This is a genomic window from Burkholderia arboris (assembly GCF_902499125.1).
In the GTDB taxonomy this organism is placed as follows: domain Bacteria; phylum Pseudomonadota; class Gammaproteobacteria; order Burkholderiales; family Burkholderiaceae; genus Burkholderia; species Burkholderia arboris.
The window spans coordinates 1-111,745 of record NZ_CABVPX010000019.1 but is presented as its reverse complement, the minus strand read 5'-3'; the positions used below and the strand labels follow the sequence as shown (position 1 = coordinate 111,745).

The following is a 111,745-nucleotide window of genomic DNA, read 5'->3' as shown; positions in this document are numbered from 1 at the left end:
CGAAGAAGATCGCCGACGGCCTCGCCGCCGCCGAGAAGGGCAAAGCGGAACTCGACGCAGCGCACAAGCGCGTGGACCAGGAACTCGCGCAGGCCCGCAATGACGGCCAGCAGCGCATCGCCGACGCCGAAAAGCGTGCCCAGGCGGTCGCCGAGGAAATCAAGGCCAACGCCCAGGCTGAAGCCGCCCGCATCGTCGCTCAGGCGAAGGCGGAAGCAGAACAGCAAATCGTGAAGGCGCGCGAAGCGCTGCGTGGCGAAGTCGCCTCGCTGGCCGTGAAGGGCGCCGAGCAGATCCTGAAGCGCGAAGTCGATCAAACGGCCCACGCCCAACTGCTGAATCAACTGAAAGCCGAGCTCTGATCATGGCCGAACTTGCAACCATCGCCCGCCCTTACGCAGAAGCGCTGTTCCGCGTGGCCGAGGGCGGTGACATCGCCGCCTGGTCCACGCTCGTGCAAGAGCTGGCCCAGGTTGCGCGTCTGCCGGAAGTGCTGTCGGTCGCGTCGAGCCCGAAGGTGACGCGCACGCAAGTAGCCGAGTTGCTGCTTGCTGCGGTGAAGTCGCCGCTCGGGGCTGGCGCCGAAGCGAAGAACTTCGTGCAGATGCTGGTCGACAATCATCGCATCGCGCTGCTGCCGGAAATTGCCGAGCAGTTCGAGGCGCTCAAGAACGAACGTGAAGGTGCAGCCGACGCCGAGATCGTGAGCGCGTTCCCGCTGAACGGCGCGGATCTCGACAGTCTCGTCTCGGGCCTCGAACGCAAGTTCAAGCGCAAGCTGAAACCGACGGTCGAAGTCGATTCGTCGCTGATCGGCGGCGTGCGCGTGACGGTCGGCGACGAAGTGCTCGACACCTCGGTTCGCGCGCGCCTCGCATCGATGCAGGCTGCCTTGACCGCCTGAGCGCCACGCCGGCACGCAACAGAATTGACTATCAGGAGCGAATAATGCAACTCAATCCCTCTGAGATCAGCGAGCTGATCAAGAGCCGGATCCAGGGCCTTGAAGCGAGCGCAGACGTTCGCAACCAGGGCACCGTGATCTCCGTGACCGACGGTATCGTGCGTATCCACGGCCTGTCGGACGTGATGCAGGGCGAAATGCTCGAGTTTCCGGGCAACACGTTCGGTCTCGCGCTGAACCTCGAGCGCGACTCGGTCGGCGCGGTGATTCTCGGCGAATACGAACACATCTCGGAAGGCGACATCGTCAAGACGACGGGCCGCATTCTCGAAGTCCCGGTTGGTCCGGAACTCGTCGGCCGCGTGGTCGATGCGCTCGGCAACCCGATCGACGGCAAGGGCCCGGTCAACGCCAAGCTGACCGACGCGATCGAAAAGATCGCCCCGGGCGTGATCTGGCGTAAGTCGGTGTCGCAGCCGGTGCAGACGGGCATCAAGTCGATCGACGCGATGGTGCCGATCGGCCGTGGCCAGCGTGAGCTGATCATCGGCGACCGTCAGTGCGGCAAGACCGCAGTGGCGCTCGACGCGATCATCAACCAGAAGGGCAAGGACCTGATCTGTATCTACGTCGCGATCGGCCAGAAGGCTTCGTCGATCATGAACGTGGTTCGCAAGCTCGAAGAAACGGGCGCGATGGAATACACGATCGTCGTCGCTGCTTCGGCATCGGATTCGGCTGCGATGCAGTACCTCGCACCGTACGCCGGCTGCACGATGGGCGAATACTTCCGCGACCGTGGCCAAGACGCGCTGATCATTTATGACGACTTGACCAAGCAAGCCTGGGCATACCGTCAGATCTCGCTGCTGCTGCGCCGCCCGCCGGGCCGTGAAGCGTACCCGGGCGACGTGTTCTATCTGCACTCGCGTCTGCTGGAGCGTGCGGCTCGCGTGTCGGAAGAGTACGTCGAGAAGTTCACGAACGGTGAAGTGAAGGGCAAGAGCGGTTCGCTGACGGCACTGCCGGTCATCGAAACGCAGGCTGGCGACGTGACCGCGTTCGTTCCGACGAACGTGATCTCGATTACCGACGGCCAGATCTTCCTGGAAACCGACCTGTTCAACGCAGGCATCCGCCCGGCAATCAACGCCGGCGTGTCGGTGTCGCGAGTCGGTGGCGCCGCTCAGACGAAGGTCGTGAAGAAGCTGTCGGGCGGTATCCGTACCGACCTCGCGCAGTACCGTGAACTGGCCGCATTCGCGCAGTTCGCATCGGACCTCGACGAAGCGACCCGCAAGCAGCTCGAGCGCGGCCGCCGCGTGACGGAACTGCTGAAGCAGCCGCAGTACCAGCCGCTGCAGGTCTGGGAACTGGCCGTGTCGCTGTACGCCGCGAACAACGGCTACCTCGACGACCTCGACGTCAAGCAAGTGCTGTCGTTCGAGAAGGGCCTGCGCGAAAACCTGAAGACCAGCCACGCTGACCTCATCAAGCGCATCGAAGACACCAAGGATCTCTCGAAGGACGACGAAGGCGCACTGCGCTCGGCGATCGAATCCTTCAAGAAGTCCGGTGCCTATTGATCCGCGAGTGACACACTGAGGCCGCGCGGGTGCTGAGGCGCCCGCGCCGCTTCGGTGAGCGATGCATGAGCCCCGAGTAAGCGCTAAAGCGCTAACTCGGGGCGCAAAGGAGCAAGCTATGGCTGGAATGAAGGAAATTCGCGGCAAGATCAAGAGCGTGCAGAACACGCGCAAGATCACGAAGGCGATGGAGATGGTGGCCGCATCGAAGATGCGTCGCGCGCAGGAACGCATGCGCGCCGCTCGTCCGTATGCAGACAAGGTCCGTGCCATCGCCGCGCACATGAGCCGTGCGAACCCGGAGTACCGCCACCCGTTCATGGTGGCAAACGACGGCGCGAACACGGCCGGCATCATTCTCGTCACGACGGACAAGGGTCTGTGCGGCGGTTTGAACACCAACGTGCTGCGTGCGACGATTCAGAAGTTCAAGGAGCTGGAAGAGAAGGGCCAGAAGGTCGAAGCCACCGCGATCGGTAGCAAGGGCCTCGGGTTCCTGAACCGCTTCGGCGCGAAGGTGCTGTCGCAGGTCGTGCACCTCGGCGACACCCCGCATCTGGACAAGCTGATCGGCGCCGTGAAGACGCAGCTCGATCTGTACTCGGAAGGCAAGCTGTCGGCGGTTTATATCGCTTACACGCGCTTCGTCAACACGATGAAGCAGGAAGCCGTGATCGAGCAGCTGTTGCCGCTGTCGTCGGAACACTTCGAAGCCGATGACGGTACGCCGGCCACGTCGTGGGACTACATCTACGAGCCGGACGCGCAGGCAGTCGTCGACGAACTGCTCGTGCGTTACGTCGAGGCGCTGGTGTACCAGGCCGTCGCGGAAAACATGGCGTCCGAGCAATCGGCGCGCATGGTCGCGATGAAGGCCGCGTCCGACAACGCGAAGACGGTGATCAGCGAACTGCAGCTCGTGTACAACAAGAGCCGTCAGGCCGCGATCACGAAAGAACTGTCGGAGATCGTCGGCGGCGCAGCCGCTGTTTAAGCGCGCGCCCGGGACGACAACTGCGCCTTTGCGCGAGTAAAGAATCAGGTATTTAAAGGAAAAGCGATGAGTACTGCTGCTTTGGTAGAAGGCAAGATCGTACAGTGCATCGGCGCCGTTATCGACGTGGAATTCCCGCGCGACAGCATGCCGAAGATCTACGACGCGCTTATTCTCGATGGCTCGGAACTGACGCTCGAAGTCCAGCAGCAGCTGGGCGACGGCGTGGTCCGTACCATTTGTCTGGGTGCATCCGACGGCCTGCGCCGCGGCCTGACCGTGAAGAACACGGCAAAGCCGATCTCGGTGCCGGTCGGCAAGCCGACCCTCGGCCGGATCATGGACGTCCTCGGCCGTCCGATCGATGAAGCGGGCCCGATCGAAAGCGATGTGACGCGTTCGATCCACCAGAAGGCTCCGGCGTTCGACGAACTGTCGCCGTCGACCGAACTGCTCGAAACGGGTATCAAGGTTATCGACCTGATCTGCCCGTTCGCAAAGGGCGGCAAGGTTGGCCTGTTCGGCGGTGCTGGCGTGGGCAAGACCGTCAACATGATGGAGCTCATCAACAACATCGCGAAGGAACACGGCGGTTACTCCGTGTTCGCGGGCGTGGGCGAGCGTACCCGTGAAGGGAACGACTTCTATCACGAAATGAAGGACTCGAACGTCCTCGACAAGGTCGCGCTGGTGTACGGCCAGATGAACGAGCCGCCGGGCAACCGTCTGCGCGTCGCGCTGACCGGCCTGACGATGGCCGAGCACTTCCGTGACGAAGGCCTCGACGTGCTGTTCTTCGTCGACAACATCTACCGTTTCACGCTGGCCGGTACCGAAGTGTCGGCACTGCTCGGCCGTATGCCGTCGGCAGTGGGCTATCAGCCGACGCTGGCTGAAGAAATGGGCAAGCTGCAAGAGCGCATCACGTCGACCAAGAAGGGCTCGATTACGTCGGTTCAGGCCGTGTACGTCCCTGCGGATGACTTGACCGACCCGTCGCCGGCTACGACCTTCGGCCACCTGGACGCAACCGTCGTTCTGTCGCGTGACATCGCTTCGCTGGGTATCTACCCGGCGGTCGACCCGCTCGACTCGACGTCGCGCCAGATCGACCCGAACGTGATCGGTGAAGAGCACTACTCGATCACCCGTCGCGTTCAGCAGACGCTGCAGCGCTACAAGGAACTGCGCGACATCATCGCGATTCTGGGCATGGACGAACTGTCGCCGGAAGACAAGCTGTCGGTCGCGCGCGCACGTAAGATCCAGCGTTTCCTGTCGCAGCCGTTCCACGTTGCTGAAGTGTTCACGGGCTCGCCGGGCAAGTACGTGCCGCTGAAGGAAACGATCCGCGGCTTCAAGATGATCGTCGACGGCGAGTGCGACCACCTGCCGGAACAGGCGTTCTACATGGTCGGCACGATCGACGAAGCCTTCGAAAAGGCCAAGAAGATCCAGTAAGGGTCACGGGATCGGAGTAAGCGCTGAAGCGCTTGCTCCCGTCGACCGCCGCAGGGCAAGAGTAAGCGCCGAAGCGCTAACGCTTGCCAACTGCGGCATGGGGCGGGAGCAAGTGCCAAAGCACTCACTCCCGCCGACAGGAGTCCATATGGCAACCATCAAAGTAGACGTCGTCAGCGCGGAAGAGCAGATCTTCTCGGGCGAGGCGAAATTCGTCGCGCTGCCGGGCGAAACGGGTGAGCTGGGTATTCTGCCGGGCCACACGCCGCTGATCACGCGGATTCGTCCGGGTGCGGTGCGCATCGAAGTCGAGGGCGGCAACGACGAATTCGTGTTCGTCGCGGGCGGCATTCTCGAAGTGCAGCCGGGCGCCGTGACGGTGCTCGCCGATACCGCGATCCGCGGCAAGGACCTCGACGCGGCGAAAGCCGAGGAAGCGCGCAAGCGTGCCGAGGAAACGCTGCAGAACGCGAAGTCGGATCTCGACCTCGCGAAGGCGCAATCCGAGCTCGCGACCGCGATGGCGCAGCTCGAAGCGATCCAGCGTCTGGCGAAGATCCGCAGCCGGCACTAAGCCGCGCCGCGTATCCCGCGAAAGAAAGCAGCCTTCGGGCTGCTTTTTTTTCGTCTGCGGATTGCGGGCCGGATCATTGCGTCCGGTCGTGCTATTTCATCCGTCCGCCGCGAATTGATGTCAGAGTGTCGTCAGCGGAGCGCGGCATCATCCGCGGTGAGGCTGTCCGTCGCGATCAGGCGGCGGAGGCGGGCGCAGCAGGCGCGCGCGGGGCCGATCAGACAAAAAAGGACGGAGACATTCATGGCAGCAGACCTTGGCGTGGGCGCGCTGATCGCGCCCGAGAACGGCTTGTCGTACGTGCGTGGCGCGACCGACGTGCCGCTATCCGAAGCGACGATCGGCCGGTTCCTGCTCGACACGGCCGGCCGCTTTCCGGATCGTCCGGCCGTCGTGTTCCGCGAACAGCAGGTGCGCTGGACCTGGCGCGAGTTCGCGAACGAGATCGACGTGCTCGCGGCCGGGCTGGCCGCGCTCGGCATCGTGAAGGGCGACCGCGTCGGCATCTGGTCGCCGAATCGCAGCGAATGGCTGCTCACGCAGTTCGCGACCGCGCGGATCGGCGCGGTGCTCGTGAACCTGAATCCGGCCTACCGGCTCGCCGAGCTCGAATACGCGCTGAACAAGGTCGGCTGCAAGGCCGTGATCACGGCCGAACGCTTCAAGTCGTCGGCCTACGTCGAGATGCTGCAGGCCATCGCGCCGGAACTGGCGGGCGCGACGCCGGGCGACCTGCATGCGGCACGCGTGCCGAGCCTGCGCACGGTCGTGTCGATGGGCGACGTCGCGCCGGCCGGCATGTTCCGCTTCGCGGACGTGATGACGCGCGGCCGCCAGGCGGTCGATCCCGCGTTGCTCGATGCGATCGGCGCGACGCTCACGGCCAACGACCCGATCAACATCCAGTTCACGAGCGGCACGACGGGCAGCCCGAAGGGCGCGACGCTCACGCACCGCAACGTCGTCAACAACGGGCGCTCGATCGCGACCGCGATGCGCTTCACCGAGCAGGACACGCTGTGCATTCCCGTGCCGCTGTATCACTGCTTCGGGATGGTGCTGGCCGTGCTCGCGTGCGTGTCGAAGGGCGCGGCGATGGTGTTCCCGGGCGAGGCGTTCGACCCGGTCGCCACGCTCGCGGCCGTGGCCGGCGAGCGCTGCACCGCGCTGCACGGCGTACCGACGATGTTCATCGCGGAGCTCGATCATCCGGAGTTTTCGAAGTTCGACCTGTCGACGCTGCGCACCGGGATCATGGCCGGTTCGCCGTGCCCGATCGAGACGATGAAGCGCGTCGTGTCGCAGATGCATCTGTCGGAGATCACGATCGCGTACGGGATGACGGAGACGAGCCCCGTGTCGTTCCAGAGTTCGACCGACGATCCGCTCGAGAAGCGCACGACGACGGTCGGCCGCATCCAGCCGCACCTGGAAGTGAAGATCGTCGATGCGAGCGGCGACATCGCACCGGTCGGCGCGACGGGCGAGCTGTGCACGAAGGGCTATTCGGTGATGCTCGGCTACTGGGACGACGACGCGAAGACGCGCGAGGTGCTGGTCGACGGCTGGATGCACACCGGCGACCTCGCGACGCTCGATGCGGACGGCTACTGCAACATCGTCGGCCGCCTGAAGGACATGGTGATTCGCGGCGGCGAGAACGTCTACCCGCGCGAGATCGAGGAATTCCTGTTCCGGCATCCGAAGATCCAGAGTGCGCAGGTCTTCGGCGTGCCCGATGCGAAGTACGGCGAGGAGCTGTGCGCGTGGATCGTGCTGCGCGCGGACGAGCAGATGACCGAAGACGACGTGCGCGCGTTTTGCAGCGGGCAGATCGCGCACTACAAGATTCCGCGCTACATTCGCTTCGTCGACGAGTTGCCGATGACGGTGACGGGCAAGGTGCAGAAGTTCGTGATGCGCGACCGGATGATCGAGGAGCTGAAGCTCGACGTGCAGAAGACCGCTTGAAGCGGTATTGCGGCGGGAAAAACGTGGCGGCCTGCGGGCCGTTACGCTTTCGATGGACGAAAAAAAGCGGGCTTATTAGCCCGCTAAAAACCACACGCTACGGGGTTAGCGCGAGGAGACCAAAGATGAAACCGGATCCGGCGGGGGGCCGGAAACGACTCCAACAGGGATGCCCCTCGGAAGGGCTTCGGTACGTGACCGACTGGCTCGCAGCGCTTCGCGTCCGCTCACACTTGGCACACGAGACCGCATCCGTGTTGAAACCGTTGAGGCCATTGTGGGCGAATTAATGACCCGTCGCGGTAACAAAGTGTTTCAGGTTGTAACGCCCGCCAGATAAGGCTTTCCGGGATTTTTTGCTGTTTTCGGGGTCCTGAAAAAGGTCATTTTTACTCAAATTTTCCGCAGCGTTTTCAGGGTATGCGCGCGATGCGTTTTTCATGCGTATCGGGCGCGATGAATTGCCGATTTTCACGCGAGAAAGTGCGCGGCATGACCGATACCGTGCATGACGATTCATTCGTCAGAAAGATTTTGAAACGTGATCGGACTGCGCGGAAGTCGGCCGATCGGCCGATTCGGTGGTCTGGAGCCGGTTGCGGGCTGCGGTGGCGCGATGGCGAGATGTAACGGCGGCGCAAACGCAGCCGTCGCGTGACGATTGCGGCCCGCGGCGGCCACGGGGTCGGTGCCCGTTATCGGCCGCCGCGCGCGGGCCTGCTTACTTCAGCCACTTGTCCGAGATCGCCTGGTATTCGCCGGTCGACAGCGCGAGATGGAGCCACTGGTCGACGTATTGCTGGAACACGACATCGCCGCGCGGCACCATGTACGCCTTCTCGCCGAACTGGAACGGCTTGTCCGGATGCACCGAGCACAGCCCCGGATTCAGCTTTTGCTGCAGTTGCGTCTCGGATGCATCCGTCACCATCACGTCGGCCTTGCCCGCGAGGATCTGCTTGAAGATCGTCACGTTGTCCGGATAGACGGTCAGGTTCGCATGCGTGAAGAACTGCTTCGCGAACCGCTCGTTGGTGCCGCCCGGATTCACGATCACACGCGTCTCGGGCCGGTCGATCTGCGCGATGGTCTGGTACTTGTCGGCGTCCGCGCAGCGCACGATCGGCGTCTTGCCGTCGACGACGTACGGCTGCGTGAAGAACACGCGCTTCTGGCGCTCGAGCGTCGTCGACACGCCGCCCACCGCGATGTCACATTTCGCGACGAAATCGGCGGTCAGGTTCGGCCAGCTCGTCTTCACGAGGTCGGTTTTCACGCCGAGCGACTTCGCGAGCGATTCGGCCATGTCGATGTCGATGCCCTCGAAACGGCCATCCGGGCGGTAGTACGAATACGGCTTGTAGTCGCCCGTCGTGCACACGCGCAGCGTGCCGCGTGCGAGCACGTCGTCGAGTCGCGAACCGGCGCCCGGCGCGGCCGTGGCGGCGCCCGCGGCGGTCTGCGCGTGCGCGGTGGCGCAGCAGAGCAGCGCGGCCCCGGCGAGCGTGGCGAGTGTCTTCATCGGTCTCCTCCTTCGTTTCGTTCGATATGAGCGTCCGATCATAACGGAGCCATCGCGCGCGTCATATGGCCGCCATCGCGTCGGCATGCGCAGCCTGAGGGCGGCAGTCCGGTAAAATGCCGCTTTGCCTTCGCATCGTCGCTCCTACCGTGGCCCATAACCTGCTCAACGACACCTTCCTGCGTGCGCTTCTGCGCGAGCCGACCGACTACACGCCGATCTGGCTGATGCGCCAGGCTGGCCGCTACCTGCCCGAATACAACGCGACGCGTGCGCGCGCCGGCAGCTTCCTCGGTCTCGCGAAGAATCCCGACTACGCGACCGAGGTGACGCTGCAGCCGCTCGAGCGCTTCCCGCTCGACGCCGCGATCCTGTTCTCGGACATCCTGACGATTCCGGACGCGATGGGGCTCGGCCTCGATTTCCAGGTCGGCGAAGGGCCGAAGTTCGCGCATCCGGTGCGCACCGAGGCCGACGTCGCGAAGCTCGCGGTGCCGGACATCGAGGAGACGCTCGGCTACGTGACGGGCGCCGTGCGCGAGATCCGCCGCGCGCTCACCGACGGCCAGGGTCGCCAGCGCGTGCCGCTGATCGGCTTTTCGGGCAGCCCGTGGACGCTCGCGTGCTACATGGTCGAAGGCGGCGGGTCGGACGATTTCCGCACGGTGAAGTCGATGGCGTATTCGCGCCCCGACCTGATGCACCGGATCCTCGACGTGAACGCGCAGTCGGTGGCGGCGTACCTGAACGCGCAGATCGAAGCGGGCGCGCAGGCCGTGATGATCTTCGACACGTGGGGCGGCGCGCTGGCCGACGGCGCGTACCAGCGCTTCTCGCTCGACTACATCCGCCGCGTGGTGTCGCAGCTCAAGCGCGAGCACGACGGCGAGCGCGTGCCGGTGATCACGTTCACGAAGGGCGGCGGGCTGTGGCTCGAAGAGATCGCGGCGACGGGCGTCGACGCGGTCGGGCTCGACTGGACCGTCAACCTCGGCGCCGCGCGCGAGCGCGTGGCCGGGAGTGTCGCGCTGCAGGGCAACCTCGACCCGACGATCCTGTTTGCGCCGCCGGCCGCGGTGCGCGAACAGGCGCGTGCGGTGCTCGACAGCTACGGCAACCATCCGGGCCACGTATTCAACCTCGGGCATGGTATCTCGCAGTTCACGTCGCCCGATCACGTCGCCGAACTCGTCGACGAAGTACATAGCCACAGCCGCGCGATCCGTAGCGGCGCCGCCGGCTGAACGCAAGCGCTGTCATGCTGCATTGCGGGGTGACAGCGTTTCGTTGCGCGCACTAAACAGGGCGCAACCCCGCACCGGTTGCCGATTCGGTGCTTGTCAAGACTTGACTTATACACATTTTCCACGTTGCAGCGCGGTAGAGCCCCGTATCGGTCAAATTGTCTCGCTATGGTTTGGTAATTTGAATAGCAGCCTTATGGAATAAGGCTCCGCGGGGCGCTGCAGCAAGCGGCGAAAAACAGCGGAAAGCACGGCCCCGCGCGCGTTGCGGCCATTGGGCGGCGAGTTCTCAACAAAGTTATCCACAGGCTGGGCAGGGTATACGGCGATTCCTAATGCGAATCCAAAACTTAGCGCCGAATCTGACGTTTTACTTTAAGTTCGCCGCCGCGATGCGGGCGCGGATGCAAGCCGCCTGTACTTCGCGTATCGCTGCCGCCGGAGCGCCGCAATGAGCGGCACCTACCTGCGCGTCGCGCTCGACCATCCGCTCGCGACCCTGTTCGACTACCGCTGCGATGCGCAGCCGACACCCGTGCCCGGCACGCTCGTGCAGGTGCCGTTCGGCAAGCGGCAGGCCGTCGGACTCGTCTGCGAAGTCACGACTCACACCGATGTCCCGCCGTCGCGGCTGCGCGCGGTCGATGCGATCTGCGCCGACCTGCCGCCGCTGTCGGCCGACTGGCTCGCGCTCGTGTCGTTCGCTGCCGACTACTATCAGCGCGGGCGCGGCGAGGTCGCATTGCCGGCGTTGCCGCAGGCGCTGCGCGATGCCGGGCGCTGGGGGCGGCTGCTCGCGCCCGAAGTGCGCTACCGGCCGACCGAAGCCGGCCGTGCGGCGCTGCCCGATGCGTTGCCCGCACGCGGCGCGGCGCTGCGGCGGCTCGCGCAGGCGCTCGTCGATACCGGCTCGCTGACGCTGCCCGACGCGCGCGCGCTCCACCCGAAGGCGGCCGCGACGCTCGACGACTGGGCGGCGCGCGGCTGGGTCGATATCGAGGAAATTGGCTGGGCCGATGCGCCTGTGCCCAAAGCTGTGGATAACCTGTCGACAACCGGTGGACGAACTGTGCCGCCGGCGCTGACCGACCAGCAGGCCGAGGCGCTCGACGGGATCCGCGCGGCGGAGGGCTTCGCGCCGTTCCTGCTGCACGGCGTGACGGGCAGCGGCAAGACCGAGGTTTATCTGCATGCGCTTGCGTCGCTGCTCGATGCGCGGCCCGACGCGCAGGCGCTCGTGCTCGTTCCCGAAATCAACCTGACGCCGCAGTTCGAGGCGGCGTTTCGCGCGCGCTTCGCGGGCGCGCTCGCCGACGATGCAATCGTCACGCTGCACAGCGGGCTCGCCGAGGGCGAGCGGGCGCGCAACTGGCTGGCCGCGCACACGGGCCGCGCGCGGATCGTGCTCGGCACGCGGCTCGCGGTGCTTGCGTCGATGCCGACGCTCGCGCTGATCGTCGTCGACGAGGAGCACGAGCCCGCGTACAAGCAGCAGGAAGGGCTGCGCTATTCGGCGCGCGATCTGGCCGTGTGGCGCGCGAAGCAGCTCGGCATCACGGTCGTGCTCGGCTCGGCCACGCCGTCGCTCGAAAGCTGGTGGCAGGCCGAGCAGGGGCGCTACACGCGGCTCACGCTGTCGCGCCGCGCGGTGGCCGACGCGACGCTGCCGACCGTGCGGCTGATCGATCTCGAAGAGGAGCGGCGGCGCGGCCGCGCGTCGATGGGCGGGCTGTCGGGGCCGCTCGTCGCGGCGCTGAAGGCGAGGCTCGAACGCGGCGAGCAGAGCCTCGTGTTCCTGAACCGGCGCGGCTATGCCCCGCAGCTCGCGTGCGACGCATGCGGCTGGGTCGCCGGCTGCCCGCGCTGCAGCGCGTATGTCGTGCTGCACAAGCCCGAGCATGCGCTGCGCTGCCATCACTGCGGCTGGGAATCGCGCATTCCGCGGTCGTGCCCCGAGTGCGGGAACGTCGACATCGCGCCGCTCGGGCGCGGCACCCAGCGCATCGAGGAAGCGCTGGCCGAGGCCGTGCCGGGCGCGCGCGTGCTGCGGATCGACGCGGACAGCACGCGCCGCAAGGGCAGCGCGCAGGCGCTGTTCTCCGACGTGCACGCGGGCGAGGTCGACATCCTGGTCGGCACGCAGATGATCGCGAAGGGGCACGACTTCCAGCGCGTGTCGCTCGTCGGCGTGCTCAACGCCGACACCGCGCTGTTCTCGCACGACTTCCGCGCGAGCGAGCGGCTGTTCGCGCAGCTGATGCAGGTGAGCGGCCGCGCAGGCCGCGCCGGGCTGCCGGGCGAGGTGATGGTGCAGACGCGCTACCCGCGTCACGCGCTGTACCACGCGCTCGGGCGGCAGGATTACGTCGGCTTCGCGAATTCGACGCTCGGCGAGCGCCGCGACGCGCACCTGCCGCCGTTCGTCTATCAGGCGCTGCTGCGCGCCGAAGGGCGCACGCTCGACGCGGCGCTCGCGTTTCTGCTGCAGGCCGCGGCGGCGTTGCCCGGGCTGCCGGGCGCCGATCGCGTGACCGTCTACGACGCGGTGCCGATGACGATCGTCAAGGTCGCGAACGTCCATCGCGCGCAGTTGCTGCTCGAAAGCGCGTCGCGGGCGGCGCTGCAGCATGCGCTGCGGGCCTGGCAGCCGGAGCTGCGCGCGCTGAAGGGCGTGCTGCGATGGAGCGTCGAAGTCGATCCGCTGGATATCTGAGCGGCGCGCTGCCGTATTGAAGACGCCCGGCCCGCCAGGCGCCACCCAACTGTCTGTCGTCGCGCCCGAACCGGGCGCCGCACCCGCGTCTCTCCCCCAGTGCAACCCGTTTTCGGCCGCTTCCGCGCGCGCCGAAGGTTGCACACGCGTGCCGAATCGGCCCGATCAGGGAAAACACCGATCCTCCGACCACGGGCAACCCCTAGGTTGCAACCGCATAAGTGGCTGATTATATTGACTAACCTGTAGGTGCAACCTATCTCGCAATTTGGTTGCACCTTTTTATTGCGTGCCGTAGGATTTCGCGCATCCTCTCACACCCTATTGCCGGGCTCGCACCGGCGCACGAACCCACCATGGCAAGCACGACTCTCGGCGTCAAAGTCGACGACCTTCTCCGCTCGCGCCTCAAGGACGCCGCCGCGCGTCTCGAGCGCACTCCCCACTGGCTGATCAAGCAGGCGATCTTCGCGTACCTCGAGCGGATCGAGCACGGCCAGCTGCCGCCCGAGCTGTCGGGCCACAGCGGCGTGACGGAGCTCGCCGACGGTCAGGCGGCGGACGGCGACGACGACAACTCGCCGCATCCGTTCCTCGAGTTCGCGCAGAACGTGCAGCCGCAATCGGTGCTGCGTGCGGCGATCACGGCCGCGTACCGCCGCCCCGAACCGGAATGCGTGCCGTTCCTGCTCGGCCAGGCGCGCCTGCCGGCCAACCTGCAGGCTGACGTGCAGGCGCTCGCGACGAAGCTCGTCGAGGCGCTGCGCGAGAAGAGCTCGGGCGGCGGCGTCGAAGGGCTGATTCACGAGTTCTCGCTGTCGAGCCAGGAAGGCGTCGCGCTGATGTGTCTCGCCGAAGCGCTGCTGCGCATTCCCGATCGCGCGACGCGCGATGCGCTGATCCGCGACAAGATCAGCAAGGGCGACTGGCGCTCGCACGTCGGCCACGCGCCGTCGCTGTTCGTGAACGCGGCGACCTGGGGGCTGATGATCACCGGCAAGCTCGTGACGACCAACAGCGAAGCGGGCCTGTCGTCGGCGCTCACGCGCCTGATCGGCCGCGGCGGCGAGCCGCTGATCCGCAAGGGCGTCGACATGGCGATGCGCCTGATGGGCGAGCAGTTCGTCACCGGCGAGACGATTTCCGAAGCGCTCGCGAACAGCCGCAAGTACGAAGCGCGCGGCTTCCGCTACTCGTACGACATGCTCGGCGAAGCGGCGACGACCGAAGAGGACGCGCAGCGCTACTACGCGTCGTACGAACAGGCGATCCACGCGATCGGCAAGGCGGCCGGCGGCCGCGGCATCTACGAAGGCCCGGGCATCTCGATCAAGCTGTCGGCGCTGCACGCGCGCTACTCGCGCTCGCAGCAGGACCGCACGATGAGCGAGCTGCTGCCGCGCGTGCGCGCCCTTGCGCTGCTCGCGCGCCGCTACGACATCGGCCTGAACATCGACGCGGAAGAAGCCGACCGTCTCGAACTGTCGCTCGACCTGCTCGAGGCGCTGTGCTTCGATCCGGATCTCGCGGGCTGGAACGGCATCGGCTTCGTCGTGCAGGGCTACCAGAAGCGCTGCCCGTTCGTGATCGACTACCTGATCGATCTCGCGCGCCGCAGCCGTCACCGCCTGATGATCCGCCTCGTGAAGGGCGCGTACTGGGATACCGAGATCAAGCGTGCGCAGGTCGACGGCCTCGAAGGCTATCCGGTCTATACGCGCAAGATCTACACGGACGTGTCGTACCTCGCGTGCGCGAAGAAGCTGCTCGCGGCGCCGGATGCCGTCTATCCGCAGTTCGCGACGCACAACGCGCACACGCTGGCCGCGATCTACCAGCTCGCGGGCCAGAACTACTACCCGGGCCAGTACGAATTCCAGTGCCTGCACGGGATGGGCGAGCCGCTGTACGAGGAAGTCACCGGCCGCGACAAGCTGAACCGCCCGTGCCGCGTGTATGCGCCGGTCGGCACGCACGAGACGCTGCTCGCGTACCTGGTGCGCCGCCTGCTGGAGAACGGCGCGAACACGTCGTTCGTGAACCGCATCGCCGATAAGGCGGTGCCGGTGAAGGAACTGGTCGCCGATCCGGTCGACGAAGCGTCGAAGGTCGTGCCGCTCGGCGCGCCGCACGCGAAGATCCCGCTGCCGCGCAACCTGTACGGCGACGAGCGTCCCAACTCGATGGGCCTCGACCTGTCGAACGAACACCGCCTCGCATCGCTGTCGTCCGCGCTGCTCGCGAGCGCGCACTTCCCGTGGCGCGCGGCGCCGATGCTCGACGACGACACGCTCGCCGACGCACCGGCACGCGACGTGCGCAACCCGGCCGACCAGCGCGACCTGGTCGGCACGGTCAGCGAAGCGACGGCCGAACACGTGAGCGCGGCGCTCGCGCATGCGGTGGCCGCCGCGCCGATCTGGCAGGCGACGCCGGTGGACGCGCGCGCCGACTGCCTGGTGCGCGCAGCCGACCTGCTCGAAGCGCAGATGCACACGCTGATGGGCCTGATCGTGCGCGAAGCCGGCAAGTCGCTGCCGAACGCGATCGCCGAGATCCGCGAAGCGGTCGACTTCCTGCGCTACTACGCAGCGCAGATCCGCGACGAATTCTCGAACGACACGCACCGTCCGCTCGGGCCCGTGGTCTGTATCAGCCCGTGGAACTTCCCGCTGGCGATCTTCATGGGCCAGGTGGCCGCGGCGCTGGCAGCAGGCAACACGGTGCTCGCGAAGCCGGCCGAACAGACGCCGCTGATCGCCGCCCAGGCCGTGCGCCTGCTGCGCGAGGCCGGCGTGCCGGCCGGTGCGGTGCAACTGCTGCCGGGCGACGGCGAGACCGTCGGCGCGGCGCTGGTTGCCGATCCGCGCACGCGTGCGGTGATGTTCACCGGTTCGACCGAAGTCGCGCGCCTGATCAACAAAACGCTGTCCGCGCGCCTCGACCCGGACGGCAAGCCGATTCCGCTGATCGCGGAAACGGGCGGCCAGAACGCGATGATCGTCGACTCGTCGGCGCTCGCGGAGCAGGTCGTCGCGGACGTGATGCAGTCGTCGTTCGATTCGGCCGGTCAACGGTGTTCGGCGCTGCGCGTTCTGTGTCTGCAGGACGATGTCGCGGACCGCACGCTGACGATGCTGAAGGGCGCGATGCACGAGCTGGCGCTCGGCAACCCGGACCGGCTGTCGACGGACGTCGGCCCGGTGATCGACGGCGAAGCGAAGCAGACGATCGACACGCACGTCGCGACGATGAAGGACAAGGGCCACGCGGTCACGCAACTGCCGTCGCCGGAAGCCTGCGCGCACGGCACGTTCGTGCCGCCGACGCTGATCGAGATCGGCACCATCGACGAGCTGAAGCGTGAAGTGTTCGGCCCCGTGCTGCACGTGGTGCGCTACCGCCGCAGCCAGCTCGACAAGCTGCTCGAGCAGATCCGTGCAACGGGTTACGGGCTGACGCTCGGCATCCACACGCGGATCGACGAGACGATCGCGCACGTGATTTCGAATGCGCACGTCGGCAACATCTACGTGAACCGCAACGTGATCGGCGCGGTGGTCGGCGTGCAGCCGTTCGGTGGCGAAGGGTTGTCGGGCACGGGCCCGAAGGCCGGCGGCGCGCTGTACCTGCAGCGCCTGCTCGCGACGCGTCCGTCGGGCCTGCCGCGCTCGCTCGCGCAGACGCTGATCGCGGACGGTGCGGTTGAAGGCGATGCGCGCGGCAATCCGGCGGCGGCACTCACGACGCTGCGCGACTGGCTGATCGAGCAGCGCGAGCCGGCACTGGCGGCACGTTGCGACGGCTATCTGGCACAGGTGCCGGCTGGCGCGACCGCCGTGCTGACCGGGCCGACGGGCGAGCGAAACACGTATACACTCGGCCCGCGCGGCACGGTGCTGTGTGTCGCGGCGACGCCAAGCGGCGCGCGTGCGCAGTTCGCGGCGGTGCTGGCGACCGGCAACCGTGCGCTGTTCGCCGGCGCGGCCGGCGAGGCGCTGGTCGCCGCGCTGCCCGCGTCGCTGAAGGCGCAGGCAACCGTGCGCAAGCAGGCCGACGTGCCGTTCGACGCGGTGCTGTTCGAAGGCGACAGCGACGAGCTGCAGACGCTGGTCAAGGACGTCGCGCAGCGGCCGGGCCCGATCGTGTCGGTGCAGGGCGTGTCGGTAGGCGCGTTCGAGAACGGCGATGCGGAAGATTACGCGCTGGAACGGCTGTTGACGGAGCGCTCGGTGAGCGTGAACACGGCGGCGGCCGGCGGCAATGCGAATTTGATGACGATCGGCTGATCATCCTTGCCGTTCGGATCAAACAAAGGAAGCGGCAAGGCGATCCCGAAGCCGCTCCATTTACCCTGGTACCAAGGAGATGCTATGCAACACACGATGAAAAAGCTGGCAGGCGCGACGTTCGTCGCGGTCATGTCGCTGGCGGGGACGGCCCATGCGGATGACGTGAAGATCGGTTACGCAGGGCCGATGACGGGCGCGCAGGCGCACTACGGCAAGGATATGCAGAACGGGATCGTGCTCGCGCTGGAAGACTTCAACGCGACGAACCCGAAGATCGGCGGCAAGCCGGTGAAGTTCGTGCTGAACACGCAGGACGACCAGGCTGACCCGCGCACGGGCACGACGGTCGCGCAGAAGCTCGTCGACGACGGCATCAAGGGCATGCTCGGCCACTTCAACTCGGGCACGACGATCCCGGCTTCGCGCATCTACGCGAACGCGGGCATTCCGGAAATCGCGATGGCGACGGCACCGGAATACACGCAGCAGGGCTACAAGACGACCTTCCGCATGATGACGTCCGACACGCAGCAGGGCTCGGTGGCCGGTACGTTCGCGTCGAAGGATCTCGGCATGAAGAAGATCGCGATCGTCGACGACCGCACGGCCTACGGCCAGGGTCTTGCCGACCAGTTCGAGAAGGCCGCGAAGGCTGGCGGTGCGACGATCGTCGACCGTGAATTCACGAACGACAAGGCAGTCGACTTCAAGGCGATTCTGACCAAGATCAAGTCGACGAAGCCGGACCTCGTCTACTACGGCGGCGCGGATTCGCAGGCAGCGCCGATGGTCAAGCAGATGAAGACGCTCGGCATCGCCGCACCGCTGATGAGCGGCGAAATGGTGAAGACGCCGACGTTCCTGAAGATCGCCGGCAACGCGGCCGACGGTACGATCGCTTCGCTGGCCGGCCTCCCGCTGGAAGAAATGCCGGGCGGCAAGACCTACGCCGACAAGTACAAGAAGCGCTTCGGCGAAGACGTGCAGACGTACTCGCCGTACGCGTACGACGGCGCGATGGCGATGCTGAACGCGATGAAGAAGGCCGATTCGACCGATCCGGCGAAGTACCTGCCGGTGCTCGCGAAGTCCGACATGGCGGGCGTGACGTCGACGCACGTCGCGTATGACGCGAAGGGCGACCTGAAGAACGGCGGCATCACGATGTACAAGGTCGAGAAGGGCGAGTGGAAGCCGCTGAAGAGCATCGGCGGCAAGTAAGCAGCCTGTCGTGATGTTTTGACGCGCGGGCGGCGGCGAAGGTCGCTGCCCGGTCGCTCATGACAAAAAGCCACCGGGCCGTTGAGGCCGGGTGGCTTTTTCATTGGCGTGTGCAGGCGTCAATCCCGGCGCACGCGCAGCAGGAATTTCTGCAGCTTGCCGGTCGGCGTGCGCGGCAGCGCCTGCGCGAACGTGAACTCGCGCGGGACCTTGTACGCAGCGAGCCGCTCGCCGCAGAACGCGCGCAGCGCATCCGCGTCGGGCGTCGCGTTCGCGCGCAGCACGACGTGCGCGACGACCGTTTCGCCCCAGTCGGGATGCGGGGCGCCGACGACGGCCGCCTCGGCGATGTCCGGGTGCGCGCCGAGCACGTCCTCCACTTCCTTCGAATAGACGTTCTCGCCGCCCGTGACGATCATGTCCTTCAGCCGGTCGACGATGAACAGATAGCCATCCTGATCGATCCGCGCGATGTCGCCGGTGCGATACCAGCCGTCCGGCGCGAACGCGGCGTGCGTCGCGGCCGCGTCGTCGAGATAGCCGAGCATCATGCAGTCGGTCTTCAGCCAGATCTCGCCGGTCTCGCCCGGCCGCGCATCGGCGCCGTCCATCCGCACGACGCGCAGGTCGACGCCCGGGCCGCCCTGGCGGCCGATCGAGCCGGCCTTCGCGATCTGCTCGTCCGGATACAGCGTCGTGCCGGCCGGGCCCGTTTCGGTCATCCCGTACACCTGGAAGAACGCGTGGCTGCGATACGCATGTGCGAGCCGTTCGGCCTGCGCGGCGCCGATCGGCCCGCCGCCGTACAGCCACGCGCGCACGCTCGACAGGTCGAACGCCGCGAAGCCGTCGATCGTGTCGAGCGGCAGCGTGTACGACACCGGCGCGCCGAAATACATCGTCACGCGCTCGCGCTCGATGGCCTGCAGGAAGCGCAGCGGATGGTATTCGCGCAGCAGCACGACGGTGCCGCCCGCGAACAGCGTGCCGCCGAACCAGTTGTTCAGCGGCGACGAATGCCAGATCGGCATCGCCATCAGCGTGCGCTCGTTGCGGCCGATGCCGGTCGCGAGCGCCGCCTGCATCGCCGCGAGCGTCACGGTGCGATGACTGTGCACGCAGCCTTTCGGGCGGCCGGTCGTGCCGGACGTGTAGAGGATCTGCGCGATGTCGCCGTCGGCCGGCTCGATGCCCGCGAGGCCGTCCCGCGTCGCGCACATCGTGTCGAAGTTCGGCACGCCGTCGAGCTCGCCCTCGGTCACGATCCGCCGCGCCGGATGCACGAGGCGCTCGACCACCGGCGCGAGCGCCACGTCGAACAGCAGTGCCTTGCTGCGGCTGTGTTCGAGCACGTAGTCGACTTCCGGCGCCTGCAGCTTGTGGTTGATCGGCACGAACGCCGCGCCGAGCCGCCAGGCGCCGAACATCAGGTCGACGAAGGCCGGCGTGTTGAAGCACATCGCGGCGACGCGGTCGCCGGCCGCGACGCCGAGCGCGCTCAGCACGGCCGCCGCGCGGTGCGAGCGCTCGCGTGCGGCGGCATACGTGATCGTCGCGGATTCGCTGACGAGGAACGGCTTGTCGGGCGTCGCACGGGCGGCGCGGTCGAGGGCGGCGACGAGGTTCATCGAGGCTCCGGGCAGGACGGGGGGCGGCGCCGATCAGGCCGGGTACGCGCGCTGCAGCAGCGCGGCGACGTCGATCGCATGCGGGTCGAAGCCGCCCGCAACGCGGCCCCAGTCGGGCGCGGCGAGCCGCGTCGCGACGAACGCGTCGGCGACGGCCGCCGGTGCATCGCGGCGCAGCAGGCAGGCCTGCGCGACGAGCGCGAGCCGCTGCGCGAACACGCGGCCCGATGCTTCGAGCGTGTCGGCCGGCGCCGCGAGCATCGCGCGCAGCGCGTCGAGCGCCGCACGGATGCGCGGCTCGCCCGCGCCGAGGCCGGCGAGTTCGTCGAACAGCGCGGCGGCCGCGTCGGGCTCGCGCGATATCGCGCGCAGCACGTCGAGGCACATCACGTTGCCCGAGCCTTCCCAGATCGAGTTGACGGGCGCTTCGCGGAACAGCCGCGCGATCGGGCCGTCGTCGACGTAGCCGTTGCCGCCGAATACTTCCATCACCTCGCCGGTCAGCTCGACCGCGCGCTTGCAGACCCAGAATTTCGCGGCGGGCGTGACGATCCGCTTCCATGCGCGTTCGCGCGGCGAGTCGTCGCGTTCGAACGCGTCGGCGAGGCGCATCGCGAGCGACAGCGCGGCTTCGCTTTCGAGCGCGAGATCGGCGAGCACGGTGCGCATCAGCGGCTGTTCGGCGAGCGCGCGGCCGAACGCGTGGCGCTGGCGCGTGTACGCGATCGCCTGCACGACGCCCTGGCGCAGCATCGCCGCGCTGCCGAGCACGCAGTTCAGCCGCGTGTAGGTGGCCATCTCGATGATGGTCGGAATGCCGCGGCCTTCGTCGCCGAGCATGATGCCCCACGCGTCGTTCAGCTCGATTTCGCTGCTGGAGTTGCTGCGGTTGCCGACCTTGTTCTTCAGCCGCTGGATCTCGACCGCGTTCTTCGTGCCGTCGGGCCGCCAGCGCGGCACGTAGAAGCACGACGGGCCGCCGGCTTCGGTGCGTGCGACGACGAGGTGCGCGTCGCACATCGGCGCGGAGAAGAACCACTTGTGGCCGCGCAGCCGGTATTCGCCGCCGCGCCCGCCCGCGCCGACCGGCGTGGCGAGCGTCGTGTTCGCGCGCACGTCGGAGCCGCCCTGTTTCTCGGTCATCCCCATGCCGAACCAGATCGCGCGCTTGCCGGCGACCGGGACATCGCGGGGATCGTAATCGTCGCTGTAGAGCTTGTCGCGCAGCAGGTCCCACAGTGCCGGCTCCTTCTGCAGCACGGGGATCGCGGCCTGCGTCATCGTGGCCGGGCACAGCGTGCCGGCCTCGATCTGGCCATGCAGGTAGAAGCCCGCGGCGGTCGCGGCCCAGCGGCCGCGGCGAGACTCGCGGAACGCGAGCGACACGAAGCCTTCGTGGCGATACTGGCCGAGCAGCGCGTGCCATGCGGGGTGGAAGTCGACGCGGTCGATGCGCCGGCCGCGCCGGTCGAACGTGTTCAGTTCCGGCGGATGGTGGTTCGCTTCGTCGGCGAGCCGCGCGGTGTCGGCGCTGCCGAGCCGCGCGCCGTACGCGTCGAGCTGCGGCACGGCCCAGTCGGCGCCTGCCCGGGCGAGCGCGTCGCGCAGCGCGAGATCCGTCGCGAAGAGGTTATAGTCGACGAGTTCGTCGAACTGGTTCGCGACGGCGTGAGTCGATTCGGTCATCGAGCGTGTCTCCGGTCTCAGGCTTCGCGGGCAGCCGGCGCCATGCCGTACGGACGGCGCGTCGGCGCGGGTTCCGGCGCCCGGTAAAACGTATTCCCTGCTGATTTCAGAGTAGCAAATATGCCGCCGCGACATGTTCAGGTTCCGGCGCCGCCCGGCCAGCCGGCGGCGCAACCCGCGCCCGCCTTGCGCCGCCGGCCGCGCCAGTCGCGCGCGCAGGCGAGTTCCGACGCGCTGCAGCAGGCCTTCGTTCAGCTTTTGCTCGAACGCGGCTATGCAAAGGCGACGATCCGCGAGATCGCGGCCGTCGCGGGCGTCAGCATCGGCACCTTCTACGAGTATTTCGGCGACAAGCAGAGCCTTGCCGCGCTCTGCATCCACCGCCGCGTGCTGGCGCTGGCCGACCGGCTGCGCGACACGGTGCAGCGGTTGCGCGGCGTGCCGCGGGCCGAACTGGCCGCCGCGCTCGTCGATCTGCAGGTCGACGCGATCGCCGCCGACGCGGCGCTGTGGGGCGCGCTGTTCGTGCTGGAGCGGCAGGTGTCGCCGCTGGCCGCGTATCGCCGGCATTACGACGCGTATGTCGCGCTGTGGCGCGACGCGCTGGCCCATACGGCCGATCCGCCGCCGGCCGGGCGGCTCGACGGGCTCGCACGCATGGCTCACGCGATCTGCTACGGCGGCCTGTCGCAGGCGTTGCTGACGCTCGGGCCTGCGCTCGATTTCGCCGCGCAACGCCGCGAACTGCGGGCCGTGCTGCTCGCGTACCTGGCAGCGGCGGATGCGTAGCATTCCGTAGGGGAAATGCCTGATTCGCATGTCAGGCCCGTCGGTCTGCGTTGCCGCTGCGTGCTTCTCTCCTTGAGCCATGAGAAAAATGCATGGCCGCCATGACGAACTTTCGATTGTCCGCCGATATTGGCTGGGGCTAAATCATGCGGCAGATGCAGGGCCCCACACGCCGCGCGGCCCCGCCCGAAGGACATCAGAAGGAGGAGTCATGCGAAGCGCCACCGCGCCCCGTTCGAAACTGCCCGACGTCGGCACGACGATCTTCACGGTGATCGGCCAGCTGGCCGCTCAACACGATGCGTTGAACCTGTCGCAGGGCGCGCCGAATTTCGCGCCCGATCCGGCGCTCGTCGAAGGCGTCGCGCGCGCGATGCGCGACGGGCACAACCAGTACGCGCCGATGGCGGGCGTCATGGCGCTGCGCGAGCGGCTCGCCGAGAAGACGGAAGCGCTGTACGGCGCACGCTATGACCCCGCGACCGAAATCACGGTGATCGCGAGCGCGAGCGAAGGGCTGTACGCGGCAATCAGCGCGCTCGTGCATCCGGGCGACGAGGTGATCCATTTCGAGCCGTCGTTCGACAGCTATGCGCCGATCGTGCGGCTGCAGGGCGCGACGCCGGTCGCGATCAAGCTGTCGCCCGGGCATTTCCGCGTGAACTGGGATGAGGTCGCCGCCGCGATCACGCCGCGCACGCGGATGATCATCGTCAACACGCCGCACAACCCGACCGCGACGGTGTTCTCGGCCGACGATCTCGAGCGGCTCGCGCAGCTCACGCGCGACACGGGCATCGTCGTGCTGTCCGACGAGGTCTACGAGCACGTCGTGTTCGACGGCGCGCGGCACCAGAGCGTCGCGCGCCACCGCGAGCTGGCCGAGCGCAGCGTGATCGTGTCGTCGTTCGGCAAGTCGTTCCACGTGACCGGCTGGCGGGTCGGCCATTGCCTCGCGCCGGCCGAACTGATGGACGAGATTCGCAAGGTGCACCAGTTCATGGTGTTCTCGGCCGACACGCCGATGCAGTTCGCGTTCGCGGAGATCCTCGCGCGGCCGGACAGCTATCTCGGCCTGTCGGCGTTCTACCAGGCCAAGCGCGACCTGCTCGCGCGCGAGCTGGCCGATTCGCGTTTCGAGCTGCTGCCGAGCGAAGGCTCGTTCTTCATGCTCGCGCGTTTCCGCCACTTCTCGGACGAAAGCGACAGCGATTTCGTGCTGCGCCTGATCCGCGACGCGCGGGTCGCGACGATTCCGCTGTCGGCGTTCTATACCGACGGCACCGACGCCGGCGTGATCCGGCTCAGTTTTTCGAAGGACGACGCGACGCTGGTCGAAGGCGCGCGGCGGCTGCGTTCGCTGTAAGAAACCGGCGACGGGCACCCGGCGACGGGCATGTCGCATCGACCAGTCACAGGAGATCACGATGAAGCACACGGCCACCCTGAAACTCGCGTTTGCGCTCGCATGCGCAATCGGCTCCGGCGCCGCGCTCGCCGATACGCAGACGCTGCGTTTCGGCCTCGAAGCGCAATACCCGCCGTTCGAATCGAAAGCGCCGAACGGCGACCTGCAAGGCTTCGACATCGACGTCGGCAATGCCGTCTGCCGGACGGCGAAGTTGTCGTGCAAATGGGTCGAGACGTCGTTCGACGGGCTGATTCCCGCGCTGAAGGGCCGCAAGTTCGACGCGATCAACTCGGCGATGAACGCGACCGAGCAGCGGCGCCAGGCGATCGACTTTACGACGATCGTCTATCGCGTGCCGACCCAGCTGATCGCGCGCACCGGCAGCGGCCTGCTGCCGACGCCCGAATCGCTGAAGGGCAAGCGCGTCGGCGTGCTGCAGGCGTCGATCCAGGAAACCTTCGCGAAGGCGCACTGGGAACCGGCCGGCGTCGCGATCGTCGCGTACCAGGACCAGAACCAGGCGTATGCGGACCTTGTAGCGGGCCGCCTCGACGCGACGCTCGTGCTCGCACCGTCCGGCCAGCGCGGCTTCCTGTCGCGCCCGGACGGCAAGGGCTTCTCGTTCGTCGGCCAGCCGGTGCACGACGACAAGATCCTCGGCAGCGGCATCGCATTCGGCCTGCGCAAGGGCGACGACGCGCTGAAGGCGAAGCTCGACGCGGCGATCGACAAGCTGAAGGCGGACGGCACGGTGAAGTCGCTCGGCCTGAAGTATTTCGGCGATATCGACATTTCGACGAAGTAAGCGGGGCCGCGATGCAGAACCGGGAGACGGTTGCCGCGGGCGGCGAGGCGCGCGGCGATGCGCAGCCGGGCGAGGCGCTCGACGCCGTGCTCGTTGCCGAACTGGGCGACGCGCTCGTCACCCGTGCCGCCGACATCGATCCGCGGTACTTCACCGCGTACAACGAGCCGGCCGGCGTGCGGCCGCGTGCGCTGGTGCGCCCGCGCAGCGTCGACGACGTGTCGCGCACGCTCGCGCTGTGCGCGCGGCTCGGGCAGCCGGTCGTGCCGCAGGGCGGGCTGACGGGGCTCGCGCGTGGCGCAGTCGCGCTCGGCGGCGAGGTCGTGCTGTCGATGGAGCGCTTGGCCGGTATCGAAGCGATCGACGCGGCGGCCGGCACGATGACCGTGCGCGCGGGGACGCCGCTGCAGACGGTGCAGGAAGCCGCGGAAGCGGCGGGGTTCACGTTCGGCGTCGATCTCGGCGCGCGCGGCTCGTGCCAGATCGGCGGCATGCTCGCGACCAATGCGGGCGGCACGCGCGCGATCCGCTACGGGATGATGCGCGAGCAGGTGCTCGGGCTCGAGGCGGTGCTCGCGGACGGCACGGTCGTGTCGTCGATGAACCGGATGCTGAAGAACAACGCGGGCTACGACCTGAAGCAGTTGTTCATCGGCAGCGAGGGGACGCTCGGCGTCGTCACGCGCGCGGTGTTGCGGCTGCATCCGCTGCTCGCCGCGCCGGCCACGGCGCTCTGCCGCGTGCGCGACTACGGCGCGGTGGTCGCGCTGTGGAACCGCGTGCGCACGCTGCCGGAAGTCGTCAGTTTCGAGGCGATGTGGCCGGCGTTCTACGACTACGTCGCGCGTCATACGCCGGGTGTCTCGGCGCCGTTTGTCGGCGAGGAGGGTTTCGCGGTACTGATCGAATGCGCGACGAGCGCACCGGGCGGCGACGCGCACCAGGCGCTGGAAACCGGTCTCGCGGCGGGGTTCGACGCAGGGCTCGTGGACGACGCGGTGCTCGCGGCATCGGAGCGGCAGGCGCGCGACCTGTGGACGCTGCGCGAAGGTCTCGCGATCGATGCGCTGCCGCATCTCGTCAACTTCGACGTGAGTTTGCCGACCGGCGAACTCGGCGCGTTCGCCGAACGCTGCGAGGCGGCGTTGCGGGCGCGCTGGCCGGACGTCACGTGCCTGTTCTTCGGCCATGTCGGCGACGGCAACGTGCATATCGGCGTGTCGCTGGCCGGGATGACCGACGCGGACCTCGATGCGCTCGATCACGGCGTGTACGCGGTGGTGCGCGACATGGGCGGCTCGGTGTCCGCCGAGCACGGGATCGGCGTGCTCAAGCGTCCTTATCTCGCGCATACGCGCAGCGACGCGGAAATCGGGCTGATGCGGCGCCTGAAGGCCGCGCTGGACCCGCGCGGCATTCTCAATCCCGGCAAGGTGCTTTGACAGCGCCGATTCCCGTGACGTGCGGGAATCGACCTGCCTGATGCTTCAGCCGTCCACCCAGCGCAGCGCGCCGATCTTCAGGTGTTCGACGACGCTGCGTGCCCAATCCAGCTCCGCATTGAGCAGCACCAGCGCATGTTCGTTCTGCAGCAGGAACAGGCGCGGCACCTGGTCGGCCTGCGCGGTGGCGCGCAGCGCTTCCAGCCGTTCGCGTTCGGCGTCGAGCCGCGCAATCCGCAGTTCGAGCTGGTGACGGGCATCTTCGGCGTCGAGCAGCGGCAGGAACGCGAGACCGGCGCCGAACACCGGGAATTCACGTGCGGGCTCCGCGAGCAGCGCATGCAGCCACGCCTGCCCCGCCGTATGCCCGGCTTCGGTCAGCGCATACAGCGTGCGCTCCGGAAACGCGCCGTCGCGCTCGGTGTCGTGCACGGCGATCATCCCGTCGCGCAGCAGCCGGTCGATCGTCTGGTAGAGGCTCGTGCGCTGCCGCACGTTGACGACTTCGTCGTATCCGCGGGCCTTCAGTTGCTGCAACATCCCATACGGATGCATGGGCGTTTCGGTGAGCGTCGCGAGGACGGCCAGCGCAAGCGGGGACGGGCGGCTCGTAGGCATGAATAGTTAGAATATATCTAGTAAGAATATAACTATTCTCAATCAGGCTATCTTATTTCACAAGGGTTTCAGCCGAGGTGCGAACGCTTCGCGGCCGGTGCGACGGTTTCCATCGTCGCGAGACCGTGCACGATTCCGCAATCCTCGACCGAATGCTCGCCGACGCACTGGCGGCGCAATTCGGTGAGCTGGTCGCGCAGATGCGTGAGTTCCGCCAGGCGCGCATCGACGTGTCCGATGTGATCGTCGAGCAGCGAATTGATCGAATCGCAGCGGTCGGCCGGCGTGTCGGTGAGCTGCAGCAACGCGCGGATTTCGTCGTGCGCCATGTCAAGCGCGCGGCAGTTGCGGATGAAGCGCAGCCGTTCGACGTGCACGTCGGTGTAGTTGCGGTAGTTCGAGTCGGTGCGCTCCGCATCCGGCATCAGACCCTCTTTCTCGTAGAAACGGATCGTCTCGGGGGTGCAGCGGGCCGCTTTGGCCAGTTCGCCGATCTTCATGCCTTTCTCCCGTGTAAGGGTTGACCTTGTAGTGGCTTCAGGGTGTTAACTCTACACCGTCAAGCCACAAAGGAGGTTGTCATGACCGACGCCAAGCGTACCCACGACCCACGACACCGTCATGCCGGCGGCGCCGATGCGTGCTGCGCCGACCCGCGCGACACGCAGACGGCGACCGTTGCCGACGCGGCGCCGGCGGCCGGCGAGCGCGCGCACGGCGAGGCTGCATCGCGCGGCCGCGACCATGATCACGATCATTCGCACGACGACGGGCATCGGCACGGCGCGACGGGCGCGCACGATCATGCGGCGCACGACGAAGCGGGTCACGATCGTTCACCCGGCGATGCGCATGTACACGGCGCGGCGTGCTCGCACGACCACGCCGCGCACGACCATGCCGGTCACGACCACGACCACGACCACGACCACGACCACGACCACGACCACGCGGCCGGCGACTGCTGCGCGCCTGCCGCGCTGACGCTCGCGCCGCTGCCGGTCGCGCAGGCGACCGCGTCGGGTCACGTGCGCTCGGCGTTCCGGATCATGCAGATGGACTGCCCGACCGAGGAAACGCTGATCCGCAAGAAGCTCGGCGGGATGAACGAAGTGTCGGCGCTCGAATTCAACCTGATGCAGCGGATGCTGACCGTCGAGCACGTGCCCGGCGCGCAGCCGGCGATCGAAAGCGTGATCCGCACGCTCGGGATGACGCCCGAGGCCGCGACGGCCGGCGCATCGGCGGCGCGCGTCGCGGACGCGCCCGCGAAGCCGTGGTGGCCGCTGGCGCTCGCCGGCGTCGCCGCGATCGCGTCCGAAGGGGCGACGTGGGCCGGGCTGCCGGTGTGGCTGTCGGCGGCGCTCGCGCTCGCCGCGGTGCTCGCATGCGGGCTCACCACGTACAAGAAGGGCTGGATCGCGATCCGCAACGGCAACCTGAACATCAACGCGCTGATGAGCATCGCGGTGACGGGCGCGATGGCGATCGGCCAGTGGCCGGAAGCCGCGATGGTGATGGTGCTGTTCACGATCGCCGAATTGATCGAAGCGAAGTCGCTCGACCGCGCGCGCAATGCGATCCAGGGCCTGATGCAGCTCGCGCCGGATACCGCGACCGTGCAGGACGCGGACGGCTCGTGGCGCACGATCGAGGCCGCGCAGGTCGCGCTCGGCGCGGTCGTCCGCGTGAAGCCGGGCGAACGGATCGGGCTGGACGGCGAAGTCGTCGCGGGCCGCTCGACGGTCAACCAGGCGCCGATCACCGGCGAGAGCCTGCCCGTCGAAAAGACGGCCGGCGACGCCGTGTATGCGGGCACGATCAACGAATCGGGCTCGTTCGAATATCGCGTGACGGCCGTCGCGGCGAACTCGACGCTCGCGCGGATCATCCACGCGGTCGAGGAAGCACAAGGTGCGAAGGCGCCGACGCAGCGCTTCGTCGACCAGTTCGCGCGCGTGTACACGCCGATCGTGTTCGCGGTCGCCTTGCTGGTCGCGGTGGTGCCGCCGGTCGTGATGGGCGGCGCATGGCACGACTGGATCTATCGCGCGCTGGTGCTGCTCGTGATCGCATGCCCGTGTGCGCTGGTGATCTCGACGCCGGTGACGATCGTGTCGGGTCTCGCGGCCGCGGCGCGGCGCGGGATTCTGGTGAAGGGCGGCGTCTACCTGGAAGAAGGGCGCAAGCTTGCCTGGCTCGCACTCGACAAGACCGGCACGATCACGCACGGCAAGCCGGTGCAGACCGACTTCGACGTGCATGCGGACGGCGCCGATGCGGCACGCGTGCGGCATCTCGGCGCGAGCCTCGCGGCGCGCTCCGATCACCCGGTGTCGCAGGCGATTGCTGCCGCGTCCCGCGATGCCGGCACGACGGCATTCGCCGATGTGCAGGACTTCGAAGCGATCGTCGGGCGCGGCGTGCGCGGCACGATCGACGGCACGCGCTACTGGCTCGGCAACCACCGGCTCGTCGAGGAGCTCGAGCGCTGCTCGACGGCGCTCGAAGCGAAGCTCGACGCGCTGGAGCGGCAGGGCAAGAGCGTCGTGGTGCTGGTCGACGAAGCGCGCGTGCTGGGCATCTTCGCGGTGGCCGACACGATCAAGGACACGAGCCGTGAAGCGATCGCCGATCTGCACGCGCTCGGCATCCGCACCGCGATGCTGACGGGCGACAACCCGCATACCGCGCAGGCGATCGCGAAGCAGGCCGGCATCGACGACGCACGCGGCAACCAGTTGCCGGAAGACAAGCTCGCGGCGGTCGAGGAGCTGTTGGCCGGCGGCGCGGGCGCGGTCGGGATGGTCGGCGACGGGATCAACGATGCCCCGGCGCTTGCGCGTGCCGACATCGGTTTCGCGATGGGCGCGATGGGCACCGACACGGCGATCGAGACGGCCGACGTCGCGCTGATGGACGACGACCTGCGCAAGATTCCCGCGTTCGTGCGGCTGTCGCGTGCGACGCACCGCGTGCTGGTGCAGAACATCGGCTTCGCGCTCGGCGTGAAGGTCGTGTTCCTCGGCCTCACGGTCGCGGGGCTCGGCACGATGTGGATGGCAGTCTTCGCCGACGCGGGCGCGAGCCTGATCGTCGTGGCCAACGGCTTGCGGCTGCTGTCGTCCTCCGGGGCGTTCGGCGGTGCACAGGCCAAGCGTTGAGGAGCGGGCGATGAGCTTTCTGAAACGGATCCTGGGCGGCCACGGCGGTGGCCATGGCAGCGGGCACGGCAGCGGCGGTAGCGGTAGCCACGGCGGCGGGCATCACGGCGGGCAGCGCCGCGACGCGCACGGCGGCCACGACGCACGCGGCCGCGATCGCTACGGCTGGGGCTGGCAGGCGCCGGCCGACGCCAGTGCCGGGCACGGCGGCAACGTGCCGCTGAGCCAGCTTGCGTGCGCGGGCTGCGGCGCGCTCAATGCGGCCGATGCGCGCTTCTGCGCGCAGTGCGGCGCGGCGCAACGCAGCCGGGCCTGCAGCCGTTGCCACACGGCGCTGGCGGCCGACGCGCGCTTCTGTCCCGGGTGCGGGACGCAGGCGGCGTAACAGGCATGCCGCTCATTCGCGCCGGCCGGGCATGACCATCGGCCGGGCATGACCATCGGCCGGCGCGTGTCGTTTCACGGCCGGCGCACCGGCTCGTCGCTCAGCGCAGCGGCAGGTGAATCTCGGTGCGCAGGTCGGCCGGCGCCGTGTCCATCGGCGTATTGAGGTACAGCTCGAACGGCGGCGCGTCCGCCGCTTCGCGGCCCGAGTGGCGCAGCCAGTCGCCGTAGAGCCACTGGTAGGCCGTCTTCAGGTCCGCATACGGCCCCGTATGCAGCAGCACGGCGTACTCGCCGCCCGCCACCGACGCGCGCTCCACCGGCGGCACGGGTTCGACGTCCGGCGCGCCGTCGGCCGGCATGAAGCAGGCTTTCGCGCGCAACTGCGCTTCGGGCGTGGTGTCCGGATCGTCGTAAAAAATGCCGATCATCTTCGCGCCCGGGCCGATCAGCCCATGCTGCCCGACCCACGCGCCGATCCGCCCGAACGCATCGCCGACCTTCATGTACGCGCCGGTATGCGCGACCGCGTAGCCGCTCAGTTCCGGCAGGCGCCGGATCTCGACCTCATGCTTGAACATGTCTTCCTCTCCTCGCTGCAGTGGATAAACCGGCCGGTGCGTGCCCGTGCGCCGGTGCTGCGCGGGCGGCACGCCATAAGCATCGCGAAACGCCCGCGCGAACGCGTGCGTCGAACCGTAACCCGCACGCCGCGCGATCTCGTCGATCGGCCGCGCCGTGCACACGAGATCCTCGGACGCGCGCACGATCCGCATCCGCCGCACCGTCAACACGATCGACTCGCCGTACAGCGCGCGGTAGACGCGCTGCCAGTGATACGGCGACAGGCACGCGACTTCGGCGAGCCGGTTCAGGTCGAGCGGGCCGTCGAGATGCGCGCGGATGTATTCGTGAACGCGCGCCACGCTCGCCGCATAGCGGACCCACGCGGGTTTGTCGGGTTTCGTTTCGGCTGTCATCGACGTGTCCGGGCAAGAACCGACGCCACGGTAGCACGGCCCGAATGAACAAATCTTGCGGAAATACGTAGCCGCCATAAATCCGTCCCTTTTTTATATTGCTGAAATGGGGTCTTGTCCCTCAGCGATCAATGACTAAAGTTAAAGACGGTGAAATCGGGTGATCGCGTCATTTTTCTCGGGTAAGTTGCTCGGACGGGGCAGCACGCTTTTCGAAGTACGCAGGTAGTTCGTCGATGTTCAATCGCAACACCACGTTTTTCGGGAGAAGAAGAAATGGATGCTTCCAGCTTCATCACGTCGCTGCAGACCACGCTAGGCGGATACTTGCCCAAGATCGCCGGCGCGATCGGCATCCTGGTGATCGGCTGGCTGATCGCCGTGGCGGTGCGGGCCGGTGCGCTGCGCCTGCTCAACGCGCTGAAGGTCGATCAGCGGATCACCGACAGTACCGGCCAGGGCGCCTGCGTCGAGCGCATCATCGCCGGCGGCCTGTTCTGGCTCGTGCTGCTCGTCACCGCGGTGGGCATCTTCAACGTGCTCAACCTGTATGCGGTCTCCAATCCGTTCTCGCTGCTCGTCACGCACATCGTCAACTACCTGCCGAACCTGATCGGCGGCGCGGCGCTGACGCTGATCGCGTGGCTGATCGCGTCGCTGCTGCGCAGCCTCGCGAACCGCGCGCTGAAGGCCAGCAAGATCGACGACAAGCTGTCCGAAGGCGCCGGCATGCAGCCGATGAGCGGCTATCTCGGCGACGTGCTGTTCTGGCTCGTGATCCTGATGTTCCTGCCGGCGATCCTCGCGTCGTTCGCGCTGTCGGGCCTGCTGTCGCCGGTGCAGGGGATGGTCGACAAGCTGCTCGCGATCGTGCCGAACCTGTTCGCGGCCGCGGTGATCGGCTTCGTCGGCTGGGTCGTCGCACGCGTGCTGCGCGGCCTCGTGACGAACCTGCTGATCGCCGCCGGCGCCGACCGCCTCACGCAGGGCATCGACAGCCCGACGCCCGTGCGCGTGTCGAGCCTGGTCGGCACGATCGTCTACGTGTTCGTGTTCGTGCCGACGCTGATCTCCGCGCTCGACGCGCTGAAGATCGACGCGATCTCGATTCCGGCGACCAACATGCTGAACCAGTTCCTCGGCGCGGTGCCGGACATCTTCGCGGCGATCGTGATCGTGCTCGTCACGTTCTATTTCGCGCGCTTCGTCGCGTCGCTCGCGCAGAAGCTGCTGGAAGCCGCCGGCGCCGACGGGCTGCCGGCCGTGCTCGGCGTCGAGCGCGTGTTCTCGGGCATCCTGCAGCCGTCGGTGCTGGTCGCGCGGTTGATCGTGTTTTTCGCGATGCTGTTCGCGTCGGTCGAAGCCGCGAACCGGCTCGGCTTCTCGCAGGTGCGTGACGTCGTCACGCTGTTCATCGAGTTCGGCGGCCACGTGCTGATGGGCGGCGTGATCCTCGTGATCGGCGTGTGGCTCGCGGGCCTGGCGCGCCGCGTGATCGAGCAGGCCGATCGCGAGCACAGCGTGCTGTTCGCGCGGATCGCGCAATTCGCGATCCTCGGCCTCGTGTTCGCGATGGGGCTGCGCGCGATGGGCATCGCGAACGAGATCGTCCAGCTCGCGTTCGGCCTCGTGCTCGGCGCGATCGCGGTGGCCGTCGCACTGTCGTTCGGCCTCGGCGGCCGTGAAGCGGCCGGCAAGCTGCTCGACCGCTGGTTCAACCAGCGCGGCGGCAGCCAGTAAGTGCCGCCGATCCGGCCGCTTCGTGCGGCCGGATCGCCGTCGCAACGAACGCGGCCGGCGTTTTCGCAAGCGAAACGTCAGCCGCGATCTTTGCCGAATTTCGATAACACGTCGTTTAATGACTCTCTAGCATCGATTCTCAGTCGCGCTGGCCGGCAGGCCCGGCGCCTTTGAGGAGAGAGTCCGATGAAAGCAGAGTCGAATGGCCGGCCCGCCGCCGGCGCCAAGTCGTCCGGCCAGCCCGCGCTGCAGCAGACGCTCGGGACCTGGCAACTGTGGGGCATCGCGGTCGGCCTCGTGATTTCCGGCGAATACTTCGGCTGGAGCTACGGCTGGGCGAGTGCCGGTACGCTGGGCTTCGTCGTCACCGCGCTGTTCGTCGCGGCGATGTACACGACCTTCATCTTCAGTTTCACCGAGCTGACGACGTCGATCCCGCACGCGGGCGGCCCGTTCGCGTATGCGCGCCGAGCGTTCGGCCCGACCGGCGGCTATCTCGCCGGCGCCGCGACGCTCGTCGAGTTCGTGTTCGCACCCCCCGCGATCGCGCTGGCGATCGGTGCGTACCTGCACGTGCAGTTCCCGGGCCTCGAGCCGAAGCATGCGGCGATGGGCGCGTATCTCGTGTTCATGGCGCTGAACATCGTCGGCGTGCAGATCGCGGCAACCTTCGAGCTCGTCGTCACGCTGTTCGCGATCTTCGAGCTGCTGGTGTTCATGGGCGTCGTGTCGCCGGGCTTCGCGTGGAGCAACTTCATGAAGGGTGGCTGGTCGGGCGCCGATCATTTCAGCGTGGGCGCGTTCCACGGGATGTTCGCGGCGATCCCGTTCGCGATCTGGTTCTTCCTCGCGATCGAAGGCGTCGCGATGGCCGCCGAGGAAGCGAAGAACCCGAAGCGCTCGATTCCGATCGCGTACGTGGCCGGGATCCTGACCCTCGTTGCGCTCGCGATCGGCGTGATGGTGTTCGCCGGCGGCGCTGGCGACTGGACCAAGCTCGCGAACATCAACGATCCGCTGCCGCAGGCAATGAAGTACATCGTCGGCGCGAACAGCGGCTGGATGCACATGCTCGTGTGGCTCGGGCTGTTCGGGCTCGTCGCGTCGTTCCACGGGATCATCCTCGGTTATTCGCGACAGATCTTCGCGCTGGCCCGCGAAGGCTACCTGCCCGAATGGCTCGCGAAGGTGCATCCGCGTTTCAAGACGCCTTACCGCGCGATCATCGCGGGCGGCGTGGTCGGCATCGCGGCGATCTACAGCGACGAGCTGATCCAGTTCGGCGGGCAGACGCTGACCGCGAATATCGTGACGATGTCGGTATTCGGTGCGATCGTGATGTATATCGTGAGCATGGCGTCGCTGTTCAAGCTGCGCCGCTCGCAGCCGAACATGGCGCGGCCGTTCCGCGCGCCGCTGTACCCGGTTTTCCCGGCCTTCGCGATCCTGGCGGCGTTCATCTGTCTCGGTACGATGGTGTACTTCAACGGGCTGGTCGCGCTGGTGTTCGTCGGCTTCCTCGCGCTCGGCTACGCGTACTTCCTCGCGACGCGTTCGCAGCGCGCGAGTGCGCCCGGCGACGCGCTGCTGGAGGAGTGAGCGGGGTGAAGGTGAAGGTGAAAGTGGCAGGCCGTTTCTGACGGCATCCGGCGCGCCCCGTCGAACGGGCGCGCCGTCGGCTTTTGGTTTGGATGGGCAAGGAGGCTCGCACGATGTCCTATACGGAGACGATCGGTCCGCGCACGTACCGCTTCGCGGACCTGAAGACGCTGCTCGCGAAGGCGAGCCCGCTGCGTTCCGGCGACCAGCTCGCCGGTGTCGCGGCGGCGAGCGAGGAGGAGCGCGTGGCCGCGAAGATCGCGCTCGCGGGCGTGCCGCTGAAGGCGTTCCTGAACGAAGCGGTGATCCCGTACGAAGACGACGAGGTCACGCGCCTGATCATCGACGATCACGACGCGCAGGCGTTCGCGGAAATCTCGCACCTCACCGTCGGCGATTTCCGCAACTGGCTGCTGTCGCCCGCGGCCGACGGCGCGGCGCTCGAACGGATCGCGCCGGGCCTCACGCCCGAGATGGTCGCGGCCGTGTCGAAGCTGATGCGCAACCAGGACCTGATCGCGGCCGCCCGCAAGCGCCGTGTCGTCACGCGCTTTCGCAACACGGTCGGGCTCGCCGGCCGGATGTCGGTGCGGCTGCAGCCGAACCACCCGACCGACGACGTGAAGGGCATCGCCGCATCGATGCTCGACGGGCTGATGTACGGCTGCGGCGACGCGATGATCGGCATCAACCCGGCCACCGACAGCCTCGCGGCGATTGTGAAACTGCTCGCGATGATCGACGGGTTCCGCGAACGCTACGGCGTGCCGACGCAGTCGTGCGTGCTCACGCACGTGACCAACACGATCGCGGCGATCGAGAAGGGCGCGCCGGTCGACCTCGTGTTCCAGTCGATCGCGGGCACCGAGAAGGCGAACGCGAGCTTCGGGATCTCGCTCGCGCTGCTCGGCGAGGCGCACGAGGCGGCGTTGTCGCTGCGGCGCGGCACCGTCGGCAACAATCTCATGTACTTCGAGACGGGCCAGGGCAGCGCGCTGTCGGCGAACGCGCACTTCGGCGTCGACCAGCAGACCTGCGAAGTGCGCGCGTATGCGGTCGCGCGCAAGTTCGAGCCGTTCCTCGTGAACACGGTGGTCGGCTTCATCGGCCCCGAATATCTTTACGACGGCAAGCAGATCATCCGCGCGGGGCTCGAGGATCACTTCTGCGGGAAGCTGCTCGGCGTGCCGATGGGCTGCGACATCTGCTACACGAACCATGCGGAAGCCGACCAGGACGACATGGACACGCTGCTGACGCTGCTCGGTGCGGCCGGCATCAACTTCATCATGGGGATCCCGGGCGCGGACGACGTGATGCTGAACTACCAGAGCACGTCGTTCCACGACCAGCTCTACGTGCGCGAGGTGCTCGGGTTGCGCCGCGCACCGGAATTCGAGGAGTGGCTGGAGACGATGGAGATCGCCGACGCGCATGGCGCGCTGCGCGCGGCGACGTCGCGCGTGCCGCTGCTCGCAGGCGCGAACGACTGGATGGGGATTTCGGCATGAGCGACGCCGTCGAAAAGAACCCGTGGGCGCAGCTGAAGTCGTTCACGAATGCGCGGATCGCGCTCGGTCGCGCAGGCAACAGCCTGCCGACCGCGCCGCTGCTCGCGTTCAACCTGTCGCATGCGCAGGCGCGCGATGCGGTACACCAGCCGCTCGATAGCGACGCGCTGCGACGCGCGCTCGATGCGGCCGGTTTCGCGACGCTCGGCGTGCAGAGCGCGGCGCCCGACCGTCAGCATTACCTGCGCCGGCCCGATCTCGGCCGCAAGCTGTCCGACGAAGGGCGTGCGCTGCTGGCCGGCCACGGTGCGGCGCTCGACGATGCGCCCGACGTCGTGTTCGTGGTTGGCGACGGGCTGTCGGCGTTCGCGGCCGCGAAGCAGGCATTGCCGTTGCTGCAGGCCGTGCGGCCGCGGCTCGACGCGGACGGCTGGCGGATCGGCCCGGTGGTGGTGGCGACGCAGGCGCGCGTCGCGCTCGGCGACGAGATCGGCGAGCTGCTGCGCGCGAAGGTCGTCGCGATGCTGATCGGCGAACGGCCGGGGCTCAGCTCGCCGGACAGCCTTGGCGTGTACCTGACGTGGGCGCCGAAGGTCGGCTGTCACGACGCGCTGCGCAACTGCATCTCGAACGTGCGGCCCGAAGGGCTGCCGCACGCGGCCGCCGCGCACAAGCTGCATTACCTGATGACGCATGCGCGCAGGCTTCAGCTGACGGGCGTCGGGCTGAAGGACGACAGCGATGCGTTGCTGCCGCCGGCGGAAGCGGAGCGGATCGGGACGACGTGATTACCTGAACAGCCGTTCGCACAGGAAATCGACGAACACGCGCAGCTTCGGCGACAGCTGCCGGCTCGACGGCCACACGATCGAGAACTGCCCCGGCGCGATCCGGTAATCGTCGAGCACGGTGACGAGCGCGCCCTGTTCGAGCGCGTCGCGCGCGAGGAAGTCGGGCATGTAGCCGATGCCGAGCCCCGCGAGCACGGTGCCGCGCAGCGCCTCCATGTTGTTGCAGGTCATCGCGGTGCGCAGCTTCAGCGGTGTGCCGTCGTCGGCTGCGAGCGCCCAGTCCTGCAGCTTGCCGGTGGTCGGGAAGCAGTAGCGCACGCAGTCGTGCGCTTCGAGATCGTGCGGCGTGCGCGGCGTGCCGGCCTGCGCGAGATAGGCGGGCGTTGCACACAGCACGAACGCGAACGGGCCGAGCCGCCGCGACATCAGGCTCGAATCGGTCAGCGGCCCGCTGCGGATCACCGCGTCGAACCCGCCTTCGACGACGTCGACCATCCGGTCGTTGAAATCGAGATCGAGCTCGACGTCCGGATAGCGCTGCCGGAATTCGGGCAGTACCGGCAGCAGGAAGCGGTAGCCGATCACCGGCAGGCTCACGCGCAGCTTGCCGCGCGGGCGCTGCGCCGACGCCGTCACGGTCGCTTCCGCATCGCGGAAATCCTCGAGGATCCGCTGGCAGCGTTCGTAAAAGTGCCGGCCCTCTTCGGTGAGCGTGACGCGTCGCGTCGTGCGGTTGAACAGGCGCACGCCGAGCGACTGTTCGAGCTTCGCGATCGTCTTGCCGACCGCCGACGCCGAGATGCCGAGCGCGCGGCCGGCCGCGACGAAGCTCAGCGCGTCGGCGGTGCGGACGAAGGCGACGATGCCGGACAGGTTTTCCATCGAATCGAAGAACGTGCGCCGACGCACGCGATTGAGTCAATTGCGGAATTTTAGTCCGTTATATGCGGAAATTTGCGTGGTTTTTCGCGAATTGAATCGGATTTATCTTCTGTCGCTCTGACGGTGCATCCGCGCCGGCTTTTCGAGGAGCGATGATGGATCACCCCGTTTCAGCCGTTTCAGCCCGGTCGGCACGCCGGCGTGCATGGGTGCTGGCCGCCGTGTGCATGGCCGCCGTCGCACTGCCGCTGTCGTTTTCGGGCGGCGCGGTCGCGACGCCGGCGATCGGCCGCGACCTGCACGGCAGCCCGGTCGCGATGAACTGGATCACCAACGCGTTCATGCTCGCGTTCGGCAGTTTCCTGATGGCATCGGGCGCGCTCGCCGATCAGTTCGGCCGCAAGCGCCTGTTCGCGATCGGCGTCGGCGGTTTCACGCTGATGTCGGTCGCGCTTGCGTTCGCGCCGTCGATGCTCGCGGTCGACCTGCTGCGCGCCGCGCAAGGACTCGCGGCGGCCGCGGCGCTCGCCGGCGGCACGGCCGCGCTCGCGCAGGAGTTCGACGGCGCGGCGCGTACGCGTGCGTTCAGCCTGCTCGGCACGACCTTCGGCATCGGGCTCGCGTTCGGGCCCGTGCTCGCCGGCGGCCTGATCGGGCACTACGGCTGGCGTGCGATCTTCGTGACGAGCGCGGTGGCCGGCGTGCTGTCGCTGGTGGTCGGGCTGCCGCGCATGCACGAGTCGCGCGACCCGCATGCGACGGGGCTCGACTGGCCCGGCACGGCCGCGTTCACCACCGCGCTGACGCTGTTCACGTTCGGCGTGATCGAGGCGCCCGCGCGCGGCTGGTCGAGTGCGCTCGTGATCGTGCTGCTGGCCGGCGCCGCGCTGGGCGCGGGCGCATTCGTGATGATCGAGACGCGCGTCGCGCGGCCGATGCTCGACCTGTCGCTGTTCCGCATCGCGCGCTTCGTCGGCGTGCAGGTGCTGCCGGTGTCGACCTGCTGCTGCTACATCGTGCTGCTCGTCGTGCTGCCGCTGCGCTTCATCGGCATCGACGGCTTCAGCGAGATCGACGCCGGCTGGCTGATGCTCGCGATTTCCGCGCCGATGCTGGTCGTGCCGTTCGTCGCGGCGACGCTCACGCGCGGGCTGTCGGCCGGCGTGATTTCCGCCGTCGGGCTCGTGATCGCGGCGGCGGGGCTCGTGTGGCTGAGCGTCGCATTGCGCGGCGGCGCGGGGCCCGCGGCGATCGCGCCGATGCTTGCGATCGGCGTCGGCGCCGGCATGCCGTGGGGGCTGATGGACGGGCTGTCGGTGAGCGTCGTGCCGAAGGAGCGCGCCGGGATGGCGACCGGCATCTTCAGCACGACGCGGGTGGCGGGTGAGGGCATCGCGCTCGCGATCGCCGGCGCGGTGCTCGCGACGCTCGCGCAGGCGGGGCTGCGCGCAGCGTCCGTGGCGGGCGCGACGCCAGAGGCTATCGTCCGTGCGTCCGCCCGGCTCGCGACCGGCGACCTTGGCGGCGCCGCCGCGGTGTGGCCGCAGGCCGGGCGCGCGGTGTTGCAGCAAAGCTACGCGCAGGCGTTCGACCATCTGCTGATCGGGCTGGCCGTCGTCACGTTGCTGTGCGCGGCAGTCGTGTTCGTGTTTCTCGGCGGGCGGCGTGGCGTGGAGTCCGGCGATGCATGCGCGCGGCGAGCCTGACTGACGGGCCGCTGCTCGCGAGCCGACGCGTCGTGCCGGCACCGGCGGCGCGTCGCGTCGCTCGACCGTTGCGCATCGTCGCATTCGCAACTTTCGCTTGATTTTCCTGCATCTGCTCCGAAACTCTAAGACGACCGCGCCACGTACACATCGATCTTTCGGTGAAGGGGATACGCAGCGTCTCGAAGCGCCGTAGAAAGCCACAGGAGAATCGGAATGAATGAGCAAGTCAGTGACGACGTCGTTCAAAACACCATCAACTTTGCGATTTTTCGTGCCGGAGGAGGCGAGGGGGACATCGTGGAGCAGGTGCGCCGCGCATTTCGATCGTTGCAGTTGCTCCGTCGTACGGACAGCCCGAATGACATCAATCTCGCCGCCGCCGAGCACTACATGTACGCCCGGTTCCTGGCGGGGGCGACGGGCGACCCGTTGGTCAAGGCAACGCCGGCGCTTTACGGGGCGAAGAAACGGGTCTATTTCGCGCTCGGCATTCAGGACAGGATGGCGACCAGCGCTGGCAATCCCGTGTTGGCCCCGAACAGGTCGGTCGAACGTTGGGGACTCAAGGGGGCAACGGACGGTTTGCGCGACTACTCGACCGTCAACGACGGACAACGCGCCAACCGTTTCGGCGCGTCGCTCAGCTCGTTGAGCGGGGAAGCATTGCGATACAAGCGAGGCTGATGCGCCACGTGCCGCACGCCGCTGTCCCGAATTGGCACAGCATGACGCGTGCGAACCGCTCAGGGTGTTCCGAATCTGCGCATTCGCCGGGATGGCGCGCGCGCGGCGCGTGCGTGGGCGAGGCCGTGCAAGATGGCACGCATGTTGCGTAAACGGGTGCAGCGCATTCCAACCGGCGCTGTACTCACACAAGCACGATGAACAGGAGACATGTATGAACCCGTTTGACCTGAAGCAACTGGGCCTCGACGTCGAATACCCGTACCGTCAGCAGTACGACAACTACATCGGCGGCAAGTGGGTGGCGCCGGTGAAGGGCGAGTATTTCGAGAACGTGTCGCCGATCAACGGTCAGCCGTTCTGTCGCGTGCCGCGCTCGGGCGCCGACGACATCGAGCTGGCGCTCGACGCCGCGCATGCCGCGCGCCGCAAGTGGGGCAAGACGTCCGTGGCCGAGCGTGCGAACCTGCTGCTCGCCGCCGCCGAGCGGATGGAAAAGAACCTGAAGCTGCTGGCCGTGGCCGAGACGATCGACAACGGCAAGCCGCTGCGCGAGACGATGGCAGCCGACCTGCCGCTCGCGATCGACCACTTCCGCTACTTCGCGGGCTGCATCCGCGCGCAGGAAGGCGGTATCTCCGAAATCGACGACAACACCGTCGCGTATCACTTCCACGAGCCGCTCGGCGTGGTCGGCCAGATCATCCCGTGGAACTTCCCGCTGCTGATGGCCGCATGGAAGCTCGCACCGGCGCTCGCGGCCGGCTGCTGCGTCGTGATGAAGCCGGCCGAGCAGACGCCCGCGTCGGTGCTGGTGCTGATGGAGCTGATCGGCGACCTGTTCCCGGCCGGCACGATCAACATCGTGAACGGCTTCGGCAAGGAAGCGGGCGAGGCGCTCGCGACCAGCAAGCGGATCGCGAAGATCGCGTTCACGGGCTCGACGCCGGTCGGCAAGCACATCCTGCGCGCGGCGGCCGACAGCCTGATCCCGTCGACGGTCGAGCTGGGCGGCAAGAGCCCGAACATCTTCTTCGCCGACGTGCTCGACCAGGACGACGCGTTCCTCGACAAGGCGCTCGAAGGGCTCGCGATGTTCGCGCTGAACCAGGGCGAAGTGTGCACGTGCCCGTCGCGGATCCTGATCCAGGAATCGATCTACGAACGTTTCATCGAGAAGGCCGTCGCGCGGGTCGAACGCATCAAGGCCGGCCACCCGCTCGACCTGCAGACGATGATCGGCGCGCAGGCGTCGCAGCAGCAGCTCGACAAGATCCTGTCGTACATCGACATCGGCCGCGGCGAAGGCGCGCAATGCCTGACGGGCGGCGAGCGCACGGCGCCGGCTGCCGAACTCGGCACGGGCTACTACGTGAAGCCGACGATGCTGCTCGGCAACAACAAGATGCGCGTGTTCCAGGAAGAGATCTTCGGGCCGGTCGCGTCGGTGATGACGTTCAAGGACGAGGCGGACGCGATCGAACTCGCGAACGATACGTTCTACGGGCTCGGCGCAGGCGTGTGGACGCGCAACGGCACGCGTGCGTACCGGATGGGCCGCGAGGTCGAGGCCGGCCGCGTGTGGACCAACTGCTACCACCTGTACCCCGCGCACGCGGCGTTCGGCGGCTACAAGCAGTCGGGGATCGGCCGCGAGACGCACAAGATGGCGCTGTCGAACTATCAGCAGACGAAGTGCCTGCTGGTCAGCTACCAGGCCGAGGCGCTCGGGTTCTTCTGATAGCCGACGCGGGGGCGAAGCGCCGGGGCCGGTGGGGCCCGGCATTTCGCCCCGTTCGATTTCGACATTCGACGCAGGCTGCGCTTGTTGCAGCCTGCGCCGGAAACGATACCGGCAGCCGCGTGCGCGCGGCGGCACGGTGCGCCGATGCGTGCGACCACCCCCAGCATGGCTGAGCAGCCCCGATCCTTTCCGCGCCATCCCGTCTTTCACGCGGGCGAACTCCGAACTCGATTCGCAGCGCCGCTTCGGCGTGGCCGACGAAGCCGAGCGGATGCGTGACGTCGTGACGACGCGCCTGAACATCGGCGTGCGGCAGTTCGTCGAGTCGCAGCCGTTCATGTTCGCCGGCACCACAAGCGGCGCACGCGCATCCGTGACCTGCGACATCGTGCAGAGCCTGCGCGACGCGATCGGCGATCTGCTGCCGGTGGTGCGCGTGATCGACACGAAGACGCTGCGGTTCGCGTTGCCCGCGCATGGCGGCGACGGTGGCCGCATCGACGCGGCCGCGTGCGACGGCAGCGGTATCGGGTTGCTGTTCGTCGATTTCGTGCGCGGGATCCGCTACCGGATCAACGGCCGCGCGACGCTGCGGGCCGATCTGCCGGACGCGAATGCGCAGCCGTGGGCGGCGGGCAGCGCGATCGTGGCGCTGGCGATCGGGCAGGCGTACGGCAACTGCGGCACACGGGGTGCGCGGCCGAAGCCGGCCGGGTAGCCGGTATCCGGGGGCCATCCGCCCGCGGCGGCACATGCGCGGTTGCAGCGCGGCTCGCACCGGCGGCGTGCGCGGGACGCCGCCTTCGGGTGCGCCCGCATGGCGCGCGCCGGCCGGGCAGCGTGGCATGGCGGGCGGTTCGCGGGGCCGGGCGGTTCGGCACGGGACTTGCGTGACAGGCGCGGTTCCGCGCAGGTGAGGGAGGACACGATGGATCAACACGTGGCGTGTATTGAAGAACCGACCGCCGAAGACACGCGGCGCAACGCGCAGGGCGACGACGCACAGGCCGGGCAGGCCGTCGTCAGCGTCGCGCACGATGCCGACGAGCAGGCGCGCAACCTGATCGGCTGGCGGCAGACCTACGACCAGCTCGCGGCCGGCCGCTTCGTCGGCACGCTGACCGAGCTGCCGCTCGACACGATGAAGCTGTTTCGAGAATCGACGAGCCACCTGCTGCGCCAGGCGTGCGAAGTCCGCGGCGATGCGTACTGGTTCGGCATCCCGCTCGTGTGCGACGGCACCGCGCGCGTCGATGCGTGTCGCATCGGGCCCGGCGCCCTCGCATTCCGGCCCGGCAACGTCGAATTCGAACTGGTGACGCCCGCGCAGTTCTCGATCTACGGCGTCGTCGTGCGCGGCGACGTGCTGCGCCGCTATGCCGACGAAGTCGAGCGCCGTGCGCTCGACGAGCGGCTCTTCACACAGCGCGTGATGCAGGTCGGCGATGCGCGGCTCGCGCGCCTGTGCGCGCTGCTCGGCCGCCGCCTCGACGGCGCGGTGGCGGCGGCCGGTCCGCTGCCCGATGCGCAGCGCGACGACCTGCAGGCCGACGTGCTGGCCGCGCTGTTCGATGCGTGCGCGCAACCGGGTGACGACGGCGGCGGCGCCGCGCCGTCGACGCGCCGCTGGATCGTCGAGCAGGCGCGCGACTACGTGCTTGCGCACCGCACGCGCCCGGTCGGCGTGCCGGAGCTGTGCGAGCAGCTGCTCGTGAGCCGGCGGACGCTGCAGTACTGCTTCCAGGACGTGCTCGGGATGGCGCCCGCGACCTACCTGCGCACGCTGCGTCTGAACGGCGCGCGGCGCGATCTGTGCGGCCGCGCGGCCGGTTCGGTGCAGGATGTGGCCGAGGCGTGGGGCTTCTGGCACCTGAGCCAGTTCGCGACCGATTACCGGCGGCTGTTCGGCAAGCGGCCGTCGGAGACGCTGCGCGATCGTGCGGTGCGGGTCGCGGCGGGGTGAGGCGGGTCGCCGGAGGCGGCGCCGCGTCGGCGCTGGCTGCGTGCGCGGCTACGTGTTCGAGCGCTTGGCGGACGGCCGTATCGGGTTTGCTCAGCGGGCCGTCGCCGTTGCCGTCGCCGTCACGTCGCGCGGTGCGGGCCACGCCAGCGCGTCCCAGTCGACTGCGCGGTAAGCCGCTTCAACGGCAGCCAGATCGTCCGGCCGCTCACTGCGATGGAGTCCGCGCAATTCGGCGGGCAAATCGAGCGCGACCGGCACGCAATGCGGATAGTCGCGCACGCGCAGCGCTGGCGCGATCGTCGTGAAGCATGCGAGCGTCGGCACGTCGAAACCGTCGGCGAGATGCAATGCCGCCGTGTCCGGCGCGAACAGCAGGCTGGCGCCCTTGACCCAGGCGATGAAGCGCGCGGTGTCGGTCGCGTCGCTGCTCACGTCGACGTAAGCGGGATGCGCGACCGGGCCGAAGCCGACCACCGGCAACCCGTAGCGCTGCACGAGCCTTTCCACGAACTCCGCGCGCAGCACAGGCGGCACGCTGCGCACCGCGGTGCTCGCGTTCGGGCAGAACAGCACGTATGGCCGCTGCCACGCGGCCGGCAGCGCCGGCAGCGGCAGCCGCGCGAGCCAGCGGTTGCGCTTCGCGGCGGCCGGCACGGCGGCCGGGTCGACGCCGAGCGCGGCGAGGAAGAAATCGATCATCGGCAGCCGCGAGAACGCGGGCCAGTACAGGTGATTGCCAACGTCGATGCACGGTGCATCGGCGGGCAGCGCTGCCACGGGACACGGCAGCGCGTGCGACGGCGCGACGACGTCGGCCGCGAGCGCATACAACGCGTCAACATAGCGCGGCGCGCGGGTTGGCCGGTACAGCGTGAAGCGCAGGCCCGGATGGGCCGCTCGCAGCGCGGCGAGGGCGGTCAGCCCGATCGCCGAATCGCCGAGCGTGACGCCCATCCCGTTGATCACATGCACATGCCGCGCATCGTCGTAGTCGAGCCGGAACGGCCTGTGTGCGGCATGCAGCAGGCCGAGTGCGGGCGCAGCCGGCACGTGGCCGTCGGCCCGCCCGCCACCGTGCTCGACGTCGTACGGCGCGACGAGCGTGCCGTCCGGCGCGAGCAGCGTGCCGGGGCAGGCCAGCGCATCCTCGTGCGACAGCGCGACGTCAGCCGGCGCGGTGTGCGTATCCACCGCTATCCGCCGCGCGCGCGGCGGCCCTGCTCGCGGATCTGCTCGAGCGTCGCGGCCGGCGTGCTGGCGTCCTGCGGGATGCGGATCTCGATCACCGCAGGCAGCCCGCAAGTCAGCGCGCGTTCGAGCGCGGGCGCGAAATCGGCGGTGCGCTCGACCGTCTCGCCATGCGCGCCGAACGCACGCGCATACGCGGCGAAATCGGGGTTCGTGAGCCCCGTGCCGTGCACGCGGCCCGGGTAGTTGCGCTCCTGATGCATGCGGATCGTGCCGAAATGGCCGTTGTTGACGACGATCGCGACGATGTTCAGCCCGTACTGCATCGCGGTCGCAAGCTCGTTGCCGGCCATCATGAAGCAGCCGTCGCCCGCGAGCGCGACGACCGCGCGCGACGGGTACAGCGATTTCGCGGCGAGCGCGGCCGGCAGCCCGTAGCCCATCGCGCCGCTGGTCGGGGCGAGCTGCGAACGGAAGTGCCGGTACGCGAAGTGGCGATGCAGCCAGATCGCATAGTTGCCGGCGCCGTTGGTCAGGATCGCATCGTGCGGCAGGCGTTCGCGCAACTGCACCATCACGTCGCCGAGCTGCACGTCGCCGGGCATCGGCAGCGGCGCATGCCATTCGCGGTACGCGCGGTGCGCATCGGCGGCCGCGCCGGCCCAGACGGGACGTTCGGGCGGTTCGAGCGCGGCAAGCGGCGCGGCGATCTCGGGCATTCCCGACACGATCGGCAGGTCGGCCGCATACACGCGGCCGAGTTCATCGGCGCCCTGGTGCACGTGGATCAGCGTCTGGCGCGTCTTCGGGATGTCGAGCAGCGTGTAGCCGCCGGTCGTCGCTTCGCCGAGGCGCGGCCCGATCACGAGCAGCAGGTCGGCGTCGCGGATGCGTTTCGCGAGCGCGGGATTGATCCCGAGCCCGACGTCGCCTGCGTAGTTCGGGTGCGCGTTGTCGATCGTGTCCTGGAAGCGGAAGGCGCACGCGACCGGCAGTTGCCAGCGTTCGACGAAGGTGCGCAGGTTCGCGCAGGCGTCGGGCGTCCAGCCGCTGCCGCCGACGATCGCGAACGGCCGTTCCGCGCGTGCGAGCCGCTCGCGCAGTTCGTCGATCTGCGCGGCCGACGGCGCGGCCGCGATGCGTTTCGCGGCCGGAACGACGGGCTGCGCCGCGCACGCTTCGGACAGCACGTCCTCCGGCAGCGCGAGCACGACCGGGCCGGGGCGGCCGGACGTCGCGACGTGGAACGCATGGCTCAGGTATTCGGGGATACGGCGCGGGTCGTCGATCTGCGCGACCCATTTCGCCATCTGGCCGAACATCCGGCGGTAGTCGATTTCCTGGAAGGCTTCGCGGTCGAGGTGCTCGCGGGCGCACTGGCCGACGAACAGGATCATCGGCGTCGAATCCTGGAACGCGGTGTGCACGCCGATCGACGCATGGGTCGCGCCGGGCCCGCGCGTGACGAAGGCGACGCCGGGGCGGCCGGTCAGCTTGCCGACCGCTTCGGCCATGTTCGCGGCGGCCGCCTCGTGACGGCAGACGACCGTCTGGATGCGCGCGGTGTCGTCCGCCAGCGCATCGAGTACGGCGAGGAAACTCTCGCCCGGCACGCAGAACACGCGTTCGACGTGATTGGCGAGCAACGCATCGACGAGCAGTCGCGCACCGGTGGTGGCGCGCGGCTCGAGATCCTTGGAATGCGACATGGGCTGCCGTCTCCCTGGGTAGCGGGACGTACAGCTTACGCCCGTTGGCGGGGCGCTGAAAAGTGTCGGAACGCTGGGTGGTTCGGGGCACGCGCCAGAACTTCGGTTGGCCGGACGGCCAGCTTGTGCGTGTACGCCCAATGGTGAAAAGTGAGCGCTATGGATGTCGAGCGCGAATCTCCGCCTGCTCACCCGGGCGCAGGCGGGGCAGTGTCCGGAACTGAAAGACTGCGGGGCGGCGCTCACATGAGAATCGATATCCGGGTGGTGCACGATGTACACACATGGATTTACATTGCCCGCTGCATAGTATGATGTACATCCATCGTACATCCGATTGTGGGAGATCGACGTGCATACCACCAGGGTATTTCGGAACGGTAACTCGCAGGCCGTGCGGATTCCTGCGGACCTTGCCTATGAGCGCAGCGACATGGAACTCGAAATCGAGCGGGTGGGCGACGAAATCCGTATTCGGCCCACTCGGAGACCTTTGACCCACGTACTCGAGAAGTTCGCGAACTTCGGGCCGGATTTCATGGCCGAGGGGCGCGGCGATCAGGAGCAGGCCGAGCGCGAGGGCTTGTGATGCCGCGTTACATGCTCGACACCAACATGTGCATCTATCTGATCAAGAATCAGCCGGAGCAGGTCGCGAGACGGTTCGCGCAGTGTTACAGCGGAGATGTCGTGATGTCGGCGATCACCTATGCCGAACTCGAGTACGGTGTCGCGGCGTGCGCGAATCCTGTCCGCGAGCGTCGCAATCTTGCTGCGCTGATCGAGGACATCCCCGTTGCTCCGTTCGACACGGCGGCCGCGCAAGCATACGGCCCGGTTCGGGAAGCGACGCGCGAGCGGAAGAAGGATCATCTCGACAAACTGATCGCCGCGCATGCGGTGTCGCTCGATGTGGTCCTGGTGACCAACAACGAACGGGATTTTGCGAGTTATCCGGGATTGCGGCTGGAGAACTGGTTGAACGATTGATTCGTGCCAGCCGCCGTCAGGCGGTCATGCGGGACTTCGGAGTGTCCCGCATGACCGCCTGATCCGGCATCAGCACTCGACGATATTGACGGCCAGCCCGCCGCGCGACGTTTCCTTGTACTTCGTCTTCATGTCGGCGCCCGTCTCGCGCATCGTCTTGATCACGGAGTCGAGCGACACGTAGTGCGAGCCGTCGCCGCGCAGCGCCATGCGCGCCGCGTTGACGGCCTTCACCGACGCCATCGCGTTGCGCTCGATGCACGGGATCTGCACCATCCCGCCGACCGGGTCGCAGGTGAGGCCGAGGTTGTGTTCCATCCCGATTTCGGCTGCGTTCTCGACCTGCTGCGGCGTGCCGCCGAGCACGGCCGCGAGCGCGCCGGCCGCCATCGAGCACGCGACGCCCACTTCGCCCTGGCAGCCGACTTCCGCGCCCGAGATCGAGGCGTTGAGCTTGTAAAGAATGCCGATCGCGGCGGCCGTCAGCAGGAAGTCGATCACGCCCTGTTCGTTCGCACCGGGCGTGAAGCGCGTGTAGTAGTGCAGCACGGCGGGGATGATGCCGGCCGCACCGTTGGTCGGCGCGGTGACGACGCGGCCGCCGGCGGCGTTTTCCTCGTTGACCGCGATCGCGTACAGGTTGATCCAGTCGATCATCGACAGCGGATCCTGCAGCGCGCGCTCGGGGCTGCCCGTCAGCGTGCGGTACAGCTGCGGCGCGCGGCGCTTGACCTGGAACGGGCCGGGCAGGTTGCCGTCGGCATCGGGGTTGCCGATCCCGCAACCGCGCGACACGCACGACTGCATCACGGCCCAGATCTTCAGCAGCCCGTCGCGCGTTTCCTCCTCGGTGTGCCACGCGCGCTCGTTGTCCCACATCAACTGCGCGATCGACTTGCCGGTCGATTCGGTCAGCGCGAGCAGCTCCGCGCCGGTGCGGAACGGGTGCGTCATCTGCTCGGCCGCGCTCAGCACCTTCGTGTTCGGCGCGCCGGCCGTCACGACGAAGCCGCCGCCGACCGACAGGTAGGTGCGCTCGACCAGTACCTCGCCGTTCGCGTCGGATGCGCGCAGTTTCATCCCGTTCGGATGCTCGGGCAGCGCCTGGCGGTAGAACGCGATGTTCTCCTTCAGCACGAACGGCACCGGATGCGTGCCCAGCAGCGCGAGTTTCTTCGACTTGCGGACTTCTTCGAGCCGCGCGTCGATGGTTTCGGGATCGACGGTGTCGGGCGCGTCGCCGAGCAGCCCGAGCATCACGCCGCGGTCGGTGCCGTGGCCCTTGCCGGTGGCGCCGAGCGAGCCGTACAGCTCGACCTTCACGTGCGCCGTCGCATCGAGCTGCCCGTCGCGCTCGAGGCCCTGGACGAACATCAGCGCCGCGCGCATCGGCCCGACCGTGTGCGAGCTGGACGGACCGATGCCGATCTTGAAGAGGTCAAATACGCTGACTGCCATTTCGATACCTGCCTTGCTATAAGAATAATGCTAGCGCGCCTGCAATGGCAGGCACGCGGCGAGCCATGCGGGTGGCGTTGGGGAAAGCTGCTGCGCGACGCGGGCGTAGCGCCCGTCGAGCCGCGCGGCCAGATGAAAGAGTTCGGTGGCGTTTTTCGGGTCCCACTGCCCCGTGTAGCCCGGCAAGCCGGCCTCGCGGCGCTTCGCGTCGAACGGCACCGGCGAATTCACGAATTCCTCGTGCGTCTTCTCGCCGAGTGCATACGGCACGAGCCAGTCGAGCGCGGCCGCAAGCGTCGCGCCGTTCGCGCCGCGTTCGCGCAGCCAGTTGCGGTTGAAGCGGCGCGCGGCGAGCGCAGCCGTCACCAGCGGCTGCAGATCGTAGACCGCGTAATGCAGCGCATCGCGTTCCTCGAAGTCCCACGTCTTGCCGTCCGGGCCGATGTTGTCGGCGAGATGCTCGACGAACAGCCGCTGCGCGGCGTTCATCATCTTGCGGTCACCGAGCGTGAACGCGGACAGCGCGATCAGCTTGATCCGGTGGCTCTGCCAGTTGTTGCGCCAGGTGCCGGCGAGCGGGCGCTTCTGCGCATCGATCTGCGCGACATAGCCGGCGCCGAGCTTCGCGATGAACGCGGCCGTCGCGTTGCGGGTCTTCACCGGCAGTGCGCTCGCGGTCATGTCGTACGCGATGATCAGGCTGTCGAAGCGCGTCTCGTCGATCGGATTGAAACTCGGCTGGTAGGTCGCGACCCACGCGGACAGGAAGCGGTCGACGAGCTGCAGGTAGCGCGGCGCGTTCGTCACGCGCCACGCCAGCGCCGCGTCGCGCATCAGGTCGAGATCCTTCAGCGCGGCCGCGCTCTGGTCGTAGATCCCTTCGTGCGGCAGCGTGCCCTCGGTGTGCACGCGCGCCATTGCCTTCGGCTGCTCGCCGATGCGCGCGTCGACACTGCGGATCAGCGCCTGCACGCCCGGTTCGGCCTGCGTCGTCTCGCTCGCCTGCAGCGCCGGCGCCGCGCAGAAATTCATCGCGGCGTGCGCATGGCCGGACGCGCCGAGGCCGGCGGCGGCCAGCGACAGCGAGGCGACGAGCATCGGCACGAACCGGCCTGCGCGCGTGCGCGGCCGCCACTTGACTGCACCATGGCCCGGAAACATCGGACGCACCATGCGGAACTCCTTCATTGGCTGGATCGCGTGTGATGTTAGCCGGATTGGCGGGGGAACGTGAACCGGTTCGCCCGGCGAACGCAAAAACCGCACGCAACCCCGGGTTGCGTGCGGTGCGGTCACCATCGGGCGGCTCCGGGCCTGGCGTGCGTTATGCGTATTCCGACATCGGCACGCACGAGCAGAACAGGTTGCGGTCGCCGTACACGTTGTCCGCGCGGCCGACCGGCGGCCAGTACTTGTTCGTGCCGAGCGATGCGACCGGGTACGCAGCCTGCTCGCGCGAGTACGCGTGCGGCCATTCGTTCGCGGTGACGACAGCCGCCGTGTGCGGTGCGTGACGCAGCGGGTTGTCCTCGCGATCGGCGCGGCCTTCCTCGACTGCACGGATTTCGTCGCGGATCGCGATCATCGCGGCGATGAAGCGGTCGAGTTCTTCCTGCGATTCCGATTCGGTCGGCTCGACCATCAGCGTGCCCGGCACCGGGAAGCTCATCGTCGGCGCGTGGAAGCCGTAGTCCATCAGGCGCTTCGCGACGTCGTCGACGCTGATGCCGCTCGATTCCTTGATCGGACGCAGGTCGAGAATGCACTCGTGCGCGACCAGCCCGCCCGGGCCCGAATACAGCACCGGGTAGTGCGGCGCGAGGCGCTTCGCGATGTAGTTCGCGTTGAGGATCGCGGTTTCCGTCGCGGCGGTCAGGTTCTTCGCGCCCATCATCGCGATGTACATCCACGAGATCGGCAGGATCGACGCCGAGCCGTACGGGGCGGCCGACACCGCGCCGATGCCGTTTTCGTCGCGCGAGTAGCCGGTCGAACGCTGGTTCGGCAGGAACTTCGCGAGGTGCGCGCCGACCGCGACCGGGCCGACGCCCGGGCCGCCACCGCCGTGCGGGATGCAGAAGGTCTTGTGCAGGTTCAGGTGCGACACGTCGCCGCCGAACTGGCCCGGTGCGGTCAGGCCGACCATCGCGTTCATGTTCGCGCCGTCGACGTACACCTGGCCGCCGTGCGCATGGACGATCTCGCAGATCTCGCGGACGTTCTGCTCGAACACGCCGTGCGTCGACGGATACGTGATCATGATCGCCGCGAGGTCCTTCGCGTGCTCGTCGGCCTTCGCCTTCAGATCGGCGATGTCGACGTTGCCCTGTGCGTCGCACGCGACGACCACGACCTTCATGCCGGCCATGTGCGCGGACGCCGGGTTCGTGCCGTGCGCGGATGCCGGGATCAGGCACACGTCGCGATGCGCTTCGCCGCGCGATGCGTGGTAGGCGTGAATGATCAGCAGGCCCGCGTACTCGCCCTGCGAGCCGGCGTTCGGCTGCAGCGACACGGCCGCGTAGCCGGTGGCCGCGACGAGCATCTGCTCGAGCTGGTCGATCATCTCGCGGTAGCCGACGGTCTGCTCGGCCGGTGCGAACGGGTGGATGCCGCCGAACTCGGGCCACGTGACCGGCAGCATTTCCGACGTCGCGTTCAGCTTCATCGTGCACGAGCCGAGCGGGATCATCGAGCGGTCGAGCGCGAGATCCTTGTCCGACAGGCTGCGCAGGTAGCGCAGCATTTCGGTTTCGGAATGGTGGCGGTTGAACACGTGGTGCGTCAGGTACGCGCTCGTGCGCTCGAGGCCGGCCGGCAGCGCGGCGACGCCGGCAAGGCCTGCGTCCAGCGCGTCGACGGCCGGTGCGGTGCCGCCCGCGGCCTGCGCGAACACGGCGAGCAGATCGGCGAGGTCATCGCGCGTCGTCGTTTCGTCGACCGACACGCCGACTTGCGTGTCGCTCACGCGGCGCAGGTTGATGCGCTTGGCCTTCGCGAATTCATGGACCTGCGCGGTGCGCGCGCCGGTGTCGATCGTCAGCGTGTCGAAGAACGTGTCGTTGGCGGTCGTGAAGCCGAGCTGCTTCACGCCGGCGGCGAGCAGCGCCGCGATGCGGTTCACGCGCAGCGCGATCGTCTTCAGGCCGTGCGGGCCGTGGTAGACCGCGTACATGCTGGCCATGATCGCGAGCAGCGCCTGCGCGGTACACACGTTCGACGTCGCCTTTTCGCGGCGGATATGCTGTTCGCGCGTCTGCAGCGCGAGGCGCAGCGCGGGCTTGCCCTGCGCGTCGACCGTCACGCCGACGAGGCGGCCCGGCATCTGGCGCTTGAATTCGTCACGCACCGCGAGATACGCGGCGTGCGGGCCGCCGAAGCCCATCGGCACGCCGAAGCGCTGCGTGTTGCCGATCGCGACGTCCGCGCCCCATTCGCCGGGCGGCGTCAGCACGGTGAGCGCGAGCAGGTCGGCCGCGACGACCACGTGGCCGCCGGCCGCGTGGATCGCCTCGGTGAGCGCGCGGTAGTCGCGCACGTCGCCGTTCACGCCCGGGTATTGCAGCAGCACGCCGAATGCGTTTGCCTGCGCGGCGTCGGCGGCCGGGCCCGTCTTGACCTCGATGCCGACCGGCAGCGCGCGTGTGCGGATCACTTCGAGCGTTTGCGGCAGCACGTCGTCGGCGACGTAGAACACGTTCGACGCCGGCTTGCCGGTACGCTGCAGCAGCGTCATCGCTTCGGCCGCGGCGGTTGCTTCGTCGAGCAGCGACGCGTTCGAGATCGCGAGGCCCGTCAGGTCGGCGACCATCTGCTGGAAGTTCAGGAGCGCCTCGAGGCGGCCCTGGGAAATTTCAGGCTGGTACGGCGTGTAGGCCGTGTACCACGCCGGGTTTTCGAGCACGTTGCGCAGGATGACGGCCGGCGTGTGCGTGTCGTTGTAACCCTGGCCGATGTACGAGCGGAACACCTGGTTCTTGTCCGCGAGAACCCGCAGCGCGGCGAGGGCTTCGGCCTCGCTCTTCGGCTGCGCGAACGGGCCGAGCGGCAGCGTTTCGGCGCGGCGGATCGAGGCCGGGATCACGGCGTCCATCAGGGCGGCGCGCGACGCAAAGCCGAGCGTGTCGAGCATGGCCTGCTGGCTGGCGGCGTCGGGGCCGATGTGGCGTTCGGCGAACGCGTCGTGCGTTTCGAGCGCGGCGAGCGAGAGGGGCGTGCGGTTCATCAGGCGGTCCGGGTGTTCGAGCTTCATGGCGTGACTCTGGTCCCGCGCGGGACGGGGCGGCTGACCGGCCCCGCGCGGTTCGGGTAAGGAAATTAGTCGATCAGCTTGGAGTAGGCGGCAGCGTCGAGCAGGCTGTCGGTCGATGCGCCGGCCGCGAGCTTGATCTTGAACAGCCACGTGTCGTACGCGTCGCTGTTCACCTCTTCCGGCGTGTCGACTGCGTCCGCGTTGATCGCGACCACCTCGCCCGACACCGGCGAATAGATGTCCGACGCGGCTTTCACGGATTCGACGACGCCGATCGCGTCGCCTGCCTTCACCTGCTTGCCGACGGGCGGCAGTTCGAGGAAAACGATGTCGCCGAGCGTGTTCTGCGCGTGATCGGTGATGCCGATCGTCAGCGTGCCGTCGGCTTCAGTGCGGATCCACTCGTGTTCGTCGGTGTACTTCAGATCGGCCGGGACGTTGCTCATCGGATGCTCCTGATAAAAAGGGTTTGTTCGTTTTGCTGGCACGCCGCCGGGGCGCGCCGGATGTGGTTGCGCCGGGCGCCATCTCCCGGCTTACCGGGAGGGGGGGCCCCCCGGCCGTTACGCAGCGAGGACCTTGCCGTTGCGCACGAACGGCAGTTTTACCACGCGCGCGGGAAGATTCTTGTCTCGAATTTGCACCTGGATCAGGTCGCCGATCTGGACGGCGGCCGGCACGCGGGCGAACGCGATCGATTCCTGCATCGACGGCGAGAACGTGCCGCTCGTGATCTCGCCTTCGCCGTGCGGCGTGACGACCTTCTGGTGCGCGCGCAGCACGCCGCCCGCCTTGCCGTTTTCCTTCTGCAGGATCAGGCCGACGAACGCGGCGCGCGTGCCGTTGGCTTCCAGTGCGGCGCGGCCGACGAAGTCGCGCGGCGCAGTGAGGTCGATCGTCCATGCGAGGCCCGCGTCGAGCGGGGAGACGGTGTCGTCCATGTCCTGGCCGTACAGGTTCATGCCGGCCTCGAGGCGCAGCGTGTCGCGCGCGCCGAGCCCGCACGGGCGCACGCCGTTTTGCTGCAGCGCGGTCCACAGCGCTTCGACGTGCACGGCCGGGACGATCACTTCGAAACCGTCTTCACCGGTATAGCCGGTGCGCGCGACGGTGAGATCGCCGAACGGCGTGGCGGCGACCTGCGCGGCGTTGAACGGCTTCAGCTCGCTGGTGGCGGCGCGTGCGGAAGGCACCGTGGCCCACACTTTTTCGCGGGCGTTCGGGCCCTGTACGGCGACGATCGCGAAATCGCGGCGCGGCGCGATCGTGAGGCCGTAGCCGCCTTGCTCGTTCAGCTGGTTGAACCACGCGATGTCTTTCTCGGCGGTGCCGGCGTTGACGACCACGCGGAAGAATTCTTCGGTGAAGTAATAGACGATCAGATCGTCGATGACGCCGCCCTGCGGGTTGAGCAGGCACGAGTAGAGTGCCTTGCCGGGCGTCTTGAGCTTGCCGACGTTGTTCGCGATCGCATGCTCGAAGAATGCGCGCACGCGGCTGCCGGTGAAGTCGACCACGCACATGTGCGACACGTCGAACATGCCGGCGTCGGTGCGCACGGCTGCGTGTTCTTCGATCTGCGAGCCGTAGTTGACGGGCATGTCCCAGCCGCCGAAGTCGACCATGCGGGCATTGAGCGCGCGGTGCGCGGCGTTGAGCGGGGTGTGATTCAGTGCAGTCATCGAGGCCTCAGGCAAGGCGCTTGCGCGCGGATCAGAACGGCCATGTGCCGACCGCCGCGGCCGATGGCCTCAAGCGATCCGGTACATGCCCCTCTGTCCTCGATACCTGAGAGATTGCGCTGCGGGCAAAGCCCGGCGAACGCGCGCCCCTTCGGTGGGCAGCTTGCCCGCGCAGCCAATGCGCTGCGGGCTACTGCCGCTCTCCAGAGTGCGGGGAGTGTGTGGCCCGCGCAATGCGCGGACGCAATTCCCCGACGCGGTCGGTCCTTTTGCCTGAGAGTTTGCGGGTGTGCCCCTTCGGCGGCGCAACCGGTGGCGAAACCACCCGGTCACACGCTCTCCCGACGCGTGCGGGCGACTGTACGCGAGCAGGTGGGCCTTGTCAATTTGGGCAAAAGAATGTCGCTTCGCGACAAGCGGCGGCAGCCGGTGCCGCCGCTTTTCTCCGCGCCGGCCGGCGCCGGCGCCGGCGCGTTACTCGCCGATCGCGCGTGCGGCCGTGTCGAGTTCCTGGTTCAGCACGCGCTGCTCGTCGCCGGACAGGCCGCCGTTGTGCTGGGCCGACATGTCGCTCGCTTCCTGGCGGATCACGTCGAGGCGGTGGTGCAGCTGTGCGCCGTACGGCGGCGGGTAGTAGCCGCCGTTCACGCGCGCGTCGATGCGGCGGTGCAGGTTGTCGATCCGGCCCTGGACCTCCTGCATGCGGTCGTTCGCGACGACCTGCGGATTCGGTCGCGGCGGGGGCGGAGGCGCCTGTCGGACCGGCCGCTGCGGCTGCACGATACAGGCCGCGAGCGAGGAAACCAGGACGCAGCATGCTGCTGCGCGAATCAACCGTTGCATCACATTCTCCTGACGGATTGGTGTCGGATCGACTTTTTGAGAAACGCATCAGACCGGGCGACCGCTGACTTTCGTTCCCGCACCATTTGTAACGGAATGTTCGGGACCGTGCCGGCGCGGCGGCTGACGCAGGGCCGCTGCCCGCGTGCGGCGCGGGATGGCGGCAGTGGCCGGGTCGGCACCGACCCGGCCGGCGGCCATCATACGGTGCGGCGCACGAACGGCAGCCGGCGGCCGTCGTGCTCGCTCTGCGCGGCGAGCTCGATGATCGTCATCACGTCGACGGCATCCTGCGCGGTGACAGGGAACGGCGCGCCGTCGCGGATCGACGCGGCGAGCGCGCGGTAGAACTCCGCGTACTGGCCGTCGAGCGTCGGTACCGGGCGTTCGACCTCGACGTCGCCGTCGAGCACGCGCAGCAGGCCGGGCGGGTTGCCGCCGCCGAATTCGACGTCGTCCGCGGTGAGGCCGGCCTTCAGCTGGTCTTCCTGCGTGTCGAGTCCGAACTTCTGGTAGCTGCCGCGCGTGCCGTGCAGCGTGAAGCGCGCGGGCTCGATCGCCGACAGCGCGCTCGCATGCAGCGCGACGTCCTTGTCCGGATAGCCGAGCAGCAGGTGGACGAAATCGGGCGCCGTGCCGTTGTCGCGGCGTGTCTTGACGGTGGCGCTCACCGTTTCCGGCAGGCCGAACAGCGCGAGCGCCTGGTCGATCAGGTGCGGGCCGAGGTCGAGCAGCAGGCCGCCGCCGCGGGCCGGTTCCTCGCGCCAGCGCGTGCGCGGCGTCGGCCGGAAGCGGTCGAAGTGCGACGCGAAGTAGGTGAGGCGGCCGAGTTCGCCCGATTTGACGATGTTGCGCACGGTGAGGAAGTCGCCGTCCCAGCGGCGGTTGTGGAACGGCGCAAACAGCCGGCTGCGCGCGTTCGCGAGGCGTGAGAGCGCGAGCGCCTCGTCGGCGGTGAGCGTGACGGGCTTGTCGACGACCACGTGGCGGCCGGCTTCGAGCACCTGGCGCGCGAGCGTGAAGTGCGTGTCGTTCGGCGTGGCGATCACCACGCACTCGATGTCGTCGAGGCCGAGCAGCGTGTCGAGATCGGGGACGACGCGCGCGCCCGGATACGCGGCCTGCGCGCGATCGGGCTGACCCGTCGCGATCGCGGCGACTTCAGTGCGGCCGCTTGTGGCGATCACCGGCGCGTGGAACGTCGCGCCGGCGAAACCGAAACCCATCAAACCAATCCTGAGCAATGACGACATGGCAATCCCTGGCTGCGAAGGAAACTAAAGGATGGCGCGCCGAAACGGCGCGCAGACGACCGGCTATTTTGGCATGGCGCCGCCGCTTGCACAGACGCGTTGGGCGAAACGCGCGATGCGATGCGGCGCTTGCGCAAGGAACGGCGGCGTTTTGCGCAGGCCCGCGCACCGTGCCCGATATGGCCGCCTGCCCGGGGGCGGACGAACGACCGGCGCGCGGCCATCGAGCCGCGATCGAGCCGCGTCATCCGGCCGCCCGCTGCCGCACGGACGCCGCGACCTGCGCGGCCCACGTCGCGCATGCGGATGCGCCGGGATGAAAGCCGTCGGCGGCCATCAGGTGGCGCTCGAGCGGCAGGTCGACCCGCAGGAGCGTGCAATGCGGCTGCGCGCCCGCCCAGCCGGCGAGTGCCGCGTTGAGCCGCTTCGCGCGCAGCCCGAGGTACCACGCGAGCGGCTGCGGCAGCGCCGGGAAGCGCTCCATCGGCGGCACTGCCGACAGGATCGCGTGCCCGACCCGGAAGCGCGCGGCAAGCAGCCGGACCAGCTCGGCCTGCTGCGCCAGCCAGCGTGCCGGCGGCACGCCGCCCGTTACGTCGTTGACGCCGAGCGACGTGACGGCCACGTCGAACGGTTCGGCCGGTTCGGCGGCGAGCCAGTCGACGAGTTCCCGCGTGGTCAGGCCCGTGCGTGCGAGCAGCTTCCAGCTCACGCGGTGCGTGGCCGCCAGCGCGTTCACCAGTTGCCCGGACAGCGCGTCGCGTTGCGTGGCGACGCCGACGCCCGCGGCGGCCGAATCGCCGACCACCAGTACGCGCAGCGGCGGGCCGTCGCCGGCTACGCCGTCGCGCGGGCCGGCCGCCTCGGGCAACCGCGGCGTGACGCGGCGCACGTAGCGGCCTTGCGCGAACAGCAGCGGGCCGAGGGCGGCGGTGGCGAACGGGTATCCCATGAGGTCGATCCGGTAGTGGTTCAGGCGAATGAAATCGGGCCGGAGCGGGCGGCGCCGGGGGAAACATATTGTGGCCGATCGGTGCGCGAACGGGGCCGGATTGGCCGGACGGACAGGGCGCGCCCGGCCGGTCGGCCTGCGCGGCCCCGTCCGGCGGCGCTCCCGAAATACGCGCCGCCGACGTGTTAACATGCGCGTCCTGCCCGCGTGTCCGCCTGCTTCGCCAGCCTGCCGCGCACGGCATCCTCCCGGCGCTCCGCCGTCAACCGCAACACCATCCGCCATCATGTCAGCAGGCCTCAATCCCGCTCAGAACGAAGCGGTGCGCTACCTCGACGGTCCCTGTCTCGTGCTCGCCGGCGCGGGCAGCGGCAAGACCCGCGTGATCACGCAGAAGATCGCGCACCTGATCGAAGCCAAAGGCTTCGAGCCGCGCCACATCGCGGCCGTCACGTTCACGAACAAGGCGGCCGCCGAAATGCGCGAGCGCGTGTCGAAGCTGCTCGAGGGCAAGACGCTCACCACGCCCGGCAAGGAAGGCCGCAAGGTGCCCGTCAACCAGCTCACCGTCTGCACGTTCCATTCGCTGGGCGTGCAGATCCTGCGGCAGGAGGCCGAGCACGTCGGGCTGAAGCCGCAGTTCTCGATCATGGATTCGGACGACTGCTTCGGGATGATCCAGGAGCAGCTCGGTACGACCGACAAGGGGCTGATCCGCAAGATCCAGAGCATCATCTCGCTGTGGAAGAACGGTCTGATCATGCCCGACGAGGCGATGGCGATCGCGGCCAACGAGGACGAGCACCAGGCTGCGATCGTCTACCGCAACTACGTCGCGACGCTGCATGCGTACCAGGCGGTCGACTTCGACGACCTGATCCGCCTGCCGGCCGAGCTGTTCGCGAAGAACGAGCAGGTACGCGACCGCTGGCAGAACAAGCTGCGCTACCTGCTGATCGACGAGTACCAGGACACCAACGCGTGCCAGTACGAGCTGGTGAAGCTGCTCGCAGGCCCGCGCGCCGCGTTCACGGCGGTCGGCGACGACGACCAGGCGATCTACGGCTGGCGCGGCGCGACGCTCGAGAACCTCGCGCAGCTCGGCAAGGATTTCCCGAAGCTGCACTTGATCAAGCTCGAGCAGAACTACCGGTCGACGGTGCGGATCCTGACCGCCGCGAACAACGTGATCGCGAACAACCCGAAGCTGTTCGAGAAGAAGCTGTGGTCCGAGCACGGGATGGGCGATTCGATCACCGTCACGCCGTGCAACGACGAGGAGCACGAGGCCGAATCGGTCGTGTTCCGGCTGTCCGCGCACAAGTTCGAGCGGCGCGCGCAGTTCCGCGACTACGCGATCCTGTATCGCGGCAACTTCCAGGCGCGCATCTTCGAGCAGGTGCTGCGGCGCGAGCGGATCCCGTACGTGCTGTCGGGCGGCCAGTCGTTCTTCGACAAGGCCGAGATCAAGGATCTGTGCGCGTATCTGCGGCTGATCGCGAACGCCGACGACGATCCCGCGTTCATCCGCGCGATCACGACGCCGCGTCGCGGGATCGGCAACACGACGCTCGAGGCGCTCGGCTCGTTCGCCGGGCAGGCGAAGGTGTCGCTGTTCGAGGCCGTGTACATGGGCGGGATCGAGGCGCGGCTGTCGGCGCGCCAGGTCGAGCCGCTGCGGATGTTCTGCGATTTCATCCAGCGCCTGACCGAGCGCGCCGACAAGGAGCCCGCGACCGTCGTGCTCGACGACATGATGGAGGCGATCCACTACGAGGCGTACCTGTACGACGCGTTCGACGAGCGGCAGGCGCAGTCGAAGTGGCAGAACGTGCTCGAATTCCTCGAATGGCTGAAGCGCAAGGGTACCAAGCCCGAGACGGAGGCCGTCGACGGCGAGGCCGAAGGCTTCCACAACGCGGACGGGCTTGCCGATACGGGCAAGAACCTGCTCGGCCTGATCCAGACCGTCGCGCTGATGTCGATGCTCGAGGGCAAGGAAGAGGATCCGGACGCCGTGCGGCTGTCGACCGTCCATGCGTCGAAGGGGCTCGAGTATCCGCACGTGTTCCTGGTCGGCGTCGAGGAGGGCATCATGCCGCACCGAGGCGGCAGCGAGGACGACGGCCCGATCGACAGCGAGCGGATCGAGGAAGAGCGCCGGCTGATGTACGTCGCGATCACGCGCGCGCAGCGCAGCCTGCACCTGAACTGGTGCAAGAAGCGCAAGCGGGCGCGTGAGACGGTGGTGTGCGAGCCGTCGCGTTTCATCCCGGAGATGGGGCTCGACGAAGCGCCGCCGCCGACGCCGGAAGAGGCGCCGATGTCGCCGAAGGACCGGCTCGCGAGCCTGAAGGCATTGCTGCAGAAGTGATGCGGCGGTCCGGTGGACCGGAAAGACAAAACCCCCGCGATGCGCGTGCGTCGCGGGGGTTTTTTACGGATGGCCCGGCGCGGCTACTTCGACGCGTTGACCATGTAGTCGACGGCCGCCTTCACGTCGGCGTCCGACGCGTTCGACCCGCCCTTCGGCGGCATTGCGCCCTTGCCGTGCAGCGCATAGTTGTAGACCGAATCCATCGAGTCCTTCAGGCGCGGCGCCCAGTCCTCCTTGCTGCCGAACTTCGGTGCGCCGAGTACGCCGGCCCCGTGGCAGGCCACGCAGGTCGACGAATACAGCGCCTTGCCGGCCGTTGCCGCATCGGCGGCCGGAGCGGCGGCGGGCTTTTCGCCGGCCTTCGGGATCGCGGCGATCGCGGCCATTGCAGCGGCAGCCTGCGCGTTCGACGCGTCGGCGCCCGATGCGGCGGCGCCGGCGGCGGGCGCTGCATTGGCGGCCGGTGCGGCCGGTTCGGGGAAGTTCGCGCCGTCGTTGTTCGCCATGTAGACGATCGCGCGGGCGATTTCATAGTCGCTGACGTCGTCGGGGCTCGTGCCGCCGCGCGGCGGCATCGCGCCCTTGCCGGCGAGGGCCGTCTTCAGCAGCGTGTCGAAGCCTTGCGAGATGCGCGGCGCCCAGTCGTCCTTGTTGCCGAACTTCGGTGCGCCAGCGGCGCCCGTGCCGTGACAGGTCACGCAGACAGCCTTGTAGACCTCCTCGCCGGTCTTGTACGTGCGGGGCGCGTTGGCGTCCTTCACGTCGACCTTCGCGAGTGGCGCGATCCGCGCGGCGACCTGCTCGTCGGATAGCGCGTCCGTGCCGGCGCCGGAACGGAACGCATGGTTCGCATAGTTGGCGAACAGGACGATCAGGATGATCGGAATCGCGAACGACGCGATGATGACGGCAATCAGCTGCCCGGGTGTTTTGACGGGGGATTCGTGGGGTGCTTCGCTCATGCTTGCCTCGTCTCCATGAATAGGAATTGTGAGCGCGGTGCAACGGCAAAATGGCAGTCCAATGAAGCACGGACGATTATAGACGGAACGTTTACATCACGGCGAGCGGTCCGATGGCGCGTGTTTACCCGCACGCAGCATGGCCCGGCGGCGATTCGGCGGGCAAGGTGGACGCGTCTTGGGAAACCGGGTATCCTTGCCGTCTTGCCAATCGTGGGCGGCCTGTAATATGGGGTCGCTTCACTGTCTCACGCGCCCGTAGCTCAATGGATAGAGTACTGCCCTCCGAAGGCAGGGGTTGCTGGTTCGATCCCAGCCGGGCGCGCCAAGCCTGATCAGGTTTTCAGCGGTTTTCCCCCATCGTCTTGCAGCACCGTTGCAGCTAAATTGCAGCCGGGATCGGCATCGGCTCGGCCGTCAGCGGCGCGACCCATTGCGCCAGATGATCGGCCGACAGGTGCGCGTACCGCTGCACCATTTCCATCGTTTCCCATCCGCCCAGTTCCTTCAACACCTGCAGCGGCGTGCCGCGCTGCACGTGCCAGCTCGCCCAGGTGTGGCGCAGGTCGTGCCAGCGGAAGTCGTGCAGGCCGGCGCGCTGCAGCGCCTTGGCCCAGGCGGCCGTGGCCGTCTGGTGAACCGGCTTGCCGCGATAGACGAACACGCTGTCCGTGCAGTCCGGCGCCCGCGGGGTCGCGCGCTGACGATGCAGCACGGCGATCGCGGTGTCCGACAGCGGCACCGTGATCGCCTTCCTGGCCTTGGCCTGATCGGGATGGATCCAGGCGACGCGCCGCGCGAGGTCGACCTGCGACCACTGCAGCCCGGTCACGTTGGCGCGGCGCAAGCCGGTCTCGAGACTGAAGCGCGCCATGTCGGCGAGGTGCGCGGGCAGTTCGGCGAGCAACCGCTCCGCCTCGGCCGGCGTCAGCCAGCGGATGCGTTTCGAGACGACCTTCGCGCGTTTGGTGACCGGCGCGCGCGCCAGCCATTCCCATTCGACGGCCGCGTTCAGGACGGCTTTCAGCACGCCGATCACGCGGCGCACGGTGGCGTCGCTGACGGGCCGGCCGGTCTCGACGACACCGTGGCGCGTGCGCACCGTGCGCGGCTCGCGACGCTTGGCGAGCGCAATCGCATCGACGCGGCTCCGGTCGATATCGGCCAGCGCGACGCCGGACAGGTGCCGGTCGAGCCAGCGCAGATGGATCTTCGACGTCTCCAGGCTCGCGAGGCCCGAGCGCTCGCCCACGTAACGGACGACCGCATCGTTCCACGAATGGCGCGGCTTCGTGCCGAGCCGCGCCTGGTTCCACAGGTCGACCTTCAGCCGGTCGTGGAATTCCTGGGCCTGCGCTTTGTCGCGGGTGCCAGTGCTTCCCTGTATCGGCGTTCCGCCGCCAGGGGGGTACAGCTTGTATTGCCAGTTCGGGCTGGTTGTTCGTTTGTAGAGCGACATGGGCGGGTTTCCTGTTGCTGTTGCCGATCGTCCTGCGCGGCGCTCGGGAGCCATTCCCCGGCGAGGTAGCGCTGCAGGGCCATGATGGAAAAGATCCAGCGCTTGCCGACCTTGCGGCCCGGCAGCATGCCGGCCCGGGCCTTCAGGCGCACCGTTTCGGGATGCGCGCCGAGCAGGGCCGCGGCGCCGGGCAAGTCGACGGTCGCCGCGTTCGCGTCGTCGGCAGGCCGTGCGCCGGGCTGGCACGCAGCGCAACTCGTGGAATGATGGATGGCGTGTGAAGTGCGCATAACACGTTGATATTCAAGAGATTTGATTGCCATCGGTTGCCATCATTCACGCGTGGCGGCCGCGCCGGACCCGTGGCGCGAAACGGCGGCATCGATCGCGACCGATGGCAGCGCGCGCCCGACTCGTGGTGTGCGATGGCGGCCGGTTGCTGCGGCTTCCGCGTCCTCTTTCTTCTTTTCTTTCAATACTTTGAAGAGAGAAGAAAAGGAGGCCGCCGCGGCCCGCGGGTCAGCCGGACTCATGGCAAAAGCGGTGTGACTCGTGGCGATTGCCGTGCAACGCAAGGCGGCAGTTCCCTCGACAATCAAGGACTTGCGAGCATCGACCGCCGAAATCCACGACTCGCATGCGCTGCCTGCCGGCTCCCCGTCGCATCCGGAGCCCGCCAGCCGGGTTGCCGGGGCGCGGGTCATGCGCGGCCTCCTTGCAGCGCGTCGGTCGCCAGGTCCTCGCGAACCGACACGTGCAGGCCGAATGCGGCCAGGCGCTCGAGCGACACCGGCGTCAGATACGGCACGCGGCGCATGTAGATGCGGCGCTCGACCTCCTTCTCGCCGACCACGACACCGGCGTGCTTGAGCTGCGCCTTGAACACGCGGTCGGACTTCACGGGCAGGCCGTTCCATTTGTCGCGTAGCGCGCTCGTGTGCGCGAGGTGATCCATCACGTGCCCGGTGCGCAGCAGCAGGCAGAACTCGCCGTCGACGGTGTCGAACGTGTACGGATGCTTGTAGTTGCCGCCGTCGATTTCGGACAGCACCGTCTCCATGATCCAGACCCACGGTTCGCGGTCGGCGCTCGTTTCCGCGACGTGGCCGTTCATCTCGGCGATCAGGTCGCGCGGGAAATCGCCTTCGCTCGGGTCCATGCCGGCGAACTCGCACAGGTAGCGCCATGCGAGTCCGACCGCCGCGTAGTTGCCGGCCATGCGCCGCGCGCCGTCGTCCTCGCCGCTGGCGCGGCAGCCGGCGAGCGCCTTGTCGCGCAGCGTCGCGTATTGATCCAGCGCCGCACGCCGGTCGAGCCCGGTCAGGAAGTCGAGCCATTGCCGGACCGGGAAGCGCGGCAGGTCGTCGGGCAGCAGCGGCCCGCGCTTGCCGGTCAGCGTCGTGCGCACGAGCTTGCCGAGCAGGCTGCGCACCGGCACGTCCTCGCCGGCGAGCATCACGGGTGCGCACAGCAGGTATTCGGTCATGTCGGTGCCGCGCCGCGTCACCGTGTACTGGTAGTTCTCCTGCAGCAGCCCGACCGCCTTGTCGATCACGTCCTGCCGGCGGGCCGACAGCTCTTCCCAGCCGACCGGGTGGCTCGTGTGGCTGATGCTGGTCAGCAGCCGGAACTCGGTCTGCAGCGACTGCCCCGAGAACATCGTGAACGCGAGCGAGCGCTCGAGCCGCTTGATGAGCGTCGACTTGCCCGCGCCCTTGTTCGCCTGGATCGTGAGGTGCGGCCAGAAGCCGAGCAGCGCCTTCAGATGGCCGCCGAGCGCCCACACGAGCGGGATCGTCGCGGCGTTCTGCCGGAACGTCGTCTGGTAGGCCGAGATCACGCGGCGTGCATCGCTCACCGGGCCGCCCGGGAACGTCAGGTTGTGGTACGGGCACTGCTTGTCCGCTTCGGTGAAGTAGCAGTCGGGGCCTTCGTTGACGATCAGCCGGCCGTCGCGCCACGCGAGCCCGACGAAGTTCGCGGCGCGGCGCGCGCCCAGGTCGGCGCCGCGCTCCAGGATGTTCACCATCCGCTTGAACGGCGCAGGCGCCCAGATCGGGCCGAACTTGCCCCACTGGTCGACGTTGTGCAGCTGGTCGTCGAGCATCACGCGGCGGATCAGCTGCGCGCCGTGCCGCGGCGCCTGCACCGACACCGCAAAGTAGACGGTGGGCGCCTGGTCGGCGTCGCCCGTCATCGTCGAGGTGGCGCTCGCGACGGCCACGCGGCTGATGCCGGCGATGCGAAAGCCGCACAGATCCGTCGTCACGGGCGTGTCGACGCCCGATTCCTCGTTGCGATCCATCTTGGTGATGTAGCTCGTGAAATCCGGCCGCACGCGAAACCGCCAGTACTGCGCGAAGTCGTGCGGCGGCAGGAAGATGCGCGGCCGGCCGCGGCGCGACGCGTCGCCGGGCAGGCCCGCGACCAGCCAGGGTTCGAGCTGGTCGAGCGCGCGCGCCAGGCCGGCCGGGCCGCGCAGTTGCAGGTAGTCGTTCACGTCGTTGATCGGCGTGCGTGCGGCGTCGCCGTCCGCCAGATCCGCGAGCCAGTCCGACTGGTCGACCAGCACGGCGCTGATGTCGAGTGCCGTCAGCCGTTCGTGGAGAGCCCACGCGGCCTCCGGGCCGGGGCGCTGCCCGGCGCGCGGGTGGCCGTCCGCGAACGGCTCGTCGTTGTCCAGGCAGATCGTGACCTGCTTGCCGCGCAGGAACGTGAAGTCGATGCGCTCGACGTTCGCCAGGCCGCGCAGCGCGAGCGCGGCCGTGCCGGGCAGCGCGCAGGTGTCGATCGACAGCGCGTTGATCGCGCTCTCGACGACGACCACGCGCTTCGCGCGGTCGAGCCGGCGCGCGTCGGCGGTCCACGCGTAGCCGGCCTTGTCGCCCTGGGTCTGCGTCTTGACGTCACCGTTGAGGGCGGGATCGACGTAGCGCATGTCGACGGCGACGACGCGTGCGTCTCCTGGTGCGCGCACGATGAAGGCGGCCGCAGGGCCGCCGTGGCCGACTTCGCCGGCGGCGATCTTCGGGCTCGTCCACGAATTGAAGCCGAGGGTGCGCGCGGCAAGTGCCGCGTCGATCGCCGCGGCGGCAATGCCGCGGCCGCCGAGGTAGTCGCGCACGCGCTCGCGCTCGGCCGCGCACCGGTCGGCGATGTACTCGACGGTCGATTTCTCGCGACGCTCCGCCGGTGCCGGCCGCTCGGACGGGAGGCCGTACGCGTCGTGGAGATAGCGGACGGCGTCGGCGACGGTGCCGCCGCGCGCGTGGATCACCAGGTCGATGCAGGATCCGCCGGCATCGGCGCTGTGGTCGCGCCAGCCGGTGCCGTACTTCGGGTGGTTCGCATAGATCGACAGCGACGGGCTGCGGTCCGCGTGCTGCGGCGAGTGGTAGAGCGCGCGGTCGCCGCCGCGGCCGCGCTTCAGGCCGAGACGGCCCGCCAGGTCGTGCAGGTCGATGTGTCGTTTCAGTTCGTCGATCGAAGCCATCGTCGTCATTGCTGCCGTTCGGGTTGCGGTTGTGCGGGTTGCGCGGGATTGCCCGTCGTGGCCGGTGACGCGGCGAGCGCGCGCAGCGCGGCGGCGGATTGCGGGAAGCCGAGCGCGAGGCGATCGGCGAGCGCCGACACGAAGCGGCCGAGCGTGTGCTGACGCGTGACGCTGCCGGGCGCGTGATCGAAGCACAGCGTGTCGGCGGCCGCCGCGATCGCGGCCCGGAGCGCAACGTCGTGCGGTGCGGGTTCGGCGTGGCGGTTCATGCCGGGTGCCTCCGGGCCGCGGCCCGCGCGGTTCGAGATCATGAGGAATCCTTTCAATGGCAAAAACGATCCCTCGCGCCGTACAGGCACGATGCGAGGGAAGCGGAAGAGGGTGACGGGTTAGGGCGTCAGACGGGCAGCTCGAGCTGCGCGGCGAGGCGTTCGCGCACGTGCGGCGAGAGCGGCAACTGCAACGACAGGTTCGGGATCGCAGACGGCGACAGCGTGCGCGCGAATTCCATGTTGACGACGTACGTGTGGCCGCACTCCGGATTCGAGCACTGGAACGTGATTTCGCGGAAGGTCAGCGACATTTCACGGCTGCTGCGTGCGGTGGCGCGCGTGCGGCAGTGCGGGCAGCGGTTCAGGATGCGCATGAGGGCTCACTCCGGGCGGGAGACCGCGCACGGCCGGTCCGGTCGCGGGGCGTGCGGCCGGCCAGGCTGCAGCGTTGGCCGGACGGCGGATGGATGCGGGCGCTCGCGCAGCTCACAATCGACGCTGCGGGCGCGGACGGTCGGGTGCATTCGAAAGCAGCGGACATGAAGGCGTTCCGGCTCAGTGGCGCGCGCCGCGGGAGCGGGGTGCCGCGATCGCGCGCAGATGGCTGGCGCCGATGCGGATCAGTTCGCGCGCCATGCTCGAGATCGAGCGGTTGCGCTGCGCCGCGAGCTGCTCGAGCTCGCCGCGCTCGACGGGCGTCAGCCCCACGTAGACGGGCTTGTCCGACATCGTGCCGCGCGGCGAACGGCGTGGGCCTTTGGAAGTGGTCATGGTCGGTATACTTTGCGGAGTTAGTCTTGCGTTACGGTGAGGCTAGTCTAATGAGCAAAAAACAGCGCGTCAATTGTTAATGGGTAATTTATGACACAAATCGGGAGTCGCTTGCGGGACGAGCGCTTGCGGATCGGGCTCAGCCAGGACGAGTTTGCGACCGTGGGCGGTGTCGCGAGACGCTCGCAATCGGCGTACGAGTCGGATGAGCGCGCTCCCGACGCGACCTATCTGCTGGCCGTCCGCGCGATCGGCGTCGATATCGGTTACGTGCTGACCGGCGAGCGGCTCGTTGCCGGCGAGGCGGCGACGGAGGCGGGCACCCGTGACGCGGACGAAGCCGACGTGCTCGCGATGTACCGGCAGCTCAACGACGCCGGCAAGGCATCGCTGCACGCGTTCCTCGCGAGCTGCATCAGCACGGGCGCGATGGTGCAGGCCGCGGCGCCACGGCGTGCGAAGCGCGTGCCGGAGAAGCGCCGCGCGGCGCTCGATCAGCGCACGGCGGAAAACGTCGATCGTGCGATGGCCGAAATCGAACGGCTGAAGGCCGAACGCGCGACGAAGCAACCGAAGAAGTAACGCGGCGGCGTGGCGACGCCCCGCAACGCCATCAGGCACGCATGCACGCGGCGCGACACGCGCGGCCGGCCCCTACCCGATTCAATCCGTTGCATGTACGACGGCAGCGGCGATCCATCTCCCCGTTTCTCGATGCCGCGGCGGCGCCCTCGGCGCACCGCGCAAGGGCATCGGATAAAATCGGACGAAACACTGTATATCCATACAGTATTGGTTTAGCATTCTGAAAGCCGGTGAGCTGGCGGCGGGGCGTTCCGAGGCGCGTCGTCGTGTCAGGCGGCCCCCGGTTGATGACTGAGTTTGCGGAGACCGGAAAAATGGACACCAACAGGAAGCACGACAACGGGACGATCGGCGCGTCGGCGCATGCCGACCATCGCGCGGACGCGCGTGGATTGACGATGGGCCCGCCGCGATATCGTTCGGACCTGACCGACGACGAGCGGGCCGACGCGCACGCCGCGATCGACAACGCGATGCTGTCGGTCGGGCAGGTGCTCGAGGCCGCGCTGCAGGCGATGGCCAATCTGCGCGATGCGCGTGCCACCTTGCAGCAATGCGGCGACGCGCGCGACGTGCGCATGACACTCGGCGGGCGTCAGCAATCGAGCTGAACCGCGACCACCCCTGATCCTCGCAGGCCGGCATTCGCTCCGGCCGCCGCAGCGAATCCGAGCCGCGCCTCCCGCGCGTTGCCTCGCCTCCCATCCCGCCGAAATCCCGAATGCGCCGCCGCGATCGACGACGTGCGATCGCGCATGGCGGCCGTTCCGCCGCCGGCCCGCCGGTCAGCGCTTGCCGGAGCGGGACTGTTTCTTCGGCGCGTCGCGCACTTCGAGTTCGAGCGCGGTCGTGAACCCGCCTTCGCCGATCGTATGCGTCGCTTTCTTCACCAGCCACGGTGTGTTGTCGATGTCCGGCTTGAACCCCGTCACGGTGACGGGCATCTCGGGAAACAGTTCGGGCCGGCCGAGCGCGAGCGTATAGCTCAGCGTCGACTGGCCGCGCTGCGTGCGCGCATAGTCGGCCTGCGCGGCCGCACGGGCCTCGGCCTCGGTCGCGTAATCCTCGGGCAGTACCTTGGCGTTCTTGCCTTTGGCATCGCCGACGACCACCGACAGTCGCTTGGCGCTGCCGTTCGAGTGATAGTGCGCGCGCACCGACGTGTAGCTGTCGCGCTGCGCGACGTGATAGCGATGCTGGTCGCCGCTCGCGCGCGTGATCGCCAGCACGTCGAGCGATTTGCCGCTGGCCGTCTTGCCGCTGCCGATCGGCGTGAACAACAGGTGCTTGTCCTTCACCGTCATCACCGCGTCGTAACGCCTGGCGAGGCGCGTCAGGAACGACATGTCGGACTCCTGCGTCTGGTCCACATGGTCGATCCGCGTCGCGGCGAGGGTCGCGTCGACGGCGGCCGTGAGCCCATAGCGTGCGGCGATGGTTCGCACGATTGCGCCGATCGTCTGCCGGTGCCAGCTTTTTTCGCGGCGTTCGTGCATGTCGTTCGTCATCGATGCCGAGCGTGCGCGGATCGTGATGACGTCTGGTGCGCCGCTGTGCTCGACTTCGTCGACCGTGAACGCGCCCTTGTCGACGAGCGGTTCGCCGACCCATCCGATCGACAGCTTGATGCTGGCGCCGCGCTTCGGAATCGCGAACGTGCCCTGTGCATCGTCGAGCACCAGGTCGAGCATGTCGGCCTCGTCCGCGCGCGATTCCGACAGCGACAGGCTGATGAGGTTGGGCGCGATCAGGCGCGACAGGTCGCGGCCGTCGAGCGTGATGCGATAGTCGGCCTGCGGCTGCACGCGGCCCGCGCGGGCCTGCGCGTCGCCCGGCTTGCGTTCCTGCGTGCTCATTGCTCGGCTGCTCCGCTTTCGTCGTCCTGTTGCGCTTCGGCGAGCACGCCGTCGTCGACGCGCTTCAGCGTCAGCGTGAACGCGATCTTGCGCGGAATGCCTTCCTTCGTGTGATACGTGGCCGTTTCGTTGAGGCTGTCGATGACGTATGCGCCGTACACGTTGCCGTTGCCGTCGACGAGCACGTACGCGTCGCCGGCGTCGCCCATGCGGGCGAGCGCGTCGATCGACGCGATCTCGCCGATGCCGTTGTCGGGCGCGACGATGCCGGTGAGCGTGATCGTGTCGTCGCCGGCGCCGGTGAACTGGCTCGCGTCGCGCACGCCGATGCGCGAGCTGGTGCGGTGCTTCCAGTTGCGCTGGCGCTGAAGCTCCTGGTAAGGCGTGGTCGCCAGGCTGAAAACGAACTGGTCGAGCGACATCATCATGGGCGGGTTTCCTTCAACGAACGATCAATCGGACAGGCGCGAGCCGGCGCGCGACGCCTTCGCGCGTTCGGCGCGTTCGAGCTCGGCGCGCACCATGCGCGCGATCTCGGCCGCATCGGCGCCCGGCGGCGGCGCGATGTTGATGGTGACGGGGCCGGCCGCGGGGGCGGCGCTGCTGGCAGCGGCGGCCGGCGTCGTGAGCGGCGGGCGGTAGTCGAGCGACACGCTGTAGCGCGCGAGCGGGGCGGCAGCGGCGATCGCCGGGCTCGCGGCGAACGCGGGCGGGCCGACCAGCGCGGCGGTGGTCGTGAGCGCGGCGGCGGTGCGGGTCATGAGCGACGGGGCGCCGGCGGCTGCGCCTGCCGTGCCGTCGTCGGGCGTGGTCGAAGCCTGCATGCCGAGTTTTTCCTTGACCCAGCCGAGCATCGAACTGCCCAGGCCGCCGACCGTCTCCTTCAGCGCGGCGAAGCGGCTCTTGATGCCATCGACGAGCCCCGACACCAGGCTGGCGCCGATTTCCTGGAAGCGCGTGCCGAGGTCGCCGAACCAGTCGCCGATGCCGCCGAGCGCGGTCTTCACCCACTCGACGGTGGCGTCCCATTTTGCGGTGATCCAGTTGCTGGCCGCGCCGAACGCGTCCTTGATGGTTTCCCACAGCGCGAGGAACTTCGGGCCGAGCGTGTCCCAGTTCTGCCAGACGTAGAGGGCGGCCATGGCGATCAGCGTGATCACGGCCAGCAGCGGGTTCGCCATCGCCAGCCGGCCGAGCAGCATGAATGCCTGCCCGACGAGCCTGAGCGCGCCGACCATCGACGTCGCGAAGCGGAGCACGTTCACCGACCCGAGCACGTTGCCGAAGACGCTTGCCAGCGTGCCGGCAACGGTGAGGACGCCGCTCAGCCCTGCGAAGGCCGTGACGAGGATGCGGGTGGCCGTGCCGTGTTCGCGCACGAACTTCACGATCTTCCCGAGCACAGTGGCCGTGACGTCCAGCGCCGCGTTGTACATCGGCGTGATCTTCTCGCCGATCTCGAGCTTCAGGTCGCGCAACTGCGCGAGCACGGCGAGCTCGCGGCCCGCGGTCGAATCCGCGGCCTTCGCCCGCATTCCGGTGATGCCGTCGGCGGCGGCGCTTTGCCGCTCGGTGTCGTGGATCTGCTCGCGCTGGTCGTACATCGTCGTGAGCAGGTTACCCGCGGCCTTGTCGGGAAACAGTTTCGCCAGCTCGGCCTTTACCTTGTCGGGGCGCGTGATCCCCTTGGCGGCCAGCTTCGGCAGCAGCACCTTTTCGAGCCACTCGAACGGGGACGCCTGCAGCATGTCGCTGCCTGCCAGCGCGCCCGGCTTGAGCCCGCCGATCGCACCGTTCTTCCGGTGCGTGAGCCCTTTCGGATCGACCAGGCCGAGTGCCGCCAGCCGTTGCGCGGCGAGCGCGGTCGCCTTGCCCTCGAGCGCGCTGCCGGACAGCGCGGCCAGGCCTGCGCCGGCCGACTTGCCGCCAAGCTTCTCGATGAGCGGCTGCATCTGGTAATAGAACGCGTCCGTGCGCAACTTCTTCGCCGCGTTACCGCCCGATTCGGCGAAGTTGTTCCACTCGTCGCCGCTGACCTTGCCGCCGGTCGCCGTCTGCATCTTCTGCACGATGTTCGCTTCGGCGCCGAACGCCGCTTCGCTCTTCGTGCCGCCGCGCAGGTCGATCACCTTCAGCATGCTCATGAACTTGTCGACGTTCGCTTTCGCGTCGTCCTTGCCGTACAGCGCCTCGTTCGCAAATTTCATCGAGGACATGAGCGGCAGCGCGACCCGCGCATGCTGTTCGTCGCCGCCGAGCGCGGTCAGCGATTCGCGCATCAGCGCCAGGTTGTCGACGGTCGACTGCCCCCGGGCCTGCTGCGCGCGCGCGAACTTCACGGCGTCGGCCGATGCGCCTTGCGCACGCATGCGCAGCGTTTCGCTTTCGGCCTGCTTCGCGGCGTCGAGCGGATCGGACAGCATGCCGAGCATGTTCTTGCCGACGCTTTTGACCGACTCGCCGCGCTTCGCCCACTTCTCGCCGATGCCGCTCAGCGCGTCGATCTTCGCGCGCCTGGCTTCGGCGCGCTTGCGGCGCGCGTCGTCGAACGCGTCCGTGTCGGCCGTCATCTTCGACCTGCGTCGCGCGCTGTTCGTGGCCAGCGCGAATTCGTGCTGGTCGAGATGGCGCGTGTCGATGCCCGCGCCGACGAGCTGGGTGCGCAGTTCGCGGATGCGCGAGACCTGCCTGCCTTGCGTGGCCGTCAGATCCGTGGCGGTGCGTTGTACCCTGGCGAAGTCGTCGATCATCTGGCGCGACGGTGGACCGAACTCGCGCAGCGACACGCGCAGCTCCCCGGCGCGCATCTTCGCCGCCTTGAGGTCGGTCGCCGTTCGCGCCACACCGCTGCGCAGGTCGCGAAACTCGCTGATGCGCTTCTGCGTCTTCGCCATGTCGTCCAGCTCGCGGCGGGTGGCCCGCAGCGAATCGGCCAGCCCCCGGTTGCCGGTCAGCATCATTTGCAGGGGCTTCGTCATGTTGTCGACCATGTCGAACATGACGCGCAGTTTCGTGGTGTTGTCCATCGTCGATCGTTTCGCTCATTGGGCGCCGGCACGCACTCGCGCGCGCTCGCGCCAGTCCATCAGCTCGGCCAGGCTGAAGGCGTCCATCACGGGCGGTGTCCAGCCGAACACCGTCGCGATGTCCGCCATCGGGTCTTCTATGCGGTCTGGGAGGCCAGTCGGGATTTCACGGCCTTCGGCATCAAAAAACCGGCGAAGATGCCTCCCAGTTGCACGAGGTCTGCCGGGTCGATGTTGGCGACGTCGGCTTCGGTCAGCATCGGCGAGCTGATGCGCGGCAGCACCTTCGACAGTGCAGCCACGTCGAGGCTGACGAGGTCGGACAGCGACACGCCGCGCAGTTCGCCCGATTTCGGCTTGCGCAGCGAGATCGACGTGATCGTCTGGTTGCCGCGCACGAGCGGCGTATCGAGCGTGTGGGTGGCCGGATCGTCCTGTTCGGGCGTCGCGGTGGCGGCCACGGCGGGCGCATCGGCCTGCAGGTCGTTCGCGGCGGCGTCGGGTTGCATCGGATTCATGGTGGTCCTGTGTGTGATCTGTCGGGGGGAGGGCGCGGGCCGGCCCGGCCGGCGTAACCGGCCGGGCGGCGGATTACAGCCCGATCGCGTTGCGCAGCGCCGCGAACAGGTCGTTGCCGTTGACCTTCTCGATCATGTTGACGAAGTCGATCTCGATCACGTCCTGGCCGTTCACGGACAGCTTGTAATAGCTGGCGACCGTCGTGACCTTGAACGCGGTGTCTTCCTTCGACTTCGCGGTGCCCGGGTCGATTTCGCTATGGCGGCCGCGGATCACGATCTCGATCGCGTCGACATGGGTCGAATCCTCGGATTGATAGCCGCCGGCGAAGCGCAGCAGCACGCCGTCGTGCTTCGTGATCGCGTATTGACCGAGCACGGAGCGCATGAAGCCGCCGCAGGTCCATTCGAGCTGGATCCCTTCCTGCCCGAAGTCGATCTTGATCGGACCGCTCATGCCGCCGCCCTGGTAGTCCTCCATCTTGCGCGTGAGCTTCGGCAGCGTGACTTCGACAACCTGGCCGACGAAGTTCTCGCCGTTCTGGAACAGGTTGAATCCCTTGAGTTTGCGAGGCATACCCATCGTGTTTGACTCCTGGTGAGGCCGGTCGTTACGCGCTCACGCGCGCGGCGAAATCGGCGAGATAACGGTCGGTGATGCGCTGGCGCAGCATCAGGTTTTCGAGCGGCGGAACCGGCGTGTATTCGTAGTCGAGATACGCCTTGCCGGACTTCAGCACGTCCGTCGTGTTCGGCTCCGGGTCGTACCAGGCCGAGCCGCCGATCAGGTAGCCCTGCGAGATCCATTCGCGGAACTTGGCGTTGATCGTTTCGATGATGTCGCGCGGCAGCGACGGGTTGAGCGGGCCGTCGATGATGGCCATCTGCGCTTCGGCGATCGAATCGGCGATGACCTGCGCGGTGCGCGTGTAGTTCTCGAACGCGAACAGCGGATCGTCCGAGCACGTGCGCGAACCCCAGAAGCGGAAGCCGTTGCGGTTCACGAGCGTCGTCACGTCCTGCTCGTTCAGGAAGCCCGCGTCCGTCGCCGGATCCTGCAGGTCCCACGACACGTCGGCGCTGATGCCGGTGACGCCGTTCACGCCGACGTTCGACAGCGTCTTGTGCCAGCCCGTGTCGTTGTCGATCTTCGCGCGCAGGCCGGCCGCATACGCGGTGGCCGGCACGACGACGGTCTTGTTGGTCGCGTCGTCCCACGCGAGGAAGTCCGGCCAGACCACCATCAGCTCGCGCTGGCTGAACTGCTTGCGATAGGAGACGGCTTCCTCCTTCGTCTTGGCGCCGTTGGCCGAGACATACGCGAACGCGCGCAGCGATTGCGCGATCGACGCCAGTGCGGCGGCGACGGGTTGCGTGTCGAGGCCCGGCGTCGCGAGGATGCGCGGCTTCACGCCGAAGCGCGCCTGCGCGCCGAGCAGCGCCTTCATCCCGGTGTACTTGCCGTCGGCGGTGACGGCGCCGATCACGTTGGTCGTCGTTTCCGCGGCGTCCTTGCCTTCGGCGACGCGCACGACGATCGTGACGGGCTTGGTCTGCCGGCCGATCGCGTCGAGGGTGCGGCGCAGCGTGCCTTTGGTGCCGGCCTTGCCGAGTGCGGCAACGACGTTGGTCAGAAGAACCGGCGTGTCGAGCGGGAATGCGGTGGCGTCGGCGTCGGACGCCGTGCAGACGATGCCGACGACAGCCGTCGACACGGTGCGGATCGGGCGCGAGCCCTCGTTGATTTCGATGACGCGTACGCCGTGGTGATAATCCTGCGGCATGGTGTGTGGCTCCTGTGTGTGCAGATGAAAGAGAACGGGAGGAATCCCGTGCGGATCAGGCCGCGGGGTCCGCGACCGGAGCTGCAGGTGCGCTTGGCTCGTCCGGTTGGGGCTTCGGCTCCGGCTCCGGCGTCGGCTCCGGTTTCGGCTCGGGCTTCGGCTCGGGCTTCGGCTCGGGCGTCGGCTCGGGCGTCGGCTCCGGCTTCGGCGTCGGCTCCGGTTTCGGCTCGGGCTGCGGAGGCGGTACGTACGGCGAGGGCGTTGCCGGCCACGTCACCGCATCGGGGAACGTGTCGGCCTGGATGACCGAAACGAGCGCCATCTGGTAGGCCGACCAGGCTTTGAAGTAGTAGATGCCTTCGTCGTCGAGCAGGCCTGCCGCGTAGGCATCGGCCTTGCCGGCGTTGGCCTTGCGCGCGGCGTCCAGCCGGCGCTCGAACTCGGCCATCGCGGCGTCGCGTTTCTCGCGCTCGAGCAGCGCGGCTGGGATGACCCACGCGCCGTTGATCCACGCATGGCGAGGCGACGGCTGCGCTTCGGTCGTCAGGCCGAGCTCGTCGGGCGTCTTGCCGGCGGTCGCGATTTCGACGGCTTCACCGGTGTCGGTGCGGTAGCAGATCCGGCCGCGGAAGTCAGGCCGCAGCGCCCACGCGCCGTCGCGGTAGAACGGCCAGGTCGTCGGCGTGCGCGCCGGCGGCTCGTCGAACGTGGCCCATGACGGAACGAGCCAGCGTTCGGCGTTGCGCGGATCGGCGTCGGGCTGGCTGCTGCTCAGGTATTCGCCGGTCTGTGAGTTGTAGTGGTGAATCAACATAGGTTGAAGTCCGAGAGTTAGTAAGCGCGGATCATCGCGAGCAGCGCGATATTGCGCGGCCGTGCTTCGTTCCCGCCGTCCGCGTTGACGGTGATGGCGTGGCTGTGATTGCCGGCGCCGCCGATGCCGACGTTGTGGCCGTGATTGCCGGCGCCTTCCGTGTTGAATTCGTGGCTGTGACCGCCAGCCGGACTCGTCATCCCCCACACGTTGTCGCCGTCGCTGCTGCCGGAGCCCGTGTTGTTGGCCGCGCCCCAGGTTCCCCATGGCGGGCGGTAGACGGAGACGCTTTCGCCCCACGGCGACACGTGCTGGTGATCGCCCACGCCGGCCGTCCAGCCGTGGTGGCCGTGCCAGCCCTGTGCATCGGTCCATGCGGAGTGCGCGTGGTCGCCGACCGCGGCCGCGCTCGCGCCGTGCGCATGCGATCGGTTCTGGGGGGCCTGATACGTACCGATGGCGCGTTGCGGGTCGATGTCGTCGCGGCCGTCGGCCCAGCAGCGGATGAATTCGCCGCGCAGTTCCGGAAGGCGGAACGTCGTCGAGCCGTCGCCGGTGGAGAAGCAGCCCCAGCGCTCGTTGCGCCATTCGTCGTCCGAGACGAGCGTGCCGCTGGCCTCCGCATACGCCCACAGGGCCGGATAGTCCGCACGATTGACGAGGGTGCCGTTGGCTTTCAGGAAGCCGGCGCGCGGCAGCGTGCGCGGCTCGAATACGATCTGGCCGACCGTCGCCTTCGAGAGGGCGGCCAGCACCCATTCGGTCGTGGCGAGCGAGGTCGAGCGGTCGCCTGCCGCGGGTGTCGGGCCCTTCACGGGCGTCTGGAAGGTCGTTCCGCCCGGCGTGAACGAAACCTGCGGAATGCCGTTGCACGTGACGCCGAACGAACCGTCGTTGATGTGGTACAGGCCGGTGTCCGGCGCGCCGTCGTTGATGAAGGTGAGCGACGGTGCCTGCGCACTGCCTTCGGACAGGTAGATCCGTTTGCCCGGATCGAACCAGAGATCGCCCGACATCGTGCCGCCCTTCGTGCGATCGAGCGGCGTCAGGTTGCCCGAGTGCCATACCGGATTGCCGTTGATGCGGAAGGTGTGATCGTCCAGGATGTACTGGAACGAGTCTGCTTGACCCCACCAGCCGACCGAATGGGCGTTGGCGTAGAAGTGACCGTCGACCGGCCCCAGCCGGATGTGCCCTTCGTTCGTATTCCTGCCAATGGCGAGATCGCCGCCGATGTTCGTCAAGGCCCCGCTGTCGCTGATGCGGACGATCCCGTCGGCGAGCGACCACGCGAACGGGCGGAAATCGTTCCACTGACCTTCCGGATTGCCCTTGTTCGTCGACAGCAGATACACGTTCGTGCCGTCGTTGCGCAGGAAGGCGCCGTAGTCGTTGGAGATCGCACGGAAATGGGCGCCGTTCACGTCCATTTCGCGTGTGGTCAACCCGCCCTTGAAGGCTGCGTTTCCGCCGACCTGGAGCGCGTTCTTGCCGTCGTCGCCGACATCGCCGACGGTCAGACGCTTCGCGACCGCAAACGTCTGGGTGCCGCGGTCGACGCGGAACGAGGAGAACTGCGTGGCGCCGTCGTCCGCAAACGCGTTCAGTCCGAAGTTGTTGCCGCCGTTGCCGCCCGTTGCGACGCCATCGCGCTTGAACAGCGACCAGCGGATCTTGCCGCCGTCGGTAAAGAACAGCGTGGAGAAGTTGCCGGCACCGCCGTCGATCGACGCCGCCTTCGCATAGCTCGTGCCTTCGGCCGCAATATCGCCGCCGACCCGCAGGCGCGAATTCCCGTCGTCGTTCCTGACGTCGCCCACCAGCACGCGGCCGCCGTAGGCGATGCGCAGGGCGCGCGCCTGGTTCGCGTCGACCTGGTTATCGTTGCCGGTACGGTTGAGCCACAGGTCCACGTACTCGCGGCCCCAGGCGCCGTTGTCGAAGCCGGAGCGGATCGTGGCGATCAGGCGCGTCCCGGTATCGGCGTGGTTGCCGCCGAACGTGCCATGCAGGCGCACACGGCTTTCGCGGCCGTTCTTGCCCGACGGAGGGCGAACCAACACATGCGCGGTTTCCGGACCCGCATCGAAATCGGTGATGACCGGGCCGGTGAATGTCGCGCCGCTCAACGCCGCGTATCGTGTCGCGGCCGTCTTCGGCGTGACTGCGCGCGTGTCGTCGCCGCCCGCGTTCACTTCCGCCTGCGTCGCCAGCTCGACCACGCCTTGCCGCTCGGTGGTCGCAGGCGGATTGAGGAACGATGCGTCGCCGAACACGAGTTTCGTTGCGTCGATCGCCGTGAACTGCATGTCGGACGACAGCAGCAGCAGCGCGGCCGGCGACTTCTCCATGATCGGCGTCGCCTGGCCATACGCGGCCAGCAGCACGCCGTTCTCGAGGTAGAGGCCGAACCCGTAGAGCGAGTACTGGTCCGCGGAGTCGTCCTTCAGCGTCGTGTGGATCGTGTCCGGCGCGACGTTGGCGCCGCCGAAGGACTTGATCCGCTTGAGCTCGTTCGGCAGCTTCGTGAGCCCCTTGTCGGCGACGAACGGCGCGTTCGCCAGGCCGATTTCCACGACCTGGTGGGCATTCGTGCCGCCGTTGCCGGCGGCGACGAGCGCGGCACGGCCGGCGTCGGTGATGATGATCTGGGTTGCCATGTGCGATCAGTAGTCGGTGAGGTTCAGGCGGCGATAGGCCGCCACGCGCGCGGCAGCGCCGACCGGTTGTCGGCACCGCATCTCGAAGCCCTGCGTGAACGTGTAGTGCGCCCGGACCGGCTTGGTCCGGTCGATTTCCGCGAGGATGTCGGCAACGTACGCGGCGGTCGGCGGCTCGCCTTCCTGTGCGCTGACCGTCATCACGAGGTCGAACGTGCCGGGCGGGCCCGGCGGGCGCTGCTCGAACCATTCGCGCAGGACGATGTTTCCGCCGAAGGTCGCGACGACTTCGCGCACCGAAGCCGCGGTTCCCTTGCGGCGGGCGATCGGAATCGCCTGGCCGACGCGGGCACGCTTCACGTACTCGGGCCAGTAGTCCTTCCACGCATCGACGCCGAGGTGCCAGGCGAGCCACGGCAGCAGGTCGGACCGGATCGCGTCCGGACTCGTTAGCGTCGCGAGCGGCGTCGGCACGTCGTCGATCCGGGCGTTCGTCGCGGCGAGCCGGCGCTCGAGCCGCGTCGCGTTCGGCGGCAGGATGTCAATCATTGCTGTACACCCCGCCATCGATCAGTTCGATCCCGGTGCAGTAGGGCGCCTGCTGCTTGCTCGCGGGCAGGCCGGCGAGCGGGCTTTCGAGGATCACCTTCTGCACGCCGGCCGCGCGGGCGGCCGCGTAGATCCCGTCGAGCGTGACTTCCATCCCGAGGCGGTGCATCGATTCGGTGTATTGCTTCATCGCGCGGTTGGCTTGCGCGAGCGCCACCGCGCGGTCCGGACCGGCGAAGAACACCAGTCGCGCGCGGACCTGGTAGCGCAGGATTTCGGCGCCGCGCACCGTGACCTTGTCGGTCAGCGGCCGCACGTCGTCGGCCTGCAGCGCCGACGCCACGGCGTCGATCAACGCAGGAGCCGCCGTGCCGTCGCCATCGCGCGCCAGCACCGTGACGAGGACTTCGCACGGGGCCGGGCTGATCGCCGAGGCGTCGAGCACACGGCCGTCCGCATTGCGCGCGTGCGAGACATACGCGCCTTCGGGGCCGGCAACGGAGAAGCTCTGCGGTGCGAGCTGCGTGCGGGCGCGCAGGTCGGTGTCGCTTTCCATCACCGCTGCGAGATCGTGTTCCGGATCGGCGGGCGAGATCGTCAGGCGCCGGATGCCGAACAGCGCCGCGAGGTGGTCGAGGTCCGTGCCGATCGCATACGCGAGCATCACCGCACGCGCGGCGTCGTTCACGCGCTGCCGCAGCACGATCTCGCGATACGCGCTTTCCTGCAGGAGCTTGACGAGCGGCTCCGACTCGAGCGCGAGCGTCGCGGCGATTTCGGCCTGTTCGGCAGCCGGGTAGAGCGACACGAGCCGGGCCTTGCGTGCGGCGAGCAACGTCTCGTAGTCGATCGTGTCGACGACGTCGGGCGACGGCAGCTGGGAGAGGTCGATCGGCGTCACGCTCATGCCGCGCTCCCGTTCGCGACCGGCACGCGGGTCGACACGGCGGTGCCGCTTTCGTTGGTCCAGCCTTCGATGTCGAGATAGAGCGAGCCGGCAGCCGCGTTCGCGTCGTCCGCGGCGAGGACGACGCGGGTCAGTGTCAGGCGCGGCTCCCAGCGCATGAGCGCCGTGGCGACGGCTGCATACAGCCGCGTGCGCACGGTGCCGTTGCCCGGTGCGTCGATCAGGTCGGGCAGCTCGGAGCCGAATGTGCGGCGCTTCACGCACGACGCGAGCGGCGTCGTCACGATGTTGCCGATCGACTGGTAGAAATGGTCCAGGCCCGAGATCGAGCGGCCGGTGTTCGCGTTCATGCCTTTCATTGCGGTGCGCTCACGAGTTGTCCATCGCCTTGTTCGCGATGCGTGTGATGCGGGAGGCTGATGCCCTGGGATTTCACTTCGCGGGTAAAGGTGGCCGCGCCGTCGATCTGCATCGTGGCGCCGCCGCCGGCGCCGCCCGTGCCGGTCATGCCCGATTCGAACGCGAACGGGCCCTTGACCGTCATCGCACCGGTGCAGGTCGTCTGCTGTGCGTCGAGCGTGATGCGCTCGGCCTGCACGGTTGCGTCCCGGGTCTGTACGACGACCGATCCCGGCGCGACGATGCGCAGGGTCGCGCCGGCGGGCAGCTCGGCGGTGAGCGCATGCGCGGCGTGGTCGTACGTGATGCTTGCGCCGTCGGGGTAGACGCGCGCATGGGTATCCGGGCTCGAGGCCGGCGCCGGTGCGGCGTTCGAATAGACGCCGCGCAGCGCGACACCTTGTGCCGGGTCGCCCATCGGGCAGAGCAGCACGACCTGTTCGCCGGGCGTCGGCGGCAGCCAGTCGCGGGTTCCGCCGGCGGTGCCGGCGACCCACGGAATCCAGTTGGTCTGCAGTCCGCTGCCGTCGGATTCGGCGTCGCCGACCGAGACGCGGCACAACGCTGCCGCATGGTCGACCGTGAGGATCGTTCCCTTGCGCACCGCGTTGCGTGCCTGCCGTTGAATTTCATTAGCGTCCATGCATTCATGGTGCCGACCGGGCGCTCGCGGCGCGAGCGATCGCCTGTGTCGTCGCGTCGAAGACAGCACGCACCGGATGCCGGCACGAAGACGAGCGTCGACAATCGCAGCACCGGTTTGCGTGAGGATGGAGTCGTGCGTGCCGGCGAGACTGCCGAGAGGCGGGAATGCGTGAGCCGATCGAAGCGGGAACGGAAGGACGTGGCGCGGTGGTCCGGCCGATTGCGTGGACGCGCAGCGCCGACGGATGGTCGGGACGCGCGCCGCATGGCGACGGTGTCGTGGACGTCGCCGTCGGCGACAGGCGCGCCGTCGACGCGGGCTGATTCGCAGGGGAAGCGCGACCGGACGATCGGCGTCTTGATCGCGGCGTGCCGCTCCGTCGCCTCGGGCGAAGCGGCCGGCTGCGACGCGCGGTGGCCGCGGCGGCGAAAGGCGACGCGTGCGCGATTTGCGGCAGGAAGGCGGGCCGGCGCCCGCCGGGCTCATCGGATCTGCGGCAGCGCGACCCAGGTGAGGGTATTGGCCGGATCGACCTGTGTGTCGTCGACGTGCGCGATCACGTGTCGGCCGTCCGGCCCGGTCGTCACGGCGACGCTTTCCGTCAGCGCCAGCCGGATCGACAGGTCGAGCGCCGCCGGGTCGCGGATGCCGACCTCGAAGGTGATGCCGCTTGCCCGCGCGGCCGGGTTCGTCACGAGATCCGGCTGGTTCGCGCGCACCCACTCGACCAGTGCGACGAATACGGGATCGGTGTCGCCGGAGAAGTTCGTCGCGAGGACGTGCGCCGTATACCGGTATTCGAACGACGGCGTCAGCGTGCCGGTCGTCGCGATCGACCCTTGCTCGACGAGCACGGTCAGCGCGCCCGGTTCGGCGGCGAGCGACGGGATGGCGGCGACGAGGGCTCGCCGCAGGCTGTCGGGCTTAATCATGCGGATGCGCTCCGTGGTCGGGAATGGACGTGCCGGCCTGGCACGCCGCGATCATGTCGACGGTTGCCGCGCACGCCGCCCAGGCCGCCTTGGCGAGCGTGAGCGCGCCGTCGAGCTCACCGTTGGTGCGGGGCGCGAGCATCGGCAGCGTGCACGGTGTCACCGTTTGGCACGTGTTCGACATAATCGTCGGCGCCGGTGAGAGCGGGATTGGCTTGCAGGCGGACAACGACATCAGGCAAAGGAGTGTCAGCCCAGGCGCGAAGCGCGGCGTTTTCATCGGTCAATCTCCGGTTTTCAAGTCGAATGGCGTCGAGCTTTGACGCGATCGCGGTGTGTGAGCGGTCGAGCCGCGCCTGCTGCTGCGCGCGGGCGGCGGCATCCTGCTGCAGGCGCGCAATGACGCCGTCGCGCGCGGCGAGCGCCTGTTGCGCATCGACGCGTCGCTGTTGCGCGGTCGCCAGGTCCGCGCGCAACGCATGCAGGTACAGCGCCGCGACGGCGCACGCGGCCAGCGCGACGCCGCCGGCGGCGAATTTCGCGGCGAGGCCGTTCATGCAAGGCGCGCGGCGCCGGCCGGCCCGGGTGCGGCCTGCGTCGGCGTAGCCGGTTGCGACGCATAGCGGTCGAAGGCGCGCGCGAGCTTGACGTCGTAGAGGTTCGCCGCGTAGTCGGGCCCGTTGTACGCGCGTGCGAATGCGGCCCACTGGCGTGCGCCGAGTGCGCGGCGCAGCGCGTCGTCGGCCGCGATGTAGCGGACGAATGCGTCGAGGTGCTGCGCTTCGCCGCTTTCCATGCAGGCGACGAATTCGTCGATGCCCGCATAGCCGAGGCGTGCCCAGTGATAACCCATCACCTGGAACGATCCCCAGCTCGCGGATTCCCACGCGGCGCCGGCATCGATCGACTCGGCCGCGGCGAGGCGCGTGTATTCCGCGGCACCGCCGCGATAGCCGCCGCGTGTGCGCGAGACGATGTCCGGCTGCCGGGCCGCGAACGGCGCAGGGTCGATGCCGCGCGCCTGCAGCCGCTTCCAGAACACATGACGTTCGAACAGGATGACGGGCCGGCCGTCGGTCAGGAAGCCGGCGCCGCGCGACTCGACCTCGTTGACCGCGCGAATGCACGCGAGCGGCACGTCGAGCGTGCGCGCGGCGCGTTCGAGGTCGGCCAGTGCCAGGTGTTTCGGATCGCGCACGCCGGTCGCCAGCGCGGCATAGGTCTTCGGGCCGGCGATGCCGTCGTCGACGAGGCCGGTCTTGCGTTGCAGCGTGATGACGGCGGCTTCGGTCGCCGTGTCATAGAGGTGCGTGACCGGCACCGCATAGCCGGCGCGGAGCAGTCGGCGTTGCAGCAGGCCCACGTCGTCGCCGTGGTCGCCGAGTCGGCGGGTTTTCATGATTCATTCACTCCTCAGAAGGCGCGCGACGTTGCCGCGCGTGCCGCAGACGAACATCGCCAGGAATACCGAGGTGGCCGCGTCGAAGAAGCCGACGGAGCCGGTGTGCAGCAGCAACTCGATCGACGCGCCGCCGGCGGCGGCGACGAGCAGCCACGCGAACCACGATGCGTGGCGCCGGTGCCGCGCGCCGTTGCGTCGATAGGTGAGCACCCGCACGAGCACCGCGACGTGTGCGCAGAGGGCGATCAGCGCGAACGGGAGGTGCATGTCATCCCCCTTTGCGGAACAGCGCGAGCAGGTCCAGCGTCTTGATCCGCTCGATCAGCTGCAGCGTGACGGTGATCACGAGCGCGGCCGCGAAGAACGCGGCGACGCCGGTCGAGCGGATCGGCGTGGCGCCGACGATTTCGGGCGCGGCGAGATAGCCCATCACGAGCGAGATCAGCAGGTAGGCGGCACGCCGTGCGACGCCGATCTCCTGCGAGGTGACGACCACGAGCGCGGCGCCCGTGAACGCGCCGATCAACGCGTTGCCGTCGATGCCGGGCGCGAGCCCGGCGACGCCGATCGCGGCGGACAGCATGGCGGCGGTGGTGAGGTTCGGTTCGGCCATGACGGCGATTCCAGGGTCAGTCAAACAGTTGCAGCAACGGCCGTGCGCTCGTCACGGTGTCGAACGGCGGAAGGTAGACGGGCGTGCCGGCGGGCAGCACGACGCCGAGGCTGGCGAGCGCGGTGTTGGCCTCGAGCACGGTCTCGACGGTGCCGTCGGTCCGGCCGTAGTGACGCCAGCACAGCGCGTCGACCGTGTCGCCCTGCAATGCGCGCGCGATCATGGCCGGACCCTCCGGTGCGGGAGGGGCTGGTTGCCGGCGGCGATGCCGGCCGGCGCGCCGCGAAGGCGTGTCGAAGTCGTGCTGCTTGCCATGGCGAGGTCTCGAGCCGTGAGGCGGTGAAGAGGGTTCTCATGGTCGAGCTTCGCGAGGCGGGGTTCAACGAGGCGCGTGCGTGGTTCGCCCGGACACGCAGCGCGGCGCGTGGCGCGACGCGCATCGCGCTTTACGCTTGACGGACTGGCGCGTGATGCTCGCGGGCGGGTGCCATGCGTGCCGTGCAGCGGAATTGCAGCCTGGGTGAGCCGGGGCGGCCTTGATCGATCTTGCGCAGCCTTGGTTTTGCCGTGCGCGTGGCCTGCGGGGCCTTGCCGGGCAAGGGGCGGGCAGGCGTAGGTAAAACTCCGAAGGCAGGGGTTGCTGGTTCGATCCCAGCCGGGCCGTTGCCGCCACGTGAGGGTTCGGCGCGGGCATGCCGGCGTACTTGCCGCTGTGCGAGAATCCCCGTAACGACCACTCCAAGCGTCGATCGCGGCGGCCGTCCGCGCTTCGCGCCGACTCCCGATGGCTGCCATTCCGACACCCTCGACCGCAGTCGATGCCTGCGCGCTGACCGATGCGCAGCAGGCGCTGCTCGCGCGTCTGCACGCGTATTCCCCCGACGATCCCGACGCGCCGCTGCCGTACAGCCGGCGCCTCGCCGAAGCCGAAGGCTGGACGCACGACCACGTGCTCGCCGTGATCGACGAATACAAGCGCTTCGCGTTTCTCGCGCAGGCGGCCGGGCATCCGGTCACGCCGTCGGTCGCGGTCGATGCCGCGTGGCATTTCCACCTGCAATACACGCTCGAATACTGGGACGTCTTCTGCGCCGGCGTGCTGCGTGCGCGGTTGCATCACATGCCCGGCACGGGCGCGCCGGACGAGGGCAGCGTGTACGCGCAGCGCTATCGCGACACGCTCGACAGTTATCGCCGGCTGTTCGGCAGCGAGCCGCCGGCATCGATCTGGCCGCGCCCCGCCGACCGGCCGGCCGAGGCCGGAGCACGGCAGGCCGACGCGGATACCGCGGCGGTCGCGGCGCCGCGCCGCGCGTGGCGCAACCTGCTGCCGAAATGCGTGTGGCCGGCGGCTGCCGCGAGCGTCGCCGCGACCTGCGCGTCGGCGCAGGATCTCGACGTGCTGAACTACACGGGCTCGCAGTTTCTCGCGTTCTACGTGCCGGCCTGCGTCGTCGCATTGCTGCTGATCGTCGTGCTCCAGGCCGTCGAATTTCGCGTCCGCCGCTGGGGCCGGCGTACGCGCAAGGGCGCGTCCGACCTGAGCGCCGATGAAGTCGCCTATCTCACCGGCGGCGAAGCACGGGTCGCGCAGGTCGTGACGATGTCGCTCGCGCATGCGGGCGCGGTCGATCTGTGGACCGTTCCGCGGCAGGGCGGCTACGTGAAGATCGCGGATCCGGACCGGGCGGGCCGGCACGACGACCACTGCGCGTGGCTCAAGGAGCAACCGTCCGGCACCGTCCGCTACGGCGTGTTTCGCGAGCGGCTTGCCAGGTACGCGCAGGAGGTCGCCGACGGGATGCGTGCGCAGGGCTGGCTCTGGGCGCCCGGCGAGTTGCGCGTGTCGCGCCTGGCCGCGCGCGCGATCGTGCTGCTCGTGCTCGGCACCGGTGCGGCAAAGCTGGCGGTCGGCCTGAGCCGCGGGCGGCCCGTGCTGCTGCTCGTCATCTGCATGGCCGTGTTCGCGATCGCGTACCGGATCGTTGCGCGGCGGCTGACCGGCTTCGGGCGGGGCGGCGCAACGGCGGCCGGGCGCGCCGCGCTGCTCGCGCGCCGGATCGCGCACGATCCGCGGGCCGGGCGCGATCCGCAGCCGGCACGCGACGCGGAGGGAACCCACGGGGCACGTCGTGCCGAGCGCGACGATCCGGACCCGTTGCTCTGGACCGCCGCGCTGTTCGGCGCGGGCGCGCTGGCCGGCACCGCGTGGTCGGCGTATTCGGGCACGGTGCTGGCCGCATCGCGGATGTCGTCGCTCGCCGCGGCGAAAGCGGGCGGCGGTTCGTTCGACGGGTCCGACAGCAGTTGCTCGTCGTCGAGCTGCAGTTCGTCGAGTTCGTGCAGTTCCAGCTCGTGCAGTTCGAGCAGTTGCGGAGGGTGCTCGAGCAACTGACGCCGAGCGAACGGGACGCGGCGCCGTCGATGCGGAAGGCCGGCGGCACGGGGGCGTGGCGCATGCCGCCCGCCGATGCGCGACCGTGCCGGGCCGATCGGCGGAACAGAAGTCAGAACGCCGCTCTTATCCGTTGTCGATCGTTCCCGCGCGCTTTCTATACTGCATCGTCTACGATCGCGGCCGATGCGCTGCGTCGTCTCCCAATCCTGTCCCGGGCGGTCTCGGCATCGAGCCGCTGCGCCGGCAAACCTGCGACCGCATATGAACGTTACGACCTCCGACGACTGTACTGGCGTGCTGTCCGACCATCCGTGGGCGAAGCAATTCATCGTGCTGGGCTACCGGGACGGCGCCTTTTCGGCGATTCCGAACAATTTTTTCCGTAACTGGCTCGATGAGGAGGCGCAGGTCGGTACGTTTCATATCGGCCGGTGCTCGAGCCTCGGCGTGGGCTCGATCGTGAAGTACGACCAGGGGTATCAGAAGCTCGTGGTCGGCAACAACGTGGCTGGCGGCATGCGCCTGCGGTTCCTGCTGAACGGCCAGCACGAGACCCGGACCATTTCCACGACCCTGTTCAGCCTCTACGGGAACGGCCTCACCAATGTGTCGATGCCGCAGTATGCGGATACCGTGATCCACAACGACGTCTGGATCGGCGACGAAGCGTTGTTCCTCGGCGGCAGCCAGATCGAGAACGGCTGCGTGGTCGGCGCGCGGTCCGTCATTCCGCCGAACTTCCGTACCGAAGCCTATGGAATCTATGCAGGGTCGCCGGCGCGCCTGATCCGCTTCCGCTTCACGGAAAAAGTGCGCGAACGGCTGTTGCAGCTCGCGTGGTGGGACATGCCGCTCGACTGGATCAAGCAGCACAACGACGCGTTTCTCGTCGATCTCGCGGCCGACGAAGGGCATGCGCTCGACACGCTCGCCGCACTCCAGGAGGCCAAGGACCGTGCCACGGGCAAGTCCGGCCGCCCGGCCGTCAATCCGGCGGCCGTCTGACCGTCCGTTTGCGGTGCGCGCCGCGCATCGCCGCATGACATGACACCTGCCTCAGACGAAACCGCGCGCGCTCAACACGCCGCGACCCTGTGCCAGAACGGACAGTTTGACGCCGCGTTGTCGCACGTCGCGCCGCTGCTCGACCGGCCGGCGCCGGCCGTTGCGGCGCTGCATGTCGCGGCCGTGTGCGCGCTCGGCCTGAACCGGCTGGCCGACGCGGAAGCGTGGTGGCGGCGCGCGATCGACGCGATGCCGGCGTTCGATCCGCCGTACGAGGGCCTTGGCGCGCTGCTCATGTCGCAGGGGCGGCTGCCCGAAGCTGACGCGATCGTCCGCCGGCAATTGGCGGCCGTCGCGCCGCTGCGGGCGTCGCATCATCACCGGTCCGGCAAGGTGCTCGAAGCGCTCGGCCGGCTCGACGAGGCCGAACAGGCGTACGGGCAGGCGCTGCTGATCGAGCCGCAGTCCGCCGACGTGCTGAACGATCTCGGCAACGTGTTGCGTGTTCTCGGCCGACCGGCCGAGGCGGAACTCGCGTACCGGCTCGCGATCGCCGTTCGCGCCGACCACACGCTCGCACACGCGAATCTCGGCGCGGTCCTCGTCGACCTGCAGCGGTTGCCGGAAGCGGAAGCGGCCAGCCGGCAGGCGCTCGCGCTGTGTCCGGACCATCCGGAGGCACACTACAACCTCGGCGTCGCGCTGCAGAATCTCGATCGCCTGCCCGAAGCGGAAGCCGCCTATCGCGAAGCGATCCGCTGTCGTCCCGGCCTGCCGCAGCCGCGCAACAACCTGGGCTGCGTGCTGCGCGCACAGGGCCGCCACGACGAAGCCGCGGCTGCGTTTACCGATGCGCTCGCGCTCGCGCCGGACATGGCCGAGGTGCACTACAACCTCGGCACGACCTTCGCGCATGCGGGCCGCCTCGAGGACGCCGAACGCGCATACCGCCGCGCGCTCGACCTGCGCGCCGACTACGACGACGCGCGGTTCGGGCTGGCGACGCTGCTGCTCGGGCTCGGCCGGTTCGAGGAAGGCTGGCGCCGCTACGAATCCCGCTACGAGCAGTCGACCTTCGTGCACCGCCGGACCCGCGAGGTGCTGCGGTGCGCGCAGTGGCAAGGCGAGCCGCTGGCCGGCAAGACGCTGCTCGTCTGGCAGGAGGACGGCCTTGGCGACATGCTGCAGTTCAGCCGCTATTTCACGGCGTTTCGGGCGCGACAGCCCGCGCGCGTGGTCTTTGCGTGCCAGCCTGCGCTGCATCGGCTGATGGAGACGGTCGACGGCGTCGACGCGGTGCTCGACCACGAGACAGCCACGGCGCAGGCCGCGCAGTTCGATTACTGGACGAGCCTGTTGAGCGCGCCGATGCACGCGGGCACGACGCTCGACACGATCCCGCCGCCGGCGCGGTTCGCCCCCGACCCGGCGCGCGTTGCGCACTGGGGCACGCGCCTCGATGCGCTGCCGGCCGGCCCGCGCGTCGGCCTCGTATGGAAAGGCAACCCGAAGCATCACAACGATGCGCACCGCTCGCTGCCGTCGCTCGCGTTGCTGACGCCGCTCTGGAGCGTGCCGGGCGTGAATTTCGTGAGCCTGCAGAAGGGGCAGGGCGAGGACGAGGCGCGCCAGCCGCCGGGCGGGCTGCCGTTGCTGCACCTGGGTTCGGAGCTGGACGATTTCGCCGATACGGCCGCGATCGTCGCGCAACTCGATCTCGTGGTGTGCGTCGACACGTCGACCGCACATCTGGCCGCATCGCTCGGCAAGCCTTGCTGGGTACTGTTGCCCAATCAGGACGTGGACTGGCGCTGGATGCACGGCCGCGAGGATTCACCCTGGTATCCGGGCACGGTGCGGCTGTTCCGGCGCGGGCGCGACGACAGCTGGATCCGGCTGGCCGAGCGCGTGCGGGTGGCGTTTGCCGCGCAGTTTGCCGCCGGTTGCATGACGGCGGACGATACGGTGCGTACCGTCTGACCTGACGGCGCACGCCGCGCGGGCGCGGCGACACGGCATACTGCGGGGAACGCGGCGATGCCGCTCCTGCTTTTCAGATCAATCGAGGCCCTCGTGGAAAACATCGTCATCGTCGGCTCGTCCGGTCACGCCAAGGTCGTGATCGACATCGTCGAACAGGCCGGCCGGTACCGGATCGCCGGGCTGATCGATTCGTTCCGGCCCCGCGGCGAGGAAACGCTCGGCTACGCGGTGCTGGGCGCCGAGCGCGATTTGCCGGATCTGGTCGATGCGCACGGCATCGCCGGGCTGCTGGTCGCCATCGGCGACAACCACGCGCGCGAGAACGTGACGGCCGCCCTCGCGACGCTCGTGCCGGGCCTGCCGTGCGTATCGGCGGTGCATCCGGGCGCGCGCGTCGGCAACGCATCGACGATCGGCGCGGGCTCGGTCGTGATGGCCGGCGCGGTGATCAACCCGTGCTGCACGATCGGCGAAGGATGCATCGTCAACACGCAGGCATCGCTCGACCACGACGGCGTGATGGCGGACTTCTCGAGCCTCGCGCCGGGCGTCGTCACGGGCGGCAACTGCCGGATCGGCCACGGCGCGGCGATTGGCCTCGGCGCGATGCTGCGGCACCGGATCGTGGTCGGCGAGCACAGCGTCGTCGGTGCGGGCGCGGTCGTGCTGCACGACGTCGAGCCGTACACGGTCGCGTACGGCAACCCCGCGCGCCGGATCCGCGCGCGCGCGGCCGGCGAGCGCTACCTGTAGGCGTCGCGCGTCAGGCGGCGATCAGCCCGACGATGCGGCGCACCATGTCGTCGGTGAGCGCCGGATAGATCGGCAGGCACAGCACCTTGCGCGCCGCCTCGGTCGCGACGGGCAGGTTGTCGCGGCTCGCGGACGGCAGCCCGCGGTACATCGGGAAATCCGAAATCAGCGGATGGAAGTAGCGGCGCGCGTACACGTCGTAGTCGCGCAGCTTCTGGTACAGCGCGTCGCGGTCGAGCGGATAGTCTTCGTCGACGAGGATCGCGAAATACGCATGGTTCGCGACGGTCTGGCCGCCGAGCGGCACGCAGCGGATGCCGCGCACGTCGGCCAGCAGCGTGCGGTACAGCGTGTCGATTTCGCGGCGGCGCGCGAGTGCGCCGTCGATGTGCTGCAACTGCAGCATCCCGAACGCGGCGTTGATTTCGCTCATCTTGCCGTTGATGCCGGGCGCGACGACCGTGACTTCGTCGACGAAACCGAAGTTCTTCAGGTGATCGATCCGCTGCTTGGTCTTCGCGTCGGGGCAGATGATCGCGCCGCCCTCGAACGTGTTGAACACCTTCGTCGCGTGAAAGCTCAGCACCGACAGGTCGCCGTGGGTCAGCACGCTGCCGGTGGCGTTGCGCACGCCGAACGCATGTGCGGCGTCGTAGATCACGCGCAGGTTGTAGTTGTCGGCGATCTTCTGGATCGCGTCGACGTCGCACGGATTGCCGTAGCAGTGCACGGGCATGATCGCCGTGGTTTGCGGCGTGATCGCCGCCTCGATGCGTGCCGGGTCGAGATTGAGCGTGCCGGGCGCGACGTCGACGAAGACCGGCTTGATGCCGTTCCACAGCAGCGAATGCGCGGTCGCGACGAACGAGTACGGCGTCGTGATGACCTCGCCGGTGATGCGCAGCGCCTGCAGCGCGGTGACGAGCGCCAGCGTGCCGTTCGCGAACAGCGACAGGTGCGGCACGCCGAGGTACTCGCACAGCGCGCGCTCGAACTGCTGGTGGAACGGGCCGCCGTTGGTCAGCGTGCGGCTTTCCCAGATTTTCTCGAGGTACGGCACGAATTCCTCGAGCGGCGGCAGATGCGGTTGCGTGACGTAGATGCGTTCGTGCGGCAGTTGCGCGACGGACGACGCGGGCAGGCTGGCGGTCATGATGGTTTCTCTCGATCTGGCGTGGCGTTCAGGCCTCGGCCGCGGCCTGTGCGGTGGCCGTGTCGTCGAACAGCGGCGTGTCGAATGCGGTGACCGGTTCGTTCGCGCACCAGCGGGCCCACATCGTGCGCAGCGCCGACGACAGCCCGGCCGCGACCACGTCTGGCCGGAACGCGGCCGATTGCGCGCAGCGCGCGCGCAGGCCCGTGCGCAGTGCCTGCAGCGCGGCGGTGTCGTGCCCGAGCGCCAGCGCCTTCGCAACGAAATCGTCCTCGTCCGTCGCGATGTACGCATCGAGCCCGACGTGCTGCAGCCAGCCCGCGCTGCCGCGCCCGGCCATCGTCGCGCCGGGGATCGTCACGGTCGGCACGCCCATCCACAGCCCGTTCAGCGTGGTCGTCGAACCGGTATACGGGAACGTGTCGAGGCAGAGGTCGACGCCGTGATGCTGCTGCATGTAGACCGGAATGTTCGAGCGCCGGTGGAACGTCAGGCGATCGACACCGATGCCCGCGGCGGCGAACCATTCGGTCAGCGCGGCCTGATCGCGGTCGTTGCTGATCGCGCCGAGCGCCATGCGCGCGGTCGGGTCGGCATGCAGCACGCGCGCCCAGACCTCGATCACGTGCGGGCTCAGCTTGTTCAGGCGGTTGAAGCTGGCGTAGGTCGTGTAGCCGTTGTGCAGCGCCGGCAGCACGTTGACGGGCGGGCAATTGGGCGGCGGCATGAACGGCGCGATCGCGGGCAGCCGCACGATCTGCTCGACGAACTGGTCGTCGAATGCGCCGTGCGGCGCGACGAAGCGATCCGTCAGGTAGTAGTCCATCTCGGCGAGGCCGGTCGTGGCCGGATAGCCGATCCAGGATGCCTGCACCGGCGCCGCCCGCTGCGCCAGCGCGACGAGGCGGTTGCGGCCCGTATGGCCCGACAGGTCGATCACGATGTCGATCCGGTCGTTGCGCACACGCTCGAGGAAGGCCTGGTCGCTCATGCCGGCGACGTTGCGCCAGGTCGTCGCGTGGGCCTTGAAGCGTTCCGACGTGTGATCTTCCTCGAAGTGATTGTGATAGAAGTGCATCGCGATGCCGGGATCGGTCGCGAGCTGCTCGATCACGGGCACCGCGTAGGAGGCGACTGCGTGGCTGAACAGGTCGCCCGATACGAAGCCGATCTGCAGCTTGCGCGCCGGGTCGCGCGAGTTCGAGAACACGGCCGCGCGCTTGCGCTTGTGGTTGTCGTAGCGCTGGCCGAACTTGCGATGTTCGGCGACGAGCGCCTGCGGATCGAAGTCGCTGCTGTGCGCGATGCAGAACAGCATGCTGCTGTGCGTCACGCTGTCGGTCGGGTCGATTTCGATCGCGCGCTTCAACCAGCCCACCGCTTCCTCCGTGGCGCCCTGTTCGAGCAGCACGAAGCCGAGCGTGCTCATCGGGGCGGCCGCGCCCGGCGCGAGTTCGACCGCGCGCCGGCAGGTCGCGAGCCCTTCTTCGATGCGGCGCATCGCGAACAGCACGAGGCCGTGGATCCGCAGTCCCTCGGTGTGATCGGGCTGGAGCTCGAGCAGCCGGCGGCATTGGACGTCGGCTTCCGCGAGCCGGTTGACGGCCCGCAACGTATCGGCGAGCAGGATGCGCACGAGCACTTCGTCCGGCAGCAATTCGACCGTGCGAAAGCCGGCTTCGATCATCTCCGCGAAGCGGCCTTCCCGGTGATGCGACGCGGCCAGCGTACGCCAGCAGGCGCCGTCTTCCGGGTAGTCGGCGACCAGTTGCTTCGCGAGCGCGGTGGCTTCCGCATGCTTGTTCTTGTTGAACAGGGCGGCGTGCTTTTGCAGCAGGGCCTGGTTCGGGCGCCGGACCGGCTTGCCGGCGTCGTTCCGCACGACGGCGGCAGAAGCGGTTTCCAGGACGATCGCCGTTCCGATGCTGCTCGTGGCGACGGGCACCGCCGCGGTCGCAAGCACGATGTCGGGCGATGCCATCTGCCCGATCAGCCCTTCGAGCGCGGGGCCGCGGATGCCGCGCTGCTGCGCGATCTCGACGGCGATCCACGCGGCGGCCGTCTGTCCGCTGCGATGCAGCGCGTGGATGTAGCTGACCCAGTAATAGCCGTTGGCCGGGTTCGCGCCGATGGCGGCTTCGAAATGCGGCACCGCGTCGGCCGGACGGCCCGTATCCACCATCAGCACCGCGAGGTTGTAGTGCGCGTCGGCATGTGCCGGTACCGCGTCGAGAATGGCCTCGTACAGGGCCTGCGCGTCGTCGAATGCGCCGCTGCGCTGGCGCTCGAGCGCGTTGTCCATGACGAGCGCAATGTCCTGCGCAAGCTGCTGTTCGGGCGTGAGCGTGGCGGGGGCGGACAGTTCGAACGAGGGCATGATGAAATCTGCGGAAAGTCGGTCGATACCATTATGGGTAGCGTGCCGCCGCGCCGATGCCGCGAGATGACGGTAAAAGCCCGGTCAGTTTGGGCGATTGAACGGGCGGTCGCGACGCGACCGGCCGCGCGCAAAAAAAACGCCCGCACGAGGCGGGCGGAGGCGAACGAGCACGCCCTCACATCAGCGTGTAGTTCTTGTTGTCGGGTGGGCGCGCGCTTGCGGCGGCGCCAGGGACGGATCAGCGGTTCGCGATGCTCTGGTACTGGCCGACGGCCTGCACGCGGCTCATGGCCGCCTGGTATTCGTCGGTCAGGTCCTGCTGCGCGCGTTGCGCGTCGGCGAAAATGCGGTCGTTGCTGGTCTGCATGCGGCGGATCGCGGCGATGCCGGCCGGCGGCTGGTCGGCCGCGAGCGACGCGACGAGGGTCCAGCGCGCATCGACGAGGCGCACCGCCTCGGTCCAGTCGGCCATCGAGGCTGCGTGCTCGATCGCGTCGGTGAGCGCGTCGAGCTGCGCAATCAGTTCGGTCTGTTCCATCTGGACTCTCCTGTCCGGCTAGCGGTCAGCTCTTGTTGTTCGACATTGCGCCGGCGCTGTTCGCGCCGCCGAACAACTGCGTCAGGTACTGCGAGTTGCTGTTCATCGTCGCCATCAGCGTGTTGAGCGCGGTGAACTGCGCCTGGTACTGGGTGGTCAGCTGTGCGACATAGTTCGACAGGTTCGACTGCTGTTGCGAGACGTTCTTCAGGTCGTTGCTGAGCGCCGTCGTGCGCGCGGCGATCAGCCCGTTCGTCTTCGTGTAGTTCGTGATGTTCGTCGTCAGCTGCTCGCCGATCCCGTTCGTCGAGTTGAACAGCGATGCGACGCCCGTCGGGTTGTTCTGCAGCGCGCCGTTGAGCGCCGTGTTGTCGACCTGCAGCGTGCCGTCGGCCTGCAGCGTGACGCCGATCGACGCGAGGTTGACCGTCGAGCCGTTGCCGTTCACGCCGCTTGCGACGATCGACGCGAGCGCGTTCTTGATCGTGTTCAGCGTGGAGTCGCCGAGCAGCGGGCCTTGCGACGACGCGCCGGACGTGAAGCTCGACAGCGAGCCCATCGTCGTGACGAGCGTGTTGTAGAGCGTCGCGAAGTTGTTGATCGCGGCGGCCTGGGTTTTCGTGTCGGTGGCGACCGTCAACGTTTGCGGCTGCGTTCCGCTGACGGCGGCGCTGGTCAGGTTCAGCGTGACGCCGGTGATCGCGCTCGTCACGGTGTTGCTCGCGCTCGTGCCGGCGATGCCGTTGATCGTGAACGCGGCGTCCTGCGCGGCGGTGCTTTGCTTCCATGCGGCGCTGCCGTTCGCGGACGTGAACGTCGACTGCCCGCCCGTCGTGCTGGGCGTCGACGTGACGCCGAGGCTGGACAGGCCGTTGTCGCCGGCGACGTTGCTGAGCGCGACACTGATCGTGTTCGCCGCGCCGGTCGGCGTCGAGCTGAGCACGAGGTGCGCGCCGTCGCTGCCGTTGACGACCGACGCGACGATGCCCGGGTTGCCGGCCGTGTTGTTGATCGCGGCGGCGATGCCGGACAGCGTGTTGTTGGTACCGTTCACGTCGACCGTGAACGACTTGCTGCCGAGCGACAGCGTCATCGTGCCGGTGCCGAGCGCCGTCGACGAACCGAACGCGGCCGACGACAGCGACTGCGACGTCGCGATCTGCGTGACGCCGACCGAATAGCTGCCGGCCACCGCGCCGGCGCCCGCGGTCGCGGTGAGGCCGGTGCCGCTCGCGGTGGCGGTGAAGGTGTTCTGCAGCGAGCCGTTCGACAGCGTCGTGATGCTGGCCTGCAGTGCGCTCAGCGCGGCCGAAAGGGCGCCGAACGCGGAAATCTGGGTGTTGTCGCTGCTTTGCTGCGCGCTGAGCGCGGCAGCCTGACCGGCGGTCTTCGCATTGACGAGTGCCGTCACGAGCGAGTTGACGTCCATCGACGAGTTGCCGGTCGAACCGCTGATGATCGATTGGGCAGCCTGCTGCAGCTGGCTGTTGGCCGAGGCGGTGGCGGAATTGACGGCGGAATTGATCGTCGACATCGTGTTGCTCCGTGCGGCGGATGATCCGTGAGATTCTGGATGAAGACCTGGCTGCGGGGCAAGGCCCCGCGCGCCAAGTGCCTGCGGCCGGGCCGCGCGTTACGCGGAGCCCGGCCGTGGGTTGCTACGCGATTACTGCAGGAGCTTCAGGACCTGCTGCGGCAGCGAGTTCGCCTGTGCGAGCACCGAGATGCCTGCTTGCTGCAGCACCTGGTTCTTCGACATGTTCGCGGTTTCCTGCGCGAAGTTCGCGTCGGTGATCTGCGACTGTGCCGACGACAGGTCGGTCGATTCCGCTTGCTGCGCCGTGGCGATTGCCGTGAAACGGTTTTGCGCCGCGCCGAGTGCTGCCTGCAGGTTGTTCACCGTCTGCAGCGCGTTGTCGATCGACACCATCGCGACGTTCGCACCGCTGACCGTGCTGATGTCGAGGGTCGACACGGTGGACGGCTTGTTGACGGCGTTGATCTGCGCAACGGCGTTCGAGATCGCGGTGAGCGATGCTGCCGACATGCTGGAGCTGGTCGCGCCCGCGCTGATCGAGATCTGCGTGACGGCCTGGCCGTTGGACGCGGTACCTGCCGACGTCGTGAAGACTGCCGATGCTGCGGTGCTCGACAGCGTCGAACCGTTCTGGTCGGTGAACGTGAAGCCGCCCTTGCCGTCCGACGTCACGTTGATGGCCGTGATCGTTGCGCCCGACGACGTGTATGCGCCGCTTGCGTTGAGGCTCAGGCCCGTGATCGTGCCGACCGTCTGGCCCGTCTGAACGACGCCGCCGCCGATCTGGGCTGCCGACATGCTTTGGCTCAGGTCCAGCGAGATCGTCTGGCCGACGTTTGCGCCGACCTGGAACGACACGATGCCTGCGTTGCCGTTCAGGATGTTCGTGCCGTTGTACGTCGTTTGCGACGAGATACGGTTCACTTCCTGGATCTGCTGCGCAACTTCCTGTTGCAGTGCGGCCTGGTCGGTCGTGGACATCGTGCCCGTCGACGCCTGGACGGCCAGCTGGCGGATACGTTGCAGGCTGTTCGTCAGCGACGACAGTGCGCTCGATGCCGTTTGGATCATCGACACGCCGTCGTTCGCGTTCGACACGCCCTGGTTCAGACCGTTGATCTGCGTCTGCATCCGGGTCGAGATCGCGAGGCCTGCTGCGTCGTCTGCTGCGCTGTTGATGCGCTTGCCCGACGACAGGCGCGTGATGGCCTGCGACAGGGCGTTTTGCGAGCCGCTGAGGTTCTGCTGTGCAACCAGCGAGTTGATGTTGCTGTTAATTCCGAGCATGGAAATTCTCCTGTTTAAGCCGAAAGCCCTGGAAAGCCGTTTTGGCGTCGGCGGAAGCACTCGTTCATTGCTGGCCGCCTCAGAGCAGGATTTCGGCGCACCAAAACAAAACTTGAGGGGCGCATTGAGATTCGGCCCGATTTTTTATCCATATTTGTCATTTCAAACGGGCGCGACGCGATGCCGGCATTAACGGGGGCAGAGACCGGCCCGGGCACGCAGTCGTAACGCTGTGCACACGCGACCGACAAAGGGGTGGTTTTGTCTGTGATTCCCTGCTATGATGGCGGGCTGAATTGAGATTTCTGTCAAGCCTCTGCCGTTTTCGGCATGTCTGCTGGCAGTCAAACGCGGCGCTGCACGCGGCTTGTGAAGCGTACTCGCGGTGCTTTCCGCCTCTCATTTCCGGCCTCCGAGGCCGTATTTCCGCTCGTTTCGCCTGTTGTTGGGGGACGCTCGGATGGCCGGTGCGTGGCGCTTGGCCGCTACGTTTTTGACCGTTTAAGCAATTTAGGAACGACATGACGACGATTCTTCTGAAAGAAAACGAGCCGTTCGAAGTGGCGATTCGCCGCTTTCGCCGTGCTATCGAAAAAAATGGCCTGATCGCTGAACTGCGTGAGCGCCAGTCTTACGAAAAGCCGACCGCAGTCCGCAAGCGCAAGAAGGCAGCAGCCGTCAAGCGCCTGCACAAGCGCCTGCGCAGCCAGATGCTGCCGAAGAAGCTCCACTAAGAGCGTCTGACGGTTCGCCGCGAAACGGCGGAGTGTGCCTCGCAAGAGGCCACTCCGCCGTTTTGCTTGTGGGGTCCGGGAAAGTCCCGAGGCCGCCGCGGTGCGGCTTTGGCGGGCGTTCCGACTGATCGCCGGCGGCCGCCAACCGCCGGCGCGGCGCTCAGAAGTCGATTTTCGCGCTCAGGCTCACCGTGCGCGGGTCGCCCGGCTTGACGTAGTCCGCGTACTGGTATTCCCAGTAGCGGCGGTTCAGCACGTTGTCGATCGACGCGCGCAGCGTCACGTCGTGGCGGCCGACCCGCGTCAGGTAGCGCGCGCCTGCGTTGACGACCAGAAAGCCCGGCGCATCGAGGCCGCCGGCCGCGCGCAGCGGCGTCGCGCCGGTGAATTTCGCGTCGACGCCGAGCGTCAGCCCCGGCACGCCCGGCACCGCATAACCGAGGTCGCCGGCCAGCACGAAGCGCGGCGCGCCTGCAACACGGTTGCCGTTGTTGCCGATCCCGTTCGCGTACCACGCGTCGAGCAGCATCGCGTCGACCCCCGCGTTCCAGTGCGCGCCGAATTTCGCGCGCGCACCGACCTCGATGCCCTGGATGATCGATTCGCCGTCCTGCACGTAGACGTTCGCGGCGTTCGCATATTCGGCGCTGCGCTCGATGCGGAACAGCGCGGCCGTCGCGCTCCAGCGCGCGTGCTCGCTCTTGATCCCGAGCTCGTATTGCTTGCTGCGCAACGGCTTGAGCACCTGGCCCGCGTTCGCGTAGACGTCGTTCACGCGGCTGCCCGGCTCGAGCGATTCGGCGTAGCTTGCGTAGGCGGTGGTCGTCGGCGCGAGCTTGAGCATCACGGCGAAGGTCGGCGTCACCACGCCGTTCTGGCGATAGCCGGGGTCCTCGGCGCCGCTCGCCTGGAACGAGCGCTGCTCGTAATTCATGTAACGCACGCCGGCGAGCACCGACCAGCGCCCGGTGAGCTGCACGGTGTCGCTCGCGAACAGCGATTTCTGCACGATCTCGCTCGTGCGGTACTGGATGAAGCCGTGCGGGCTTTCATAGCGGTACGGATTCGGCGCGTAGAGGTTGCCGGCGCCGAGCGGCACGAAGACGCTGTTCGCCGAGTAGTCGTTCGCCTGCTTCTGCCACGATGCGCCGAGCACGATCTGGTGGCTGAACGGGCCCGTGCGCACCTTGCCCTCGACCATCGCGCGCCATTGGCTGAAGCGGTGATCCTCCATGCCGACGTAGCGGCTGTCGGTGTAGTTCCCGGCTGCGTCCTGCAGGTACAGCGTGCTTTCGTTGCGGCGGCGCGTCGCCTTGCTGTAGCTGTACGCGACGTCGAGCTGCCAGTCGGGCGCGAGCTGGTATTGCAGCCCGGCCGTATAGAGCTGCAGGTTCGTGTTCAGGTACTGGTCCTTGCCGCCGAGGTTCGTCGACCCGCCGCTGATCGTCGCGGGCAGCGCGCCGCCCGGATAGCTGCCGGTAAAGATCGACGGCGTCTGGCCGGTCGTGCGGCGGTCCTGGTACAGCGCGCCGAACGATACCGACAGGTCGCGCGTCAGGTTCGCCTGCAGCGCGAGCGATACGCTGTCGCGGCGGATGTTGCCGTCGTTGTACGTCTTGCCTTCCTCGTGCGTCGCGTTCAGCCGCGCGCCGAACATGTTGTTCGGCCCGAAGCGCTGGCCGAGATCGACGTGTTCGGTCCACACGTTGGTGCTGCGGTAGCCGACGTCGACGCTGCGCACGGGCTCGGCGCCCGGCTGCTTCGTCACGTAGTTCACGACGCCGCCCGGTGTCACGAAGCCGTACAGGAAGCCGCCGAGCCCCTTCAGCAGCTCGACGCGCTCGAGCTGCTCGTACGGCATCGTGATCCCGTACGTGACGAACGGCAGCCCGTCGATCTTGAAGCCGTTCTGCCAGTCGAGCTGCATGCCGCGCACGGTCATGTAGCTTGCCCATGCGCCGTACGCGCCGCTGTTGTCGGACACCGCTGCGTCGTTCGCGAACACGTCGCCGAGCTTGTATGGCTGGCGCGCCTCGAGCTCTTCCTGCGTGACGATCGTCGTCGAGAACGGCGTGTCGAGCTGGCGGCGCGTGCCGAGTGCGCCGGTCGAGATCGTGTCGGTCAGGTGTTGCGGCGAATCGTGCGCGGCCGTGATGTTGAGGGCCGGCAGCACCGCGGCGTCGCCGGGTGAATCGTCCGCGTGCGCGAGCGAGGCGGCAAGGCAGGCGAGGGCGGCGGCCACACGGCGTGGACGGACGGGAGGACGGGCGAGGCTGGCGGTCATGACGGGTGAGTAAAAATGCAAGTAAGAATCATTCGCATTGAGTTAAAATGTTGCGCATCGTATCAAAACCCGCCGACCGCGCAACATTTCCACGCCGCGCACAAGGGCATCCGGCCTCGCCTGGGCGCGGCCGGACGGCGCTTGCGCGGCGTTTGACATCACATGACCCGTCTTCCGTCGAACCGGGGCCGCCGCATCTGCCGGCCCGCCTTCCTGTCGCTGCGCACGCGATGAATGCGTTCCTGCGACCGTTTTTCGTCCGCCTGCATCGCTGGTTCGGGCTCGCCATCGCGCTGTTCCTGTTCGTCGCGGGGCTCACCGGCGCGCTGATTGCGTGGGACCACGAGCTCGACGCGGCGCTGAATCCGGATTTCTACGCCGCGCGCAGCGGCGCCGCACCGCTTGCACCGCTCGAACTCGCGGCGCGCATCGAGGCCGCCGATCCGCGTGTGCAGGTGACTTATCTGCCGCTCGCGGTCGAACCGGGGCACACGCTGCAGGCGAGCGTGATGCCGCGTACCGATCCGGCGACCGGCCAGCCGTACGCGCTCGGCTTCAGCCAGGTCGCCGTCGATCCCGCGACCGGCGTGGTGCAGGGCCGCCGCGAATGGGGCGCGCTGTCGCTCGCGCGGCTCGACCTGATGCCGTTCATCTACCGGCTGCACTACTCGCTGTTCCTGCCCGAGTACCGCGGGATCGACTTCGGGTTCTGGGCGATGGGTGTCGTCGGCATCGTGTGGGCGGCCGACTGCCTGATCGCGCTGGTGCTCGCGTTTCCGAACCTGAAAAGCTGGCGCAAGTCGTTCGCGTTCCGCGTGCGGCGCGGCGGCTATCCGCTCGTGTTCGACCTGCACCGCTCGGGCGGCGTGTGGGTGTGGGGGCTGCTGCTGGTCGTTGCGGTCACATCGATCTCGATGAACCTCGCCGTTCCGGTCGTGCGCCCGCTGGTCTCGCAGGTTTCGCCGCTCGCCGAGACGCCGTATACGAATCCCGAACATTTCCCGCCGGCCCCGCCGGGCAGCCAGGTGCTGTCGCGCGAGCGGATCGTCGAGATCGCGCGCTCGGCCGGGCGCGACGCGGGGATCACCGCGCCGCCCGGCGCGCTGCTGTTCGCCCCGGCGATGAACGCCTATGCGGTCGGGTTCTTCACGCCCGGCAACGACCACGGCGACGTCGGGCTCGGTAACGCGTGGCTGTACTGGAGTGCGGTGACCGGCAAGCCCGTCGCGGCCCTGGTGCCGGGCCGCGGTTCGGCCGGCGACCTGTTCATGCAGGCGCAGTTTCCGCTGCACTCGGGGCGGATTGCCGGTGTGGCGGGACGGATCGCGGTGAGCGTGCTCGGCGTCGTGATCGCGATGCTGAGCGTGACCGGGATCTGCATCTGGGTGAAGAAGCGCAGCGCGCGCGCGCGGGCCGCGCGAAGCGCGCGGCCGGTCGTACCGGCGTCATCGCGCGCCGCGCGGTAAGCGGGCGGCGCCCCACTGCCGCGAGGCAGCCGTGCCGGATGGGCCCCCGGCTTGCGCCGGCGCCCTCAGCCCGCGTTGCGCTTCCGTGCCGGCTGCTTGCCGCCGAGCGCCGCGCATGGCGCGTGGCACGGGCAGTCGACCTCGTGGTCGTTGACCATGCCGGTCGCCTGCATCAGCGCATAGCAGATCGTCGAACCCACGAACTTGCAGCCGTACGCCTTCAGCGCCTTGCTGAGCGCGTCGGACTGCTCGGTCGACGCGGGCGCGTCGCGGTATGACTGCCACGCATTCTGGACCGGCGTGTTGCCGACGAACGACCACAGGAACGCGGCGAGCGACCCGTGCTCCTCGCGGATGCGCTGCACGGCGCGAGCGTTGGTCACCGCCGATTCGACCTTCGCGCGGTTGCGCACGATGCCCGGATTCTCCAGCAGCTTCTCGATGCGCTTCGGCGTGAAGCGCGCGACGGCGTCGACGTCGAAATCCGCGAACGCTTCGCGATAGCCCGAACGCTTGTTCAGGATCGTCGACCACGACAGCCCGGCCTGCGCACCCTCCAGGATCAGCATTTCGAACAGGTGGCGATCGTCGTGCGACGGCACGCCCCACTCGGTATCGTGATAGTGAGCGTCCGCTTCCGTCTTCACCCAGTTGCACCGCTGCGACATCGTCTACCTCGTTTTCAGTGTCGATTCGATCGCGCCAGCATAGCGGAAGCCCTTTTCGCGGGATAGCAGGCCGAACGGCAGATGGGCGTGCGGCGCCGATCCGGTTAAGCTTGGCGCCTGTTCGAATCAGCAGGATGAAGGCATGGCGGCATTACTTTTTGCGATCGGCATCGACGGCGGCGGCACGGGTACGCGCGCGGTGCTGGCCGACCGGCACGGGCGCGAGCTCGCTCAGGGGCGCGGCGGCCCGTCGGGTCTCGGCCTCGGCATCGAGCGCGCATGGGCGTCGATCGGCGCCGCGTGCGCGGATGCGTTCACGCAGGCCGGCTTCGCGTTCAACTGGCCGCAGTGCGCGCTCGGCTGCGGGCTCGCGGGCGTCAACAACGCGGCGTGGCTGGCCGCGTTCCGCGCGCAGGCGCCGCTCGGCGCGCTCGCGATCGAGAGCGACGCATATACGACCGTCGTCGGTGCGCACGGCGGCGCGCCGGGGCTCATCGTCGCGCTCGGCACCGGCAGCATCGCGGCGGCGCTCGACGCGGCCGGCGCGTGCCGGATCGCGGGCGGCTTCGGCTTTCCGTCCGGCGACGAGGCGAGCGGCGCGTGGCTCGGCGTGCGCGCGCTCGCGTACGCGCAACAGGCGCTCGACGGCCGCGTGCCGCGCGACGCGTTTGCCGATGCGCTGCTCGCGGAAACGGGCGCGCAGGATCGCGACGCGCTCGTCCAGTGGTCGTGCGATGCGAACCAGACAATCTACGCGCGCCTCGCGCCGATCGTATTCGCGCATCGCACGCATCCGGTAGCCGGCGCGCTGATCGCGCAGGCCGGCGACGAGATCGGCAAGATGATCGATGCGCTCGATCCGCAGCAGGCGCTCCCGGTCGCGCTGTGCGGCGGGCTGGCCGACGCGCTCGCACCGGTCGTGCCGGCGCGTCACGCCGCCCGGCTGCGCGCGCCGCTCGACGATTCGGCGCATGGCGCGCTGCGGCTCGCGCTGCAGGCGCTGCGGGCGGCGGAAGGCGGCTGAAGCCGGGATGGGGCGGGGTGGCGGCGCGTCGCAGCAGCCTCGAAGGCGGCACCTGGTGGGGAACCGTCCGGCGCGCCGCCGGGCACGACGTTAAAATGGCGATTCCGCAGAGCCCTGAGCGCCATTCTCCCGTCCCATGTACAAAGTTATCGCCACCGATCTCGACGGTACGCTGCTGAACAGCGACCACCAGCTCGACCCGTACACGATCGACACCGTCCGCCGGCTCGACCGCGACGGCCTGCAGTTCGTGATCGCGACGGGGCGCCATTATGCGGACGTCGCCGGCATTCGCGACGTGCTCGGCATCCGGCCGTACCTGATCACGTCGAACGGCGCGCGCGTGCACGCGCCGGACGACACGACGATCCACGCGCAGGACATCGATCCCGCGATCGTGCGCGGCCTCGTGCAGCCGGACGTCACCGGCGCGCACGGCCGCGTGATCGTCAACCTGTTCACCAACGACGGCTGGCTGATCGACCGCGATGCGCCGCACCTGCTCGATTTCCACCAGGATTCGGGCTTCCGGTACGACGTGATCGACATGGCCGCGCATGACGGCGCCGATATCGCGAAGGTGCTGTATATCGGCGAGCCGGCCGATCTGGCCGTGGTCGCCGAGCAGATGCGCGTGCGTTTCGGCGATGCGCTGTACGTCACGTACTCGCTGCCCGACTGTCTCGAAGTGATGACCGCGAACGTGTCGAAAGGCCGCGCGCTGCGTACGGTGCTCGCGCGGCTCGGCGTCGATACCGGCCACTGCATCGCGTTCGGCGACAACATGAACGACATCGACCTGCTCGAAACCGCCGGTCACGCGTTCATGATGAACAACGCGAACCCCGACCTGGTCGCGCGGCTGCCGCACATCCCGCGGATCGGCAACAACTTCGATGCGGGCGTTGCCCGCCACCTGCGCACGCTGTTCTCGCTCGAGGGCAACGTCGCCGCTTCCTGAGCGCCCGGCCCCGCGCGCGTTTCCGGAGCGGAAATGAAAAACGGGCGCCAGGGGCGCCCGTCGAAATTGCCTGCCTCGATGTTCTTGGACAGCGTGAGGCTCGCTGCTCTGCTCGCTTGACCCCGTAGTGTTTTATTCGCTTGTGCGAGCCGATGCCGGCAGCAGGTCGACGGCGTCGTCACGCCCGGCGACCAGCGGGTAAATGATCCCTGCGAGTACTGCGCCGATCAGCGGCGCCACCCAGAACAGCCAGAGCTGGCCGATCGCGTCGCCGCCGACGAACAGCGCCGGGCCGGTCGAGCGCGCCGGGTTCACCGACGTGTTGGTGACCGGGATCGAGATCAGGTGAATCAGCGTCAGGCACAGGCCGATCGCGATCGGCGCAAAGCCGGCCGGCACACCGCGCTTGTCGGTCGCGCCGAGGATCACGAACAGGAAGAAGCCCGTCATCACGACTTCGCAGATGAACGATGCGGTCAGCGAGTAGTGGCCGGGCGAGCGATCGCCGAAGCCGTTCGTCGCAAAGCCGCTGCCGACGACGTCGAAGCCCGGCTTGCCGGTCGCGATCAGGTACAGCACGAACGCGCCGAGCGTCGCGCCGACGACCTGCGCGACGATGTACGGCGCGAGATCGCGTGCCGGGAAGCGGCCGGCGACCGTCAGACCGACGCTCACCGCCGGATTCAGGTGGCAACCCGAGATGTGGCCGATTGCGAATGCCATCGTCAGCACGGTCAGGCCGAAGGCAAGTGCGACGCCGGCAAAGCCGATGCCGAGGCCCGGAAAGGCGGCAGCCAGCACGGCGCTTCCGCACCCGCCGAGCACCAGCCAGAACGTGCCGAATACCTCTGCAGCGAGACGCTGAGAAAGATTCATGTAAGGACCTCGTCCAAGTGGGTTGAAGACCGCCGGACGACACTGCGGATTTATTCCATCGCCCGGAATTGGTCTGGATTATAGGAAATGAATCGGGTCCGGGAGGGTCAACGATTGTTAAATTTGAATGGCTGACGAATACCTTTTATTAGAATAAGTCCGCATTCTCGATATAGACGATTCGGTTAAAGATGACAGCATTTATTTCGAAGGGCAGGGCGGCAGTGCGGATGGCGTAACGGATGTTGGTGTCCCGGCCGGATTCGCCGGGGCCGCATCATCGAAAAGGGGAGTCGAAAAATGTCTCAATACGCGAAACTCAAGGCGCAGATCGCCGATCTGCAGGCCCAGGCGGACGACGTACGCCGCCAGGAAGTGGCGGCGGTGATTGCCGACGTCCAGCGAATGATTGCCGAATACGGCCTGACGGCCCAGGACCTGGGGTTCGCGGAGCGGGCACGGCGCGGGCGCCCCCCGAAGAAGGCGCCGCTGCCGCCGAAGTACCGCGATCCGAAGTCGGGTGCAACCTGGAGCGGGCGCGGCAAGCCGCCGAATTGGATCGTCGGGAAAAACCGCGAGCGTTTCGCGATCGAATGACTGAAAGCCAAATAGAAAGAGCCGCATCGACGATGCGGCTCTTTTGTTTTGCGCGCCGATTTCGGCGCGGATTTTACCGAATATTTCGGCGCGGATTTCCGTATCAGGCGCCCGCGACCCGGCGCAATACCGGTTGCTTGGTCGCCGTGCAAAGCGATTCGTAAGTTTCCACATAACGCTGCGCCATTGCCTTCGAGCTGAAACGCGTGTCGAAACGCTGGCGGATCGCGGTGCGCGACAGCGTGTCGATCCGGTGCAGCGCACCGACCGCGCCCTGCACGTCCTCGACGATGAAGCCGGTCACGCCGTCCTCGATCACTTCCGGCACCGAGCCGCGATTGAACGCGACGACCGGCGTGCCGCAGGCCATCGCCTCGATCATCACCAGGCCAAACGGCTCCGGCCAGTCGATCGGGAACAGCAGCGCCTTCGCGCCGGACAGGAACGCAGGCTTCTGCGCCTCGTTGATCTCGCCGATGAACTCGACGTGCGCCTCGCCGAGCAGCGGTTCGATCACTTCCTTGAAATAGTCGGCGTCGGCCTTGTCGACCTTCGCGGCGATCTTCAGCGGCAGCCCGCTTTGCGCGGCGATCCGGATCGCGGTGTCGACCCGCTTTTCGGGGCAGATCCGGCCGAGGAACGCGAGGTATTCGGGCTTCACGCCCGGCTGCGGCGTGAGCAGCGTGTCGGGCAGCCCGTGATACACGGTGCCGGCCCACGCGGCCTGCGGCAGCGGCTTGCGCTGGTTGTTCGAGATCGACACGACCGGCGCGTCCGGGAACGCGTCGAACACCGGCTGCAGCTCCGGCAGGTCGAGGCGGCCGTGCAGCGTCGTCACGTACGGCGTATCGAGGCGCGACATCAGCGGGAACGGCAGGTAGTCGAGGTGGAAGTGCAGCACGTCGAATTCGTGCGCGACCCGGGCGACCTGCTCGAGGAGCCGCATGTGGGGCGCCATCGAATCGCGGATCGACGGGTCGAGCCGCAGTGCGCGCGGCCACGCCGCCTCGAGACGGGCCGACGTGACGGAGTCGCCGCTGGCGAACAGCGTCACGTCATGGCCGAGTTCGACGAGCGCCTCGGTGAGGTAGGACACGACACGCTCGGTGCCGCCGTAGAGTTTCGGCGGAACGGCTTCGTAAAGCGGCGCGATCTGGGCAATTCGCATGGGTGTTCTCCGGTTTCGATCCGTGGGCGCCGTGGCGCCGCTGTGGATCCCATCCAACGTTGCGGAACTCGCCGACGCCCGCGTTTGGCGGTACGTGGCCGGGCCCTGGGCGGGGTGCGCGGGGCGCCGGACGGCAAGCTGCGGGGCGGGCCGGCACGGCTCGCGCCGCCGCCCATTGGAGTCCATTATCGATATCGCCCTGAAGGGTTCGAGTGTTTTTTCAAACACTTAAGGCTTGTTACACGATGAAATACGCGAAAACCCCGAGAAAAAGGGCGCGGAATCGTGAAGCGAGATGGCCGCAACTATTGTTGCGCTATCGTGAAAAAGCACTACAATTTTTACCGATCCGATTGTCGGCAGCCTTGCCGGCAAGCCTTCCGCCACCGCGCGGCGGCCATCGGGCGCCTCGCAACCGAATCCGCGTTGCAACCCGTTTTTCCGATTGCTCCTTTCAATTCGCTTTGTCGGAAAAATTCCTACACGGTTTACAGACAAATCCTGCATGGCATACGCCACTTCGCTGATACCGGCGTAAATGCCGTTTGGCCAAAATTCGCCCTGTAAGACTATAAACGAGCCGACCGAGCGCCAAGAGCGCTCCGAACGAGCAAACGTTTTCATAACACGAATGGCCAAAGCAAAGCTCTTTAACGGGGGAATCATGAGCGCTACCAGCGAAATGCTCAGTGAGATCAAAGAGGTCAACCTGTCGTACCTCCTCCTCGCGCAACGACTGCTGCGGGAAGACAAGGCGATGGGCATGTTCCGCATGGGCATTTCCCAGGAACTCGCCGACGTGCTCGCCAACCTCACGCTCGCACAGACCGTGAAGCTGGCTGCGTCGAACCAGATGCTGTGCCGTTTCCGCTTCGATGATCACGCGCTGCTGTCGTCGCTCGCCGACAAGGGCCGCAGCGATGTCGTCGCGCACGCCCACTCGGCCATCCTGATGGCCGGGCAGCAGGTCGAAGGCGTCCGCTGATCCATCCCGCCTTGCGTTGTGTCCCGGCGTGCCGCGCCGGCAGGCAGCGTATTGGCCATCCATCCGAACAACGTCAAGCGGACGGTTATCACCATGGCAAGCAAAAGCGTCGTGATCGAGGTGAAGGAAATCACCCTCGCCATCGAACTGATCGAACTGGGCGCCCGGCTGCAGCTGCTGGAAGCGGAGACGAGCCTGTCGCGGGACCGTCTGATCAAGCTGTACAAGGAACTGAAGGGCGTATCGCCGCCGAAGGGGATGCTGCCGTTCTCGACCGACTGGTTCATGACGTGGCAGCCGAACATCCACTCGTCGCTGTTCTACAACATCTACCGGTTCATGCAGGACCACGGCCGTTGCGAGCCGATCCAGTCGATCGTGAAGGCGTACCGGCTCTATCTGGAGCACGTGAACCTGTCCGGCGACGAGGCCGCGCTGAGCCTCACGCGCGCATGGACGCTCGTGCGCTTCTTCGATTCGGGGATGCTGCAGATGACCCCGTGCACGCGCTGCGGCGGCCACTTCGTCGCGCATGCGCATGATCCGCATCAAGGTTTCGTGTGCGGCCTGTGCCAGCCGCCGTCGCGCGCGGGCAAGACCCGCAAGGCTGCCGCCGCACGCGCCGAACTGGCTGCTGCCGCGGCCTGAGCGCCGCCGGGCGGGGCGCTCAGGCGCCCGCGGGCCGCGCGAATCGTCTGCGAATTGCTGGTAAACACCGTCGGGCCGCCGCCGGGCGGCCGCGAAAGTTTTCCTGCCGACTGCCGTAAACCTGTTTAACGGCGGTCTTCCCGCCGGTCTATCGTGAGGGACAGGCAGTGCTGATTATCGTGGGAACTCTCGTGACGCTGTTGTCCGTCTTCGGCGGTTATGCGCTGGCAGGCGGGCATCTGGGCGCCTTGATCCAGCCCGTCGAGATCCTGATGATCGCGGGCGCCGGCGTCGGCGCGTTCATCCTCGGCAACGGCGGCAAGACCATCAAGGCGACGCTGCGCGTGCTGCCGACGCTCTTCAAGGGCTCGAAGTACACGAAGGACGTCTACATGGAGCTGATGGCGCTGCTCTACGTGCTGCTCGCGAAGGCACGCAAGGAAGGCACGCTGACGCTCGAGGCCGACATCGACGATCCGCAAAAGAGCCCGATCTTCACGCAATACCCGAAGATCCTCGCCGATCATCACATCGTCGAATTCCTGACCGACTACCTGCGCCTGATGGTGGGCGGCAACATGAACGCGTTCGAGATCGAGAGCCTGATGGACGAGGAGATCGAGACGCACCACGCGGAAGGCGAAGGCCCGGCGCACGCGCTGATGCGCGTCGGCGACGCGATGCCGGCGTTCGGGATCGTCGCGGCCGTGATGGGCGTCGTGCACACGATGGCCTCGGCCGACAAGCCGCCCGCGGTGCTCGGCGCGATGATCGCGCAGGCGCTGGTCGGCACGTTCCTCGGGATCCTGCTGTCGTACGGGCTGATCGGGCCGCTCGCGAGCCTCGCGGAGCAGCGCGTCGCCGAGTCGACCAAGATGTTCCAGTGCATCAAGGTGACGATCCTCGCGACGCTGAACGGCTATGCGCCGGCGATTGCGGTCGAGTTCGGTCGCAAGGTGCTGTTCTCGACCGAGCGCCCGTCGTTCTCGGAGCTCGAAGAGCACGTGCGCCGCGTGAAGGCGAAGTGACGCGGAGCGCCCGATGAGCAAGAGCAAGGATCGCGCGATCGTCGTCAAGCGGGTGGCCCCGGCGAAGAAGGGCCATCACGGCGGCGCATGGAAGCTCGCGTATGCGGACTTCATGACCGCGATGATGGCGTTCTTCCTGCTGATGTGGCTGCTGAGCTCGGTCACGCCGGTGCAGCTGAAGGGGATCGCCGAATACTTCAACACGCCGCTGAAGGCCGCGCTGCTCGGCAGCGGCGACCGCAATTCGCAGGACTCCAGCATCCTCAACGCCGGCGGTCGCGACCTGTCGAGCGCCGATGCCGGCACGCTGCGCCGCACCGACGGCACGACGCAGCTCGCCGATCGCATCGCGAAGACCGGCGACAACAACACGCGCTCGCAGGCGCAGGGCGCGCAGGACCGGCTCGAGCAGACGCGCCTGCACGACCTGCAGATCAAGCTGATGGCGGCGATCGAGGCCAACCCGACGCTGCGCCAGTTCAAGCAGCAGATCCGCATCGATTCGACGCTGATGGGGCTGCGCATCGAGATCGTCGATACGCAGAAGCGGCCGATGTTCGCGATGTCGAGCGACCGCGTCGAGCCGTACATGCGCGACATCCTGCGCGAGATCGGCAAGACGCTGAACGACGTGCCGAACCGGATCATCGTCCAGGGCCATACCGACGCCGTGCCGTACGCGGGCGGCGAGGGCGGCTACAGCAACTGGGAGCTGTCGGCCGACCGCGCGAACGCGTCGCGCCGCGAGCTGATTTCCGGCGGCATGGACGAGGCGAAAGTGCTGCGCGTGCTCGGCCTCGCGTCGACGCAGAACCTGAACAAGGCCGATCCGCTCGATCCGGAAAACCGCCGGATCAGCGTGATCGTGTTGAACCGTAAATCCGAAGAGGCGCTGATGCGCGACGACGCAACGACCACGACGCTGTCGGCCGACGCGGCCGGCTCGAAGCAGCTCGCGCAGCAGCTCGGCAGCGCGGCGCCGGCCGTGCGCCCCGCGCTCGCGGCATCCGCCGTCGCCGTACCGAAACCCTGACATCGACAAGACCAGCTTCCGAGACAGACATGATCCGAACCATTCTCGCCATCGACGACTCCGCGACCATGCGCGCACTGCTGCAGGCGACGCTTGCACAGGCCGGCTATGACGTGACGGTGGCGCCGGACGGCGAAGCCGGCTTCGACATGGCCGCAACCGCGCCGTACGACTTGGTGCTGACCGACCAGAACATGCCGCGCAAGAACGGGCTCGAGGTGATCGCCGCGCTGCGCAAGCTGACCGCGTATGCGGACACGCCGATCCTCGTGCTGACGACCGAGGGCAGCGATGCCTTCAAGGACGCCGCGCGCGACGCGGGCGCGACCGGCTGGATCGAAAAGCCGATCGACCCGGCCGTGCTGGTCGACCTGGTCGCGACGCTGTCCGAGCCGGCCGCCTCCTGACATGAACGCGACGAATTCAACCGGTGACCGGGCATGACTCTCGACATCACTCAGTTCTACCAGACCTTTTTCGACGAAGCGGACGAGCTGCTCGCGCAGATGGAGCAGCTGCTGCTGAACCTCGACGTCGACTCGCCCGACCCCGAAGACCTGGCCGCGATCTTTCGCGCCGCGCATTCGATCAAGGGCGGTGCGGCGACGTTCGGCTTTTCCGCGCTGACCGATACGACGCACATCCTCGAATCGCTGCTCGACCGCGCGCGCAACCATGAGCTGACGCTGACCAAGGACATGGTCGACGCGTTCCTGGAAACCAAGGACGTGCTGTCCGACCAGCTCGCGGACTACCGCGCGAGCGCCGAACCGGACGCGGCCGCCGCCGCGACGATGTGCGCGAAGCTCGAGCGGCTGAAGGCCGAGAGCGGCGCGGGGGCGCCGGCGGCGGTCGCCGAGCCCGCGCCTGCCGCG

General features: G+C 68.0%; 102 protein-coding genes, 1 tRNA gene, 1 pseudogene and 2 riboswitches (1 of these 106 cut by a window edge). Of the genes and pseudogenes, 49 read left to right on the top strand and 55 right to left on the bottom strand.

Annotated elements, in window-relative coordinates:
• From BLA15945_RS22780 to BLA15945_RS22750, 7 genes are all read left to right on the top strand, one after another.
• A protein-coding gene (locus BLA15945_RS22780) for a F0F1 ATP synthase subunit B (RefSeq protein WP_006751767.1) crosses the window boundary here: on the top strand, positions 1 to 362 show its 3' portion. 109 nt of this gene lie to the left of the window's left edge; 362 of the gene's 471 nt are visible here — the last part of the coding sequence; its start codon lies off the left edge, out of view; it ends in the stop codon at positions 360 to 362.
• A 2-nt stretch (positions 363 to 364) separates the two neighbouring features.
• Positions 365 to 904 carry a F0F1 ATP synthase subunit delta gene (locus tag BLA15945_RS22775; RefSeq protein WP_059232796.1) on the top strand — a complete coding sequence of 180 codons (540 nt, stop codon included), beginning with the start codon at positions 365 to 367 and terminating at the stop codon, positions 902 to 904.
• A gap of 44 nt (positions 905 to 948) precedes the next feature.
• Positions 949 to 2,490, top strand: a complete 1,542-nt coding sequence (atpA, locus tag BLA15945_RS22770; protein ID WP_021160444.1) for a F0F1 ATP synthase subunit alpha — start codon at positions 949 to 951, stop codon at positions 2,488 to 2,490.
• A gap of 118 nt (positions 2,491 to 2,608) precedes the next feature.
• Positions 2,609 to 3,484, top strand: a complete 876-nt coding sequence (atpG, locus tag BLA15945_RS22765) for a F0F1 ATP synthase subunit gamma (protein WP_059232795.1) — start codon at positions 2,609 to 2,611, stop codon at positions 3,482 to 3,484.
• A gap of 66 nt (positions 3,485 to 3,550) precedes the next feature.
• Entirely contained in the window at positions 3,551 to 4,945 is a 1,395-nt protein-coding gene (atpD, locus tag BLA15945_RS22760) for a F0F1 ATP synthase subunit beta (protein ID WP_006477287.1), read from the top strand.
• 148 nt (positions 4,946 to 5,093) lie between these two features.
• Entirely contained in the window at positions 5,094 to 5,519 is a 426-nt protein-coding gene (locus BLA15945_RS22755; RefSeq protein WP_006477288.1) for a F0F1 ATP synthase subunit epsilon, read from the top strand.
• A gap of 243 nt (positions 5,520 to 5,762) precedes the next feature.
• The gene (locus BLA15945_RS22750) at positions 5,763 to 7,490 is read left to right on the top strand and encodes an AMP-binding protein (protein WP_174993433.1); all 1,728 of its coding nucleotides are present in this window, start codon (positions 5,763 to 5,765) and stop codon (positions 7,488 to 7,490) included.
• Positions 7,491 to 8,211: 721 nt separating this feature from the next.
• Here the strand turns inward: BLA15945_RS22750 and BLA15945_RS22745 are convergent.
• Positions 8,212 to 9,012, bottom strand: coding sequence for a transporter substrate-binding domain-containing protein (locus BLA15945_RS22745; RefSeq protein ID WP_174993432.1), 801 nt, complete (start codon positions 9,010 to 9,012; stop codon positions 8,212 to 8,214).
• 149 nt (positions 9,013 to 9,161) lie between these two features.
• Here BLA15945_RS22745 and hemE point away from each other — a divergent pair, with 149 nt between their 5' ends.
• The 4 genes from hemE (at position 9,162) to BLA15945_RS22725 (ending at position 18,482) form a co-directional block, all read left to right on the top strand.
• Positions 9,162 to 10,256: a uroporphyrinogen decarboxylase gene (hemE, locus tag BLA15945_RS22740; protein WP_319002396.1), complete on the top strand. Its 1,095-nt coding sequence runs from the start codon at positions 9,162 to 9,164 to the stop codon at positions 10,254 to 10,256.
• 451 nt (positions 10,257 to 10,707) lie between these two features.
• Positions 10,708 to 12,969 carry a primosomal protein N' gene (locus BLA15945_RS22735; RefSeq protein WP_174993431.1) on the top strand — a complete coding sequence of 754 codons (2,262 nt, stop codon included), beginning with the start codon at positions 10,708 to 10,710 and terminating at the stop codon, positions 12,967 to 12,969.
• Positions 12,970 to 13,325: 356 nt separating this feature from the next.
• On the top strand, positions 13,326 to 17,258 hold the full coding sequence (gene putA / locus BLA15945_RS22730; protein ID WP_174993430.1) for a trifunctional transcriptional regulator/proline dehydrogenase/L-glutamate gamma-semialdehyde dehydrogenase: 3,933 nt from the start codon (positions 13,326 to 13,328) through the stop codon (positions 17,256 to 17,258).
• 84 nt (positions 17,259 to 17,342) lie between these two features.
• Positions 17,343 to 18,482, top strand: coding sequence for a branched-chain amino acid ABC transporter substrate-binding protein (locus BLA15945_RS22725; protein WP_166963881.1), 1,140 nt, complete (start codon positions 17,343 to 17,345; stop codon positions 18,480 to 18,482).
• A 119-nt stretch (positions 18,483 to 18,601) separates the two neighbouring features.
• Here the strand turns inward: BLA15945_RS22725 and BLA15945_RS22720 are convergent, their stop codons facing one another.
• Both BLA15945_RS22720 and BLA15945_RS22715 read right to left on the bottom strand, forming a co-directional pair.
• Complete coding sequence (locus tag BLA15945_RS22720; protein ID WP_174993429.1) at positions 18,602 to 20,110, bottom strand: class I adenylate-forming enzyme family protein; 1,509 nt, start codon at positions 20,108 to 20,110, stop codon at positions 18,602 to 18,604.
• 33 nt (positions 20,111 to 20,143) lie between these two features.
• On the bottom strand, positions 20,144 to 21,796 hold the full coding sequence (locus tag BLA15945_RS22715) for an acyl-CoA dehydrogenase family protein (RefSeq protein WP_174993428.1): 1,653 nt from the start codon (positions 21,794 to 21,796) through the stop codon (positions 20,144 to 20,146).
• 120 nt (positions 21,797 to 21,916) lie between these two features.
• On the opposite strand from BLA15945_RS22715, the gene BLA15945_RS22710 reads away from it, so the two are divergent.
• From BLA15945_RS22710 to BLA15945_RS22695, 4 genes are all read left to right on the top strand, one after another.
• Positions 21,917 to 22,585: a TetR/AcrR family transcriptional regulator gene (locus BLA15945_RS22710; protein WP_059232786.1), complete on the top strand. Its 669-nt coding sequence runs from the start codon at positions 21,917 to 21,919 to the stop codon at positions 22,583 to 22,585.
• 211 nt (positions 22,586 to 22,796) lie between these two features.
• Complete coding sequence (locus tag BLA15945_RS22705; RefSeq protein ID WP_174993427.1) at positions 22,797 to 23,951, top strand: pyridoxal phosphate-dependent aminotransferase; 1,155 nt, start codon at positions 22,797 to 22,799, stop codon at positions 23,949 to 23,951.
• Between the two features lie 61 nt (positions 23,952 to 24,012).
• The gene (locus tag BLA15945_RS22700) at positions 24,013 to 24,801 is read left to right on the top strand and encodes an ABC transporter substrate-binding protein (RefSeq protein ID WP_059232784.1); all 789 of its coding nucleotides are present in this window, start codon (positions 24,013 to 24,015) and stop codon (positions 24,799 to 24,801) included.
• An 11-nt stretch (positions 24,802 to 24,812) separates the two neighbouring features.
• Positions 24,813 to 26,243 (top strand): FAD-binding oxidoreductase, encoded by a 1,431-nt coding sequence (locus BLA15945_RS22695; RefSeq protein WP_174993426.1) that lies wholly within the window; start codon positions 24,813 to 24,815, stop codon positions 26,241 to 26,243.
• A gap of 45 nt (positions 26,244 to 26,288) precedes the next feature.
• Here the strand turns inward: BLA15945_RS22695 and BLA15945_RS22690 are convergent, their stop codons facing one another.
• Positions 26,289 to 26,861 carry a PadR family transcriptional regulator gene (locus BLA15945_RS22690; protein ID WP_174993425.1) on the bottom strand — a complete coding sequence of 191 codons (573 nt, stop codon included), beginning with the start codon at positions 26,859 to 26,861 and terminating at the stop codon, positions 26,289 to 26,291.
• Between the two features lie 68 nt (positions 26,862 to 26,929).
• Positions 26,930 to 27,361: a Cd(II)/Pb(II)-responsive transcriptional regulator gene (cadR, locus tag BLA15945_RS22685; protein ID WP_011546785.1), complete on the bottom strand. Its 432-nt coding sequence runs from the start codon at positions 27,359 to 27,361 to the stop codon at positions 26,930 to 26,932.
• 81 nt (positions 27,362 to 27,442) lie between these two features.
• Here cadR and BLA15945_RS22680 point away from each other — a divergent pair, with 81 nt between their 5' ends.
• Positions 27,443 to 30,025 (top strand): heavy metal translocating P-type ATPase, encoded by a 2,583-nt coding sequence (locus BLA15945_RS22680; protein WP_174993424.1) that lies wholly within the window; start codon positions 27,443 to 27,445, stop codon positions 30,023 to 30,025.
• Positions 30,026 to 30,035: 10 nt separating this feature from the next.
• Positions 30,036 to 30,410 carry a zinc ribbon domain-containing protein gene (locus BLA15945_RS22675; protein WP_174993423.1) on the top strand — a complete coding sequence of 125 codons (375 nt, stop codon included), beginning with the start codon at positions 30,036 to 30,038 and terminating at the stop codon, positions 30,408 to 30,410.
• A 100-nt stretch (positions 30,411 to 30,510) separates the two neighbouring features.
• Here the strand turns inward: BLA15945_RS22675 and BLA15945_RS22670 are convergent, their stop codons facing one another.
• Positions 30,511 to 31,389, bottom strand: a complete 879-nt coding sequence (locus tag BLA15945_RS22670; protein WP_059232779.1) for an AraC family transcriptional regulator — start codon at positions 31,387 to 31,389, stop codon at positions 30,511 to 30,513.
• A gap of 276 nt (positions 31,390 to 31,665) precedes the next feature.
• Between BLA15945_RS22670 and BLA15945_RS22665 the strand changes: the two genes are divergently transcribed.
• The 4 genes from BLA15945_RS22665 (at position 31,666) to eutC (ending at position 37,027) form a co-directional block, all read left to right on the top strand.
• Positions 31,666 to 33,129, top strand: a complete 1,464-nt coding sequence (locus tag BLA15945_RS22665) for a mechanosensitive ion channel (RefSeq protein ID WP_059232778.1) — start codon at positions 31,666 to 31,668, stop codon at positions 33,127 to 33,129.
• A 186-nt stretch (positions 33,130 to 33,315) separates the two neighbouring features.
• Positions 33,316 to 34,728 carry an ethanolamine permease gene (eat, locus tag BLA15945_RS22660; RefSeq protein WP_174993422.1) on the top strand — a complete coding sequence of 471 codons (1,413 nt, stop codon included), beginning with the start codon at positions 33,316 to 33,318 and terminating at the stop codon, positions 34,726 to 34,728.
• A 113-nt stretch (positions 34,729 to 34,841) separates the two neighbouring features.
• A complete protein-coding gene (locus BLA15945_RS22655; RefSeq protein ID WP_059236533.1) occupies positions 34,842 to 36,239 on the top strand; it encodes an ethanolamine ammonia-lyase subunit EutB in 1,398 nt (465 codons plus the stop codon).
• Positions 36,236 to 37,027, top strand: coding sequence for an ethanolamine ammonia-lyase subunit EutC (eutC, locus tag BLA15945_RS22650; RefSeq protein ID WP_059232776.1), 792 nt, complete (start codon positions 36,236 to 36,238; stop codon positions 37,025 to 37,027). Before BLA15945_RS22655 ends, eutC begins: the two co-directional genes overlap by 4 nt.
• Here the strand turns inward: eutC and BLA15945_RS22645 are convergent, their stop codons facing one another.
• Positions 37,028 to 37,912: a LysR family transcriptional regulator gene (locus BLA15945_RS22645; protein WP_059236531.1), complete on the bottom strand. Its 885-nt coding sequence runs from the start codon at positions 37,910 to 37,912 to the stop codon at positions 37,028 to 37,030.
• A 155-nt stretch (positions 37,913 to 38,067) separates the two neighbouring features.
• Here BLA15945_RS22645 and BLA15945_RS22640 point away from each other — a divergent pair, with 155 nt between their 5' ends.
• The 5 genes and pseudogenes from BLA15945_RS22640 to BLA15945_RS22620 all read left to right on the top strand — a co-directional run bounded on the left by BLA15945_RS22640 (position 38,068) and on the right by BLA15945_RS22620 (position 44,012).
• Positions 38,068 to 39,618 (top strand): MFS transporter, encoded by a 1,551-nt coding sequence (locus tag BLA15945_RS22640; protein ID WP_059232775.1) that lies wholly within the window; start codon positions 38,068 to 38,070, stop codon positions 39,616 to 39,618.
• 216 nt (positions 39,619 to 39,834) lie between these two features.
• Positions 39,835 to 40,305, top strand: a complete 471-nt coding sequence (locus BLA15945_RS22635) for a hypothetical protein (protein WP_174993421.1) — start codon at positions 39,835 to 39,837, stop codon at positions 40,303 to 40,305.
• A gap of 214 nt (positions 40,306 to 40,519) precedes the next feature.
• Positions 40,520 to 42,046: an acetaldehyde dehydrogenase ExaC gene (gene exaC, locus BLA15945_RS22630; RefSeq protein WP_174993420.1), complete on the top strand. Its 1,527-nt coding sequence runs from the start codon at positions 40,520 to 40,522 to the stop codon at positions 42,044 to 42,046.
• A gap of 168 nt (positions 42,047 to 42,214) precedes the next feature.
• Positions 42,215 to 42,767 (top strand): annotated as a pseudogene (locus BLA15945_RS22625) (hypothetical protein).
• Between the two features lie 210 nt (positions 42,768 to 42,977).
• Positions 42,978 to 44,012: a helix-turn-helix domain-containing protein gene (locus BLA15945_RS22620; protein WP_059232772.1), complete on the top strand. Its 1,035-nt coding sequence runs from the start codon at positions 42,978 to 42,980 to the stop codon at positions 44,010 to 44,012.
• 90 nt (positions 44,013 to 44,102) lie between these two features.
• On the opposite strand, the gene BLA15945_RS22615 is transcribed toward BLA15945_RS22620, so the two are convergent.
• Both BLA15945_RS22615 and BLA15945_RS22610 read right to left on the bottom strand, forming a co-directional pair.
• Positions 44,103 to 45,209 carry a glycosyltransferase family 9 protein gene (locus BLA15945_RS22615; protein ID WP_174993450.1) on the bottom strand — a complete coding sequence of 369 codons (1,107 nt, stop codon included), beginning with the start codon at positions 45,207 to 45,209 and terminating at the stop codon, positions 44,103 to 44,105.
• Positions 45,206 to 46,909 carry a thiamine pyrophosphate-binding protein gene (locus BLA15945_RS22610; RefSeq protein ID WP_174993419.1) on the bottom strand — a complete coding sequence of 568 codons (1,704 nt, stop codon included), beginning with the start codon at positions 46,907 to 46,909 and terminating at the stop codon, positions 45,206 to 45,208. The genes BLA15945_RS22615 and BLA15945_RS22610 overlap by 4 nt, the downstream gene beginning before the upstream one ends.
• A 352-nt stretch (positions 46,910 to 47,261) precedes the next feature.
• Here BLA15945_RS22610 and vapB point away from each other — a divergent pair, with 352 nt between their 5' ends.
• Together vapB and BLA15945_RS22600 are read left to right on the top strand one after the other, a co-directional pair.
• A complete protein-coding gene (vapB, locus tag BLA15945_RS22605) occupies positions 47,262 to 47,498 on the top strand; it encodes a type II toxin-antitoxin system VapB family antitoxin (protein WP_059236527.1) in 237 nt (78 codons plus the stop codon).
• Complete coding sequence (locus tag BLA15945_RS22600) at positions 47,498 to 47,899, top strand: type II toxin-antitoxin system VapC family toxin (protein ID WP_174993418.1); 402 nt, start codon at positions 47,498 to 47,500, stop codon at positions 47,897 to 47,899. Before vapB ends, BLA15945_RS22600 begins: the two co-directional genes overlap by 1 nt.
• 69 nt (positions 47,900 to 47,968) lie before the next feature.
• Here the strand turns inward: BLA15945_RS22600 and BLA15945_RS22595 are convergent, their stop codons facing one another.
• The 8 genes from BLA15945_RS22595 to BLA15945_RS22560 all read right to left on the bottom strand — a co-directional run bounded on the left by BLA15945_RS22595 (position 47,969) and on the right by BLA15945_RS22560 (position 58,339).
• Complete coding sequence (locus BLA15945_RS22595) at positions 47,969 to 49,357, bottom strand: L-serine ammonia-lyase (protein ID WP_059232769.1); 1,389 nt, start codon at positions 49,355 to 49,357, stop codon at positions 47,969 to 47,971.
• Positions 49,358 to 49,387: 30 nt separating this feature from the next.
• The gene (locus BLA15945_RS22590; RefSeq protein WP_059236525.1) at positions 49,388 to 50,530 is read right to left on the bottom strand and encodes an alginate lyase family protein; all 1,143 of its coding nucleotides are present in this window, start codon (positions 50,528 to 50,530) and stop codon (positions 49,388 to 49,390) included.
• A 151-nt stretch (positions 50,531 to 50,681) separates the two neighbouring features.
• Positions 50,682 to 53,609, bottom strand: coding sequence for an aminomethyl-transferring glycine dehydrogenase (gene gcvP, locus BLA15945_RS22585; protein WP_059232768.1), 2,928 nt, complete (start codon positions 53,607 to 53,609; stop codon positions 50,682 to 50,684).
• A 65-nt stretch (positions 53,610 to 53,674) separates the two neighbouring features.
• On the bottom strand, positions 53,675 to 54,055 hold the full coding sequence (gene gcvH / locus BLA15945_RS22580; protein WP_059232767.1) for a glycine cleavage system protein GcvH: 381 nt from the start codon (positions 54,053 to 54,055) through the stop codon (positions 53,675 to 53,677).
• A gap of 117 nt (positions 54,056 to 54,172) precedes the next feature.
• Entirely contained in the window at positions 54,173 to 55,291 is a 1,119-nt protein-coding gene (gene gcvT / locus BLA15945_RS22575) for a glycine cleavage system aminomethyltransferase GcvT (protein ID WP_059232766.1), read from the bottom strand.
• Positions 55,292 to 55,374: 83 nt separating this feature from the next.
• Positions 55,375 to 55,508, bottom strand: a riboswitch (glycine riboswitch).
• 34 nt (positions 55,509 to 55,542) lie between these two features.
• Positions 55,543 to 55,645, bottom strand: a riboswitch (glycine riboswitch).
• A gap of 120 nt (positions 55,646 to 55,765) precedes the next feature.
• Entirely contained in the window at positions 55,766 to 56,134 is a 369-nt protein-coding gene (locus tag BLA15945_RS22570) for a hypothetical protein (RefSeq protein ID WP_059232765.1), read from the bottom strand.
• A 200-nt stretch (positions 56,135 to 56,334) separates the two neighbouring features.
• Positions 56,335 to 57,387 carry an oxidoreductase gene (locus BLA15945_RS22565; RefSeq protein WP_059232764.1) on the bottom strand — a complete coding sequence of 351 codons (1,053 nt, stop codon included), beginning with the start codon at positions 57,385 to 57,387 and terminating at the stop codon, positions 56,335 to 56,337.
• A 244-nt stretch (positions 57,388 to 57,631) separates the two neighbouring features.
• Complete coding sequence (locus BLA15945_RS22560) at positions 57,632 to 58,339, bottom strand: SGNH/GDSL hydrolase family protein (RefSeq protein ID WP_174993417.1); 708 nt, start codon at positions 58,337 to 58,339, stop codon at positions 57,632 to 57,634.
• A gap of 286 nt (positions 58,340 to 58,625) precedes the next feature.
• Between BLA15945_RS22560 and BLA15945_RS22555 the strand changes: the two genes are divergently transcribed.
• Positions 58,626 to 60,713 carry a UvrD-helicase domain-containing protein gene (locus BLA15945_RS22555; RefSeq protein WP_059232762.1) on the top strand — a complete coding sequence of 696 codons (2,088 nt, stop codon included), beginning with the start codon at positions 58,626 to 58,628 and terminating at the stop codon, positions 60,711 to 60,713.
• 83 nt (positions 60,714 to 60,796) lie between these two features.
• On the opposite strand, the gene BLA15945_RS22550 is transcribed toward BLA15945_RS22555, so the two are convergent.
• Positions 60,797 to 61,678 (bottom strand): c-type cytochrome, encoded by an 882-nt coding sequence (locus BLA15945_RS22550; RefSeq protein WP_174993416.1) that lies wholly within the window; start codon positions 61,676 to 61,678, stop codon positions 60,797 to 60,799.
• A gap of 252 nt (positions 61,679 to 61,930) precedes the next feature.
• Here BLA15945_RS22550 and BLA15945_RS22545 point away from each other — a divergent pair.
• Positions 61,931 to 62,006, top strand: a tRNA-Arg gene (locus tag BLA15945_RS22545).
• Positions 62,007 to 62,060: 54 nt separating this feature from the next.
• Here the strand turns inward: BLA15945_RS22545 and BLA15945_RS22540 are convergent.
• The 7 genes from BLA15945_RS22540 to BLA15945_RS22515 form a co-directional block, all read right to left on the bottom strand.
• Positions 62,061 to 63,092, bottom strand: coding sequence for a tyrosine-type recombinase/integrase (locus BLA15945_RS22540; protein ID WP_407045110.1), 1,032 nt, complete (start codon positions 63,090 to 63,092; stop codon positions 62,061 to 62,063).
• Positions 63,005 to 63,427 (bottom strand): helix-turn-helix domain-containing protein, encoded by a 423-nt coding sequence (locus BLA15945_RS38040; protein ID WP_407045109.1) that lies wholly within the window; start codon positions 63,425 to 63,427, stop codon positions 63,005 to 63,007. Before BLA15945_RS38040 ends, BLA15945_RS22540 begins: the two co-directional genes overlap by 88 nt.
• Before the next feature lie 42 nt (positions 63,428 to 63,469).
• On the bottom strand, positions 63,470 to 63,841 hold the full coding sequence (locus tag BLA15945_RS22535) for a hypothetical protein (protein ID WP_174993415.1): 372 nt from the start codon (positions 63,839 to 63,841) through the stop codon (positions 63,470 to 63,472).
• Positions 63,838 to 66,630, bottom strand: coding sequence for a toprim domain-containing protein (locus tag BLA15945_RS22530; protein ID WP_174993449.1), 2,793 nt, complete (start codon positions 66,628 to 66,630; stop codon positions 63,838 to 63,840). Before BLA15945_RS22530 ends, BLA15945_RS22535 begins: the two co-directional genes overlap by 4 nt.
• Positions 66,631 to 66,635: 5 nt before the next feature.
• Positions 66,636 to 66,899: a hypothetical protein gene (locus BLA15945_RS22525; RefSeq protein WP_174993448.1), complete on the bottom strand. Its 264-nt coding sequence runs from the start codon at positions 66,897 to 66,899 to the stop codon at positions 66,636 to 66,638.
• A 128-nt stretch (positions 66,900 to 67,027) separates the two neighbouring features.
• Positions 67,028 to 67,276 carry an ogr/Delta-like zinc finger family protein gene (locus BLA15945_RS22520; RefSeq protein ID WP_006485448.1) on the bottom strand — a complete coding sequence of 83 codons (249 nt, stop codon included), beginning with the start codon at positions 67,274 to 67,276 and terminating at the stop codon, positions 67,028 to 67,030.
• Positions 67,277 to 67,457: 181 nt separating this feature from the next.
• Positions 67,458 to 67,673, bottom strand: a complete 216-nt coding sequence (locus BLA15945_RS22515) for a hypothetical protein (protein ID WP_059232740.1) — start codon at positions 67,671 to 67,673, stop codon at positions 67,458 to 67,460.
• 90 nt (positions 67,674 to 67,763) lie between these two features.
• Between BLA15945_RS22515 and BLA15945_RS22510 the strand changes: the two genes are divergently transcribed.
• Both BLA15945_RS22510 and BLA15945_RS22505 read left to right on the top strand, forming a co-directional pair.
• Positions 67,764 to 68,255: a helix-turn-helix domain-containing protein gene (locus BLA15945_RS22510; protein WP_226196739.1), complete on the top strand. Its 492-nt coding sequence runs from the start codon at positions 67,764 to 67,766 to the stop codon at positions 68,253 to 68,255.
• Positions 68,256 to 68,572: 317 nt separating this feature from the next.
• On the top strand, positions 68,573 to 68,869 hold the full coding sequence (locus tag BLA15945_RS22505; RefSeq protein WP_059232739.1) for a hypothetical protein: 297 nt from the start codon (positions 68,573 to 68,575) through the stop codon (positions 68,867 to 68,869).
• Positions 68,870 to 69,043: 174 nt separating this feature from the next.
• Here the strand turns inward: BLA15945_RS22505 and BLA15945_RS22500 are convergent, their stop codons facing one another.
• The 13 genes from BLA15945_RS22500 to BLA15945_RS22440 all read right to left on the bottom strand — a co-directional run bounded on the left by BLA15945_RS22500 (position 69,044) and on the right by BLA15945_RS22440 (position 81,414).
• Positions 69,044 to 70,114, bottom strand: coding sequence for a phage late control D family protein (locus BLA15945_RS22500; RefSeq protein ID WP_174993414.1), 1,071 nt, complete (start codon positions 70,112 to 70,114; stop codon positions 69,044 to 69,046).
• Positions 70,111 to 70,542 (bottom strand): phage tail protein, encoded by a 432-nt coding sequence (locus tag BLA15945_RS22495; protein WP_059232737.1) that lies wholly within the window; start codon positions 70,540 to 70,542, stop codon positions 70,111 to 70,113. The genes BLA15945_RS22500 and BLA15945_RS22495 overlap by 4 nt, the downstream gene beginning before the upstream one ends.
• 24 nt (positions 70,543 to 70,566) lie before the next feature.
• Positions 70,567 to 73,140, bottom strand: a complete 2,574-nt coding sequence (locus BLA15945_RS22490; RefSeq protein ID WP_174993413.1) for a phage tail tape measure protein — start codon at positions 73,138 to 73,140, stop codon at positions 70,567 to 70,569.
• A gap of 15 nt (positions 73,141 to 73,155) precedes the next feature.
• The gene (locus tag BLA15945_RS22485; RefSeq protein ID WP_006484104.1) at positions 73,156 to 73,269 is read right to left on the bottom strand and encodes a GpE family phage tail protein; all 114 of its coding nucleotides are present in this window, start codon (positions 73,267 to 73,269) and stop codon (positions 73,156 to 73,158) included.
• An 8-nt stretch (positions 73,270 to 73,277) separates the two neighbouring features.
• Entirely contained in the window at positions 73,278 to 73,658 is a 381-nt protein-coding gene (locus tag BLA15945_RS22480) for a phage tail assembly protein (protein WP_059232735.1), read from the bottom strand.
• A 73-nt stretch (positions 73,659 to 73,731) separates the two neighbouring features.
• Complete coding sequence (locus tag BLA15945_RS22475; protein WP_174993412.1) at positions 73,732 to 74,241, bottom strand: phage major tail tube protein; 510 nt, start codon at positions 74,239 to 74,241, stop codon at positions 73,732 to 73,734.
• 28 nt (positions 74,242 to 74,269) lie between these two features.
• Complete coding sequence (locus BLA15945_RS22470; RefSeq protein WP_174993411.1) at positions 74,270 to 75,442, bottom strand: phage tail sheath protein; 1,173 nt, start codon at positions 75,440 to 75,442, stop codon at positions 74,270 to 74,272.
• A gap of 55 nt (positions 75,443 to 75,497) precedes the next feature.
• On the bottom strand, positions 75,498 to 76,256 hold the full coding sequence (locus BLA15945_RS22465) for a tail fiber assembly protein (protein WP_174993410.1): 759 nt from the start codon (positions 76,254 to 76,256) through the stop codon (positions 75,498 to 75,500).
• A gap of 17 nt (positions 76,257 to 76,273) precedes the next feature.
• Complete coding sequence (locus BLA15945_RS22460; protein WP_174993409.1) at positions 76,274 to 78,916, bottom strand: phage tail protein; 2,643 nt, start codon at positions 78,914 to 78,916, stop codon at positions 76,274 to 76,276.
• A gap of 6 nt (positions 78,917 to 78,922) precedes the next feature.
• The gene (locus tag BLA15945_RS22455; protein WP_059232730.1) at positions 78,923 to 79,465 is read right to left on the bottom strand and encodes a phage tail protein I; all 543 of its coding nucleotides are present in this window, start codon (positions 79,463 to 79,465) and stop codon (positions 78,923 to 78,925) included.
• Positions 79,458 to 80,372, bottom strand: coding sequence for a baseplate J/gp47 family protein (locus tag BLA15945_RS22450; protein WP_059232729.1), 915 nt, complete (start codon positions 80,370 to 80,372; stop codon positions 79,458 to 79,460). Before BLA15945_RS22450 ends, BLA15945_RS22455 begins: the two co-directional genes overlap by 8 nt.
• Positions 80,369 to 80,731: a GPW/gp25 family protein gene (locus tag BLA15945_RS22445; protein WP_174993408.1), complete on the bottom strand. Its 363-nt coding sequence runs from the start codon at positions 80,729 to 80,731 to the stop codon at positions 80,369 to 80,371. Before BLA15945_RS22445 ends, BLA15945_RS22450 begins: the two co-directional genes overlap by 4 nt.
• Positions 80,728 to 81,414, bottom strand: coding sequence for a phage baseplate assembly protein V (locus BLA15945_RS22440; protein ID WP_059232727.1), 687 nt, complete (start codon positions 81,412 to 81,414; stop codon positions 80,728 to 80,730). Before BLA15945_RS22440 ends, BLA15945_RS22445 begins: the two co-directional genes overlap by 4 nt.
• Positions 81,415 to 81,581: 167 nt before the next feature.
• On the opposite strand from BLA15945_RS22440, the gene BLA15945_RS22435 reads away from it, so the two are divergent.
• Positions 81,582 to 81,740, top strand: coding sequence for a hypothetical protein (locus BLA15945_RS22435; protein ID WP_174993407.1), 159 nt, complete (start codon positions 81,582 to 81,584; stop codon positions 81,738 to 81,740).
• Positions 81,741 to 81,899: 159 nt separating this feature from the next.
• Here BLA15945_RS22435 and BLA15945_RS22430 read toward each other — a convergent pair whose 3' ends face one another.
• Genes BLA15945_RS22430 through BLA15945_RS22405 form a run of 7 tightly spaced genes read right to left on the bottom strand, consistent with a single transcriptional unit; the run spans position 81,900 to position 84,587 of the window.
• Entirely contained in the window at positions 81,900 to 82,349 is a 450-nt protein-coding gene (locus BLA15945_RS22430) for a phage tail protein (protein WP_174993406.1), read from the bottom strand.
• The gene (gene lysC, locus BLA15945_RS22425; RefSeq protein ID WP_226196743.1) at positions 82,342 to 82,584 is read right to left on the bottom strand and encodes an Rz1-like lysis system protein LysC; all 243 of its coding nucleotides are present in this window, start codon (positions 82,582 to 82,584) and stop codon (positions 82,342 to 82,344) included. The genes BLA15945_RS22430 and lysC overlap by 8 nt, the downstream gene beginning before the upstream one ends.
• Positions 82,466 to 82,906 carry an Rz-like lysis system protein LysB gene (lysB, locus tag BLA15945_RS37735; RefSeq protein ID WP_174993405.1) on the bottom strand — a complete coding sequence of 147 codons (441 nt, stop codon included), beginning with the start codon at positions 82,904 to 82,906 and terminating at the stop codon, positions 82,466 to 82,468. Before lysB ends, lysC begins: the two co-directional genes overlap by 119 nt.
• Positions 82,903 to 83,748, bottom strand: a complete 846-nt coding sequence (locus BLA15945_RS22420; RefSeq protein WP_174993404.1) for an N-acetylmuramidase domain-containing protein — start codon at positions 83,746 to 83,748, stop codon at positions 82,903 to 82,905. The genes lysB and BLA15945_RS22420 overlap by 4 nt, the downstream gene beginning before the upstream one ends.
• Before the next feature lie 3 nt (positions 83,749 to 83,751).
• A complete protein-coding gene (locus tag BLA15945_RS22415; RefSeq protein WP_059232722.1) occupies positions 83,752 to 84,018 on the bottom strand; it encodes a phage holin family protein in 267 nt (88 codons plus the stop codon).
• Between the two features lies 1 nt (position 84,019).
• Positions 84,020 to 84,364 carry a putative holin gene (locus BLA15945_RS22410; protein ID WP_059232721.1) on the bottom strand — a complete coding sequence of 115 codons (345 nt, stop codon included), beginning with the start codon at positions 84,362 to 84,364 and terminating at the stop codon, positions 84,020 to 84,022.
• 16 nt (positions 84,365 to 84,380) lie between these two features.
• Positions 84,381 to 84,587, bottom strand: a complete 207-nt coding sequence (locus BLA15945_RS22405; RefSeq protein ID WP_059232720.1) for a tail protein X — start codon at positions 84,585 to 84,587, stop codon at positions 84,381 to 84,383.
• Between the two features lie 561 nt (positions 84,588 to 85,148).
• On the opposite strand from BLA15945_RS22405, the gene BLA15945_RS22400 reads away from it, so the two are divergent.
• From BLA15945_RS22400 to BLA15945_RS22385, 4 genes are all read left to right on the top strand, one after another.
• Positions 85,149 to 86,759, top strand: a complete 1,611-nt coding sequence (locus BLA15945_RS22400) for a TIGR04222 domain-containing membrane protein (RefSeq protein ID WP_174993403.1) — start codon at positions 85,149 to 85,151, stop codon at positions 86,757 to 86,759.
• 264 nt (positions 86,760 to 87,023) lie between these two features.
• A complete protein-coding gene (locus BLA15945_RS22395) occupies positions 87,024 to 87,767 on the top strand; it encodes an LbetaH domain-containing protein (RefSeq protein WP_059232718.1) in 744 nt (247 codons plus the stop codon).
• Between the two features lie 39 nt (positions 87,768 to 87,806).
• The gene (locus BLA15945_RS22390; RefSeq protein WP_174993402.1) at positions 87,807 to 89,747 is read left to right on the top strand and encodes a tetratricopeptide repeat protein; all 1,941 of its coding nucleotides are present in this window, start codon (positions 87,807 to 87,809) and stop codon (positions 89,745 to 89,747) included.
• Positions 89,748 to 89,840: 93 nt separating this feature from the next.
• Positions 89,841 to 90,503 (top strand): acetyltransferase, encoded by a 663-nt coding sequence (locus tag BLA15945_RS22385; protein ID WP_059232716.1) that lies wholly within the window; start codon positions 89,841 to 89,843, stop codon positions 90,501 to 90,503.
• A gap of 10 nt (positions 90,504 to 90,513) precedes the next feature.
• Here BLA15945_RS22385 and vioA read toward each other — a convergent pair whose 3' ends face one another.
• The 5 genes from vioA to BLA15945_RS22360 form a co-directional block, all read right to left on the bottom strand.
• A complete protein-coding gene (vioA, locus tag BLA15945_RS22380) occupies positions 90,514 to 91,656 on the bottom strand; it encodes a dTDP-4-amino-4,6-dideoxy-D-glucose aminotransferase VioA (protein ID WP_059232715.1) in 1,143 nt (380 codons plus the stop codon).
• 28 nt (positions 91,657 to 91,684) lie between these two features.
• Positions 91,685 to 94,033, bottom strand: a complete 2,349-nt coding sequence (locus BLA15945_RS22375; RefSeq protein ID WP_174993401.1) for a tetratricopeptide repeat protein — start codon at positions 94,031 to 94,033, stop codon at positions 91,685 to 91,687.
• A gap of 241 nt (positions 94,034 to 94,274) precedes the next feature.
• Positions 94,275 to 94,574: a flagellar protein FliT gene (locus BLA15945_RS22370; RefSeq protein ID WP_059232713.1), complete on the bottom strand. Its 300-nt coding sequence runs from the start codon at positions 94,572 to 94,574 to the stop codon at positions 94,275 to 94,277.
• 25 nt (positions 94,575 to 94,599) lie between these two features.
• Complete coding sequence (gene fliD, locus BLA15945_RS22365; protein WP_059232712.1) at positions 94,600 to 96,108, bottom strand: flagellar filament capping protein FliD; 1,509 nt, start codon at positions 96,106 to 96,108, stop codon at positions 94,600 to 94,602.
• Positions 96,109 to 96,240: 132 nt separating this feature from the next.
• The gene (locus tag BLA15945_RS22360; protein ID WP_059232711.1) at positions 96,241 to 97,398 is read right to left on the bottom strand and encodes a flagellin; all 1,158 of its coding nucleotides are present in this window, start codon (positions 97,396 to 97,398) and stop codon (positions 96,241 to 96,243) included.
• Here BLA15945_RS22360 and BLA15945_RS22355 point away from each other — a divergent pair.
• A complete protein-coding gene (locus BLA15945_RS22355; RefSeq protein WP_155627096.1) occupies positions 97,397 to 97,591 on the top strand; it encodes a hypothetical protein in 195 nt (64 codons plus the stop codon). The two genes, BLA15945_RS22360 and BLA15945_RS22355, sit on opposite strands and share 2 nt — an antisense overlap.
• Positions 97,592 to 97,919: 328 nt before the next feature.
• On the top strand, positions 97,920 to 98,132 hold the full coding sequence (rpsU, locus tag BLA15945_RS22350) for a 30S ribosomal protein S21 (RefSeq protein WP_006401410.1): 213 nt from the start codon (positions 97,920 to 97,922) through the stop codon (positions 98,130 to 98,132).
• A gap of 160 nt (positions 98,133 to 98,292) precedes the next feature.
• Here rpsU and BLA15945_RS22345 read toward each other — a convergent pair whose 3' ends face one another.
• Entirely contained in the window at positions 98,293 to 100,416 is a 2,124-nt protein-coding gene (locus BLA15945_RS22345; RefSeq protein ID WP_174993400.1) for a TonB-dependent siderophore receptor, read from the bottom strand.
• Positions 100,417 to 100,646: 230 nt separating this feature from the next.
• Here BLA15945_RS22345 and BLA15945_RS22340 point away from each other — a divergent pair, with 230 nt between their 5' ends.
• Positions 100,647 to 101,882: a PepSY-associated TM helix domain-containing protein gene (locus BLA15945_RS22340; protein ID WP_059232709.1), complete on the top strand. Its 1,236-nt coding sequence runs from the start codon at positions 100,647 to 100,649 to the stop codon at positions 101,880 to 101,882.
• Between the two features lie 65 nt (positions 101,883 to 101,947).
• On the opposite strand, the gene BLA15945_RS22335 is transcribed toward BLA15945_RS22340, so the two are convergent.
• Positions 101,948 to 102,550, bottom strand: a complete 603-nt coding sequence (locus BLA15945_RS22335) for a DNA-3-methyladenine glycosylase I (RefSeq protein WP_059232708.1) — start codon at positions 102,548 to 102,550, stop codon at positions 101,948 to 101,950.
• Positions 102,551 to 102,692: 142 nt separating this feature from the next.
• Between BLA15945_RS22335 and BLA15945_RS22330 the strand changes: the two genes are divergently transcribed.
• Positions 102,693 to 103,574, top strand: a complete 882-nt coding sequence (locus tag BLA15945_RS22330) for a BadF/BadG/BcrA/BcrD ATPase family protein (RefSeq protein WP_059232707.1) — start codon at positions 102,693 to 102,695, stop codon at positions 103,572 to 103,574.
• Positions 103,575 to 103,710: 136 nt separating this feature from the next.
• Positions 103,711 to 104,535, top strand: a complete 825-nt coding sequence (locus tag BLA15945_RS22325) for a Cof-type HAD-IIB family hydrolase (RefSeq protein WP_059232706.1) — start codon at positions 103,711 to 103,713, stop codon at positions 104,533 to 104,535.
• A gap of 132 nt (positions 104,536 to 104,667) precedes the next feature.
• On the opposite strand, the gene aqpZ is transcribed toward BLA15945_RS22325, so the two are convergent.
• Positions 104,668 to 105,411 carry an aquaporin Z gene (gene aqpZ / locus BLA15945_RS22320; RefSeq protein WP_006477345.1) on the bottom strand — a complete coding sequence of 248 codons (744 nt, stop codon included), beginning with the start codon at positions 105,409 to 105,411 and terminating at the stop codon, positions 104,668 to 104,670.
• 300 nt (positions 105,412 to 105,711) lie between these two features.
• On the opposite strand from aqpZ, the gene BLA15945_RS22315 reads away from it, so the two are divergent.
• A complete protein-coding gene (locus tag BLA15945_RS22315; protein ID WP_059232705.1) occupies positions 105,712 to 106,008 on the top strand; it encodes an H-NS histone family protein in 297 nt (98 codons plus the stop codon).
• Between the two features lie 103 nt (positions 106,009 to 106,111).
• Here BLA15945_RS22315 and BLA15945_RS22310 read toward each other — a convergent pair whose 3' ends face one another.
• Together BLA15945_RS22310 and BLA15945_RS37730 are read right to left on the bottom strand one after the other, a co-directional pair.
• Positions 106,112 to 107,176, bottom strand: coding sequence for a glycosyltransferase family 4 protein (locus BLA15945_RS22310; protein ID WP_059232704.1), 1,065 nt, complete (start codon positions 107,174 to 107,176; stop codon positions 106,112 to 106,114).
• 228 nt (positions 107,177 to 107,404) lie between these two features.
• Positions 107,405 to 107,842, bottom strand: coding sequence for a hypothetical protein (locus BLA15945_RS37730; RefSeq protein WP_233464280.1), 438 nt, complete (start codon positions 107,840 to 107,842; stop codon positions 107,405 to 107,407).
• Between BLA15945_RS37730 and flhD the strand changes: the two genes are divergently transcribed.
• The 6 genes from flhD to BLA15945_RS22280 all read left to right on the top strand — a co-directional run.
• Entirely contained in the window at positions 107,841 to 108,161 is a 321-nt protein-coding gene (gene flhD, locus BLA15945_RS22305; RefSeq protein ID WP_011350590.1) for a flagellar transcriptional regulator FlhD, read from the top strand. The two genes, BLA15945_RS37730 and flhD, sit on opposite strands and share 2 nt — an antisense overlap.
• A gap of 93 nt (positions 108,162 to 108,254) precedes the next feature.
• Positions 108,255 to 108,809 (top strand): flagellar transcriptional regulator FlhC, encoded by a 555-nt coding sequence (flhC, locus tag BLA15945_RS22300; protein WP_034209584.1) that lies wholly within the window; start codon positions 108,255 to 108,257, stop codon positions 108,807 to 108,809.
• 167 nt (positions 108,810 to 108,976) lie between these two features.
• Positions 108,977 to 109,837, top strand: a complete 861-nt coding sequence (gene motA, locus BLA15945_RS22295; protein ID WP_006482649.1) for a flagellar motor stator protein MotA — start codon at positions 108,977 to 108,979, stop codon at positions 109,835 to 109,837.
• 13 nt (positions 109,838 to 109,850) lie between these two features.
• On the top strand, positions 109,851 to 110,870 hold the full coding sequence (gene motB, locus BLA15945_RS22290; protein WP_059232703.1) for a flagellar motor protein MotB: 1,020 nt from the start codon (positions 109,851 to 109,853) through the stop codon (positions 110,868 to 110,870).
• A 29-nt stretch (positions 110,871 to 110,899) separates the two neighbouring features.
• Entirely contained in the window at positions 110,900 to 111,277 is a 378-nt protein-coding gene (locus tag BLA15945_RS22285; RefSeq protein ID WP_034188085.1) for a response regulator, read from the top strand.
• 33 nt (positions 111,278 to 111,310) lie between these two features.
• A partial coding sequence (locus tag BLA15945_RS22280; RefSeq protein ID WP_174993399.1) for an Hpt domain-containing protein occupies positions 111,311 to 111,745 on the top strand: 435 nt, incomplete at its 3' end.

Excerpts from the sequence above, each read along its gene's own strand:
- BLA15945_RS22530 (WP_174993449.1), bottom strand. The coding sequence starts at position 66,630 with ATGGCTTCGATCGACGAACTGAAACGACACATCGACCTGCACGACCTG.
- BLA15945_RS22475 (WP_174993412.1), bottom strand. The coding sequence starts at position 74,241 with ATGGGTATGCCTCGCAAACTCAAGGGATTCAACCTGTTCCAGAACGGC.
- BLA15945_RS22710 (WP_059232786.1), top strand. The coding sequence starts at position 21,917 with ATGCCGCCGCGACATGTTCAGGTTCCGGCGCCGCCCGGCCAGCCGGCG.
- aqpZ (WP_006477345.1), bottom strand. The coding sequence starts at position 105,411 with ATGAATCTTTCTCAGCGTCTCGCTGCAGAGGTATTCGGCACGTTCTGG.
- BLA15945_RS22420 (WP_174993404.1), bottom strand. The coding sequence starts at position 83,748 with ATGAAAACCCGCCGACTCGGCGACCACGGCGACGACGTGGGCCTGCTG.
- BLA15945_RS22755 (WP_006477288.1), top strand. The coding sequence starts at position 5,094 with ATGGCAACCATCAAAGTAGACGTCGTCAGCGCGGAAGAGCAGATCTTC.
- flhD (WP_011350590.1), top strand. The coding sequence starts at position 107,841 with ATGAGCGCTACCAGCGAAATGCTCAGTGAGATCAAAGAGGTCAACCTG.
- BLA15945_RS22525 (WP_174993448.1), bottom strand. The coding sequence starts at position 66,899 with ATGAACCGCCACGCCGAACCCGCACCGCACGACGTTGCGCTCCGGGCC.
- BLA15945_RS22655 (WP_059236533.1), top strand. The coding sequence starts at position 34,842 with ATGTCCTATACGGAGACGATCGGTCCGCGCACGTACCGCTTCGCGGAC.
- BLA15945_RS22640 (WP_059232775.1), top strand. The coding sequence starts at position 38,068 with ATGGATCACCCCGTTTCAGCCGTTTCAGCCCGGTCGGCACGCCGGCGT.
- BLA15945_RS22405 (WP_059232720.1), bottom strand. The coding sequence starts at position 84,587 with ATGATCGCGCGCGCATTGCAGGGCGACACGGTCGACGCGCTGTGCTGG.
- BLA15945_RS22535 (WP_174993415.1), bottom strand. The coding sequence starts at position 63,841 with ATGACCCGCGCCCCGGCAACCCGGCTGGCGGGCTCCGGATGCGACGGG.
- BLA15945_RS22635 (WP_174993421.1), top strand. The coding sequence starts at position 39,835 with ATGAATGAGCAAGTCAGTGACGACGTCGTTCAAAACACCATCAACTTT.
- BLA15945_RS22705 (WP_174993427.1), top strand. The coding sequence starts at position 22,797 with ATGCGAAGCGCCACCGCGCCCCGTTCGAAACTGCCCGACGTCGGCACG.
- BLA15945_RS22590 (WP_059236525.1), bottom strand. The coding sequence starts at position 50,530 with ATGGTGCGTCCGATGTTTCCGGGCCATGGTGCAGTCAAGTGGCGGCCG.
- BLA15945_RS22675 (WP_174993423.1), top strand. The coding sequence starts at position 30,036 with ATGAGCTTTCTGAAACGGATCCTGGGCGGCCACGGCGGTGGCCATGGC.
- BLA15945_RS22400 (WP_174993403.1), top strand. The coding sequence starts at position 85,149 with ATGGCTGCCATTCCGACACCCTCGACCGCAGTCGATGCCTGCGCGCTG.
- BLA15945_RS22285 (WP_034188085.1), top strand. The coding sequence starts at position 110,900 with ATGATCCGAACCATTCTCGCCATCGACGACTCCGCGACCATGCGCGCA.
- BLA15945_RS22720 (WP_174993429.1), bottom strand. The coding sequence starts at position 20,110 with ATGAACCTCGTCGCCGCCCTCGACCGCGCCGCCCGTGCGACGCCCGAC.
- BLA15945_RS22700 (WP_059232784.1), top strand. The coding sequence starts at position 24,013 with ATGAAGCACACGGCCACCCTGAAACTCGCGTTTGCGCTCGCATGCGCA.
- BLA15945_RS22355 (WP_155627096.1), top strand. The coding sequence starts at position 97,397 with ATGGAAATTCTCCTGTTTAAGCCGAAAGCCCTGGAAAGCCGTTTTGGC.
- BLA15945_RS22375 (WP_174993401.1), bottom strand. The coding sequence starts at position 94,033 with ATGCCCTCGTTCGAACTGTCCGCCCCCGCCACGCTCACGCCCGAACAG.
- BLA15945_RS22565 (WP_059232764.1), bottom strand. The coding sequence starts at position 57,387 with ATGTCGTCATTGCTCAGGATTGGTTTGATGGGTTTCGGTTTCGCCGGC.
- atpG (WP_059232795.1), top strand. The coding sequence starts at position 2,609 with ATGGCTGGAATGAAGGAAATTCGCGGCAAGATCAAGAGCGTGCAGAAC.
- BLA15945_RS22500 (WP_174993414.1), bottom strand. The coding sequence starts at position 70,114 with ATGAGCACGCAGGAACGCAAGCCGGGCGACGCGCAGGCCCGCGCGGGC.
- flhC (WP_034209584.1), top strand. The coding sequence starts at position 108,255 with ATGGCAAGCAAAAGCGTCGTGATCGAGGTGAAGGAAATCACCCTCGCC.
- BLA15945_RS22515 (WP_059232740.1), bottom strand. The coding sequence starts at position 67,673 with ATGACCACTTCCAAAGGCCCACGCCGTTCGCCGCGCGGCACGATGTCG.
- BLA15945_RS22330 (WP_059232707.1), top strand. The coding sequence starts at position 102,693 with ATGGCGGCATTACTTTTTGCGATCGGCATCGACGGCGGCGGCACGGGT.
- cadR (WP_011546785.1), bottom strand. The coding sequence starts at position 27,361 with ATGAAGATCGGCGAACTGGCCAAAGCGGCCCGCTGCACCCCCGAGACG.
- atpA (WP_021160444.1), top strand. The coding sequence starts at position 949 with ATGCAACTCAATCCCTCTGAGATCAGCGAGCTGATCAAGAGCCGGATC.
- BLA15945_RS22345 (WP_174993400.1), bottom strand. The coding sequence starts at position 100,416 with ATGACCGCCAGCCTCGCCCGTCCTCCCGTCCGTCCACGCCGTGTGGCC.
- lysC (WP_226196743.1), bottom strand. The coding sequence starts at position 82,584 with ATGTCGTTGTCCGCCTGCAAGCCAATCCCGCTCTCACCGGCGCCGACG.
- BLA15945_RS22470 (WP_174993411.1), bottom strand. The coding sequence starts at position 75,442 with ATGCCGCAGGATTATCACCACGGCGTACGCGTCATCGAAATCAACGAG.
- BLA15945_RS22340 (WP_059232709.1), top strand. The coding sequence starts at position 100,647 with ATGAATGCGTTCCTGCGACCGTTTTTCGTCCGCCTGCATCGCTGGTTC.
- BLA15945_RS22550 (WP_174993416.1), bottom strand. The coding sequence starts at position 61,678 with ATGAGCGAAGCACCCCACGAATCCCCCGTCAAAACACCCGGGCAGCTG.
- BLA15945_RS22520 (WP_006485448.1), bottom strand. The coding sequence starts at position 67,276 with ATGCGCATCCTGAACCGCTGCCCGCACTGCCGCACGCGCGCCACCGCA.
- BLA15945_RS22490 (WP_174993413.1), bottom strand. The coding sequence starts at position 73,140 with ATGGACAACACCACGAAACTGCGCGTCATGTTCGACATGGTCGACAAC.
- BLA15945_RS22450 (WP_059232729.1), bottom strand. The coding sequence starts at position 80,372 with ATGAGCGTGACGCCGATCGACCTCTCCCAGCTGCCGTCGCCCGACGTC.
- BLA15945_RS22555 (WP_059232762.1), top strand. The coding sequence starts at position 58,626 with ATGTCAGCAGGCCTCAATCCCGCTCAGAACGAAGCGGTGCGCTACCTC.
- BLA15945_RS22465 (WP_174993410.1), bottom strand. The coding sequence starts at position 76,256 with ATGTTGATTCACCACTACAACTCACAGACCGGCGAATACCTGAGCAGC.
- BLA15945_RS22735 (WP_174993431.1), top strand. The coding sequence starts at position 10,708 with ATGAGCGGCACCTACCTGCGCGTCGCGCTCGACCATCCGCTCGCGACC.
- BLA15945_RS22310 (WP_059232704.1), bottom strand. The coding sequence starts at position 107,176 with ATGCGAATTGCCCAGATCGCGCCGCTTTACGAAGCCGTTCCGCCGAAA.
- BLA15945_RS22440 (WP_059232727.1), bottom strand. The coding sequence starts at position 81,414 with ATGGACGCTAATGAAATTCAACGGCAGGCACGCAACGCGGTGCGCAAG.
- BLA15945_RS22690 (WP_174993425.1), bottom strand. The coding sequence starts at position 26,861 with ATGCCTACGAGCCGCCCGTCCCCGCTTGCGCTGGCCGTCCTCGCGACG.
- BLA15945_RS22695 (WP_174993426.1), top strand. The coding sequence starts at position 24,813 with ATGCAGAACCGGGAGACGGTTGCCGCGGGCGGCGAGGCGCGCGGCGAT.
- lysB (WP_174993405.1), bottom strand. The coding sequence starts at position 82,906 with ATGAACGGCCTCGCCGCGAAATTCGCCGCCGGCGGCGTCGCGCTGGCC.
- fliD (WP_059232712.1), bottom strand. The coding sequence starts at position 96,108 with ATGTCGACGATCAATTCCGCCGTCAATTCCGCCACCGCCTCGGCCAAC.
- vioA (WP_059232715.1), bottom strand. The coding sequence starts at position 91,656 with ATGACCGCCAGCCTGCCCGCGTCGTCCGTCGCGCAACTGCCGCACGAA.
- BLA15945_RS37730 (WP_233464280.1), bottom strand. The coding sequence starts at position 107,842 with ATGATTCCCCCGTTAAAGAGCTTTGCTTTGGCCATTCGTGTTATGAAA.
- eutC (WP_059232776.1), top strand. The coding sequence starts at position 36,236 with ATGAGCGACGCCGTCGAAAAGAACCCGTGGGCGCAGCTGAAGTCGTTC.
- BLA15945_RS22325 (WP_059232706.1), top strand. The coding sequence starts at position 103,711 with ATGTACAAAGTTATCGCCACCGATCTCGACGGTACGCTGCTGAACAGC.
- BLA15945_RS22435 (WP_174993407.1), top strand. The coding sequence starts at position 81,582 with ATGCGTGAGCCGATCGAAGCGGGAACGGAAGGACGTGGCGCGGTGGTC.
- BLA15945_RS22485 (WP_006484104.1), bottom strand. The coding sequence starts at position 73,269 with ATGGCGGACATCGCGACGGTGTTCGGCTGGACACCGCCCGTGATGGAC.
- BLA15945_RS22610 (WP_174993419.1), bottom strand. The coding sequence starts at position 46,909 with ATGTCGCATTCCAAGGATCTCGAGCCGCGCGCCACCACCGGTGCGCGA.
- BLA15945_RS22390 (WP_174993402.1), top strand. The coding sequence starts at position 87,807 with ATGACACCTGCCTCAGACGAAACCGCGCGCGCTCAACACGCCGCGACC.
- motB (WP_059232703.1), top strand. The coding sequence starts at position 109,851 with ATGAGCAAGAGCAAGGATCGCGCGATCGTCGTCAAGCGGGTGGCCCCG.
- BLA15945_RS22680 (WP_174993424.1), top strand. The coding sequence starts at position 27,443 with ATGACCGACGCCAAGCGTACCCACGACCCACGACACCGTCATGCCGGC.
- BLA15945_RS22360 (WP_059232711.1), bottom strand. The coding sequence starts at position 97,398 with ATGCTCGGAATTAACAGCAACATCAACTCGCTGGTTGCACAGCAGAAC.
- gcvH (WP_059232767.1), bottom strand. The coding sequence starts at position 54,055 with ATGAGCAACGTCCCGGCCGATCTGAAGTACACCGACGAACACGAGTGG.
- BLA15945_RS22510 (WP_226196739.1), top strand. The coding sequence starts at position 67,764 with ATGACACAAATCGGGAGTCGCTTGCGGGACGAGCGCTTGCGGATCGGG.
- BLA15945_RS22715 (WP_174993428.1), bottom strand. The coding sequence starts at position 21,796 with ATGACCGAATCGACTCACGCCGTCGCGAACCAGTTCGACGAACTCGTC.
- BLA15945_RS22315 (WP_059232705.1), top strand. The coding sequence starts at position 105,712 with ATGTCTCAATACGCGAAACTCAAGGCGCAGATCGCCGATCTGCAGGCC.
- BLA15945_RS22725 (WP_166963881.1), top strand. The coding sequence starts at position 17,343 with ATGCAACACACGATGAAAAAGCTGGCAGGCGCGACGTTCGTCGCGGTC.
- BLA15945_RS38040 (WP_407045109.1), bottom strand. The coding sequence starts at position 63,427 with ATGCGCACTTCACACGCCATCCATCATTCCACGAGTTGCGCTGCGTGC.
- BLA15945_RS22335 (WP_059232708.1), bottom strand. The coding sequence starts at position 102,550 with ATGTCGCAGCGGTGCAACTGGGTGAAGACGGAAGCGGACGCTCACTAT.
- BLA15945_RS22645 (WP_059236531.1), bottom strand. The coding sequence starts at position 37,912 with ATGGAAAACCTGTCCGGCATCGTCGCCTTCGTCCGCACCGCCGACGCG.
- atpD (WP_006477287.1), top strand. The coding sequence starts at position 3,551 with ATGAGTACTGCTGCTTTGGTAGAAGGCAAGATCGTACAGTGCATCGGC.
- BLA15945_RS22410 (WP_059232721.1), bottom strand. The coding sequence starts at position 84,364 with ATGGCCGAACCGAACCTCACCACCGCCGCCATGCTGTCCGCCGCGATC.
- BLA15945_RS22595 (WP_059232769.1), bottom strand. The coding sequence starts at position 49,357 with ATGGCAGTCAGCGTATTTGACCTCTTCAAGATCGGCATCGGTCCGTCC.
- BLA15945_RS22505 (WP_059232739.1), top strand. The coding sequence starts at position 68,573 with ATGGACACCAACAGGAAGCACGACAACGGGACGATCGGCGCGTCGGCG.
- BLA15945_RS22430 (WP_174993406.1), bottom strand. The coding sequence starts at position 82,349 with ATGATTAAGCCCGACAGCCTGCGGCGAGCCCTCGTCGCCGCCATCCCG.
- BLA15945_RS22480 (WP_059232735.1), bottom strand. The coding sequence starts at position 73,658 with ATGAATCCGATGCAACCCGACGCCGCCGCGAACGACCTGCAGGCCGAT.
- BLA15945_RS22775 (WP_059232796.1), top strand. The coding sequence starts at position 365 with ATGGCCGAACTTGCAACCATCGCCCGCCCTTACGCAGAAGCGCTGTTC.
- eat (WP_174993422.1), top strand. The coding sequence starts at position 33,316 with ATGAAAGCAGAGTCGAATGGCCGGCCCGCCGCCGGCGCCAAGTCGTCC.
- BLA15945_RS22445 (WP_174993408.1), bottom strand. The coding sequence starts at position 80,731 with ATGAAAGGCATGAACGCGAACACCGGCCGCTCGATCTCGGGCCTGGAC.
- BLA15945_RS22560 (WP_174993417.1), bottom strand. The coding sequence starts at position 58,339 with ATGGGATACCCGTTCGCCACCGCCGCCCTCGGCCCGCTGCTGTTCGCG.
- gcvT (WP_059232766.1), bottom strand. The coding sequence starts at position 55,291 with ATGACTGCACTGAATCACACCCCGCTCAACGCCGCGCACCGCGCGCTC.
- BLA15945_RS22370 (WP_059232713.1), bottom strand. The coding sequence starts at position 94,574 with ATGGAACAGACCGAACTGATTGCGCAGCTCGACGCGCTCACCGACGCG.
- BLA15945_RS22745 (WP_174993432.1), bottom strand. The coding sequence starts at position 9,012 with ATGAAGACACTCGCCACGCTCGCCGGGGCCGCGCTGCTCTGCTGCGCC.
- BLA15945_RS22415 (WP_059232722.1), bottom strand. The coding sequence starts at position 84,018 with ATGCACCTCCCGTTCGCGCTGATCGCCCTCTGCGCACACGTCGCGGTG.
- BLA15945_RS22460 (WP_174993409.1), bottom strand. The coding sequence starts at position 78,916 with ATGGCAACCCAGATCATCATCACCGACGCCGGCCGTGCCGCGCTCGTC.
- rpsU (WP_006401410.1), top strand. The coding sequence starts at position 97,920 with ATGACGACGATTCTTCTGAAAGAAAACGAGCCGTTCGAAGTGGCGATT.
- BLA15945_RS22750 (WP_174993433.1), top strand. The coding sequence starts at position 5,763 with ATGGCAGCAGACCTTGGCGTGGGCGCGCTGATCGCGCCCGAGAACGGC.
- putA (WP_174993430.1), top strand. The coding sequence starts at position 13,326 with ATGGCAAGCACGACTCTCGGCGTCAAAGTCGACGACCTTCTCCGCTCG.
- BLA15945_RS22665 (WP_059232778.1), top strand. The coding sequence starts at position 31,666 with ATGGATGCTTCCAGCTTCATCACGTCGCTGCAGACCACGCTAGGCGGA.
- BLA15945_RS22670 (WP_059232779.1), bottom strand. The coding sequence starts at position 31,389 with ATGACAGCCGAAACGAAACCCGACAAACCCGCGTGGGTCCGCTATGCG.
- BLA15945_RS22495 (WP_059232737.1), bottom strand. The coding sequence starts at position 70,542 with ATGATGATGTCGCTCGACCAGTTCGTTTTCAGCCTGGCGACCACGCCT.
- BLA15945_RS22455 (WP_059232730.1), bottom strand. The coding sequence starts at position 79,465 with ATGATTGACATCCTGCCGCCGAACGCGACGCGGCTCGAGCGCCGGCTC.
- BLA15945_RS22395 (WP_059232718.1), top strand. The coding sequence starts at position 87,024 with ATGAACGTTACGACCTCCGACGACTGTACTGGCGTGCTGTCCGACCAT.
- BLA15945_RS22570 (WP_059232765.1), bottom strand. The coding sequence starts at position 56,134 with ATGCAACGGTTGATTCGCGCAGCAGCATGCTGCGTCCTGGTTTCCTCG.
- gcvP (WP_059232768.1), bottom strand. The coding sequence starts at position 53,609 with ATGAAGCTCGAACACCCGGACCGCCTGATGAACCGCACGCCCCTCTCG.
- BLA15945_RS22620 (WP_059232772.1), top strand. The coding sequence starts at position 42,978 with ATGGATCAACACGTGGCGTGTATTGAAGAACCGACCGCCGAAGACACG.
- BLA15945_RS22600 (WP_174993418.1), top strand. The coding sequence starts at position 47,498 with ATGCCGCGTTACATGCTCGACACCAACATGTGCATCTATCTGATCAAG.
- exaC (WP_174993420.1), top strand. The coding sequence starts at position 40,520 with ATGAACCCGTTTGACCTGAAGCAACTGGGCCTCGACGTCGAATACCCG.